This window comes from Algoriphagus taiwanensis (genome assembly GCF_036245645.1).
In the GTDB taxonomy this organism is placed as follows: domain Bacteria; phylum Bacteroidota; class Bacteroidia; order Cytophagales; family Cyclobacteriaceae; genus Algoriphagus; species Algoriphagus taiwanensis.
The window spans coordinates 230,687-344,676 of sequence record NZ_BTPE01000003.1; the positions used below are offsets into that span (position 1 = coordinate 230,687).

Annotated in this window: 114 protein-coding genes and 1 riboswitch (2 of these 115 running past the window's edge); of the genes, 34 read left to right on the forward strand and 80 right to left on the reverse strand. The window is 43.1% G+C overall.

All coding sequences use genetic code 11. The features are described from left to right. The 3 genes from AAA938_RS05285 to AAA938_RS05295 all read left to right on the forward strand — a co-directional run. A protein-coding gene (locus AAA938_RS05285; protein WP_338227597.1) for a beta-N-acetylhexosaminidase crosses the window boundary here: on the forward strand, positions 1-1,255 show its 3' portion. Its footprint begins 347 nt before the window's first position; the window shows 1,255 of its 1,602 coding nt (coding positions 348-1,602); its start codon lies off the left edge, out of view; the stop codon is at positions 1,253-1,255. A gap of 122 nt (positions 1,256-1,377) precedes the next feature. Then, positions 1,378-2,730 carry an alanine/glycine:cation symporter family protein gene (locus tag AAA938_RS05290; protein WP_338227598.1) on the forward strand — a complete coding sequence of 451 codons (1,353 nt, stop codon included), beginning with the start codon at positions 1,378-1,380 and terminating at the stop codon, positions 2,728-2,730. Then, complete coding sequence (locus AAA938_RS05295; protein WP_338227599.1) at positions 2,727-3,836, forward strand: glycerate kinase; 1,110 nt, start codon at positions 2,727-2,729, stop codon at positions 3,834-3,836. Before AAA938_RS05290 ends, AAA938_RS05295 begins: the two co-directional genes overlap by 4 nt. Here the strand turns inward: AAA938_RS05295 and AAA938_RS05300 are convergent, their stop codons facing one another. From AAA938_RS05300 to AAA938_RS05330, 7 genes are all read right to left on the reverse strand, one after another. Then, positions 3,837-4,274, reverse strand: a complete 438-nt coding sequence (locus tag AAA938_RS05300) for a DUF6526 family protein (protein WP_338227600.1) — start codon at positions 4,272-4,274, stop codon at positions 3,837-3,839. Positions 4,275-4,321: 47 nt separating this feature from the next. Beyond that, on the reverse strand, positions 4,322-4,471 hold the full coding sequence (locus AAA938_RS05305) for a hypothetical protein (protein WP_338220040.1): 150 nt from the start codon (positions 4,469-4,471) through the stop codon (positions 4,322-4,324). Between the two features lie 86 nt (positions 4,472-4,557). Beyond that, positions 4,558-4,752, reverse strand: coding sequence for a hypothetical protein (locus AAA938_RS05310; protein ID WP_338227601.1), 195 nt, complete (start codon positions 4,750-4,752; stop codon positions 4,558-4,560). Between the two features lie 58 nt (positions 4,753-4,810). Next, the gene (locus tag AAA938_RS05315; protein ID WP_338227602.1) at positions 4,811-5,296 is read right to left on the reverse strand and encodes a hypothetical protein; all 486 of its coding nucleotides are present in this window, start codon (positions 5,294-5,296) and stop codon (positions 4,811-4,813) included. A gap of 81 nt (positions 5,297-5,377) precedes the next feature. Continuing rightward, on the reverse strand, positions 5,378-5,734 hold the full coding sequence (locus tag AAA938_RS05320) for a response regulator (RefSeq protein ID WP_338227603.1): 357 nt from the start codon (positions 5,732-5,734) through the stop codon (positions 5,378-5,380). A gap of 111 nt (positions 5,735-5,845) precedes the next feature. Then, positions 5,846-6,160 (reverse strand): Mpo1-like protein, encoded by a 315-nt coding sequence (locus tag AAA938_RS05325; RefSeq protein ID WP_338227604.1) that lies wholly within the window; start codon positions 6,158-6,160, stop codon positions 5,846-5,848. Between the two features lie 2 nt (positions 6,161-6,162). Further along, a complete protein-coding gene (locus tag AAA938_RS05330; protein ID WP_338227605.1) occupies positions 6,163-6,795 on the reverse strand; it encodes a DUF4136 domain-containing protein in 633 nt (210 codons plus the stop codon). A 77-nt stretch (positions 6,796-6,872) separates the two neighbouring features. On the opposite strand from AAA938_RS05330, the gene AAA938_RS05335 reads away from it, so the two are divergent. Beyond that, a complete protein-coding gene (locus AAA938_RS05335; protein ID WP_338227606.1) occupies positions 6,873-7,355 on the forward strand; it encodes a deoxycytidylate deaminase in 483 nt (160 codons plus the stop codon). On the opposite strand, the gene murB is transcribed toward AAA938_RS05335, so the two are convergent. Continuing rightward, positions 7,352-8,365, reverse strand: a complete 1,014-nt coding sequence (gene murB / locus AAA938_RS05340) for a UDP-N-acetylmuramate dehydrogenase (RefSeq protein WP_338227607.1) — start codon at positions 8,363-8,365, stop codon at positions 7,352-7,354. The genes AAA938_RS05335 and murB overlap by 4 nt on opposite strands. A 77-nt stretch (positions 8,366-8,442) precedes the next feature. On the opposite strand from murB, the gene AAA938_RS05345 reads away from it, so the two are divergent. Beyond that, a complete protein-coding gene (locus AAA938_RS05345; RefSeq protein ID WP_338227608.1) occupies positions 8,443-9,387 on the forward strand; it encodes a succinylglutamate desuccinylase/aspartoacylase family protein in 945 nt (314 codons plus the stop codon). Positions 9,388-9,440: 53 nt separating this feature from the next. Here the strand turns inward: AAA938_RS05345 and AAA938_RS05350 are convergent, their stop codons facing one another. Next, entirely contained in the window at positions 9,441-11,171 is a 1,731-nt protein-coding gene (locus AAA938_RS05350) for a phospho-sugar mutase (RefSeq protein WP_338227609.1), read from the reverse strand. 156 nt (positions 11,172-11,327) lie between these two features. On the opposite strand from AAA938_RS05350, the gene AAA938_RS05355 reads away from it, so the two are divergent. Both AAA938_RS05355 and AAA938_RS05360 read left to right on the forward strand, forming a co-directional pair. Continuing rightward, positions 11,328-12,146 carry a hypothetical protein gene (locus tag AAA938_RS05355; RefSeq protein WP_338227610.1) on the forward strand — a complete coding sequence of 273 codons (819 nt, stop codon included), beginning with the start codon at positions 11,328-11,330 and terminating at the stop codon, positions 12,144-12,146. A gap of 286 nt (positions 12,147-12,432) precedes the next feature. Then, entirely contained in the window at positions 12,433-14,247 is a 1,815-nt protein-coding gene (locus tag AAA938_RS05360) for a glycoside hydrolase family 2 protein (protein WP_338227611.1), read from the forward strand. A 112-nt stretch (positions 14,248-14,359) separates the two neighbouring features. On the opposite strand, the gene hppD is transcribed toward AAA938_RS05360, so the two are convergent. From hppD to AAA938_RS05440, 16 genes are all read right to left on the reverse strand, one after another. Beyond that, complete coding sequence (gene hppD, locus AAA938_RS05365; RefSeq protein WP_338227612.1) at positions 14,360-15,454, reverse strand: 4-hydroxyphenylpyruvate dioxygenase; 1,095 nt, start codon at positions 15,452-15,454, stop codon at positions 14,360-14,362. A gap of 72 nt (positions 15,455-15,526) precedes the next feature. Beyond that, a complete protein-coding gene (locus tag AAA938_RS05370; protein WP_338227613.1) occupies positions 15,527-16,531 on the reverse strand; it encodes a 1-acyl-sn-glycerol-3-phosphate acyltransferase in 1,005 nt (334 codons plus the stop codon). Further along, the gene (locus AAA938_RS05375; RefSeq protein ID WP_338227614.1) at positions 16,528-17,424 is read right to left on the reverse strand and encodes a bile acid:sodium symporter family protein; all 897 of its coding nucleotides are present in this window, start codon (positions 17,422-17,424) and stop codon (positions 16,528-16,530) included. The genes AAA938_RS05370 and AAA938_RS05375 overlap by 4 nt, the downstream gene beginning before the upstream one ends. Positions 17,425-17,625: 201 nt before the next feature. Next, on the reverse strand, positions 17,626-18,699 hold the full coding sequence (locus AAA938_RS05380; RefSeq protein ID WP_338227615.1) for an MBL fold metallo-hydrolase: 1,074 nt from the start codon (positions 18,697-18,699) through the stop codon (positions 17,626-17,628). 55 nt (positions 18,700-18,754) lie between these two features. Next, the gene (locus AAA938_RS05385; protein ID WP_338227616.1) at positions 18,755-19,003 is read right to left on the reverse strand and encodes an acyl carrier protein; all 249 of its coding nucleotides are present in this window, start codon (positions 19,001-19,003) and stop codon (positions 18,755-18,757) included. 4 nt (positions 19,004-19,007) lie between these two features. Then, complete coding sequence (locus tag AAA938_RS05390; protein ID WP_338227617.1) at positions 19,008-22,043, reverse strand: efflux RND transporter permease subunit; 3,036 nt, start codon at positions 22,041-22,043, stop codon at positions 19,008-19,010. Position 22,044: 1 nt separating this feature from the next. Beyond that, positions 22,045-23,103, reverse strand: coding sequence for an efflux RND transporter periplasmic adaptor subunit (locus tag AAA938_RS05395; RefSeq protein WP_338227618.1), 1,059 nt, complete (start codon positions 23,101-23,103; stop codon positions 22,045-22,047). Positions 23,104-23,105: 2 nt separating this feature from the next. Next, entirely contained in the window at positions 23,106-24,461 is a 1,356-nt protein-coding gene (locus AAA938_RS05400; RefSeq protein WP_338227619.1) for a TolC family protein, read from the reverse strand. 42 nt (positions 24,462-24,503) lie between these two features. After that, complete coding sequence (locus AAA938_RS05405) at positions 24,504-25,121, reverse strand: TetR/AcrR family transcriptional regulator (protein WP_338227620.1); 618 nt, start codon at positions 25,119-25,121, stop codon at positions 24,504-24,506. Positions 25,122-25,305: 184 nt separating this feature from the next. Beyond that, a complete protein-coding gene (locus AAA938_RS05410) occupies positions 25,306-27,174 on the reverse strand; it encodes a monovalent cation:proton antiporter-2 (CPA2) family protein (RefSeq protein ID WP_338227621.1) in 1,869 nt (622 codons plus the stop codon). A 6-nt stretch (positions 27,175-27,180) separates the two neighbouring features. Then, positions 27,181-27,747 (reverse strand): glutathione-regulated potassium-efflux system oxidoreductase KefF, encoded by a 567-nt coding sequence (kefF, locus tag AAA938_RS05415; protein WP_338227622.1) that lies wholly within the window; start codon positions 27,745-27,747, stop codon positions 27,181-27,183. 4 nt (positions 27,748-27,751) lie between these two features. Continuing rightward, positions 27,752-28,180: a (4Fe-4S)-binding protein gene (locus AAA938_RS05420; RefSeq protein WP_338227623.1), complete on the reverse strand. Its 429-nt coding sequence runs from the start codon at positions 28,178-28,180 to the stop codon at positions 27,752-27,754. A 292-nt stretch (positions 28,181-28,472) separates the two neighbouring features. Continuing rightward, positions 28,473-30,128 carry a sodium-dependent transporter gene (locus AAA938_RS05425; protein ID WP_338227624.1) on the reverse strand — a complete coding sequence of 552 codons (1,656 nt, stop codon included), beginning with the start codon at positions 30,126-30,128 and terminating at the stop codon, positions 28,473-28,475. A 36-nt stretch (positions 30,129-30,164) separates the two neighbouring features. Continuing rightward, complete coding sequence (locus AAA938_RS05430) at positions 30,165-30,659, reverse strand: hypothetical protein (protein ID WP_338227625.1); 495 nt, start codon at positions 30,657-30,659, stop codon at positions 30,165-30,167. A 53-nt stretch (positions 30,660-30,712) separates the two neighbouring features. Beyond that, positions 30,713-30,925 carry a hypothetical protein gene (locus AAA938_RS05435; RefSeq protein WP_338227626.1) on the reverse strand — a complete coding sequence of 71 codons (213 nt, stop codon included), beginning with the start codon at positions 30,923-30,925 and terminating at the stop codon, positions 30,713-30,715. A 198-nt stretch (positions 30,926-31,123) separates the two neighbouring features. Further along, a complete protein-coding gene (locus AAA938_RS05440; RefSeq protein ID WP_338227627.1) occupies positions 31,124-32,617 on the reverse strand; it encodes a glycoside hydrolase family 32 protein in 1,494 nt (497 codons plus the stop codon). A gap of 90 nt (positions 32,618-32,707) precedes the next feature. Between AAA938_RS05440 and rfbA the strand changes: the two genes are divergently transcribed. Continuing rightward, positions 32,708-33,568 carry a glucose-1-phosphate thymidylyltransferase RfbA gene (gene rfbA, locus AAA938_RS05445; protein WP_338227628.1) on the forward strand — a complete coding sequence of 287 codons (861 nt, stop codon included), beginning with the start codon at positions 32,708-32,710 and terminating at the stop codon, positions 33,566-33,568. On the opposite strand, the gene AAA938_RS05450 is transcribed toward rfbA, so the two are convergent. The 6 genes from AAA938_RS05450 to AAA938_RS05475 all read right to left on the reverse strand — a co-directional run bounded on the left by AAA938_RS05450 (position 33,561) and on the right by AAA938_RS05475 (position 37,816). After that, positions 33,561-34,445 carry a CorA family divalent cation transporter gene (locus AAA938_RS05450; protein ID WP_338227629.1) on the reverse strand — a complete coding sequence of 295 codons (885 nt, stop codon included), beginning with the start codon at positions 34,443-34,445 and terminating at the stop codon, positions 33,561-33,563. The two genes, rfbA and AAA938_RS05450, sit on opposite strands and share 8 nt — an antisense overlap. A gap of 20 nt (positions 34,446-34,465) precedes the next feature. Further along, a complete protein-coding gene (locus AAA938_RS05455; RefSeq protein WP_338218744.1) occupies positions 34,466-35,482 on the reverse strand; it encodes a hypothetical protein in 1,017 nt (338 codons plus the stop codon). A gap of 3 nt (positions 35,483-35,485) precedes the next feature. Next, positions 35,486-35,797, reverse strand: a complete 312-nt coding sequence (locus tag AAA938_RS05460) for a DUF3817 domain-containing protein (protein ID WP_338227630.1) — start codon at positions 35,795-35,797, stop codon at positions 35,486-35,488. A 6-nt stretch (positions 35,798-35,803) separates the two neighbouring features. After that, positions 35,804-36,400, reverse strand: coding sequence for a hypothetical protein (locus tag AAA938_RS05465; protein ID WP_338227631.1), 597 nt, complete (start codon positions 36,398-36,400; stop codon positions 35,804-35,806). A gap of 89 nt (positions 36,401-36,489) precedes the next feature. Then, positions 36,490-37,020: an acyl-CoA thioesterase gene (locus tag AAA938_RS05470; protein ID WP_338227632.1), complete on the reverse strand. Its 531-nt coding sequence runs from the start codon at positions 37,018-37,020 to the stop codon at positions 36,490-36,492. Positions 37,021-37,156: 136 nt separating this feature from the next. After that, positions 37,157-37,816 carry a protein-L-isoaspartate(D-aspartate) O-methyltransferase gene (locus AAA938_RS05475; protein WP_338227633.1) on the reverse strand — a complete coding sequence of 220 codons (660 nt, stop codon included), beginning with the start codon at positions 37,814-37,816 and terminating at the stop codon, positions 37,157-37,159. 110 nt (positions 37,817-37,926) lie between these two features. On the opposite strand from AAA938_RS05475, the gene AAA938_RS05480 reads away from it, so the two are divergent. Further along, complete coding sequence (locus AAA938_RS05480) at positions 37,927-38,523, forward strand: riboflavin synthase (RefSeq protein WP_338227634.1); 597 nt, start codon at positions 37,927-37,929, stop codon at positions 38,521-38,523. A 12-nt stretch (positions 38,524-38,535) separates the two neighbouring features. Here AAA938_RS05480 and ggt read toward each other — a convergent pair whose 3' ends face one another. From ggt to AAA938_RS05495, 3 genes are read right to left on the reverse strand one after another with little or no spacing between them, the layout of a single operon-like run. After that, entirely contained in the window at positions 38,536-40,239 is a 1,704-nt protein-coding gene (ggt, locus tag AAA938_RS05485) for a gamma-glutamyltransferase (RefSeq protein WP_338227635.1), read from the reverse strand. 3 nt (positions 40,240-40,242) lie between these two features. Then, positions 40,243-42,606 (reverse strand): S9 family peptidase, encoded by a 2,364-nt coding sequence (locus AAA938_RS05490; RefSeq protein ID WP_338227636.1) that lies wholly within the window; start codon positions 42,604-42,606, stop codon positions 40,243-40,245. A 17-nt stretch (positions 42,607-42,623) separates the two neighbouring features. Continuing rightward, positions 42,624-42,959, reverse strand: a complete 336-nt coding sequence (locus AAA938_RS05495; RefSeq protein ID WP_338227637.1) for an Hpt domain-containing protein — start codon at positions 42,957-42,959, stop codon at positions 42,624-42,626. A 153-nt stretch (positions 42,960-43,112) separates the two neighbouring features. On the opposite strand from AAA938_RS05495, the gene AAA938_RS05500 reads away from it, so the two are divergent. The 3 genes from AAA938_RS05500 to AAA938_RS05510 are packed head-to-tail and all read left to right on the forward strand — an operon-like array spanning position 43,113 to position 44,374. Then, positions 43,113-43,271, forward strand: coding sequence for a hypothetical protein (locus AAA938_RS05500; RefSeq protein ID WP_338218735.1), 159 nt, complete (start codon positions 43,113-43,115; stop codon positions 43,269-43,271). Next, a complete protein-coding gene (locus tag AAA938_RS05505; RefSeq protein ID WP_338227638.1) occupies positions 43,268-43,726 on the forward strand; it encodes a DUF2452 domain-containing protein in 459 nt (152 codons plus the stop codon). Before AAA938_RS05500 ends, AAA938_RS05505 begins: the two co-directional genes overlap by 4 nt. A 3-nt stretch (positions 43,727-43,729) precedes the next feature. Beyond that, positions 43,730-44,374 carry a DUF7255 family protein gene (locus AAA938_RS05510; RefSeq protein WP_338227639.1) on the forward strand — a complete coding sequence of 215 codons (645 nt, stop codon included), beginning with the start codon at positions 43,730-43,732 and terminating at the stop codon, positions 44,372-44,374. A 2-nt stretch (positions 44,375-44,376) separates the two neighbouring features. Here the strand turns inward: AAA938_RS05510 and AAA938_RS05515 are convergent, their stop codons facing one another. Further along, a complete protein-coding gene (locus AAA938_RS05515; protein WP_338227640.1) occupies positions 44,377-44,994 on the reverse strand; it encodes a deoxynucleoside kinase in 618 nt (205 codons plus the stop codon). A gap of 15 nt (positions 44,995-45,009) precedes the next feature. Next, the gene (locus tag AAA938_RS05520; protein WP_338227641.1) at positions 45,010-45,903 is read right to left on the reverse strand and encodes a 3-hydroxybutyryl-CoA dehydrogenase; all 894 of its coding nucleotides are present in this window, start codon (positions 45,901-45,903) and stop codon (positions 45,010-45,012) included. A 179-nt stretch (positions 45,904-46,082) separates the two neighbouring features. Between AAA938_RS05520 and AAA938_RS05525 the strand changes: the two genes are divergently transcribed. After that, positions 46,083-46,916, forward strand: a complete 834-nt coding sequence (locus AAA938_RS05525; protein WP_338227642.1) for a CvfB family protein — start codon at positions 46,083-46,085, stop codon at positions 46,914-46,916. On the opposite strand, the gene AAA938_RS05530 is transcribed toward AAA938_RS05525, so the two are convergent. Continuing rightward, positions 46,913-47,272 (reverse strand): arsenate reductase family protein, encoded by a 360-nt coding sequence (locus tag AAA938_RS05530; RefSeq protein WP_338227643.1) that lies wholly within the window; start codon positions 47,270-47,272, stop codon positions 46,913-46,915. The genes AAA938_RS05525 and AAA938_RS05530 overlap by 4 nt on opposite strands. A gap of 64 nt (positions 47,273-47,336) precedes the next feature. On the opposite strand from AAA938_RS05530, the gene AAA938_RS05535 reads away from it, so the two are divergent. Together AAA938_RS05535 and AAA938_RS05540 are read left to right on the forward strand one after the other, a co-directional pair. Beyond that, positions 47,337-47,837, forward strand: a complete 501-nt coding sequence (locus AAA938_RS05535; protein WP_338227644.1) for a YkgJ family cysteine cluster protein — start codon at positions 47,337-47,339, stop codon at positions 47,835-47,837. A gap of 43 nt (positions 47,838-47,880) precedes the next feature. After that, on the forward strand, positions 47,881-48,813 hold the full coding sequence (locus tag AAA938_RS05540; RefSeq protein WP_338227645.1) for an ROK family protein: 933 nt from the start codon (positions 47,881-47,883) through the stop codon (positions 48,811-48,813). Here AAA938_RS05540 and AAA938_RS05545 read toward each other — a convergent pair. Then, positions 48,794-49,180, reverse strand: coding sequence for a hypothetical protein (locus AAA938_RS05545; protein WP_338227646.1), 387 nt, complete (start codon positions 49,178-49,180; stop codon positions 48,794-48,796). The genes AAA938_RS05540 and AAA938_RS05545 overlap by 20 nt on opposite strands. Positions 49,181-49,282: 102 nt before the next feature. Between AAA938_RS05545 and AAA938_RS05550 the strand changes: the two genes are divergently transcribed. The 4 genes from AAA938_RS05550 to AAA938_RS05565 all read left to right on the forward strand — a co-directional run bounded on the left by AAA938_RS05550 (position 49,283) and on the right by AAA938_RS05565 (position 55,223). Then, complete coding sequence (locus AAA938_RS05550; protein WP_338227647.1) at positions 49,283-49,891, forward strand: DNA topoisomerase IV; 609 nt, start codon at positions 49,283-49,285, stop codon at positions 49,889-49,891. Positions 49,892-49,900: 9 nt separating this feature from the next. After that, positions 49,901-51,799, forward strand: a complete 1,899-nt coding sequence (locus tag AAA938_RS05555; RefSeq protein ID WP_338227648.1) for a DNA topoisomerase IV subunit B — start codon at positions 49,901-49,903, stop codon at positions 51,797-51,799. Positions 51,800-51,882: 83 nt separating this feature from the next. Further along, complete coding sequence (locus AAA938_RS05560) at positions 51,883-54,501, forward strand: DNA gyrase/topoisomerase IV subunit A (protein ID WP_338227649.1); 2,619 nt, start codon at positions 51,883-51,885, stop codon at positions 54,499-54,501. Positions 54,502-54,512: 11 nt separating this feature from the next. Continuing rightward, on the forward strand, positions 54,513-55,223 hold the full coding sequence (locus AAA938_RS05565; RefSeq protein WP_338227650.1) for a TrmH family RNA methyltransferase: 711 nt from the start codon (positions 54,513-54,515) through the stop codon (positions 55,221-55,223). 5 nt (positions 55,224-55,228) lie between these two features. Here AAA938_RS05565 and AAA938_RS05570 read toward each other — a convergent pair whose 3' ends face one another. Further along, on the reverse strand, positions 55,229-55,819 hold the full coding sequence (locus tag AAA938_RS05570) for a hypothetical protein (RefSeq protein WP_338227651.1): 591 nt from the start codon (positions 55,817-55,819) through the stop codon (positions 55,229-55,231). Positions 55,820-55,994: 175 nt separating this feature from the next. Here AAA938_RS05570 and AAA938_RS05575 point away from each other — a divergent pair, with 175 nt between their 5' ends. Next, positions 55,995-57,551, forward strand: a complete 1,557-nt coding sequence (locus tag AAA938_RS05575) for a hypothetical protein (protein ID WP_338227652.1) — start codon at positions 55,995-55,997, stop codon at positions 57,549-57,551. Positions 57,552-57,582: 31 nt separating this feature from the next. Here the strand turns inward: AAA938_RS05575 and AAA938_RS05580 are convergent, their stop codons facing one another. Together AAA938_RS05580 and pckA are read right to left on the reverse strand one after the other, a co-directional pair. After that, entirely contained in the window at positions 57,583-58,020 is a 438-nt protein-coding gene (locus AAA938_RS05580) for a peptidylprolyl isomerase (RefSeq protein ID WP_338227653.1), read from the reverse strand. A gap of 114 nt (positions 58,021-58,134) precedes the next feature. Beyond that, a complete protein-coding gene (gene pckA, locus AAA938_RS05585; protein WP_338227654.1) occupies positions 58,135-59,736 on the reverse strand; it encodes a phosphoenolpyruvate carboxykinase (ATP) in 1,602 nt (533 codons plus the stop codon). A 474-nt stretch (positions 59,737-60,210) separates the two neighbouring features. Here pckA and AAA938_RS05590 point away from each other — a divergent pair, with 474 nt between their 5' ends. After that, positions 60,211-61,710, forward strand: coding sequence for a peptide MFS transporter (locus tag AAA938_RS05590; protein WP_420915726.1), 1,500 nt, complete (start codon positions 60,211-60,213; stop codon positions 61,708-61,710). A 418-nt stretch (positions 61,711-62,128) separates the two neighbouring features. On the opposite strand, the gene AAA938_RS05595 is transcribed toward AAA938_RS05590, so the two are convergent. The 9 genes from AAA938_RS05595 to pdeM form a co-directional block, all read right to left on the reverse strand. Continuing rightward, the gene (locus AAA938_RS05595) at positions 62,129-65,170 is read right to left on the reverse strand and encodes a carboxypeptidase-like regulatory domain-containing protein (protein WP_338227656.1); all 3,042 of its coding nucleotides are present in this window, start codon (positions 65,168-65,170) and stop codon (positions 62,129-62,131) included. Between the two features lie 305 nt (positions 65,171-65,475). Next, positions 65,476-65,817, reverse strand: coding sequence for a gliding motility protein GldC (gldC, locus tag AAA938_RS05600; RefSeq protein ID WP_338223322.1), 342 nt, complete (start codon positions 65,815-65,817; stop codon positions 65,476-65,478). Between the two features lie 54 nt (positions 65,818-65,871). After that, positions 65,872-66,531, reverse strand: coding sequence for a CoA transferase subunit B (locus tag AAA938_RS05605; RefSeq protein WP_338227657.1), 660 nt, complete (start codon positions 66,529-66,531; stop codon positions 65,872-65,874). Positions 66,532-66,588: 57 nt separating this feature from the next. Continuing rightward, positions 66,589-67,287, reverse strand: a complete 699-nt coding sequence (locus tag AAA938_RS05610) for a CoA transferase subunit A (RefSeq protein ID WP_338227658.1) — start codon at positions 67,285-67,287, stop codon at positions 66,589-66,591. Between the two features lie 12 nt (positions 67,288-67,299). Next, entirely contained in the window at positions 67,300-68,223 is a 924-nt protein-coding gene (locus AAA938_RS05615; RefSeq protein WP_338227659.1) for a bifunctional riboflavin kinase/FAD synthetase, read from the reverse strand. After that, entirely contained in the window at positions 68,210-68,893 is a 684-nt protein-coding gene (gene truB / locus AAA938_RS05620) for a tRNA pseudouridine(55) synthase TruB (protein ID WP_338227660.1), read from the reverse strand. Before truB ends, AAA938_RS05615 begins: the two co-directional genes overlap by 14 nt. 38 nt (positions 68,894-68,931) lie before the next feature. Beyond that, positions 68,932-69,141 carry a DUF3098 domain-containing protein gene (locus AAA938_RS05625; protein ID WP_338227661.1) on the reverse strand — a complete coding sequence of 70 codons (210 nt, stop codon included), beginning with the start codon at positions 69,139-69,141 and terminating at the stop codon, positions 68,932-68,934. A 5-nt stretch (positions 69,142-69,146) separates the two neighbouring features. Further along, positions 69,147-70,037 (reverse strand): cell division protein FtsX, encoded by an 891-nt coding sequence (locus AAA938_RS05630; RefSeq protein WP_338227662.1) that lies wholly within the window; start codon positions 70,035-70,037, stop codon positions 69,147-69,149. Positions 70,038-70,077: 40 nt separating this feature from the next. After that, on the reverse strand, positions 70,078-70,776 hold the full coding sequence (gene pdeM, locus AAA938_RS05635; protein ID WP_338227663.1) for a ligase-associated DNA damage response endonuclease PdeM: 699 nt from the start codon (positions 70,774-70,776) through the stop codon (positions 70,078-70,080). A 48-nt stretch (positions 70,777-70,824) separates the two neighbouring features. On the opposite strand from pdeM, the gene AAA938_RS05640 reads away from it, so the two are divergent. Continuing rightward, the gene (locus AAA938_RS05640) at positions 70,825-71,265 is read left to right on the forward strand and encodes a DUF2147 domain-containing protein (protein ID WP_338227664.1); all 441 of its coding nucleotides are present in this window, start codon (positions 70,825-70,827) and stop codon (positions 71,263-71,265) included. Between the two features lie 2 nt (positions 71,266-71,267). Here the strand turns inward: AAA938_RS05640 and AAA938_RS05645 are convergent, their stop codons facing one another. The 13 genes from AAA938_RS05645 to AAA938_RS05705 all read right to left on the reverse strand — a co-directional run bounded on the left by AAA938_RS05645 (position 71,268) and on the right by AAA938_RS05705 (position 86,327). Further along, positions 71,268-72,326, reverse strand: a complete 1,059-nt coding sequence (locus tag AAA938_RS05645; RefSeq protein WP_338227665.1) for a homoserine O-acetyltransferase family protein — start codon at positions 72,324-72,326, stop codon at positions 71,268-71,270. A gap of 12 nt (positions 72,327-72,338) precedes the next feature. Then, positions 72,339-73,643, reverse strand: a complete 1,305-nt coding sequence (locus AAA938_RS05650) for an O-acetylhomoserine aminocarboxypropyltransferase/cysteine synthase family protein (RefSeq protein ID WP_338227666.1) — start codon at positions 73,641-73,643, stop codon at positions 72,339-72,341. Between the two features lie 170 nt (positions 73,644-73,813). Further along, positions 73,814-73,924, reverse strand: a riboswitch (SAM riboswitch). A gap of 83 nt (positions 73,925-74,007) precedes the next feature. Beyond that, positions 74,008-74,661 carry a carbonic anhydrase gene (locus AAA938_RS05655; RefSeq protein WP_338227667.1) on the reverse strand — a complete coding sequence of 218 codons (654 nt, stop codon included), beginning with the start codon at positions 74,659-74,661 and terminating at the stop codon, positions 74,008-74,010. After that, on the reverse strand, positions 74,658-76,199 hold the full coding sequence (locus tag AAA938_RS05660; protein WP_338227668.1) for a SulP family inorganic anion transporter: 1,542 nt from the start codon (positions 76,197-76,199) through the stop codon (positions 74,658-74,660). The genes AAA938_RS05655 and AAA938_RS05660 overlap by 4 nt, the downstream gene beginning before the upstream one ends. 99 nt (positions 76,200-76,298) lie before the next feature. After that, the gene (gene argH, locus AAA938_RS05665) at positions 76,299-77,636 is read right to left on the reverse strand and encodes an argininosuccinate lyase (RefSeq protein ID WP_338227669.1); all 1,338 of its coding nucleotides are present in this window, start codon (positions 77,634-77,636) and stop codon (positions 76,299-76,301) included. Next, positions 77,633-78,724, reverse strand: coding sequence for a M20/M25/M40 family metallo-hydrolase (locus tag AAA938_RS05670; protein ID WP_338227670.1), 1,092 nt, complete (start codon positions 78,722-78,724; stop codon positions 77,633-77,635). The genes argH and AAA938_RS05670 overlap by 4 nt, the downstream gene beginning before the upstream one ends. Beyond that, entirely contained in the window at positions 78,724-79,524 is an 801-nt protein-coding gene (gene argB / locus AAA938_RS05675; RefSeq protein ID WP_338227671.1) for an acetylglutamate kinase, read from the reverse strand. Before argB ends, AAA938_RS05670 begins: the two co-directional genes overlap by 1 nt. A gap of 24 nt (positions 79,525-79,548) precedes the next feature. Continuing rightward, positions 79,549-80,493, reverse strand: a complete 945-nt coding sequence (locus AAA938_RS05680; protein ID WP_338227672.1) for a Rossmann-fold NAD(P)-binding domain-containing protein — start codon at positions 80,491-80,493, stop codon at positions 79,549-79,551. A gap of 28 nt (positions 80,494-80,521) precedes the next feature. Continuing rightward, the gene (locus tag AAA938_RS05685) at positions 80,522-81,655 is read right to left on the reverse strand and encodes an aspartate aminotransferase family protein (RefSeq protein WP_338227673.1); all 1,134 of its coding nucleotides are present in this window, start codon (positions 81,653-81,655) and stop codon (positions 80,522-80,524) included. 87 nt (positions 81,656-81,742) lie between these two features. Beyond that, positions 81,743-82,708, reverse strand: coding sequence for an N-acetyl-gamma-glutamyl-phosphate reductase (gene argC, locus AAA938_RS05690; RefSeq protein WP_338227674.1), 966 nt, complete (start codon positions 82,706-82,708; stop codon positions 81,743-81,745). Next, positions 82,701-83,891 (reverse strand): argininosuccinate synthase, encoded by a 1,191-nt coding sequence (locus AAA938_RS05695; protein ID WP_338227675.1) that lies wholly within the window; start codon positions 83,889-83,891, stop codon positions 82,701-82,703. Before AAA938_RS05695 ends, argC begins: the two co-directional genes overlap by 8 nt. 38 nt (positions 83,892-83,929) lie before the next feature. Then, the gene (locus AAA938_RS05700) at positions 83,930-84,613 is read right to left on the reverse strand and encodes a GNAT family N-acetyltransferase (RefSeq protein ID WP_338227676.1); all 684 of its coding nucleotides are present in this window, start codon (positions 84,611-84,613) and stop codon (positions 83,930-83,932) included. Between the two features lie 469 nt (positions 84,614-85,082). Further along, complete coding sequence (locus tag AAA938_RS05705) at positions 85,083-86,327, reverse strand: aminotransferase class V-fold PLP-dependent enzyme (RefSeq protein ID WP_338227677.1); 1,245 nt, start codon at positions 86,325-86,327, stop codon at positions 85,083-85,085. A 230-nt stretch (positions 86,328-86,557) separates the two neighbouring features. Between AAA938_RS05705 and AAA938_RS05710 the strand changes: the two genes are divergently transcribed. Next, on the forward strand, positions 86,558-87,268 hold the full coding sequence (locus AAA938_RS05710) for a DsbA family oxidoreductase (RefSeq protein ID WP_338227678.1): 711 nt from the start codon (positions 86,558-86,560) through the stop codon (positions 87,266-87,268). Between the two features lie 61 nt (positions 87,269-87,329). Here the strand turns inward: AAA938_RS05710 and AAA938_RS05715 are convergent, their stop codons facing one another. Together AAA938_RS05715 and AAA938_RS05720 are read right to left on the reverse strand one after the other, a co-directional pair. Further along, positions 87,330-88,244: an SMP-30/gluconolactonase/LRE family protein gene (locus AAA938_RS05715; RefSeq protein ID WP_338227679.1), complete on the reverse strand. Its 915-nt coding sequence runs from the start codon at positions 88,242-88,244 to the stop codon at positions 87,330-87,332. A 4-nt stretch (positions 88,245-88,248) separates the two neighbouring features. Beyond that, positions 88,249-89,151 (reverse strand): TolB-like translocation protein, encoded by a 903-nt coding sequence (locus AAA938_RS05720; RefSeq protein ID WP_338227680.1) that lies wholly within the window; start codon positions 89,149-89,151, stop codon positions 88,249-88,251. A gap of 50 nt (positions 89,152-89,201) precedes the next feature. Here AAA938_RS05720 and AAA938_RS05725 point away from each other — a divergent pair, with 50 nt between their 5' ends. From AAA938_RS05725 to AAA938_RS05735, 3 genes are all read left to right on the forward strand, one after another. Then, a complete protein-coding gene (locus AAA938_RS05725; RefSeq protein ID WP_338227681.1) occupies positions 89,202-90,284 on the forward strand; it encodes an oxygenase MpaB family protein in 1,083 nt (360 codons plus the stop codon). Between the two features lie 108 nt (positions 90,285-90,392). After that, positions 90,393-90,698 (forward strand): DUF2752 domain-containing protein, encoded by a 306-nt coding sequence (locus AAA938_RS05730; protein ID WP_338227682.1) that lies wholly within the window; start codon positions 90,393-90,395, stop codon positions 90,696-90,698. Continuing rightward, entirely contained in the window at positions 90,691-91,068 is a 378-nt protein-coding gene (locus AAA938_RS05735; RefSeq protein WP_338227683.1) for a TM2 domain-containing protein, read from the forward strand. The genes AAA938_RS05730 and AAA938_RS05735 overlap by 8 nt, the downstream gene beginning before the upstream one ends. Before the next feature lie 58 nt (positions 91,069-91,126). Here the strand turns inward: AAA938_RS05735 and AAA938_RS05740 are convergent, their stop codons facing one another. Beyond that, positions 91,127-91,831, reverse strand: coding sequence for a hypothetical protein (locus tag AAA938_RS05740; protein WP_338227684.1), 705 nt, complete (start codon positions 91,829-91,831; stop codon positions 91,127-91,129). 47 nt (positions 91,832-91,878) lie between these two features. Here AAA938_RS05740 and AAA938_RS05745 point away from each other — a divergent pair, with 47 nt between their 5' ends. Both AAA938_RS05745 and AAA938_RS05750 read left to right on the forward strand, forming a co-directional pair. Beyond that, positions 91,879-92,400, forward strand: coding sequence for a HEAT repeat domain-containing protein (locus AAA938_RS05745; protein WP_338227685.1), 522 nt, complete (start codon positions 91,879-91,881; stop codon positions 92,398-92,400). Between the two features lie 42 nt (positions 92,401-92,442). Beyond that, positions 92,443-93,060, forward strand: a complete 618-nt coding sequence (locus tag AAA938_RS05750; RefSeq protein WP_338227686.1) for a hypothetical protein — start codon at positions 92,443-92,445, stop codon at positions 93,058-93,060. A gap of 5 nt (positions 93,061-93,065) precedes the next feature. On the opposite strand, the gene hrpB is transcribed toward AAA938_RS05750, so the two are convergent. The 3 genes from hrpB to AAA938_RS05765 all read right to left on the reverse strand — a co-directional run bounded on the left by hrpB (position 93,066) and on the right by AAA938_RS05765 (position 97,394). Further along, on the reverse strand, positions 93,066-95,552 hold the full coding sequence (hrpB, locus tag AAA938_RS05755) for an ATP-dependent helicase HrpB (protein WP_338227687.1): 2,487 nt from the start codon (positions 95,550-95,552) through the stop codon (positions 93,066-93,068). A gap of 67 nt (positions 95,553-95,619) precedes the next feature. Then, positions 95,620-96,132 (reverse strand): DUF2911 domain-containing protein, encoded by a 513-nt coding sequence (locus AAA938_RS05760; protein WP_338227688.1) that lies wholly within the window; start codon positions 96,130-96,132, stop codon positions 95,620-95,622. Between the two features lie 113 nt (positions 96,133-96,245). Next, positions 96,246-97,394, reverse strand: coding sequence for a Gfo/Idh/MocA family protein (locus tag AAA938_RS05765; protein ID WP_338227689.1), 1,149 nt, complete (start codon positions 97,392-97,394; stop codon positions 96,246-96,248). 380 nt (positions 97,395-97,774) lie between these two features. Between AAA938_RS05765 and AAA938_RS05770 the strand changes: the two genes are divergently transcribed. After that, positions 97,775-98,233: a (2Fe-2S)-binding protein gene (locus AAA938_RS05770; RefSeq protein ID WP_338227690.1), complete on the forward strand. Its 459-nt coding sequence runs from the start codon at positions 97,775-97,777 to the stop codon at positions 98,231-98,233. 2 nt (positions 98,234-98,235) lie between these two features. Continuing rightward, a complete protein-coding gene (locus tag AAA938_RS05775; protein WP_338227691.1) occupies positions 98,236-100,398 on the forward strand; it encodes a xanthine dehydrogenase family protein molybdopterin-binding subunit in 2,163 nt (720 codons plus the stop codon). Positions 100,399-101,190: 792 nt separating this feature from the next. On the opposite strand, the gene AAA938_RS05780 is transcribed toward AAA938_RS05775, so the two are convergent. The 8 genes from AAA938_RS05780 to AAA938_RS05810 all read right to left on the reverse strand — a co-directional run bounded on the left by AAA938_RS05780 (position 101,191) and on the right by AAA938_RS05810 (position 108,439). After that, entirely contained in the window at positions 101,191-103,227 is a 2,037-nt protein-coding gene (locus tag AAA938_RS05780) for a glutamine--tRNA ligase/YqeY domain fusion protein (protein ID WP_338227692.1), read from the reverse strand. A 207-nt stretch (positions 103,228-103,434) separates the two neighbouring features. Beyond that, positions 103,435-103,893 carry a rhodanese-like domain-containing protein gene (locus AAA938_RS20245; RefSeq protein WP_420915724.1) on the reverse strand — a complete coding sequence of 153 codons (459 nt, stop codon included), beginning with the start codon at positions 103,891-103,893 and terminating at the stop codon, positions 103,435-103,437. Positions 103,894-104,115: 222 nt separating this feature from the next. Then, complete coding sequence (locus tag AAA938_RS05785; protein ID WP_338227693.1) at positions 104,116-104,655, reverse strand: Crp/Fnr family transcriptional regulator; 540 nt, start codon at positions 104,653-104,655, stop codon at positions 104,116-104,118. Between the two features lie 235 nt (positions 104,656-104,890). Beyond that, entirely contained in the window at positions 104,891-105,238 is a 348-nt protein-coding gene (locus tag AAA938_RS05790; RefSeq protein WP_338227694.1) for a hypothetical protein, read from the reverse strand. A 36-nt stretch (positions 105,239-105,274) separates the two neighbouring features. After that, positions 105,275-105,901 carry an NADPH-dependent F420 reductase gene (locus AAA938_RS05795; RefSeq protein ID WP_338227695.1) on the reverse strand — a complete coding sequence of 209 codons (627 nt, stop codon included), beginning with the start codon at positions 105,899-105,901 and terminating at the stop codon, positions 105,275-105,277. Positions 105,902-105,910: 9 nt separating this feature from the next. Further along, positions 105,911-106,846 carry a bestrophin family protein gene (locus tag AAA938_RS05800; protein ID WP_338227696.1) on the reverse strand — a complete coding sequence of 312 codons (936 nt, stop codon included), beginning with the start codon at positions 106,844-106,846 and terminating at the stop codon, positions 105,911-105,913. Positions 106,847-106,856: 10 nt separating this feature from the next. Then, positions 106,857-107,636: a DUF481 domain-containing protein gene (locus AAA938_RS05805; RefSeq protein WP_338227697.1), complete on the reverse strand. Its 780-nt coding sequence runs from the start codon at positions 107,634-107,636 to the stop codon at positions 106,857-106,859. 38 nt (positions 107,637-107,674) lie between these two features. Continuing rightward, positions 107,675-108,439, reverse strand: coding sequence for a type 1 glutamine amidotransferase domain-containing protein (locus tag AAA938_RS05810; protein WP_338227698.1), 765 nt, complete (start codon positions 108,437-108,439; stop codon positions 107,675-107,677). Positions 108,440-108,552: 113 nt separating this feature from the next. On the opposite strand from AAA938_RS05810, the gene AAA938_RS05815 reads away from it, so the two are divergent. The 3 genes from AAA938_RS05815 to AAA938_RS05825 all read left to right on the forward strand — a co-directional run bounded on the left by AAA938_RS05815 (position 108,553) and on the right by AAA938_RS05825 (position 110,734). Next, positions 108,553-108,903 (forward strand): winged helix-turn-helix transcriptional regulator, encoded by a 351-nt coding sequence (locus AAA938_RS05815; RefSeq protein ID WP_338227699.1) that lies wholly within the window; start codon positions 108,553-108,555, stop codon positions 108,901-108,903. Positions 108,904-108,916: 13 nt separating this feature from the next. After that, positions 108,917-110,062 (forward strand): cysteine desulfurase family protein, encoded by a 1,146-nt coding sequence (locus AAA938_RS05820; protein ID WP_338227700.1) that lies wholly within the window; start codon positions 108,917-108,919, stop codon positions 110,060-110,062. A 63-nt stretch (positions 110,063-110,125) separates the two neighbouring features. Next, on the forward strand, positions 110,126-110,734 hold the full coding sequence (locus AAA938_RS05825) for a Uma2 family endonuclease (protein WP_338227701.1): 609 nt from the start codon (positions 110,126-110,128) through the stop codon (positions 110,732-110,734). Positions 110,735-110,748: 14 nt separating this feature from the next. On the opposite strand, the gene AAA938_RS05830 is transcribed toward AAA938_RS05825, so the two are convergent. From AAA938_RS05830 to AAA938_RS05840, 3 genes are read right to left on the reverse strand one after another with little or no spacing between them, the layout of a single operon-like run. Further along, positions 110,749-111,339 carry a nucleotidyltransferase family protein gene (locus tag AAA938_RS05830; RefSeq protein ID WP_338227702.1) on the reverse strand — a complete coding sequence of 197 codons (591 nt, stop codon included), beginning with the start codon at positions 111,337-111,339 and terminating at the stop codon, positions 110,749-110,751. Next, the gene (locus AAA938_RS05835; protein WP_338227703.1) at positions 111,336-112,454 is read right to left on the reverse strand and encodes an XdhC family protein; all 1,119 of its coding nucleotides are present in this window, start codon (positions 112,452-112,454) and stop codon (positions 111,336-111,338) included. Before AAA938_RS05835 ends, AAA938_RS05830 begins: the two co-directional genes overlap by 4 nt. An 11-nt stretch (positions 112,455-112,465) precedes the next feature. Beyond that, complete coding sequence (locus AAA938_RS05840; RefSeq protein ID WP_338227704.1) at positions 112,466-113,725, reverse strand: sterol desaturase family protein; 1,260 nt, start codon at positions 113,723-113,725, stop codon at positions 112,466-112,468. A 143-nt stretch (positions 113,726-113,868) separates the two neighbouring features. On the opposite strand from AAA938_RS05840, the gene AAA938_RS05845 reads away from it, so the two are divergent. After that, positions 113,869-113,990: the 5' portion of a M20/M25/M40 family metallo-hydrolase gene (locus AAA938_RS05845; RefSeq protein WP_338227705.1), read on the forward strand. The gene runs 1,390 nt beyond the window's last position; 122 of the gene's 1,512 nt are visible here — the first part of the coding sequence; the start codon lies at positions 113,869-113,871; its stop codon lies beyond the right edge, outside the window.

The following is a 113,990-nucleotide window of genomic DNA, read 5'->3' on the forward strand; positions in this document are numbered from 1 at the left end:
GGGTGAGGCGGGGTTATTTTATGGGATCCAATCATTGCTTCAACTATTTCCAGCAGAAATAGCCCATCAAAACGTACAAAATCAATCTTGGGTCATTCCTGCAGGCGCAATCTCTGATCAGCCTGCTTTTGGCTACAGAGGAGCGATGCTGGATGTTGCCAGACACTTCCTATCTGTGGAAGATGTCAAGCATTACATTGATCAGATGGCTGTCTACAAGCTAAATTATCTCCATTTGCACCTAACGGATGATCAGGGATGGAGAATTGAGATCAAATCCTGGCCAAAACTCACCGAGATAGGCGGAAGCACTGAAGTAGGTGGGGGTGAAGGAGGTTTTTACACCCAGGAAGAATACAAAGACCTGGTCGCTTATGCTGCTGATCGCTTTATCACAATAGTTCCGGAGGTAGATATGCCCGGACATACCAACTCTGCCTTGGCTTCTTATGCAGAATTGAATCCAGGTGTAAACTTGCCGAATGGGAAACTTGATTCGGTAAATAAGCAGCCTTTGGACTATCAGATGCCACTTAGAAATCCTCAAGCCTCCGAATTGTATACCGGAATTGAAGTGGGATGGAGCACTTTTGCACCGAAACTTGAGATCACTTATGCTTTTGTGGACAGTGTAGTAAGAGAAATTGCTGAACTGACTCCAGGTCCTTATTTCCACATCGGTGGAGATGAATCCCATGTGACCGAAAAAGATGATTACGTCTATTTTGTAGAGCGAGTGCAGGATATTGTATCCAAATATGGGAAAACTAGTATCGGTTGGGATGAGATTGCTACAGCCAAACTGCTTCCCGGTAATGTCGCTCAGTTTTGGGCGAAGGAAGAAAATGCCAAGCTAGCTATAGGTCAAGGAAATCAAATCCTGATGTCACCTGCGACAAGGGCTTACTTGGATATGCAGTATGACAGCACGTCAAGAATTGGTCTTCATTGGGCAGCTTACATTGAGCTTGAGGATGCATACAGCTGGGAGCCATCGACTTTTGCGGAGGGGATAGCTGCCGAAAATATCTTAGGAGTGGAAGCTCCTCTATGGACAGAAACCGTCACCAACCGAGAAGATATGGAGTACCTTTCATTTCCTCGTCTTCCTGCATTAGCTGAAGTTGCTTGGACCTCAGCTGATAAGCGGTCTTGGGAAGGATTTAAAAACAGAATTCAAAAACATGGCTCTCGCTGGAATATTCTCGGGATCCAATATTATCCCTCACCACAAGTAAATTGGGAAGGAAAATAAACCTCATGCCCGGTGATTTTCATCGGGCTTTTTTAATTCAAACCTTCCAAATACTTTGTTTTTGAGCAAAATGGACCTATTATCGAAATGATTTTCAATTTGAAAGTAACTAGCACTAATTCATGGGAAATATAATTGTCGAATTCAGTAACTGGATTTGGGGAACACCGATTTTAATTTTGCTTTTGGGAGGAGGAACCTACTTTTTTATTCACTCCGGCTTTGTCCCTTTCAGAAAAATGGGGCATGCAATAGGCCTACTCAAAGGTAAATACGACAATGAACTTGCCCCCGGTCAAATCACTTCACGGCAAGCACTCTCAGCGGCGATTGCTTCTACAGTCGGTTTGGGAAATATCTCCGGAGTCGCTATCGCTCTGAATATGGGAGGACCCGGTGCAATTTTTTGGATGTGGGTTGCTGCATTTGTTGGCATGGCTACCAAATTTTATACCTGCAGTCTGGCAATTATGTACAGGGGAAAGGATTCCTTAGGAAATATCCAAGGTGGGCCAATGTATGTCATAGAGGAGGGCATGGGGAAAAAATGGAGATTTCTCTCTTACATCTTCAGTATCGCAGGAGTCATTGGGCTTTTGGCCATTTTCCAAGCCAATCAGTTGACAGCGGTCACGCAGGCTGTGCTGTTAGAGCCTGATACCCTGGAAGAGACAGTCAGAAACCGATGGATAATAGGAATTATCATGATGCTTCTCACAGCAATGGTGATCTTAGGAGGATTGAAGCGAATTGCGGCTGTAGCTTCCAAAATGGTTCCTTTTATGGTCGCAATTTATTTTGCCACCGTGTTGATTATAGTCGTGCAATATGTGGGAGATATCCCATCCATTTTCAAATTGATTTTGGTTGATGCTTTTACAGGTAATGCTGTTATGGGCGGTGCAGTAGGTTCTGTGATAATTGTGGGAGCTAGAAGAGCTGCTTTCTCCAATGAGGCAGGTATCGGAACGGCGCCCATGGTGCATGGACAATCTCAAAATGACGAACCTATCCGAGAAGGTTTGATTGCCATGTTGGGTCCATTTATTGATACCGTAGTGGTTTGTACACTGACTGCTTTGGCAATTTTGCTAACCGGTGTCTGGCAATCCACAGAAAATGATGGGGTAAAACTAACTTTGGCTGCTTTTGAAATTGGAATTCCTGTCATAGGAAAATACCTCTTAATGCTTTCTGTTTTGGTATTTGCCCTATCCACTATGTTTACCTATTCATACTATGGTCATAAGTGTATGAATTATCTTTTTGGTGCGGATAAGGCTGACTATTATAACTATTTCTACTTGATTACCATAGTTGTGGGAGCCGTGGCTTCTCTGGAAGTAGTAGTGAGCTTGGTGGATGGGATGTATGCCGTGATGGCTTTTCCTAATATGATCTCTGCCATTTACCTAGCACCAAAGGTGAAAATAGCCATGAAGGATTATTTCCAGAGGATGAATGCAAAATCATGAATTTCCTGATTGCCCCCAATGCATTTAAAGGTACCCTAACAGCCCAAAAGGCTTCTGATTTAATTCAAGAAGCCATTAAAGAAGTTCTTCCTTCTTCTTCTTGTTTTTTGCAGCCAATAGCGGATGGAGGAGATGGTACCTGTGAGCTCTTGCTGGAATCCTTAAACTTGAAGAAAGTTTCATTTCCCTCTCTCAATGCAATCGGTCAACCATGCAACGGTTTTTTTGGCTGGGATGAAATTGAGAAAAAGGCCTATTTGGATGTATCCACCTGTTCTGGACTCGGAGTATTGACTGAAGAACAGAAAAATCCTTGGCTTACCTCCACATTTGGTACGGGCCTGGTGATCAATTATGCCCAAAAGATGGGGGCGAGGGAGATCGTGATCGGCTTGGGTGGGAGTGCAACCATTGATCTGGGAACAGGCATTTTAGCCGGATTAGGATTCGAATTTTTAGATGAAAAAGGCCGACTTATTCCTGTGTATTCCAGCCGATGGATGACTAAGGTCAGATATGTTCAACCTCCAATCCCAAGACCAAAACTGAAATTCACTTGCCTTTGTGATGTGCAAAATTTGTTTTTTGGACCAAATGGAGCCATATCTGTCTACGGCCCTCAAAAAGGGCTAAATCCAGAGGAATTCGACGAATTCGACAAGGTAATTTCTGATCTTCATCAACTTTTAATGGCTAAGGCTAATCAGGAAAAAAGAGATATCCCGGGATTTGGGGCAGCAGGAGGGATAGCGATGGGTCTATCTGCCTTTTTTGATGTTTCTATCGAGTATGGAGCCTCATATTTCTTCAATCGAGTAGGAATGGAGGAAAAGATTCAATCTGCCGATTGGGTAATCACAGGTGAAGGTAGGTATGACCGCCAGAGCTCCGAGGGAAAAGGGTCATTTGAATTGCTTCAGCTGGCAAAAAAGCACGGTAAAAAGACAGCTCTGATCACCTCAGGCAGGGAAGGGGACCAAGCAGGATTTGATTTGGTATTGAATCTTCCCGATTTGGACTTTGATTCTCCCTATTTGGAAAAGGAAGCACAATCTAATCTTTTAGACCTGATGAAGACCAGTCTGCAATCTGGAAAGTTTGTCTAGTTATACCCTTCGGTAATCTCCTTGCCAATTCTTAATGCTTTTTTTGATCTCCTTTGGACTCATTCCTTGCTGAATAGCCTTTTCCATTAAAGGAAGTAATTCCTCGTCTCCTGCAAATCGCAGGGCAATGATCTGTCCCAGTCTTAACTTTTCTTCCTTGGAGTAAAAAGATGTTCCCGTGAGATGGAAATATCTCATTCTCATCTCGTTTAGAATTAGCCTGTTTTGAAGTTTGAGTGCGTAGACTCTTGCTAAAAGAGGAAGGAGAACTAGCAAAAAAGCACCGATCAAGTAATAAAGACTAGTAAGTATTTGATCTGTAGAAGAGAAATCCATTCTAAAGACAGTCCAGAAAAAGAAAATCAGGGATAGTGGAGTGACCACAAAATGGTGGAATGGAAAATAGCGAGTGTGATTTTCGAAAGTTTGTGTTTTCATAGGAAGGTCATAAAAAAAGGAGGTAAAAACCTCCTTTCGCATATCTTTTAATGATCAGCTTTCTTTTTCTTTCCAAAGGTACTTCTCGCATCCATCGCAGAGAGTCCGGCACCCAAGCCGATAAGAATACACACAATGAAAAGGAACAATTGCGCTCCAGACATGAGTGGTGAGCTGAAAATATCCAGTAGAATCATGATTTTATGTTTGAGTTGCTAAAGACAGGGCGAAGATAAAGCCGAGCTGCCAAAATACCAAAGCACTAGGGGTGCTCCTGTGATTTTTAATCCAGATCGTCAAAGTCTTCCTCAAAGTCCTCGTCTTCGAAGTCGTCTTCATCTTCATCGAAGTCTACGAAATTGTCATCTACAAATTCGTTTTCTTCTTCCAGATCATACTCATCTTCAAATTCGTCATCAAACTCATCTTCTTCTTCGAAGTCATCAAACTCATCGAATTCTTCTTCAAAATCCTCCATAGCTAATTTTTTAAAGGGTTTTATTGATTCAACGGTACGAAATAAGAGAAAAAATCAATTAGACCAATACTGCTGACTTTAATTTTTTTTCTGGAGCTAAATTCATCTCTAATCTTTGCTGAGACAACCAATTTTCTCGAAGCAGGGCTGCCCAAGCTTTCATGTATAGGACTACATCTTCCCTGGAATTCTTATTCAATTGATCTCTTTTGTCCTTGGGTATAGTTCTCAAAATCTCCGGATCGGACAGGCGTTCCAAATGGGAAAGATCATCCAGCGTCAATCCAAAGTCCAACATTTTGGCAATCATTAGGTCCATAGGATATCCGCTCGTAGGACAATAATCCAGGATTTGTTCATTCCAATCTCCATAACGCTGCATTGCAAATTGATGAATTTCTGCCTTGGTAAATTGGGTGAGTTCTTGAGCTAAATTACCACAATTGCAAGCTCCCATATGTCCCCACTGATAGGAAGCACCATTGGAAAGCTTGGTAATTGTCTTTTCTATAGCTGCTATTAATTCAGGGTTTGCTTTTGCCATATCCTTTTTTCTTTGATAACTCGTATTTGCTTTCGAGGTTTTCTAAAGATAAAAAAGATCAAAAAAAAACTGATCCCTGGATCAGTTAAAGATACTTTTGATGTATTTTTTTATCAGAGGTTTGGATAGGTAGTCCCTTACGATCTGATATTGACTGGCTTTACTTATGTCCCTTTCATCTACTGAACTGCTTAAGATATAGATCTGCGCGTCAGTATCTCTTGGATGAAAATTATCCAAAAAATCCCACCCTGTCATTTCAGGCATATTCAAGTCCAAGAAGAGATAATTGGGATTGATTGAATCAATCTCCTCCAAAGCTCTCCTTGCACTTTGATACTTGTAAAACTGACATGGCTCCTTTACATTTTTGGAGATCAGCTTTTCCGTAACAAATGTGCTGATAGGATCATCGTCTATGAGAACTATCGTAAGCATCAAAATGCGTTAAATGGGGTTTGAAATACAATAATAATTATACAAAAATGCCAATTAAATATTTATTTACAAATACTTTGCCAAAAAAGATTGTTAGGATTCGTTTAAATATTACTGAGGATTGAATTTTTGTCGCCCAACCAGGAGATCAAAGAACAACTTGAAATCGGATGCCAGACTAAAAAAGGGGTATTTGAATGTGGCGGGTTTATTTTTTTCAAAAAAGAAATGACCGACCCATGCAAAACCGTAGCAAACAAAGGGAATGGAGAAAAGCCAAACGTAATTGCCAGTAACGACTCCTGCGATCAAAATCACAAACAATAAGGCTGTGCCAACAAAATGGAGCTTCCTGCAGGTAGCATTTTGGTGTTCTGCAAGGTAGTAGGGATAAAATTCTTCTAAGGTTTTATACTGTTTTTCCATGGTTATTTAGGGTTGATTGGATTTGAATTCAAGAAGACTTGAGTTGCTGAATTTAATGATTTTATAACCTTTTTTTGTTTTGACTTAGGATTGGTCACTTCGGTTACCGCTGTTAAGGTCATTAGGTACTTATCCTGAACGGGATCGATGAAATCGACAATTACCTGTAAGAGTTCATAATTAGAAACACTGACCCGATTCATATTTTGCATTGAATAGGGATTGAAAAACCACGGGTCATAAACTCGGTATCCCCAAAGAGGGTAGGGGTTTGCATAGTTTACTGTCTCTTTTTTCCGTGGATCTTCGTTTGAATTGTATCGTATGACCACATCCGGTCTTTTTGCATCATAGACCATTCCTGCTGCCTCCAGCTGATTTTGCAATTCAATTCTCACCATTTCATCTATGAAATTTTCCTCAAAGCCTTTTATGTTGAGTTCTTTATTTACAATCACAAAACTCTGATAAGGTCTGGAAAGAGGTATTTCTGTGTTTTCCTTGAACACTTCTATAGAGCTACAGGAACTGAGATAAAGAAGAGACAGGAAAGCAATAAGGATGATTGACTTGTGAGAAAGCATGGGTAATAGGGTAAAAAGGTGACCTTTCAGGAAAGTTAAATTTTCTTTCATAACGGAAAAAACAAACTGTTTATTCATTTCATTCCTTTCAAAGCGATAAGGATTATTACTTTTGGCAAAGAAATTTTATGAGTAGACCTGATTTCGACGATATTTTCATGGAATTGGCCATCAATTTGGCCAAGAGATCGCATTGTATCAAAAAACATGTGGGTGCAGTATTGACCAAGGATACCCGAATTATTTCCATTGGATACAATGGTCCTCCTGCAGGTACTCACAATTGCGATATTGAATTTCCCGAAAATGGATGTGCAAGAGACAGCAAGGGAAGTTGCTCTTTGGCCCTTCACGCGGAGCAAAATGCAATTCTCTATGCGGTAAAAAATAATACTTCAGTCGAAGGTTCTACCCTTTATGTTACCCTAGCCCCATGCCTAGCCTGTGCGAGAATCATTTTTTCAATGGGTATTTCCAAGGTGGTTTACCTTTTTTCATATGCCGAATACAAGGGAATAGGTAACGATGAAGGTGTGGACTTTCTCCGCAAGTTTGGAGTGGAAGTAGATCGATATTCAAAAACGCCTGAAGTTCATGATCCTTTGATCTAAATAAAATTCACTTCAGGACTAAGTTGTATTCCAAATTTTTCTAAGACTGAATCCTGTATTTTTTGAGCCAATTCCTGAATGGCTTTTCCATCTCCGTTTCCATAATTGACCAAGACCAAGGCCTGCTTGGCATGCACGCCCACTTCTCCGAATTTCTTGCCCTTCCACCCAGCTTGCTCTATCAACCATCCAGCCGGAACCTTCACTCCGCTGTCTACGGGATATCCGGGAATGGAAGGAAAGTCCGTTTTTAGGCTTTTGAATTGCTCATGTGAAATAGTTGGATTTTTGAAAAATGATCCTGCATTCCCGATTTCCCTTGGATCAGGTAATTTGGATCGACGGATTTCAACCACTGCGTCACTGACCGCCTGAATGGTCAAATCCTTTACTCCGTTTTTCTTCAAAGTTTCCTGAATGGCTCCATATTCCACATTGATTTTGGGCTCCTTTTGTAGCCTAAAAACCACTGAGGTTATCACATATCGATCCTTCAACTCATGCTTGAATATACTCTCTCGATACCCGAATTGGCAGGCTTCTGAGTCGAAACTGACTATGTCCAAAGATTCTCTGTCTAAAGCATTTAGGCTTTCAAATACTTCTTTGATTTCCACCCCATACGCTCCAATATTTTGCATGGGTGAAGCGCCGACAGTACCTGGAATCAGGGATAGATTTTCAATCCCAGCCCAATTATGTTTTAAAGCATAAAGGACCCAATCGTGCCAGTTTTCTCCTGCACCTACTTCTACCCATATTTCATCCGAAGTTTCTTGGATTACCTGAATTCCTTTGAGCTCGATTTTGATTACCAATCCGGGGAAATCTTGGGTCAAAAGCACATTGCTACCTCCGCCAAGAATCAAAACCTGTAATCCTTTTTCTCTAGCCCATAGGAGAGATTTTTTGAGGGAATCCAAATCTCCGGCTTGGGTGAAAAATCTGCTTTTTTTATCTATTCCAAAAGTATTGAAGGCTTTGAGGGAATGGTTTTCTATTATCTTCATGGTTTGGGCTTGTCCTGCGAAATAAGCAAGAATTTTGCCTCAAATCTAGAAAGTAGGTCGGTAACTGAAGATAGTTTATGCGAGAAATACAAATCAATGGTACCCGCGTGAGGTGGGGACAGCAGGCCAATCTGGAAATTCCAATTGCCAAACTCCCAACACATACCTTGATTGATTTGCCGATTTTTATTCGATCCTCAACCAAGGAAGGACCGATAGTCTTGATCAGCGGGGGAATCCATGGTGACGAAATCAATGGTGTGGTTACTGCCAAAAAGTTTCTGGAAGAAGTCGATCAGGGTTTGGATCTGAAAAAAGGAGCTTTGGTCATAATTCCCTTGGTGAATATTTATGGTTTTTTATCCAACAGCAGAACTTTTCCTGACGGGAGAGATCTAAATCGTAGTTTTCCAGGAAGTAAAAAAGGATCTCTTGCTTCAAGAATAGCATTTATTATAAGTGAGGAAATTATTCCTCAAATAGACTATGGAATAGATTTCCATACAGGTGGAAGAATGCTCTCTAACTATCCTCAGATTAGGGTTGACTTTTCTGATAAAAAAGGAATGGAGCTTGCAAAGGCTTTTGGAACCCGATTTATGGTGAACTCAAAACATATCGAAAAATCCTTCCGAAAAACGGCATTCAAGGCTCAAAAGCACATTTTGGTTTTTGAAGGCGGAGAGTCCATGCGATTGGATCCACTTTCCATTGATGAAGGAATTTCCGGAACAAAAAGAATGCTCCGGCATTTGGGTATGATCGAAGATGCCCCCGAAGCGCTGGAAACACTTGTTTTAAAAAACAGCGACTGGGTCAGGGCCAAGGCTTCCGGGATTTTTTACTCCTCGGTAAACTTGGGAGACAGTGTAAAAAAAGGACAAATTCTAGCAAGAATATCTGATCCCTATGGTCAGGTGGTAGTCCCGGTCAAATCCCCATCCAACGGCTATGTTATTGGAGTCAATAACAACCCTGTAATCAATGTAGGGGATGCCCTAATCCATGTTGGTGATACATAAAAAAGGCTGACCCTATTCAGAGCCAGCCTATTCTTGACCAAGAGGAATTCAAATTAACTGAAATAGGCCCTTAAGCCTTCCAACTTTTCGGTTAGCTCTTTCTCCACTTTTCGGTAATCACCTTCATTGGATAATGGAGTATTTACTGAGAAATAATATTTGATTTTTGGTTCAGTCCCCGATGGTCTGGCAGAAATCTTACTTCCATCTTCCAGATAAAACTGCATCACATTGGATTTGTCTAGGTCGAGTTGCTCCACTTTTCCTGATTTTACATCTGTGACTGTGGAATTCTTAACATCTACTATACGCTCCACAGGACTGCCATTCATGGCAGCAGGGGGATTGGTACGGAAGTCAGCCATCAACTTTTGAATCTGCTCAGCGCCATCTTTTCCTTTTTTGGTCACAGAAATGAGAGACTCTTTGTAGAATCCAAACTGATGGTAAACCTCTGCAAGTACTTGGAATACATTCTTGCCTTGGGTTTTGTAGTAGGCAATGGACTCAGCTACCATGGCACATGCACTGACTCCGTCTTTATCCCGAACAAAATCTCCAACCAAATAGCCGTAAGATTCTTCTCCGCCACCGATGAAGGTTTCTTTTCCTTCCAATTCACGGATAATTGCCGCGATATTTTTGAAGCCGGTGAGAACATTGAAGCATTTCACTCCAAATCCTTCGGCAAGGCGATTGATAAGTTCTGTGGTCACAATGGTATTGACCATAAATTGTCTGCCGTCTAGCTTTCCCGCTTCTTTCCATCGGGAAAGCAAGTAATAGGTAAGTAGGGTTCCTGTTTGATTCCCATTGAGCAGTTCATATTCGCCAAACTCATTTGGGACTACCGCTGCATATCGGTCTCCATCAGGGTCACAAGCTAAAACCAAGTCCGCATTCACTCTTTTGCCCAATTCAACAGAGAGCGTCAGTGCCTCTGCTTCTTCGGGATTGGGGTAGATGACGGTAGGAAATGTTCCGTCAGGTTTGATTTGCTCTTGCACCACATGGATATTGTCAAATCCAAAAGCTCTTAGTGCGTCTGGAACCATTTTGCCAGAAGCTCCATGGATAGGAGAGAAGACAATCGGCATGGATTTGTTTGCTTGGATTGCATTAGGTGAAAGGCTAAGTTCCTTTACCTTATCCAAGTAGATTTGATCAAAACCTTCTTCTATGTAGTGCAGCAGTTCGTCATTCTTGTTCCAAATGACTTGGTCAAAAGATGTGATTTTCTTGACCTCATTGATGATATTCGTGTCATGGGGAGCGACTACTTGAGCTCCATCATCCCAATAAGCTTTGTATCCATTGTATTCCTTTGGATTATGGGACGCGGTAATCATGACGCCTGACTTACAACCAAAATGACGTACTGCAAAAGAAAGCATGGGAGTAGGGCGCATCTCACGGAAATACAGAACAGTGATTCCGTTTGCAGTCAACACATCAGCGGTAGTCCTTGCAAATAGGGTATTGTTTATTCGGCTGTCATGGGTGATTGCCACTTTGATTTCCTCGTTAGGAAAACATTTGAGCAGGTAATTGGCTAAGCCTTGGGTAGCCATGCCCACGGTATAGACATTCATCCGGTTGGTGCCTATACCCATCAGCCCTCTTAGTCCTCCAGTACCAAATTCTAGGTCTTGATAGAAGGAGTCGACCAATTCTGTAGGATTTTCGACCTTCAGTTTTTTAATAGCTTCTTTGGTTTCGGCGTCTATGTTGCCATCCAACCACTTTTGAACTTTGCTCTCGATAGCAGGATCTATTGAACTCATGGGTTTAAAAATTTCAGTACGTTTCTAAGTTATGTAAAATGTCAAATTTTGCCACTATTCCCAATAAATGTCTTTTGATCAGAATATTTTTCTCCCTGATTTTCAATACCCAAAAGAGATTCTTTATTTTGGATCGGGTTTTGTCCAAAATCCCTTATGAAAAATCACCTCCTATTACCCATCACCCTTTTAATTTCATTCTTTCTCCTTCTACCTGAATCATTTACCTTAAATCTCAAGGAGAAGGATTTGAAAGTAGCTACCTCTGAGAGTATAAAAATCAGAGAATCAACAATTGACCTGCAGGTTTCTATTGGGGATAAGCTTTTTGTCTTTGGGAAAAAAAGCGGGACACTCGACATGGTGAAAGTTGGAATGGATTTGCTGCCATTTTCCCAATTGATCCAAGAAAGCAATCCAACCATCAAGCTAAGGCAGATTGGCTGGAAAAGACTCAAAAATGGTACTGTTCAGATTATATCCTCTTTTGATTCTTGGCCAACCGGTTTGACTTGGTCTATTTATCCTGATGGAAAACTTAAAATGGAAGCTTCGGGCGATGTTCTAACGGCGAGTTCTTCCGAACTACCATTGGGGCTTGATTTTGATTATCCAGAAATGCAATTGAAAAAGGTGACATGGAAAGAGCACTCTGGTGCTTGGGGAGAATGGGATCCAGAATCTCCAAATCAATACCCACCGCAGTTTTTCAACTCAATTGATTTTGTGGATCTGACTTTCGATCAGGTAGGAGTCAAAGTAAAGTCTGCCGATAGAGGTGTAGGGCTACAATGGAAATCCAAAGACGAAGTCAATCAAAATTCTGATATTCGGTTTGTATTGCGGCAAGAGGATGCAGAATTGGCCAGAATATCCAAATCATCCGATACCCCGGATTCATTTAACTCTCAGGAGGTATCACCTGATAAAATCAATACTTCAAAAGGGATGTCCTTATGGTTTGAATTTCAGTGATTTTTAAATTATTTGCTTTCTTGATTCTGGGTGAGTTTATTTCGAAATAGTACCTGATTTGAATCTTTTAGCTGGAACCATTGATGTAGGTTTCCTTCTGGTTAATCTATCAAAAGGATGGAAATCCTCTTTTTTGGAAGTATATTTTTGAGGCTAAAAATTAGCAGAGCCATCAGAGGATTTGCTCTTTATCCTTTCTGATTGCCTTTGAATCTAATTTTTGGATTTAAACATCCTTGTCCTATTATCCCTATTTCAATTCATCATCAACCCTAACCTAACCTTTATGCGAGTCTTATTCTTGAGCTTTTTTCTTTTCTGTTCCTTTTTCGCCTTCTCCCAATCAGCCCGACTGAAGACACCCTGGACTGATTCTGTAAATCCTGAGACACCACTACAGGAGTATCCAAGGCCACAGCTGGTTCGGCTGGAATGGCAAAATCTCAATGGTCCTTGGGACTATGCTATTTTACCCAAAGGAAGTCTTCCGGAGACTGGTTTTGCAGGTAAAATAACCGTTCCTTTCCCCGTCGAATCCTATTTGTCCGGAGTTCAAAAAGAAGTTGGACCAGAAAATGAACTTTGGTATGAAAAGTCATTTGACTTATCTCTCCCTACCAAAAACAAAAGGGTTCTCCTGCATTTTGGAGCTTCCGATTGGGAAACAGAAGTTTGGGTAAATGGTAAAGGAGTAGGAAAGCATCAAGGAGGATATGATTCTTTTTCCTTTGATATCACCCCCCATTTAAACCAGGGAAAAACCCAAGTGATCCGGGTGCGAGTTTGGGATCCCAGTGACTCTGGTCCTCAGCCTAGAGGCAAGCAGGTCAAAGAACCCAGGGGAATCTGGTACACACCAGTGACAGGGATTTGGCAGACCGTTTGGCTCGAAACAGTTCCCGAAAGCTACATTTCCGGAGTCTATTCCAATACGGACTGGGAAAATGGAATTCAGGTATTTTACCCTGAGGTAAATACCTCTAAATCAGATCTAGAAGTGGAAGTGTTAGTAAAGGAAGGGACTTCGGTGATAGGTTCTTTAAAAGGGAAAGCGGGTTCTCCGATTCCTGTAAAGCTGAAGTCACCCAAAGCTTGGTCCCCTGATTCTCCTTTTCTCTATGAGGTGTCTGTAAAATTATATGAAGGGAAAAAGCTGATTGAAGAAGTTAAATCTTACGCTGCCTATCGGGATATCCGCATGGCAAAGACTGCTGATGGGTTTCAACGGATGTTTTTGAATGGAGAGCCTTTATTTCACTATGGTCCCTTGGATCAGGGTTGGTGGCCAGACGGATTATACACCGCTCCCACTGATGAGGCCTTGCTTTTTGATATTGAAAAAACCAAGGAAATGGGCTTCAACATGATCAGAAAGCACGTCAAAGTGGAACCTGCTCGATGGTATTACCATGCGGACCGACTGGGAATGCTCGTTTGGCAGGATATGCCAAGCGGAGACATGGGAAATCGCTGGGAAGTTCGTCCGGGAGTCATTCGGGAAGGAGTGGAGAAAATGAGAACTCCAGAATCCGAAGCCATTTTCAAAACCGAATGGAAAGAGATTATTAATGAGTTTAAGTTTTTCCCTTCCATTGTAGTGTGGGTACCGTTCAATGAAGCTTGGGGCCAATTCAAAACCACTGAAATTACCCAAATGACCCGTGAACTCGACCCAAGCAGATTGATTAATTCTGCTTCCGGCGGAAATTTTGAAATGAATGGAGCTACTGTGGCAGGCGATATCCTTGACTTGCACAACTATCCTGACCCAGTGATGCCCGATCCGAAAATATTCGGTGCTGAATCCATTATGGTGTTGGGTGAATTTGGCGGACTTGGACTGCCTCTTGAGGGGCATACCTGGCAGCAAAAGGACAACTGGGGCTATCAGAGTTTTTCCTCTGCAGATGAATTGAAAGCCAGATATTCCGGCTTGATTGAGGATTTGTCAGAATATATTCCGAGAGGTTTGGCTGCGGCGGTATACACTCAGACTACCGATGTGGAAATCGAAACCAATGGACTGATGACTTACGATCGCCAAATCATTAAAATCGCGGTTGAAGAGCTGAAAAAAATGCATGAGAAGCTGTATAAATAGAGGTAAGATTTTAAACTCAAGATGATAGACATGAGAAGAAAGAAAAAGTCTTTCGAATCTCATGTCTAATATCTTACATCTTAAGTCTAAAGTCTATCATCTAACTCTTATCTTACAAATTTCCCCTTAGTTCTTGCTCTCTTTCGATCGCCTCAAACAGGGCCTTGAAATTACCCTTACCAAAGGAAGTTGCGCCTTTTCTCTGAATGATTTCGAAGAATAGGGTAGGTCGGTCCTGTACCGGTTTGGTGAAAATCTGAAGCAAATAGCCTTCTTCATCCCGGTCTACCAAAATATTCAAATCCTTCAATGGCTGAAGGTCCTCATCGATTTTTCCTACCCGATCCAATAGATCGTCGTAATAAGTTCCAGGCACTTCCAGAAATTCTACACCTCGTCTGCGCAATTCGCTTACGGTGTGAATAATATCATCAGTAGCAATGGCCATGTGCTGAACTCCCGGACCTCCGTAAAAATCAAGGTACTCCTCGATTTGAGACTTTTTCTTTCCTTCAGCTGGCTCATTGATCGGGAATTTGATGTAGCCGTTTCCATTGGAAACTACTTTGGACATCAGGGCTGAATATTCAGTGGAAATATCCTTGTCATCGAAGGTGATCAAGAGCTTGAAGCCCATGACATTTTCATAAAACTCCACCCATTTGTTCATTTCACCCAAAGCCACATTTCCCACACAGTGGTCGATGTATTTCAGACCGATTGAGGTCGCCTGATAAGTGCTTTTTCTAGGTTTGAAGCCCGGCAAAAAGATTCCCTTGTAGTTTTTTCTTTCCACGAAGGTGTGAACAGTATCTCCATAGGTGTGAATGGAGGCCATTTTCACTTCTCCATGTTCGTCTTTGAAAATTTTGGGTTCAGCTGCTGATAAGGCTCCGCGGGAAGTGGTCTCTTTCCAGGACTTCTCTGCATCATCGACCCAAAGTGCCAATACTTTCACTCCATCTCCATGCTTTTGAATGTGGGCATTAATGGGGTGCTCTGAGGAAAGAGGGGAAGTGAGGACCAATCGGATTTTGTCCTGCTTGAGGACATAGGAGGCTCGATCTTTAACTCCGGTTTCGGGACCGGAATAGGCGATCAATTCAAATCCGAAAGCATATTGATAGTAGAAAGCACTCTGCTTGGCGTTGCCAACATATAGCTCTACATAGTCGGTACCGTTTATTGGTAGGAAGTCTTCGTTCATGGTGAGTTAATTTGGGTCTAAATTCAACCCAAAGTTAAGAAACTTCACCAAATATTATTTGGCAAGGCTAGGCTATTCTTCAGGATTTTTATTTCTCCAAAGTGCTATCCAAGCCATAAGGAGCAAGGCCAAACCCCAAGTGCCGACCGAGGTTTCCATAGTCAGCCAAAGCAGGAAAAAGTAATAGGGAATTGCAAAACAGAATCCGATCAAAAACTTCCAAGTAGCCGTAAATACCTCATCTTTTACTCCCGGCTTTTTGAGCAGCCAAAGGCCAAAAAGTGGCAAATGGAACAGTTTCATCACCTTATTCCTGAGACCGGAGATTTCGGGTATAGGATTCTTGGCCTTGCCATGGGCTAGAAAATAATCCACTTCAGACTTAGAGCTCACATCCACTTGGTGGTCAAGCATGCTTTGAAGGTTGGCTTCATAACCCTCATCGGGGATATTTACGGCCAGTTCCTTCAGCTCTTTTTCCACTCGTTTGGTCAGTTTGCCAGACTGGGCGGGAGGCATATCCACGGGAACAGGTACTCCAAAAGTGATTCTAACCTGACTTCCGGATCGCTTATGTGCACTGTAGTCAATTGCTACAGGAAGAATGACCGGCTGGACCTCAGGATATTTTTCAATCAGGCCAAAAGCCATCCGGGTAAATCCTTTACTCAAAGGCCTGACATTTCTGACTAGACTGTGCCCGCCCTCGGCAAAAATGATAACAGTACCTTTGTTTTTCAGTACCTCAAAAGTCTTTTCAAAGGTGTTTTGATTTTGCTGAATGGTAGAAAAACCATCGCGAACCCGATACACAGGAAGCATTCGGATAAAGTCCAGGAGTTTGGCTGCGATTGGATTTTTGAATACAGATGCCCGGGTCAAAAAGTAGGGGCGAAGCCGGGTATGTGTAGCCAAAAGCAAGGGATCGATCAACGCATTTTGATGATTGGCTACTAGAATTACCGGTTTCCCTTTTGGGATATTTTCCTTTCCAAGGATGTGAATCTTATGAAAATAGCCGTGCAGGGCAATTTTCACCAAGACTCTCAATACTCCATTGAAAAGGTTTTTTATCATTTATTTTTCCAAAATGTGGCGACTCCCAAACCGGAAATCAAATGCCAAATACCCCACCAGGCAGTGATGATTGCCATCCCGCCCAGACCGTCAAAATACGTGAAAATCAAAACCAGTCCCAAACCGGAATTTTGAATTCCTGTCTCAATAGTGAGCGTTTTGATATCGGGAAGAGGGAGTTTGCCGAGTTTACCTGTGGTAAAACCGGCTAGCAATGCAACCAGATTATGGGCCAGAACCCAAATGAATATCAGCTGAATGTATTGAATAAACAGATTAAAATTGCCTGCAAAAGCAATAACCACAAAGGCGGCAAAAATCAGAATGCTTAAAGGACGGAGTATTTTTGAGGCCTTATCCGCAAATGATGGAAACTTTTGACGGGTAAGTATTCCCAAAATCAAGGGAACGCCCAAGATCAAGCCTACTGTCATAAAAACCTCTCCAATATCCAGTGAAATCTCTTTCAGCATGGACGCGGTAGGTGAGTAAAGTCCAGCCCAAAGGGCGAAATTCAGGGGAGTAAGAAATATAGAACTGCTGGATGAAAAAGCGGTAAGACTAACTGATAAAGCTGTATTTCCTTTAGCCAGACTGGAAAGGAAATTAGAAACATTTCCACCAGGACAGGCAGCCACCAGAAACATTCCCAAAGCCACACTCGGAGGAGGCTGAATACCTAAAACCAATAGGTAAGTGAGGAAAGGGAGCAAAAGAAACTGGGAGAAAAGACCAAGAAAAAACCCTTTTGGATTTTTTGCCAAGTATTTAAAATCACTCCATTTCAAGTCAAGGGCCACTCCATACATGATAAGTGCCAAAGCAAGATTGAGCAGAAGTAGGTCTCCTTTAGAGAAATTGAGGCGAACGGAATCGAGATCGGTTGGGGTCACTACTTTGCGATTTCTCCAAAATGGAGGAAAAATCAAAATCGAAAATTTAGAAAATGGAATTTTTCAAAAAATTGGATCCTCCTTCATTAAACTATGGGAGTCATATCTTTATTGAATGGAAGTCAAAATAAATTATGGCTAAATATCCCTTGGGTGAATTGATCCGGGATTCCTAAATAATCAGCAAGGTGAATCTAAATATTAGATCAAATTTTTCCCCAAAACGGGATAAATCAGATTTCCTCCGACTGCATCCTGATTTGCTGTCAGCCAATCCAGGGGTTCTAATAGAAGTTCATCGGAAAGGTCAAAGGTACCAAAGTGCATGGGAATGAAATTTTTACCCCCCATTTCTTGAAATGCTTTCACTGCATCCATAGGACTGGTATGAACCGGATGCATGAACCACTCCGGCTTAAAAGCACCTACACCCATCATCGCATAGTCAGGTGCTCCAAGGGTATCGCCGATCATTTGGAAATGAGGACCATACCCGGAGTCACTCATGAAATAGAAACTCTTTTCCCCACTTTCGATAAAGTATCCACCCCAAAGTCGCTGATTGGTGTCCAATAGCCCTCTTCTGGACCAGTGCCTTGACGGGACAAAAGTAATCCTCAGACTTTCCTTCAAATCATAGGATTGAAACCAGCCTGCTTCCTGGATTTTGTTTTTTGGCATCCAAGGCTGTAACAGATCGCTCATTCTCAATCCGGTAAGAATCTGTGCCTGAGGAAGGGTTTTTCCCAAAAGCTTCAAAGTAGCCTCATCGCAATGGTCTCTATGATCGTGGGAAATGAGAATGTAATTGACTCCTTCCAAAGTCTCCGGGTCTATGGGAAGTTCAGAATACCTTTTCAAGACCCAGTTTTCCAGCCAAACAGGATCGGTCAACAAAGTCACTCCTCCGATGTGGATCAAATAGCTGGCATGGCCCAGCCAAATGATTTGGTCTTTACCGTTAGGCTGGAAATTATCGATCTTCTGAAATTCCAGCCTTCGCTTATCCTTCTTTTTTTCTTCAGCCTGAGGGTTTCCTTTTAGCTTCCACTTGAGGACTTCTTTCAGACTTGCTTCGAAAGGGTGAAAGAGGTTCTGAAACGTCCCGTCACTTCGCAATGGGGTGCCTTTCCATCCGGAGGGAAGTTTGTCATAAGGAAGTTTGGGATTGGAAATATAGCTCAAGGTGGGTTCGGGTTTTAGGTCCAAATACTGAACAAGTACAACAGCAGGGATAGCTACTCCTAGACTTCCCAAAAACTTCCTTCTGTTCATTTTAGGACTTTTTAAGGTAAAAGAAAGGATAGTTCAAGACAACTGACCCGAAGGATCAATTGTCTTGAGGGATATTCATCAAAAGCTTGATCACTTCTTTGGGTGTGCAGGCTTTCCCGAGCCATTCGTCCTGGAAAAACAACTGAAGGTTGTATTCCAATTCGAAAATCAAGCCATTGACAAACACGGGGTCCATGTTGAGCTTTTGGATAAAGTGATCGTTTTTTCGCTCACCCGCTAGGGTGATGCCATAGGAGTGGAAGACTTCCACAGCTTTTTTAAGTTTTGAGAATTGTTGGTTCATAGTTTCAAATAGTAGGCGGTAATAATTTATACATCACAGGGGTGACAATCCTCGAGAGAAGTGTCGAGCTGATTAATCCCCCAATCAGCACGATGGCCAAGGGAGAAATCAGCGGATTGGTACTCAATGCAATTGGAATCAAGCCCCCGATAGCGGTAATGGTAGTCAATACTATGGGCAAAAACCTGATTTCTCCGGCCTCTCGGATAGCCAGGTCCAGAGGTATACCTTCTTTCCTCAATTGATTCGTGAAATCCACCAACAGAATCGAAGTCTTTACCTCAATACCCGCTAACGCAATAAGGCCTATAATCGCTACGAAAGACAAAGAGTTCCCGGTAATCCAAAGTGCTATCAAAGCTCCAACCATTCCCAAAGGAATCACTGAAAGCACAATGATGGTGCTTTTGAAGGTTTTGAACAGGAGGATCAAAACTGCAATAAAGAGGAACACAGTCACGATGATAATGGTATTGAAACCGGCAAAGGATTCTTGTCTGGTTTCGTATTCTCCTCCCATGGTGTAGCTGTATCCATCCGGAAAATCCATTTGATCCATTTGTGCGATCACCTCTGAGATCACCCGATCGGCCAGGAAATTTTGATCTACGAAGGCTGAGACAGAGACTGCACGCTTTTTATTGTAATGATCGATTGTAAGTGTGCTGCTTTCCAATTTTAAATCAGCAAACTGAAATAAGGGAACAGCCGCTCCTTGGGCATTGTTTACATACATCCCTTCAAAAGTCTCCAAATTGGCTCTTTCTGGCCTTGGACTGGTTACTTTGAGGTTTCGCTCAATCCCCTCGGAATCTGTAAATGATCCCAAATCCAATCCTGAAATGGCCAACCTGACCGTTCGGTCTATATCTCCGATAGAAACGCCCAATTGCCTTGCTTTCTCCTTGTCAATGGCTACTCGAATATCTGTCTTAAGATTGGCCACAGGATTATTGATGTAAATGGTCCCCTGAGTTTGTTTGAGAAGGGATTCAACTTTCCCTGCCAAAGCTCGAAGGGTATCCAAGTTTTCACCGGTGAGCCTTACCTCAACAGGTGCAGTTACTGGAGGGCCTTGTTCGAAGTTTTTGATTTCCACTTTCGCACCCGGAAAGTCCGCAAATTTCGCTTTCAAATCCTCGATCAGCTTAAGCTTGTCCGGAGGAGAGGTTTCAGGGTAAAGCTGAACAAAAATCTGGGCATAATCCGTCCGCTCATTTTCAGGTATTTCGTTGTAGTAGATTCTTGGATTTCCCTTGCCGACGTTCGAAGCAAAGTTGAGAATGGATGGGATTTCCATTAATTCCTCTTCCACAGCCTGAGTCACTTCATCCGTGGTAGTCAAGTTGGACTGAAGCGGTGTAGTGATATTGACGAGAAACTGAGGCTTTTCGGAAGGAGGGAAGAGGCTGAATCCAATGATGGGAAATAAAGCCATCGAAGAAAAGAAAATCACTCCGGCCAAAATCAATGTGCGCTTTGGACTGTTCAATGCTTTTTCCAAAAGAGGCGCATAGCTCGCATGAATTCCACGCTTGAAGAGCTCATAAACCTTGTTGGAGTGCTCAGGCCCTTTGTCTTTCAACAGCCAAGTGGAAAGAAATGGAATGATTGTCAGGGAAACGATCATCGACGCAAAGACACTCAAAATCACAGCAATGGGAAGACTTCGTACAAAATCTCCCGAGGCTTCTGGCAAGAAGACCAAAGGCAGGAAGGCAATAATGAGTGTCACGGTGCAACCCACCACGGAAAGCGAAATTTGCTTAGTGGCCTTCAAGGCAGCTTCTTTCTTGGAAAACCCTTCGATTATCCAGCGCTCGATATTTTCCACCACCACAATACTGTCATCAACCAACAAACCTAAAGCAACCACCAAGCCCACAATACTCAGCTGATTCAGCCCAAACCCAAGTGCATTGAGTAGGACCAAACCGATGGCAAGAGATAAAGGAATGGAGATCATGACAATCACCGAAGCCCGGTTGCCAAGGGGTAAAAGCGTAAGAAATACCAACCCGATCGCAATAAGAAAGTCTACTCCCAAACCACCCAATCTGCGATTGACATAGTTTGCCTGATCAAAGGCCAAGTAGAAATCAATGTTTTCAGGTAGCTCCTGCTCAAATTGATCCAAAACAGTTAGGTATTTTTCCTGAATTGTGGAGATATTATTTCCTTCCTTCAGGGCTGCGGTGACAAAAATGGACCGATAGCCGTTGATTCGCGTGATGTGTTTGCTTTCTTCCCAATCTTCAGACACATCCGCCACATCGGCCAGTTTTACTTTTTGACCCTGATACGAGTAGATTACAGTCTCTGCTATTTCTTTGGCAGTACGGTAGTTTCCACTGGTCTTTACATTGAAGGTCTTACTTCCTGCATCCAACTGACCTCCGGGTAAGTTGCCCAATTCACTCTGAAGACTTCCCAAAATTGCATTGAGCGGAATATTCATTTCGGCTAGTTGGTCAATCCTGAGTTTGACTGTGACAGTTGGTTCTGGTAGGCCGTAGATCGTTATCTTTTTGAGCTCGGTGATTTTCTCCAGCTCATCCTGCAGGCGCTCTCCATATTTTTTCAACTGATCTTTACTGGCAGTCTCACTAATCAGTGCGATCTGGAGAATATTTACGTCAGACGGCCTTACTTTTCTTACTTCGATGGAATAAATATCCTGAGGCAAATCCGGTCTAAGCGCATTGATTTCACGGACAAGTTCCTGATATTTTTGGTCCACATCTTCCTCGTAGTTGTATTCCACGAATAGAATCGCCACTCCGTCTTTGATCTCGGTTTTGATCTTCTTGATGTTTTCCAGAGCATATACAGCCTTTTCAACAGGATCTACCACCAGCTCTTCCATATCTTCCGGGCTGGTACCGGGATAGATGACAATCACGGGAAATTGAGGAGATTCAATCACCGGATCTTCACTGCGGGGCATATTGAGAAAGGTAGTCAAGCCCACCGCAATGGTCATCAGGAAGATGACTAGGGTAAACTGGTAGTTCTTAACTGCGAATTCAGAGATTTTCATTTCAGTTCTGAATTAAAATGGTTGAACCCTCAGACAAATAGGCACTTCCGGATACAATCAGCTCCTTTTGATTTTCAAGGCCTGATTTCACCTGAATCTGACTTGTTTCCAGTTTTCCAAGCTGGACCTTGATCTTTTTGGCGGTCTTTCCGTCCTGGGTGACAAATACATAGCCCACATCTCCTTCAGCATCCAGAAGGGCTTCGTAGGGGATAAGCCATCCTTCCGTTTTCTTGCTTGGAATAATTTCTGCCTTTCCAAACATCCCTGAAGCCAAAGCGAAGTCTATTTCCTTTTCGGACTGAATTTCTACCCAATAGGCACCGGTAGCCATGTCTGTTGCCTGAGATTTTCGGATCACCTTAGCTGGGATTTTTTCCTCCCGATTTTCCAAAATCATTTGTGCGGAATCACCGATGGCGATGCTTGCCCAATTTTGTTCATTGACTGTGGCCTGCAAGGTCCAAGATGTTTGATTGGCTCCATTGATTTGAAAAACCGGTGCTCCAGGCCCCACTTGCTGTCCGGAATTGACAAACTTCCGGAGTACAAATCCGCTTCGATTTGCCCGAATTTCAGAATAGCTTTTATTGAATTCTGCGGCTCTAAGTTGCTGCTCAGCAATCTGGAGTGCGGTTTGACTGTTTTGAAACTGCTCCAACGTAGCCACACTGTCCTGATAGAGTCTCGAGGCTCTTTCTGAGTCTCTTTTTGCTTTTTCATAGGCCAGCTTGGCTTGGGTGACACCTGCATCCACCTCGGTCAAGTCCAGTGTGGCTAATAGCTGACCTTTGCGGATTGGGTCGCCTTCCTGCACAAAGATTCCTGAGATAATTCCGCCTGTTTTAAAGGAAAGTAAGGTCTCATCTTTGGTCGAAAAAGTTCCGCTTGCCTGAATGGTGTTGGTGAAGGACCCACTTTGGAGAGAAACTGTTTTTACAGGGATAGCCTCTGATCGTGAGGGAAGCTGCTTTTCTGGGGTAGATTGGCCACAGGCCATCAGAAGAAGAAGCCCGATAGGTGCAAATTTGGCTAGGATAGGAAATGTGGAAGGTTTCATAGTCAATACGTTTCGGTGGATAGTTGTCTTTCCAAAGCCGCTAGGGATTTGAGGACGTTATAGGATGCAATGGTTTTTTGGAGAGAGGCTTGGGTAAACTGACTTCGCCCATCAATGAATTCAATCAGGGAGTTGGCTCCTTCACGGAAGCCTCGCTCTACCAATCGGAAATAGGCGGCTGAGGATTCCAGTTTTTTCTCTGCAGAGCGCAAGGCAGAGAGGTTGGTATTGATTTCATTTTTGGTGAGCTGTAGCTGGAGGTTAAGTTGATTGTTGACCAGTTCTTTTTGATATTGGATGGTTTTTAGCCCCAATTCACTTCGTTTGATTTGATTTTGGTTTCGGCTACCCTGATAGATGGGGATGCTAAAATTTAGTCCGAGGAGAGCATATCTTGACTTTTCGTCAAAAGCCCAATCAAAAGCCTGGGAGCCTAAATCTCCAAAGGCATTTACTTTGGGAACCCAATAGTTTTTGCTTGCCTGAAGTGCGGTTTCCTGGATTCGCTCTGCCGTCTGAATCTGCAACACTTCCGGACGGAAGGAGAGGTCCTCTTCTTCCAGCCAAAGAGCTATTTCTGCTTCCAAAGGCTCCTGAAGTTCAAAAATGACTTCTTCTTGAATGGGCCTATTGAGAAGGAAATTGACATAATTGGCGGCGTTCTGCTTTTTGTTTTCTGCATCAATCAGCAATGCCCGAATGTTTTCCACTTCGCTTTCGGCTCTCAATACGGCAGAGGGAAGTCCTTTTCCATTTTCATAAAGAATCCGGGTATCTCTCAGATTTTGTTGAACAAGGGCTTCTGAGGTTTGGATGACTTCTATGGCAGTATGTGCTACGCAAAAATTGTAATAGGCAATCTTGATGTCCTGAACCAAAGTGGCTTTATAGACCTGAACCTCATATTCGGAAAGCAAGACCTGATTTTGCCTGATTTTCTTTTGGTAGGAAAGATCGGTATTGATGATGGGCATAGTAGCCCTGACTCTCGCATCGTAGAAGTTGTCAGGAAGAAACTGCTCCGATACATTTTCCAATTGGGGGAAATTATTACCCCCTGTCAGTTGATTCAAGGTAGAATAAACCGGATTCAAGAGGTCACCGATGGGAATATCGATGGTTCTACCTCCCGCAGCCAAAGTATAGCTTGCCTCAAAACCCACTGCAGGCAGGAAATAACTCTTGGCATCTTTGAGTGCCAAAAGGCTTCTATCCAGTTCGATGCTTTTTTCCTTGAGAACCAAATTGTTTTCAAGTCCAATCTCGATATACTGATCCAGAATTCCTTGTGCTTTTAACGGATTTGCTGAAAGGGTCAGCAGAGCGATCAGGAATGAAAGTTGAAATTTTTTATTCATTGTTTTATTATTAAACGATGTTTAATGATAGGTCAAAAAAAATCAGAGCTTATCCAAGATTCGGTAGAATTCCTCCAAACCCTTGTTAACGATTCCTTCTTTGTCTTCTTCTTTGATCACTTCGCAGCGCCCTCGAATATGCAGGGAAACCATTCCATGGACTATAGACCAAATCAGGAAAGAAAGAGGCTCTAACTGATGCCCTTCAAAATGGCCCTCACTCATGCAGGCCTGAATGGTATCTCTTAGATAGTTGAATGTCCCTCCACCTTCTTTCCAATTGTCGTGCTCGCTATCGTGAATATGATTGATCGGAGCTTCTTTGATAAACATAAGATCATACATATCAGGGTTTTGTAAGGCAAAGGTTATATATATACTTCCCATTGCCTTAATTCGCTCCATTGGGTTTCTTACCGAATTCAAGACCTGCATCATGCTCAGTAGCTGCTGAAACCCATCCTGATGAAGAGCATGGAAAATTTCGTTTTTGTCCCGAAAATAATGGTAAAGGATACCCGGGCTATACTCAATCTTATCTGCGATATTCCGAATGGATGTTTTTTCAAATCCTTTCTCCAAAAAGAGAACTTTGGCAGCACCGAGGATTTTTTCTCTCAGTTCCTCTTTTTCCCGCTCTTTTCTGTCTGAAATTCCCATAGTAGTTAAATTGAACAATCAAAAGTAATTGAACACTGTTTAATTCCAAATTTATTTCAAAAATTTTTTTTCAGGAATCAATATTTCCTTCTAAAATGAAGGGATCGGGTCTAGTCCATGGATCAGTATTCTAGGCAGAAAAGTCAAATTTCAATTGAAAGCAAGAATCCTGAATATCGTGTATTTACTTCTGCTCTTTCATAGGATCGCTATCCCAAGCGTGGTCATTGAGTGAGAATTTTTTGGCCAATTCTCCTGAAAGTAAAGTTTCCTGCAGTTCAATTTGCTTTTTTACTTTGCTGATATACTCTTCCCGATTGTTTTTATACTGAACCAATACTTTCAGGGCATCCTCATCGTATTTTTTAAATTGATCGGCTAGGCGATGTACGGTATAAGCCCGAAATCCCAGTTTCTTGAGTGCATCCTCACCAATACGAATGGAACTGTCTAGGTGCTCCCGATAGATGTTTTTGGCATTCATTTCCATGTATTCGTAAGCATCCATCCGGTTTTTTGCTCTGAGCATGATCTCCAAGTGAGGGAAATGTTCATGGCAAACTTCAATAAGCTTTTTGTTGGTCTCCTCAGAATTGACTGCGGAAATGAGAATTTTAGCCTGTTCAGCGCCGGCGGAGTGAAGCAGGTCCACACGGGTAGCATCTCCATAAAAGACCTTGAATCCCATCCTTCGAAGCAAATCCACCTGATCGGGATTGTAATCCAATACCGTGGCTTCGACACCATTTGCCCGAAGAAATCGGCCTAGAGTGGATCCAAAGTGAGAAAACCCAACCAAAATCACTGAATTTTTCTCTTCAATAGTATCTGCTTCTCTCTCTTGGCCTTTGGGTTTATTTTGAGCTTTTGCCAGGATTGTCTTGTCCAAAACCAAACCCAAAATCGGCGTGAACGTCATACTCAATGCCGTGATAGCCATTAAAGTATCTGAAACTTCTCCATCAAAAATCCCCAGTTGCAGGGCAAAAGCATAGATGACAAAGGAGAATTCACTGACCTGGGCTAGCCCAAAGGCATAGCTTAGATTTTCGGCAAATCCCAGTTTTTTGGCTTTTCCAATACCAAAAAGAATGATGGCTTTAACCAACATCACTCCTAAGGTCACAGAAATAATGATTCCCGGATTGGCTAGGATGAGATCAAAATTTATGGTAGCTCCGACTGCCATGAAAAACAAGCCCAAGAGCAGTCCTTTAAAAGGATCGAGGTCGGATTCCAAAGCATGTTTGTATGGAGAATTGGCCAAAATAACCCCGGCGAGGAAAGTTCCCAAGGCAGGGCTAAGCCCCACCAAACCCATCAGGAAAGCAATGCCTACCACGATCAAAAGTGCAGAAGCGGTAAACAACTCTCTAAGCTTGGTTTTAGAAACCCAATTAAGAAGTGGGCCAAATCCAAATCGTCCCAAAAGGATGACAAGGCCAATAGCCCCGAAAATCGAAAGTGTTTGAACCCATCCGGGTTGATGCTCTAGTAGGCTGCCATGGCTATCTCCGGAAGAAATGGGAGCCGCCACTGCCAAAAGAGGCAATACCGCCAAAATAGGAATGACGGCAATATCCTGCATCAACAAGACACCAAAGGACATTTTCCCTGATGGACTGTCCAGTTGGTTTTTTTCCTTGAGTGACTGAAGGACTATGGCTGTGGATGAAAGAGCCATGGCCATACTTAAGGTTAGATTAATTCGCCAATCCTCCAAAACCAGCATGGCAAGACCAAAAATCAAAAGTATAGTAATCAAAACCTGAGTCAAGCCTACCCGAAGGATGAGGTCTTTCATTTTCCAAAGGTTTTTGGGCTCCAGCTCCAAGCCTATCAAAAACAGCATCATCACTACGCCAAATTCGGTCGTATGCATAATGTCCTGCCCTTCTTTTCCATCCTGAATAAATCCAAAAACATAGGGACCAATGAGTATTCCTGCGATCAAATAACCCAAAACGGAACCCACTCCCAGTTTTCTGGCAATGGGAACACAGACGATCGCCGCCAGGATGTAGATGATTGAATTAAAAAGAAATCCGTCCATAGTGGGTCAGGGCTTTTGGATGTAGGGAAAAGTGATTTCTGGACTATCTCTTAGTGTCAGGATTAAGTCCTTATAAGCCAGCTTTTGTTTGTTAAGCTCGTCTTCCGTGATTTTGTGCGTTCCACCTACATGAAAAGGAGGGAGGTACCGCATATTGCAGAGATAGGCAGTCTGCTCAAAAGGACGGAGAAATTCCTCCATAGTATACCGGTTGCGTCCATTGTGCTGATACACTTCCTCTGAGCCGCCGGAAGTGATGGCATTGAAGATGTATTTGTTTTTCAGGTAAATCCCCCCTTGACCATAAGCCCAGCCATACTCCAAAACCAAGTCTATCCATTGTTTGAGCAGGGGTGGGCATGAATACCAGTAGATGGGATGGTGCCACACTGCCACTTCATGTTCAAAGAGAAGCTCTTGCTCTTGCTGTACGTCGATCGAGAAGTCAGGATAAAGCTCATACAGATCCCGGATAGTAACATTTTCCAAGCCTCTGATTTCCCGAATCAAGGCTTGATTGACATCCGACTGTTCGTACTTGGGGTGGGCAAATAGAATCAGGATTTTTCGCATAAATTCAGCCTTGGAATCCTATTTTCTTATGTGTACCATCACAAAAGGGTTTGTTTGCGCTGCTTCCACAGCGGCAGAAAGCTGAGACTTTATACTGCTTTTTGATCTCCCCGTCTGGTAATTTTACCTGAAGATTTCCATAGACCATCAAGGGCCCATTGGATACGACTTCCACAATCTGTTCCGAATGGGTGCCTTCCTCTTTTTTATCCTCTTTATTTTCAAAATAATAACCCAAAGCCCCACTGGGACATTTTTGGATTTGGGCCACAATTTGATTGGTTTCTGCACCCAAAGGATCTATCCAAGGCTTCTTTTCCGCATTAAAAACTGAAGGCAATCCATTCACGCAATTGGCGGAGTGAATGCATTTTTTGGGCTCCCAAGTAATGGTCACCTCTCCGTTGCTGTATTCTTTTTTTATTTCTCCCATGATATTAAATAGTATTGATCCACTAGATTTTTTCTCAAAATGACCTGTGTTTTATGTTTGACAAAATCCTCCGACAAAAGAAAGAACATTCGAGTTGCTCTCTTAAGTTTACCAAAAAGGATTCATTTCTGCCTGATTTTTAGAAAAGAAAATCCCTGTCTGAGTTGTCAAACAGGGATAGGTTGTGATCAAGAGGTTTGATCAGGCTTTTTCAGCACGCGGTAGAAACAATAGGCGGTGATTCCCAGAATTGTTCCTTGCGTGAGAATGACGAGGATTAGGGCGGAAGTATTCATGATGTCTTGGATTTTCTGTGGATGAATGCATACCAGACTACTCCGGCGATGAAGAGGAAAAGCAAAGCAAGTTGAGTCCTGGCCCAGCCAGAAAACTTGATTTTCAAGTCGAAAAAGGCCTTTCTTTCCGGTTCTTTCTCCATTTCCAGATAAATGTCTTCAAAGGATAATTTGGCCAAAAGAGAATCCGAATCCAGTTTCCAAGACCGCCCTTCTGTCAGACCTTGAATCGCCCCGACCCAGTCGTTGCCTTCCGGTGTGAAAAGTGCTCCTGCAAAGACCAAAAGCAACAGAACCGGAGTCACGTATTTCATCACCCATTTGAAAAATAAAGGCAACCGGATGTCTGCGCCTCTGTTGAGTTCAGCCCATCCCCGATCTATTCCAAATATCCAGGAGAATAGGATAGTTTCCAGCAAGGCAAAAATCACCAAGCTTACCGTTCCTGCCCAATAATCGTATTCGTCAAAATAGCCGTAGGAATAGAACAATACCGTGGGAATACCCATGATCAAAGCTAAAATTCCAAAGGAAAAGGCACCCTTATTCCGACTCCAGCCAAATTCATCTTTCATAAATCCCATCCATGGAGTACCCATGGCCAATGAGGAAGTAATCCCGGCAAAGAACAGGAGTCCAAACCAAGATACCCCGGCGATAACTGAAAACACACCGCCCCATTGCTGAAAGAGATAAGGCATAGTCTGAAAGGCCATTCCAAAACCGGCATTTTCCAAGACCCAATCCAATCCCAAAAATCCAGCAGCTATCGGAATGACAATAGCACTTCCCAAAAGCACTTCCACAAACTCATTGGTGAAACCGGCTGTCATGGAGTTCAAGGCAATATCTTCGTTGGCTTTTAGGTAGGAGGCATAGCACTGAATAGAGCCCATACCTACCGAGAGGGTGAAGAAAATCTGTCCCGCAGCTGCCAACCAGACTTTAGGGTCCGCCAAAGAGGTGAATTGGGGAGTCCAAAGGAAATTGATCCCATCCCAGGCATTGGCGTCCGGAAACTCAGCAGAAGCATAACTGCTTCCCATTGTCCATCCTTTCACAGCCAAAATAACTCCGAAGAGAATCAATAACGGCATGCCGATTTTTGCCACTTTTTCTATTCCTCCCAGACCTGTCGAAAGGATATACACATTAATTCCCAAGACGAATAGGTAAACCAAAAGCGGGAAGTATGGAATACCGAAATCAGCTCCTTCCAGATTGACATAAAGGGTGAAAAAAGTGCTGATTTCCTCTTTGCTCCAACCCGAGAAAGTGCCGGTAAGCGTATGAACTACGTAGATTAAAGTCCAGGACTCGATATAGGTGTAGTAGGCTACCACTGCGATATTCGTGAATATCCCAAATACACCGATGTATTTCCAAATGGGCTTTGAGCCCATGGATTCCAATATGTACGGGGTGCTGTGGTTACCGCTTTTGCCGCCAAATCGCCCCAAGGACCATTCGATAAAGAGAAGGGGCAAGCCCATCAAAAGGAAACAGACCAAATAGGGGATTATGAAAGTTCCTCCGCCATTTTCAATGGCTTGTACGGGAAAACGGAGGAAGTTGCCTAGTCCTACGGCATTCCCTGCCATGGCTAAGATAAGCCCGGTTCTAGACCCCCAGGATTCGTTGGTTTTAGTCATAGGAAAAGCAGGGGAGGGAAAGCCCTCCCCTAGAATTTAGTGGGTGATAACTTGGTCCAAATAGCCTTTCCACTGATTAGCCAGCAAGCGCTCTCCGAGCAAGTCGGTAAACTGCTCCCCATCGTAGAATTCAAGAGAAATTGGGGCTTGTTCTTTATCCATGGGATATAGCTGCAAGGCCAAATAGTCCAGAATTACTCGTTTTTCTTTTTCTACTACCAAGGAATGAGATTTTTCTTCCACGCTTACTTTACCTATCGTTTTCAGGTCTACGGTGAGGTCAAGATACTTTTCTCCATAGCGCTGATAAATCAGTTTCTTATGGTCTCGATCCAGACCGATTTGATAGGTATTTCTCCATCGCTCCCTTACTTCCGGGTTAGCTCCAGACAGCTTGGCAAGCGTGTCAAAAGATTGATTTTGTTGGGTCACCACCTTTTTGGATTTGATATTGTGGTAGACAAATGGTGCAATAAATGCAGCCATGAATAAAGAGGACACAATGAGTGTCCCAGGATCCATGTCGATCATGAGTTGTGTAGATTTTAATTTCTGAATTGATTCTTAGCGGAATTCAGAAATCTCTACCAGGTGAAAAAGAAGTGAAGGAAGGTGATTTTGACATCGAAGAGAGCCTGCGGGCGATACAACTCTTCGAGAACTTGAAAACTAGCCTGCAGATGAGGCAGCATTCTGAACAGGTCTTCTGCATTGAATTTGCCAAAGCTGTTCCAGTCAATTTTGAAGGAGGGAATTTCTACGGAAATCTGATGAGGTACCGTTGAGGAAAATCTCATCAAATCCATAGATTGAATTTGAACTTCCCGCTCAGTTTTTACTTGAGAATAATCGGGGGTCGAAAGGAAAAAAAAGCTACAAAATCCCAGTACCCAACTGAGGGAAAGAAATATTGTCGCTAGCCTTTTTGTCATGGATTCAGCAAAAACTCCGCGAAGGTTCAATAATAAAAATCAAATAAACAATGGACCTGAAAATTATTTTTTCAAATCATAAATCATGACCTTTTCCAGCCCTTTAATCCCGCTGATTTTTTTCCAGGGAGCGCTGGGAAAAACAAGTGCTGTCAGGGCTAATTCCCCCTCGTTGACAAAAACCTCTACCGAATGCGCATCTACAAATACTCGCAGGGAAGTGGCTTCCCAGCTCATTTGAGCTGAAAATACCGAAGCAAAATCCTCGTGAAATTCTGTATTTCCAGATTTGGAACGATCAAGGGTCAGAAGATTTCCTTCTTTGAATATTCTGAGGCTGTCGCCATTTTCATTGCTCAGAAAAAGGTTGAAACTTTCGGAGTTTTCTACTCCTGCCTCAATCTCAAAAGCTTCAGATGGAAGCCCGCTTTCCTCCCTATAAATCTCATAGCTGGCTTTCCTTAAATCGGTCAATTCCACTGCAGGGGAGGATTTCAGCAAGAGGGTTCCATTGACCTCAAAAAGAGAAAGCGCTCTGGGAATGGTCATTGAAGATTTCCATGGATCTGTTGGCAATACCTGTCCGTATAGCCAGTTGCTCATCCAACCGATGAAAAGTGTTCTATTTTGTTCTTTTGGGAGGTTGGACCAAGTGACCCCAGCGTAGTTGTCCGGACCGTAGTCCAGCCATCGGATCATCGTGTCATCAGGAGTGAAGACACCATTTTCGAACTGGCCAATGAAATATTGGGTAGCAGAACCTTTCTGAGGACCTCCGGGATTGATGCTGACTAGCAATACCCACTTTTGAGTCCCATCAGCCAAGGTGAAGGGTAGTAAATCCGGACATTCCCAAACCCCTCCATGGGCCCCAACTCCCTGTCCAAATTCGCTTTTTAAAGTCCAGTTAATCAGATTTTCAGATCCATAAAATTGTATTCGGTCCATCACGGCCAAAGTCATGATCCATTCCTTTTTTCCATCAGCATTCACCCCTTGAAATACCTTTGGATCTCTGAAGTCCTTGATGCCCTGATTGGGGAGGACTGGGTTTCCATGATACTTTTCCCAGCTTTTTCCCTTATCCAGGGAAAAAGCAATGGCTTGGCTTTGGTAGTCAGTCTTCCCGGCTTTTTCCCCATCCATATCATGATAGGTGAAAATGGCCACGAGAGGAGGATTGGAATCTGTACCCAATTGAGAACTGTTTTCTGCATCGAAAACCGCACTTCCTGAGAAAATATAGCCCAAACTATCTGGATATAGGGCAATAGGAAGCTCTTCCCATTCAGTCAAATTACCGGTTACGGCATGTCCCCAATGCATGGGGCCCCAAACTGTGGTATCCGGATAGTACTGAAAAAAGAGGTGATAAGCCCCATCCATGTACACCATTCCATTGGGATCATTCATCCAGCCTGATTCAGGCGCAAAATGATAAACCGGGCGATAAGGTTCGAGATTAGCACTTTGGAAGCTAACCTCGCTTTGTTTTTGGCAAGAAGAACCCAATACGGCAAATAGGATTAGAGCGAAAAATGAGTTTTTTGTCGTCATCAGCGGTACGGAAGAAGGACTATTGTTTGAAAACTAATCCAAAAATAGCAGATATCGCTTAGCTTTGGAGATTCATTTTATCAGCTCTTTATGAAAGGTATCATTTTAGCCGGTGGCTCCGGGACGCGACTTTATCCCTTGACTATCTCTGTCAGTAAGCAATTAATGCCTGTTTACGACAAGCCGATGATTTATTACCCGCTATCAGTTTTGATGATGGCAGGAATTAGGGAGGTTTTGATTATTACTACTCCAGATGATTCGGCTTCTTTTCAAAAATTACTGGGGGATGGCTCCCAAGTAGGATGTCGATTTGAATATGCCGTTCAGCCTAGTCCTGATGGATTGGCGCAAGCCTTTATCATCGGAGAGGAATTCATCGGAAAGGATAAGGTAGCCCTGGTTCTTGGGGATAATATCTTTTATGGTTCAGGATTACAAAAGACTCTGCAGGAAAATACCGATCCGGATGGGGGCGTAGTTTTTGCCTACCACGTGAATGACCCTGAGCGCTACGGCGTGGTAGAGTTTGATGAAGATCAAAAGGCCATTTCTATTGAAGAGAAGCCGGTTAACCCAAAGTCAAATTTTGCAGTGCCCGGACTTTATTTTTATGATAATCAGGTGGTGGAAATTGCCAAAAACATCAAGCCTAGCCCAAGAGGTGAATTGGAAATTACCGATATCAACAATGAATATCTTAAAATGGGTAAACTTCAAGTCGCTATACTCAATCGGGGTACTGCTTGGCTGGATACCGGTACTCATCAGTCTTTACTTCAAGCTGCCCAATTCGTGGAAGTCATAGAAGAAAGACAGGGACTTAAAATCGGCTGTATTGAGGAAATTGCCTTTAGAAACAATTTCATTGGAAAAGAGGAATTGCTCAAGGCAGCAGAGAAATTGGGGAAAAGCGGCTACGGCACCTATTTGCGTCGATTGGTTAAATAAATTTTTTCCTTTTGAACCAAAAGTAAATCAGAAGTGACATGAAGGCCATCAGGCCCCAAACGACGAAATACCCGTAGCTCCACTTCAATTCAGGCATGAGCTCGAAGTTCATTCCGTACACTCCTACGATGAAAGTCAATGGAAGGAAAAAGGCTGAAAAAATGGTAAGAAGCTTCATTACCTCATTGGTCTTTTGTGAGGTCAGTGACATGTAGGTGTTAAGCAGAGCTTGGGCGTCTTCCAATGCCTCATCAAACTGAAAAAACAAACTGGAGGCCGTTTCTTTCAAATCCTGGAGCTTGGTCATGTGACTAGGCTCTACCTGGATTTGATTCATTACCGATTGGGTCAGGAGGATCAGTTTTTTGCAAGCTCTGGCTTTGGCTTTGTCGTAATACAAGCTCTCGATGGACATTTTCTTATGGTCTTTGAGAAAAATTTCCGCCTCGAAGCTGTCCATTTTATCCGATAGCCATTGAGCAGGTTCGATGTAAGTTTCCAGCATAGCCTCGAGAATTTTGAGCATCAATTCTTCTGGAGATTTGATATTTCCCTGTTCCTGAATCTCGTTCAAAAAAGGAAATTCCTTTTGGTGCGCGGTGATTAAAACAGACTCATTGTAGAAGAACCCGATTTTATTGGTCAGCTGAGAAATGGTAGATCTTTCTCCGGAAATTTTATGAGAAAGGGCCCGGAAAAGTAAAAATGTTGAGGACTGGATTTTCTCAATCTTCGGCAAGTGCCCAACTTCCAATATATCATCCATCAAGTGGGAATTTCCTCCGTGGTCTTCGAAACATTGACGAAGCTCAGTTTTTTTGGGATTGACAAAGTCAAACCACTGAAAATTTGGATAATCCTTGATCGATAAAGCCATCTTTTTCTTGTTATCTGGGTTTAAAGGACCTGTTCCAAACTTTTCCTCAGAATTCCCCCCATGTTTTGACAGGTTAAAAATTTATCATTCTTATAATGTTTTGCCAAATCCTTCTTGAGCGAATCTACATTCTCTGGAAGAGAAATTTTGTCTTTTTCCATCGTGTGAAGGATATCCTCAATTTCTTTATGGGATGATTTGAGTCGGGTAGCGATCAGTGCTCTTTCTTCCTTTTGATATTGCCGCATGGACTCGGGGGTGATAAACTGCATTCCGAGATTGATCAAGGCATTGTTTTCCTTGAAGTATTGGGGAAGGTAAATCGACTTTTTGCCCTCATAGGATTGCTGATCAAAATCTATCGCACGAATCCGATAATGCGTCTCCTCAAAATCCGGGGTGACATCCACCACAAAATTGGAAGAATGCATGTCTCCAAGCAGGCGAACAAAACAGCGTTCGTTGAACTTGACAAACTCTTTGGCCAATCGAATGGGATTCATATTGGGGTCATCCATGTGCTGTCTCATGAATTTATCCCCGGGAATCCCCGCGATATGCTCCTCAATCAAGGTGTTTTGATGAACGAGATAGCTGATTCGGTTTGGAGAAAGTAAATCCTCCAACTCCAAGCCATAAACCCGGGATGCATCAGCGTTTTTGATATAGAAGTAGTCAAAATTATCGTTGATCCGATTGACAATCCTTACGCGAAATGGCTGGGTATTTCCGTAAATACAAAGGTCAATCCGGTCAATGTACAAATGCTCCATCACGCTCATATCCCCTCCGGCTTTGAGCAAAGCATAGATTTTCTTGACGTTCAGATGGATTTCTTCCCGGTCGCTTTGATCATAAAAGACCGTTTCCCAAAAGGTATCCTGATCCTTGGAATCGTAAAGTGCGATGGAGTTGGAATAGCGAAGCAGCTCATGGTAGTGGATGGGAATGTCGACTTCCCGTCCGTATTTGATCAGATATCGTCTCAGTCCTGCACTGATGGGATAGATGACTTTCTTTTTACTGATCAAGGCCATGGCTTACAGATTCACATGTTGACTTTTCTTCAGGTTTCTGTCGAAAATAAATGGCCCAAAGGGTAGGATAGAAGCGAAAAGTGCAAAAAAGGTTCTTCCAAATTCCCATTTCAGTTTCTGAGCAGTGGGGAATACTACGTAAATGTAAAGGATAAACAAAAGCCCGTGTGCCCAACCTACATAGGTCACCGCTTCCGGAATATCATAGATGTATTTCAAAGGCATAGCAATGAAAAGAAGCAGCAAAAAGGAAATTCCTTCCAAAATACTGATCCATTTGAATCTTCGGGCCCAAAGGGTCTGTTCGGCATTCATGAGCAATCAGGAGGTGATGTTGAATAATACTTTTAATGATTTCCAAAGCTTGGATTTCAGTTCCCGATCTTCGGAAATCACCGTAAGAGAATCGGCGAAGAGGAATTCGGTCTCCTCTTCTGAGTGAATTTCATAAAGCTGTGCGGGGATGGCATTGATGGGATGCTTGATTCGTCCAAATTTCAGCACGGTATGGGCATTGAGCGCCAAAAACTCCTCCATGCTGCGATTGGTTAGGCCTTCGGAGGAAAGGAGTCCGATTTCTGTCATGGAATGTCCGCAGGCATTGATCATTTTCACCAGCATTTCCATGACTTCAGGAAGGAGTTCGGCTTCTTCGTGCAATACCAAAATTCCTTTGGTGAAATTTCCTCTTACCTGAATTGGTTCAGGGGTAATTTCCTCTTCTATGACCTGTACGGGGGCGTTTTCGATTTTGGGAGCGACAATTACAGGCTCAGGTGTCTGGAGTATTTCTCTTTCTTCCTTCACCTGAGGAGCTTCTTTCACCTGCCCTTCTGCATAAAGGGATTTTTCCTCCGGAATCAAAAAAATGTCTTCCTGGAGAAAGGAACTCAACTCTTCAAAACTCATGGTATCCATGAGGGAAAATTGGGTAAAAAATGCCGATCGGCCAAGTCAGAAATGGATTTAATCCGTGAAAAATCCATTTCTGAATGGAATGATTCCGATTAAGTCGCTGGTCCTTCCAGATTAAAGATGGATTTGAGTTCTTTTGCGTCTTCCGGCTTCATTCGCTTAGCCAAAACCAGTCGAAGCTGCCTTCTTCTCAAGGCTCCATCAAACAGCTCTTTTTCCTCTTCCGACTCAGGAACTACCTCAGGGATTTCTATCGGGCGACCGTTTTGATCCACAGCTACAAAAGTAAAAAATGCCCGATGAGTCATTATTTTTTTGCTTGCAGGGATATCCTCTGCAGTCACTTCGATAAAGACCTCCATTGAGGAATTGAATGCCCGGGTGACTTGAGCTTTTAGCGTAACCACGTTGCCCAAGTTGATGGGCTGCTTGAAAGAAATGCTGTCTGCCGAAGCAGTGACAACGATTCGGTTGGAATGCTTTTGTGCAGCAATGGCAGCCACAATATCCATCCAATGCATCAACCGGCCACCCATGAGGTTATTCAGGGTATTGGTGTCATTGGGCAAAACCATCTCTGTCATGATGGTTACGGAATCTTTCGCAAATTTCTTCTTCGCCATAAAATTTCAGATTTGAACAAAAGTAAAAATAAAATTCTGATCTATCGATTCAAAATCACTAATTCCAAATTTAATTCTATAAAAATGAGATTTTCAACATTTATTGAACTAGGAATAGGGGGGAATATAAAAAAGCTTATCCTTTCCAGCCATCTTTGCCCAACAAAGGGACAAAAGCAAAACCTTCAAACTCTTCTTTAATCACTTCTTTGGATGATTTTTTGGTGATTTTCACCATAGTTTGACGCTTTCTGTCTCCTACTGGGATAACCAAAATTCCACCTATTTTCAATTGGCTAATCAATGCTTCAGGCACCACTGGAGCACCTGCAGTTACGATGATTTTGTCGAAGGGAGCATAGGGAGGAAGGCCTCCTGTACCATCTCCATAGAAGAGATGCATTTCTATACCCAATCGCTTGAGAAAGCGCTGAGTTTTCTCAAAAAGCTTTTTCTGGTACTCGATAGTAAATACCTCCGCTCCCAGAATATGGAGAATGCAAGCCTGATAGCCTGAACCTGTTCCGATTTCCAAAACCCGGTCACCTGGCTTCACTTCCAAAAGCTCTGTTTGAAATGCAACGGTGTAGGGTTGGGAAATTGTCTGACCTTCTCCGATGGGAAACGCCTTGTCTTCGTAGGCATGCGAAATCAAGGCGGTGTCAAAAAAGAAATGCCTGGGAAGTGTAAGAATAGCATCCAATACGCGCTCGCTTTTTATGCCTTTGGCTTTGATTTCCTGAACAAGAGCCCTTCTTTTTCCCTGATGAAGGTATGTATCTTCTAATTTGAGCATGTAAGGTCGCTGGTTTTCTTGCCGAAGATAAAGCAATAATTCCCTTACTTTGAAACCGAATTGGGCAATTTTTGCTTATTCATTGAGTGTTTGAACCTTAGAATAAATCCATGTTTACAGGAATCATAGAAGCTTTTGGAACCGTAAAAAAAATCACCCGGGAAGGAACAAATATCCATTTTGATCTGGAAACTCGACTGGCTTCCGAACTGAAAGTGGATCAATCCCTTGCTCATGACGGGGTATGTCTGACCGTAGTAAGTACTTCTCCGGACCAATATCGGGTTACTGCTATTCAGGAGACTTTAGATAAGACCAATCTCTCGTCTTGGAAAGAAGGTAAAAAAGTGAATCTGGAGCGCTGCATGCCTGCCAATGGACGTTTTGACGGACACATTGTCCAGGGGCATGTGGATCAGATTGGAAAAGTCAAAAGAATCAGTGATCAGGATGGTTCTTGGATTTTTGACTTTGAATATGCGGATTCGACTGGAAATGTGACAGTAGAGAAAGGCTCTATCACCATCAACGGAACGAGTTTGACTTGCTTCAACAGTGGCCCGGGTCGGTTTTCAGTGGCCATTATCCCGTACACCTACGAGCACACCAATTTTCATCAGCTGCAAGTAGGAGACGAGGTCAATTTGGAGTTTGATATCGTGGGAAAATACATCGCCAGAATGCTAAAAGGCTATCCCGTAGAATAGCCTTTAAGTAGTTTAAAATCCTGCCGCCCGATCATCTCCCCGGGGATCTGCGCCCCCTTCCAGTCTTCCGTCAGGCAAAACCAAAATGGCGTCCACTTTACCGATTACGGGGCTGTTGCCTTCATTAATCAAGTAGCCTTTTGCCTTGAGTCCTTGAATCAGAAGAGAATCAAAAGAGCCGGGTTCAAAATTGACCAAATCAGGAAGCCATTGGTGGTGAAAGCGGGGAGCTTCGACTGCTTCCTGCATTCCCATGCCAAACTCAGCAACATTGAGAATGGTCTGCAAAACTGAAGTGATAATCGTAGAACCTCCCGGAGTGCCTACAACCATCCAGAGCTTGCCCTCTTTTTCCACCAAAGTAGGTGTCATCGAGCTGAGCATTCTCTTGCCCGGGGCTATGCTGTTGGCTTCCGCGCCTATCAGTCCAAACATATTCGGGGTGCCGGGTTTGGCGCTGAAGTCGTCCATTTCATTGTTCATGAAAAAGCCCAATTCGTCCACAAAAAGCTTTGAACCATAGCCTCCGTTCAGTGTAGTGGTTATCGAAATGGCATTTCCCTCATTGTCCACGATAGAATAGTGGGTCGTCTCCATGCTCTCTGAAAATAGGATTTCTCCCTTGGCGATCGATTCAGATGAAGTTGCTTTTTCCCAGGAGAAAGATTCCATCCTTGACTTGAGGTAATCTCCATCAAGCAGTTGATCTACAGGTATTTTTACAAAGTCCGGGTCACCCAAATAATGGTTTCTGTCCGCATAAGCTCTTCGCTCTGCTTCCACTAATACCTGAATGTATTCCTGAGAGTGGTGTCCCATGCTTTTCAGGTCATATGGCTCTATCATTTTAAGAATTTGGCCTAAAGTGATGCCTCCGGAACTGGGAGGAGCCATGGAAATCACCCGAAGATCCCGATAGGTAAATACCACAGGATTTCTCCATACAGCCTGATAGGAGGCAAGATCTTCCTCAGTGATGATTCCACCTTTGTCCTGCATGTGTTTAGCCAGAATTTTTGCCGTTTCTCCTTTATAAAATTCATCTCGGCCATTTTTGGCGATTCGCTCCAGTGTGGCTGCCAAAACAGGGATTTTAAGGGTGTCCCCAGCCTGAATATCTCGATTGAAGAAGGTCTCGGGACCATTGACTTCTGTCACCACCGCTCTAACTCGCTGAAGTCGTTGGGCCTGATTTTCTGTAATCACAAAGCCATTTTTAGCCAAATCGATCACAGGCTGAAGAATCTCCTGAGGAGTAAGCTTTCCAAACTTGCTTTGGGCCTCGAATATTCCTGCTATCGTCCCGGGTACTCCTGAAGCCAAGGCTCCCTTGGTACTGAGTTGAGGCTGAAAATTACCTTCCTGATCCAGATACATATCCTTGTCTGCTGCAAGGGGAGCTTTTTCACGATAATCAATGGATCCGATTTCTCCATTGGACAATCGATATACGGCAAAGCCTCCTCCGCCAAGATTTCCTGCAAAAGGATAGGTAACGGCCAATGCCATTTCTGTAGCCATCATCGCATCAAAGGCATTTCCGCCTTTTCTGATGATTTCCAGTCCGATTTTGGAGGCCTCCTCTCGGGCTGATACCACCATTGCTTTTTCTGCAATCAGGCCTTGCTTTCTTTCCTCCTGGACATTTTGTTTTTCGCAGGAAAATAGAATAAGGACAAAGACTAGAATAAAATAAGGCGAGCGGTGTTTAGGCATGACTTATTCAGGTAAGAGGGTGGTGTTGAATAATTTGAGGATCCGCTTGTATTCGTCGGTCCAAGAACTGGGCTCGACAAAACCATGATCCTCTACAGGATAGACGGCCATTTCCCAATTGTCTTTTCCAAATTCGATGAGTCGCTGGGCAAGCCGAACTACGTCTTGGTAATGGACATTCACATCGAGCATGCCGTGAGCGATGAGGAGATTACCCTGAAGCCCTTCTGCAAAGTAAATGGGAGAAGATCGACGATAAGCAATAGGATCTTCTTCGGGAGTATTGAGAATATTGGCTGTATAGCCGTGATTGTAATGAGCCCAATCCGTAACTGAGCGAAGTGCAGCACCGGATTTGAAAACGTCCGGATGGTTGAATAGGGCCATCAAAGTGATAAATCCACCATAACTACCACCATAAATTCCGATTCGGTCAGCATCTACTCCGTGGGATGAAACCAGGAATTTTGCCCCGTCCACTTGGTCAGAGAGATCTTTTCCTCCCATGTGCCGATAGATTCCCGTTCTCCAATCTCTACCATATCCGGCAGAAGCCCGGTAATCGATGTCCAAGACTGTATAGCCCAAGTCGGTCAATAAATTGTGGAACATGTATTCCCGAAAATAACTGCTCCACCATTTGTGAACATTTTGCAGATAGCCTGCACCATGAACAAAGATGACCGCGGCTCCATTCTTTTTGGAAGGCTCCGGAAGGTAGAGTCTAGCTGGTACTTTGGCCCCGTCTTGAGCATCAAACCGAACAATTTGCGGGTCTCTCCAAGGGTAAGCTTTGAACTCTTCGCTTTGTCCTGAGGTCAGTTTTTGAGGTGTTGCTCCGGCTTTGTTTTCTTGAACAAACAGCTCAGACGGCTGATTGCTGTAGGAGTGAATGATTGCGATTTTCTTTTCGTCAGGAGAAAGTAAAGCCTGATTGTCTCCGGTCATGCTGGTGAGCTTTTCCATTGGTCCTCCCATCACAGGCATCCTGTAAAAATGACGCTCCCCAGGATCAACTTCTGAGGTGGTCAGATACCAATGCTTTTTGTCTTTGGAGAGGAATGGATCAAATACCTCATAATTTCCCGAAGTAAGCGCCTTTTTCTCCCCAGTACTGACATCCAAAAGGTACAAATGAGAGTAGCCAGTGGCCTCAGACTGGAAATAAATATGTTTGGAATCCGGCAACCAGCCTAACGTACCACCGCCAAAGGACCAGCCGATTCCCGGGCCTGCTACCCAAGCCTCGTCGCGTTGGCGATCTAGGGTCTTTAGCTTGCCCGTAGTCAAATCCACTTCAGTAATCCATCTGTCTTTGTTGTCAAAAGATCGGACTTGAATGATGGCTCTTTTTCCATCAGGAGAGAAATAGGGGCCGGATAGCGTTACTTCCCGCTCTTTTTCTTCCCAAGTTTTGTCAGGATAATCTTTGACATAGTCTGGAAGGTCCTTGATTCCCGGCAAATCGGAGGTACTCACATAGTAAACCGTGTCTCTTTTCAGATCATAGATTCCGATTTCTACTTTGCTGGGCTTGGTCCCGACTTTGGGTCTCGCGTTTAGATCCTCGGTATAGCCTGATGCGGCGGTATAATCCGGCACTTTGGTGTTTTTATTGCTGCTTGGAGTGAATACCGAGAAGGTGGCATACGCTGCATCAGGGCTGATTTGGAGGTTGCTGAGGTTTTTTCCTTGGGTGTAAAAAGCAAAGGAATCTTCCACTTCCCGAATAGCATCCCGATATGCTCTGGATTTTTCCTGAGCTTCTTTCCTTTTTCTTACCACCTGAAGCAAAGCAAGGTTTTCGGATTCCAAAAATGAACTTGCTTCTTTAGAGGATGAGGAACTATTGGCGGGCTTAGTGCCGGATACGATTTTTGTGGTTTTTTTGATCGCTTTGGTAGTCCTATCCAATAGATAGATATTGCCCGAGGAATTGAATGAGATCAGGTTCTCATCTGCCATAAAACCAATTGAAGAAAAGGCTTCATGCCATTCCATCAGCAGGCTTTCCTTCTTTTTCTTCAGGTCTTCGATCCAAAGCTGGTTCTTTACCCTGTAAATGCGTAGGGTGTTGTCTTTATTGAAAGCTTCAAGTCCTTTGTCTAAGCTTCTTTTTTCTTTCAAAGAGACTTTTACCGGGGATCCTGGATTGCTGAGATCAATTTTGTACAAGGAGTCAGCAGGATCATTTTCTAGATTGTATTGAAAATAAATCGTTTTGCCATCCTCACTCCAACTAGGAGAGGAAGGAAAAGTCCCCATCCATTTGGGGTCTCGCATAATGTAATCAACGGATAATAAGGACTGACCCTGTACTCCTAAGGTGATGAAGAGAAGTACGGGCAGAAGGAAAGATTTCTGCATGATAAATGGTGTTGGTATTAGTTTAATCCCTTGAGGAATGAGCTGAGCTCTGATTCGATAATGATAAGTTGCTCCTGAAGTGAATCGTTGATTTTTTTGGAATTTGCCAGTTCAGCTTCGATTTGTTCCAGGGTTTTTCGGGTTTTCAGAGCACCTATATAGCTCATGCTGGGTTTGGCTTTGTGGCATCTTTTTTTGACGGTATCCAAATCACCTGAGGTATAAAAGGTGTCTAATTCCTTTAGCTCTTTGATGTTAGTATCTAGAATTATCTGAATCATTTCTCGGATCATCTCCGGATCATCATCTCCAAAATACTGATAAATGGACTGTTCGCTGATCAATTGATACATAAGGGGGCGAAATCGTAGATGGGTTGAAAAAAAGAGTTTGGTAAGGTTTTCGATAAATTTAAAAACAATTTTCTAAAAGCTTTCTTTCTAGGTTAGGGATTAATTGATAAGCAGATTTAGTCATCCTGCCTACCTTTGCAAAAAACTGGACTCATGCAGAAAAATAAGAAACTCTTTTTGGTGCTCTTTGGAATCTTCATGCTGATCATCTTGTATGTAAGTTACGATATATCCAAAAGGACTACCTTCCCAGGCTCCAAAGGCAACCTCAAAGAAAGAATCTCATCCGAAGTAGAATCCGAAAAGAAATGACCGGGAAAAAAATTGACATTTCCAAGCTCGATCTGGAGCTGATGAAAGAAAAGACCACTGAAAACCCGGGTACGTTACCTTATGCCCACCACTCTGGAAGTGCACTGATCAAACCGGAGGATAAAGGAAAAATAACCGGACGGGCAGTGGCTGCCATGCATAGTCAGACCGATATGCAAATGGCTCAAATCTATGAGCAGATGCGCCTATTGGCAGATCAGGCCAAAAAAATCCAATCCAGAGTGGAAGTATCGGAGCGAATCTACCAAGCTTCCATCGCTTTTGAGCCCCTGATCAATCATCGCTATTTTCTGTATCAAAAAGAAGACGGAACGGACTTTATGAGCATGATCGCACCGGAAGAGTGGGGTAGGAAAAAAGACTGGGCACATTTTGTGGCAGAAGTGAAGCTTTTGGCTGACCACACCTGGGATATTCTCAGGGAAAATACCTGATTCATGGAGCACTTGATGACCCGACAGCTGGACCTCATCCTGAAGGAAGGTGGAGCTAATTATGATTTTTTGACAGAACTGGAAGTCAACCCGAAGTACTTGGATGAAAAAGGAAAAGGCTGGCTGAGTGAGATTTTTGAGGATTTGGGAGGAAATGGTTCTTTTCCTCTGTTAGAAAAGCTCAAGTTTGACTTTAAAATCGGCCGGCATTTATTGACCTGGGATGAGGACATTCATTTCAACAGGTATCGACTGATTACCCTTCGTTCGGACATGTATTCGGAATGGAGTTTTTCTTTTGCCGAAGCCTATAAGCGATTGTGCAGAACCTATGAAAAAGAGGCTCAGAAAATCGGTTTTCAAAAAAGAATCTGGGATGGCCCCCCGATTGCAAAGACTTGTTTCGGTGTAGCTTCGGAGATTGGTGATTTTTCTGCATCAGGAGCTACTGGATGGAAATTATTGGCTTACAATGATGCACAGGCTGACCTTCAGACGAGGATTCATGGGTATAAGCTTATAAGAATCAGTCCTTACGAGACCCTGATGACCGGAGGCTCATTGAAGCGATTGGATCAGCTGCTCATCAACCCAAAAGAAGAGCAACGTGCGATGCTCTTCCAATGGTTGATGCGGAAAATTTCCTGAGATCAGGCAAATAGCCCAAACATCTCCCGTTCGATTTTTTCCACGATAAAGGAAAAGTCTTCCTGCCGCTCCACAAAGTCCAAATCATTGACATCGATGATCAGCAACTTGCCTTCCTTATAGTTGGAAATCCAATCCTCGTAGTGCTGATTGAGATTTTTGAGGTAGTCTATCCGCATGGCTGTCTCGTAGGACCGACCTCTTTTTTCTATCTGTCCCACCAATTTGGGAATATCCGCCTTGAGGTAAATCAGAAGATCGGGAGCCTTGACGTGAGAAATCATCGAATCAAAGAGACTTCGATAGTTCCAATAATCACGCTCTGTCAGCAGTTTGCTTTTGTATAAGTTGGCCGCAAAAATATAGGCGTCCTCATAGATCGTTCGATCTTGGATAGTGTGGTCATTACTGTCTTGTATTTTCCGGATTTGGTTGTATCGGGAATTGAGGAAATAGACCTGGAGATGAAAAGCCCAACGCTTCATATCTTCATAGAAATCAGGCAGGTAGGGATTGTTGTCAACCGCCTCAAATTCTGCCTTCCAGCCATAGTGTTTGGCTAGTTTTTCTGTGAGCGTGGTCTTCCCACTGCCGATATTTCCGGATACTGCAAAATGCATGTGAATCGTGTGAGATTATTTTTTGGAAAATCTGGAAGCAACCACCAAGTCCTTACTTCCCGGGGTGTAATGGTAAAATCCTTCGCCTGTTTTAGCTCCTTTGAAACCAGCTTCGACCATATTGACGAGGAGTGGACAAGGGGCATATTTTGGATTGCCAAATCCCTCATGCAATACACGGAGAATAGACAGACAAACGTCTAATCCGATAAAATCCGCCAATTGCAAAGGACCCATAGGATGAGCCATTCCCAGCTTCATGACCGTGTCGATTTCTTCTACACCAGCCACTCCTTCGTAAAGGGAATAGATTGCCTCGTTGATCATCGGCATCAAAATTCGATTGGCTACAAATCCCGGATAATCATTTACCTCTACAGGAATTTTGCTCAGCTTTTTGGAAAGATCCATGATGGTATCGGTCACGGCATCCAATGTGGCGTAGCCTCGGATGACTTCAACCAGCTTCATGACTGGGACTGGATTCATGAAGTGCATACCGATGACCTGTTCAGGTCTTTGGGTTACCGCTCCGATTTTGGTGATGGAGATGGAGGAAGTATTGGTGGCCAATATGGCTGATTTAGGGGCAAAATCATCCAATTTGCGGAAGATGTCCAGTTTGAGGGCCATATTTTCAGTGGCAGCTTCCACAACCAAGTCGGCATTTTTCACCCCTTCTTGTAAATCGGTAAATGTGGTAATTCTGGAAATAGCCTCATTTTTTTGCTCTTCAGTCAGACTGCCTTTACTCACCTGTCTGTCCATATTTTTTGCAATGGTAGCCATGGCTTTTTCCAATTGAGCGGCTTGGATGTCAATCAAGGCTACCTGATAGCCATGCTGCGCAAATACATGGGCGATACCGTTGCCCATGGTTCCTGATCCGATTACTGAGATTGCTTTCATAAAGAAGTGATTACTAGAGAAAAACGTTATGATTTGGGTTTATGCTGTCCAAAAGTGGACTTTTCAGATAGCCAAAACTAAGTCTAAGCCCGGCTTTTTCCAATTTCAACCGGGCTATTCCCGACTTTGTTTGTCAGAAATTGAAATCCCTGAAGCGATTAATCTTTACCTTTGGCACTATGAAAGAACTAGGACTGATCAGCACATTACCCATTAATCGCTTTACGGATTTTGGAGCCTATTTGGCTTTATCTGATGGGGGAGAGGTGCTTTTGCCTCAAGGCTATCTGAATGGAGATGAGAAAGAGGGAGATGAAAAGGAGGTATTTGTTTACACGGACAGTGAGGATCGTCCTGTGGCTGTCACTGATCGTCCAAAAGTTCTTTTGGATGAGTTTGCTGTTTTAGAAGCCAAAGAGGTGACCTCTTTTGGTGCTTTTATGGATTGGGGATTACTGAAGGATCTTTTTGTGCCCAACTCGGAAATGGCAAAGCCCATGACCGCCGGTCAAAAATATCTTATTCGGGTTTGTGTGGACTACAGAACAAACCGACTGATTGGTGTGAGTAAGTACCGAGAATTCATGTATCCTGCACCCAAAGATTATGAACCGGGAAATGCATGCGAGGGACTGATTTTCGAAAAAACGGATTTGGGATATAAGGTTTTGCTGGAGGATCGATACGAGGGATTGATCTATGCCAATGAAGTTTTTCAGCCTTTGGAAATAGGGGAAATAAGGACGCTCTATGTAAAGAAGCGCAGGGACGACGGTAAAATTGACTTACAGCTTTTGCCTCCGGGTAGAGAGAAATATGAAGAAGGTGCGGAAAAAATCCTTCAGATATTAAATGAAAAAGGCTTTTTACCACTTCATGACAAATCAGACCCTGAGGAAATCAAGCGGGTATTGGGAATGAGTAAGAAGCATTTCAAACAGTGTATAGGACAACTGTATAAGGCAAGGGAAATTACCATTCAGGATAATGGCATTGCCCTCGCCAATGATTAATCCAGCTTAAGTATATCTGTGGGAGTCTTGCACAGAATAGCCCGATTTCGGAAAATGGCGATCGGCGACTTAATCAAATGAGGGAACCGGACTAGAATATTCAACCAACTTTCCTCATCCCATTCCTTTCCGGCGATATGGTTTTGGTAATCCGGATGAGCACGATTGAGTAAGTCTTTTGGACGAAGATTGAGCATGTTGAGAATTTGATCCCACTGTGTAGGAGTCAGTTTTTCTTTGATTACGTCGATTTCATTGACAAACTTGCTTAGGGATTTTGCATAAGCTTTGGTTTGCTTGTCGATAGGCTGAAGTGAACTGTGATAGAAGTACAATTCGGATGGATGAATTTTCATGGCTAGGTCATTTTGGATACCTATAATTTAAGAATATTTAAAAAAACTTGAAAATCAATCGCTTGTGAATTCTCCGATCGATCTCAAAAAATTTAACCAAGAGTCAAAATCTGAATTTCCTTCCAATAAAAAGCTGAAGGAAAAGCTTCGCAAATCCAAAAGCAAAAATCTGGATGAGCGATTTCATCAGCTTCATGAGGAGACATTCAAAGAAATTGACTGTTTGAATTGTGCCAATTGCTGTAAAACGACGAGTCCCATTTTTATTCAGACGGATATCGATCGCTTGGCGAAGACCTTCCGGATGAAGAGCAGTCAGTTTATTGAAACCTATCTCCACAGGGATGAAGAGGGGGATTATGTGCTCAATTCAGCACCTTGCCCGTTCCTAGGGGCAGCTAATAAGTGTTTGGTCTATGAAGATCGGCCAAAAGCCTGTAGGGAATATCCTCACACAGATAGAAAGAACATGTTGGGAATCTTGGACTTGACGCTTAGAAATACTTTGGTGTGTCCGGCAGTTTTTAAAATTTTTTATGAGATCGGCAAAGATTATAGGAAGTGAACCAATAGTTTTGCTTTTTTGACAATCAAACCTATGAATAACTATGAATAATAAGGAAAAGCATTTTCTCGGTGTGGATGTGGGAGGAACCCATCTCAAGATCGGCTTAGTAGATCGGGAAGGCACCATGCTGGATTTTCAAAAAGAAGATACAAGTCCGTTTAGAGATCATTCCGATGGATTTGGAAAATGCTTTATCGATTTGATGGAAAAATACCTTCAGAAATATCCTCAGGTAGAAAAAGTGGGGATCGGTCTTCCGGGTATGATTTCCAAGGATAGAAGCACCCCATTGGAAATCCCTGCTATTCCTGATTTGAACAATTTTAAACTGAAGGCAGGACTAGAAAAAAAGTATCCCAATCATGAGTTTTTTCTGGAAAACGATGCTGCCGCAGCTGCAATTGGGGAATTTTATTATGGAAAGGGCGATATAGCCGAAAACTTTCTTTTTATCACCATGGGTACTGGTATTGGTAGTGCCTTGGTTTTGGAAGGGCAGGTATTTAAAGGCTCGAGAGGTAATGCCATGGAAATGGGGCATATGCTTTCCCGAGGCAATGCCGGTTTGGAAACATTGATTGGCCGAAATGGAATTTTGAGAATCATGGACAACCTGATCTCTGCTTATCCTGAAAAAGCCAAAGAATTGGTGGGTAAAGAACTAGGAACCCATCTCTTGGTCGACACAGCCAAAGCCGGAAATGAGGTGTCCTTGATGGTATTCAAAGAAGTGGCAGATATCATCAGTGAGGCGATTGTATCGACTATCCGAATCTTGGACGTGACTGATGTGTACTTTGGAGGGGGAATTTCAGCTGGTTTAGAATTTATGATGCCTACTATTGAATACAACACAAGAAAATACCTAACTCCCTACTATGTGAAAGACCTGAAGTTGAAAAAAGCCACATTGGAAAACAACGCCGGCACCTTAGGGGCCGCTGCTCTCTGCTTTATGGGTTCAGGTTTGTAATAGTAATCTCGGAAACCTTACTTATCGCATTCATTCGGAAAAGAACTCTTAGGGGTTCTTTTTCTTTTTCCACCCCTTCACACGCTTCACTTGGTTCAAGAAAATAGAAGAAAAAACTTTGGCTTTTGTCCACCAATTCTACTCGGTCAGGCCGTCCAAAGGTTTTGATGATGGACTGATTATCTGCGCCTAGAAATTCATTTTTTATCGCACGGAATTTTTCCAAATCCTGCATCCGGAGCCCCTTACAGCCATATCGGTCCGCTTTCCAATTATCCAGATTGACCTCACCGGCATCGAGCGCAGGACTGCAGGATTGAAGGAATATCAGGAATAAAAATAGAGCAGGGATCAGTACTTTGTTCATGGGTTGAAATATTTGCTGCGAAGATCGGAGTATTTTTGGCTTTTGTTTCAAAAACTGGATTTTTAGCTTGTTTAAGCGGATTCAAATACTTTCCTGAATTTCATGGAATTAAGAATTGATTCTGGTTTTCTGTCAGAAATTGACAACTTAAGAACACGAATTCTTAGCTTCCTGTTTGCCCAAATGGGTTATATTAGCACGTTCAATTTCCCCAATTTCATGTATTACAGATTCGGAAAGGCCTTTTACATGGTCAGTGTGTTGATTTTCATTTTCTTCCTACTTTATTTCTATTCGGCCCTGCCCGAAAAAGTGGGATTGGGTATAGATGAAAACGGGACGATTGACCGAGCGTGGGAAAAAAGCCACTTCTTTTATGCCTCAGTTCTGGCATTTGTCCTGCTCAATGCGGTGACAGTTTTCTTTCCCAAATCCTTGGAGACCAAAGCCAATAAAAAACTCCATCGCATTTTCCCTGTAGGGGATCCCTACAGAGATTATCTTCTGGCCTGGTTTTATTCCTTTGGAGCCTTGATCAATATTAGCTTGGCAGTGGCGGTGTTTTACGTCCATTCCATCAATAATCAGGAAGAAATTTCCGCAAGTCTATTTAATTTTTGGTTTTACCTGATTCCAATTTTGCTTTTGGTTTGGGTAGTTGGCTTATTTGTTTTGTTTGTGGGAAAATTTAAAGCTGTACAGCAAGGATAACGCAAGAACATGGCAGAAACTGTAAAATATACCGAAGACAGTATCAAATCCCTGGATTGGAGAGAGCATATCCGCCTCAGACCCGGGATGTACATCGGAAAGCTTGGAGACGGTAGCGCTCAGGATGACGGAATCTACGTCTTGGTAAAGGAAGTGCTGGACAATTCCATCGATGAGCACATGATGGGATATGGACGGACAATCGATGTAAAAATCTCCGAACATCGGGTAGAAGTACGTGACTATGGTCGGGGAATTCCCTTGGGAAAAGTCATAGACTGTGTCTCCAAAATCAATACCGGTGGAAAATACGATTCCGGTGCTTTCCAAAAGTCTGTGGGACTAAATGGAGTCGGTACCAAGGCCGTCAATGCACTTTCTGATTACTTTAAAGTGCAGGCTTACCGAGATGGAGAAACTAAGGTGGCTGAGTTTGAGAAAGGAATTTTGACCAATGATGCCCCTGTGGATAAGACTTCCGAGCGAAACGGAACTAAGGTGATTTTCACTCCGGATGCTACAATTTTCAAAAATTACCATTTCATCCCCGAGTATCTGGAAAATCAGATTTGGAACTACGCTTATCTGAATGCTGGCCTAACCATCAATTACAACGGGAAGAAATACTTTTCTGACAAAGGACTTTACGATCTCCTTTCGAATAAAATCGATGAGGAAAGTATCAGATACCCAATCATTCATCTGAAAGGAAATGACATCGAAGTAGCAATTACCCACTCAGGGAGCTATGGAGAGGAATATTATTCCTTTGTCAATGGACAATATACCACGCAGGGAGGGACTCACTTGGCGGCTTTCCGAGAAGCCATTGTGAAGACTGTACGCGAATTTTACAAAAAAGACTACGATGCCTCTGATATCCGCCAATCCGTAGTAGCCGCTATCGCTGTTCGGGTTCAGGAACCTGTCTTCGAATCCCAAACCAAAACCAAATTGGGTTCTCAAAGTGTAGGACCTGATGGACCTACGCTTCGGACTTTTGTCAATGACTTCATCAAGACCGAGTTAGACAATTATCTCCATAAAAATCCAGCAACTGCGGATGCATTGCTTAAGCGTATTCTTCAGTCTGAGCGGGAGCGAAAGGAGATTTCAGGAATCAAGAAGCTGGCCAATGAGCGGGCAAAAAAGGCCAACCTGCATAACAAAAAGCTCAGAGATTGCCGGGTACATTACGACGACCCAAAAGGGGATGAGGAAGTGAAAAATAAGACCATGCTCTTCATCACTGAGGGGGATTCTGCATCAGGTTCCATCACCAAAAGCCGGGATGTGCAGACTCAGGCGGTTTTTTCTCTCCGAGGCAAGCCTCTAAACTGCTACGGAATGACCAAAAAAGTGGTCTATGAAAATGAGGAGTTCAACTTGCTTCAGCATGCTTTGAATATCGAAGATGGAATCGAAAATCTCCGCTATCGAAAGATTGTGATTGCTACGGATGCTGACGTGGATGGAATGCATATCCGCTTGCTCATCATGACTTATTTTCTGCAGTTTTTCCCCGATTTGGTCAAAAATGGGCACTTGTTCATTTTGGATACTCCTTTGTTCCGGGTCAGAAACAAAAAGGAAACCATTTATTGCTATACCGACGAGGAGAGGCAAAGAGCTATCCACAAGTTGGGTTCCAAGCCGGAAATCACCCGATTCAAAGGATTGGGAGAGATTTCTCCTGAGGAGTTTGGCAATTTCATCGGAGAGGATATCCGTTTGGACCCGATCATTCTGAATAAGGATACCAAAATCTCGGATTTGTTGAGTTTCTATATGGGAAAGAATACTCCAGACCGGCAAAACTTTATCATCGACAATCTGAAGATCGAGAAAGACCTTGCCTTGGAGGACCCTAAAGAAACTGCCGAATCAGAAAATGAGGAAGCAGCGTAATCATCACCCTGCATCATCTTTTAACTAGAGACAATTTTAGAAAAGAGGAAATTTCCTTTTTCACCATCATTTGAAATCAAGAAATGACTGAAAACGAAGATCAGATCAATTCAGGAGACGAAAGCCTTCACGATTCTGTCCCGGTAACGGGCATGTACAAAGACTGGTTTTTGGACTATGCTTCCTATGTGATTCTGGAGCGGGCCGTACCTGCCATTGAAGACGGATTGAAGCCTGTTCAGAGAAGAATCCTTCACTCGATGAAGGAAATGGACGATGGACGATTCAATAAGGTCGCCAATATCATCGGACAGTCCATGCAATACCATCCGCATGGAGATGCTTCCATTGGTGATGCGATTGTCAATTTGGGTCAGAAAGACCTGCTCATTGATACGCAGGGAAACTGGGGTGATGTCCGAACCGGTGATGGAGCTGCTGCAGCGCGATACATCGAGGCACGCTTATCCAAATTCGCTCTTGAAGTGGTATTCAACCCACAGACTACCGAATGGCAGCTTTCCTATGACGGGAGAAAAAGGGAACCGGTCACTCTACCTGTCAAATTTCCTCTTTTGCTGGCTCAAGGGGTGGAAGGAATTGCTGTGGGTTTATCGACTAAAATTCTCCCTCACAACTTCTGTGAGCTGATCGAAGCATCCATCGAAATCCTCAAAGGAAACCCTACCAATATTCTTCCTGACTTCATGACCGGAGGATTGGCTGATTTTTCTGATTATCAGGAAGGGCTACGAGGCGGTAAAATCAAGGTGCGAGCAAGAATTGAAGAGGAGGATAACAAAACTCTTGTAATCAGAGAGATACCTTATGGAACCACTACGGATTCTCTGATTGATTCCATTCTCAAAGCCAATGATAAAGGCAAAATAAAAATCAAAAAAGTGGTCGACAACACGGCCAAGGATGTGGAAGTGCTTATTCAGCTGGCACCGGGTGTTTCGCCGGATGTCACGATTGATGCGCTATATGCATTCACGGATTGTGAGGTTTCCATTTCTCCCAATGCCTGCGTGATTATCGAGGACAAGCCGGTTTTCCTTTCTGTCAATAAAATCCTCGAATACAACACCAAGCAGACCAAAGAGCTGCTTAGAAGGGAGTTGGAGATCAGAAAAGGGGAGTTGATGGAAAAACTGCTTTTCTCTTCTCTGGAGAAGATTTTTATCGAAAACAGAATCTATCGGGACATTGAAGAATGTACGACTTGGGATGCGGTTTTGGAAGCGATTGATAAAGGATTGGAACCTTACAAGCCGGACTTTTATAGAGAAATCACCCAAGATGATCTGATTCGCCTCACGGAGATCAAGATCAAGAGGATTTCCAAGTTTGATGCCTTCAAGGCAGATGAATTGATGAAACGACTTCAGGAGGAATTGAAAGAAGTCAATTACAACCTGAAGCATCTGACTCAATTTGCCATCACTTACTACCAAAACCTACTGGCTAAATACGGCAAAGGACGTGAGCGAAAGACTGAAATCAGGGCTTTTGATACCATTCAGGCTGCTGTAGTAGCGGCTAACAATGCCAAGCTGTATGTCAACCGTGCGGATGGTTTTGTGGGCTTTGGCCTGAAAAAGGATGAGTTCGTCTGTGATTGCTCTGATTTGGATGAGATCATTGCCATTCGGAAGGATGGGAAAATGGTCGTCTCCAAGATTCAGGAGAAGACTTTCATGGGCAAGGATATTCTTTATGTAGGCGTTTTCCGGAAAAATGATGACCGGATGACTTTCAATTTGATCTATCTGGACGGAACGAGTGGCCGAACCATGGTCAAGCGATTCCAGGTCGGCGGAGTCACCCGAGACAAAGAATACGACCTTACCAAAGGGACCAAAGGCTCAAAAGTGTATTACTTAAGTGGCAATCCAAACGGAGAAGCTGAGGTGGTGACGGTCTATTTGACTCAGGGAGCAAAGGCCAGAGTGAAGGTTTTTGACTTTGATTTTGCGGAGATTGAGATCAAAGGTCGGGGAGCAGGAGGGAATATTCTTACCAAATATCCCGTAAGAAAGATCCAATTCAAGATGGAGGGTAAATCCACTTTAGGAGGATTGGACGTGTATTTTGATCCGTCAGTAGGTCGATTGAATACCGATCAGAGAGGAAAGCTCATCGGGAATTTCCTTGGAGATGATAAGATTTTGGTCTTTTACAAAAATGGGGACTACGAGCTTACCGGCTTTGAACTGACCAATCGATATGAGCCTAACGATGTGGTATTGATCCAGAAGTTTGATCCGAAGAAAACCGTCTCAGCTATTTACTATGACGGAGGCTCCAAGAATTTCTTTGTCAAGCGATTCTTGATTGAGACTACTACGGTAAATAAGCGGTTTAACTTTATCACAGATCACAAGCAGTCTCATTTGAGACTGGTAACTACAGATGCTCAAGCCCAAGTACAGGTAAAAGTCAAAAAAGGTAAAGAAACAGAGAATCAGGAGTTTGACCTGGAAATGCTTATCGACGTGAAAGGCTGGAAAGCGATTGGAAATAAGCTCAGCACTTATCCTGTGGAAGACCTTCAGCTGATAGAATCTGAGATTTCTCAAGAGGAAAAAGAACAAGCTAAAGGGGATGATGAGTCGACTGCTGATGATGAACTGGAGATCGGCAGTACAATTGATCTTTCTCCGAAAAAAGACGACGAGGAGCAATTGGGGCTTTTCTGAACAGGTAGGCCATGAATCAATCCAATTCACATGGAGACAAGGAAGCGGAATTGCTAAACTATCTGGGCCAATTCATCACGGAGCATAAAAAGGAAGTGATGGAGAAGGCCCTAAGCCAGCGGACTCGCTTCATTACCGTGGTTTTGGAGGATATTTTCAAGCCTCACAATGCCAGTGCCGTGCTTCGGACTTGTGACTGCTTTGGGGTTCAGGATATCCATGTAATAGAAAAAACGAACCAATACAAAATCAATCCCTACGTTACCCGTGGTGCCTCTCAATGGGTCGATTTGTACAAATACTTCGAGCAAGAGGGCTCCTCAGTCAAAACATGTTTTAAGCAGTTACGCAGTCAAGGCTATCGAATAGTGGCGACTACACCGGCCAAGGGCTCAATTTCCATCCATGACTTAGAACCTGATCAAAAGCTGGCTCTTGTCTTTGGAAATGAGCATGAGGGGATTTCTCAGGAGGTAAAAGAGGAGGCAGACCAATTAGTCCATATCCCTATGCTAGGCTTCACGGATAGCTTTAATATCTCTGTTTCCGCTTCCATTTTTCTTTTTGATTTGATCAAAAAAGCAGAAAAATTCAATCACCCAGATTTTTTCCTTTCAGAAAGAGAGAAAGAGGATATCCGTATAAAATGGTACAGAAGTGTGGTCAAGTACTCAGAAGTTCATGAAAAAGTGTTTTGGGAAAAGATCAAGGGAAATACCTAAATCACTTAGTTTTTACTATTAAATAGTCCCGAAAACGGCTTGGATTCTGATTTATTTCTGGCTCTTTGTCGTTGCCTTTGCTTCTTCTTTTGATCCTTACTTTTCACAAGGACAGTTCTTGCGGAGATTCCCACTTGCCCTTTGTAAAATTCCTGACGCCCACTGATGTTAAGATTGGGCTTATAGTCGAGCGAAATCACCGCTCCAGCAAGGGTCAGTTCCACACCTGCAATCAAATCTACTCCCAAGGTAGAATTGCCGTAGGTATGAATGATTTCTCTGTTGGTTGGATTTTTTACAAAACTCTCTTCAATCCCATAAGCGAGGCCGCCACCCAGGTAATAATTGAAACGCTTGGATACAATTGGCCGATGTTTTTGAGCTAAAAGTGAAAAATGGGTATTCCTGTTGAAATCCGATTGAATGATACTTTCGATCGTCAGCCTATCAGCCACTCTTTGCTGCAAAGTAAGTCCCAGCGTCCTGTAGCTTTCCGAATTTCCAAATCTCAATCCCAATGCAGTTCCATATCGCTGTGCAAAAAGGCTTTGAAAAGAAAGGAAAAAAACGAGGAGAAGAAGTAGCTTTTTGTTCATAGAAATTCAATTGTATGGGATTTGGCAATAACCATTCCATAATGAACTATTGCTTAAGCACCAAGACCTTAAGATTGGATGGCTCTTGCGTTACTTTTAGAGAAAAGTCTTGGGCTAATCCTGAGTTTTACCTTCTTTTGACTAGATTCCTGCCTGATTATTTTTCATCATTCCTATGAAAAAGCTATTCCTCATCTTCACAGTATTAATCGGTATCCTGCTTCTGTTTTCGGTCGTTTGGATTTATGTCAAGACCAAAGACCGATTCCCCGATTATTCATTAGACCTTCATTTGAAAAGTCCTGAATCTCCAATTTTTGCCGGTTTTGCCAAAGTGGATATTACACCCCGGAAATTTGAGACTTGGACAGATGCCAATGGAGATTCCCGGTACAATCCTGAGGATGGGGACACCTTCGAAGATGCAAATGGCAATGGGCAGTTTGATGCAATCTGGTTGGCCGGTTTTCATAATTCAAGACCTGCACAAGGTATCCTGGACCCTCTCTGGGCCAGAGCGATGGTACTGGAAGCAGGAGAAATCAAAATGGCCCTATGTGTTATCGATATGATCGGATTTGGCAATGATGAGGTGATCTTAGCACGCAAACGGGTCCTAGAAAGTAATCCTGACTTGGACTATGTGCTCATTGCCAGTACACATGTTCACTCCTCTCCAGATCTTATCGGGCAATGGGGTCCATCAGATTATACTAGAGGCGTAAATCCTGATTATTTGAACCAGGTTTTGGAAGGAATCAAAGATGCTGTATCGGAGGCATCTTCCGCAGTTCGTCCTGCCTATGTCCGATTTGCAGAGGAAAGCGAAAAGCTAAAGCCGCTCGTGGGAGATACACGACCACCTGCCATATTTGATGCATCGTTGAAATTGATGCAGGTACTGGATTCAGAAACCGGAGCAACCTTGGGCACACTCATGAATTGGGGAAATCATCCTGAGACCCTTTGGTCTGAAAACATCCAACTCAGTTCTGATTTTCCTGACCCTTGGCGAAATGGAGTAGAGTCAGGTATTAAAGTAGGAGATTCTCTTGTGATGGAAGGAGTAGGGGGAGTGGCCATTTTTCTGAACGGGGCAGTGGGAGGTCTGATGACGACCCATCCGGAGATGGAGGTTGTTGATCCGTATTCCGGAGAGACCTTTCTCCGACAAAGCCCGGAAAAAATGAGAGCACAAGGAAAGGCTTTGGCAAAAATCACCTTAGAGACCCTTCAAGACTCAGTGTGGGAGACAATCCAAACTGCCCCTTTGAGTATTCGTGCCAAAACTATTGATCTGAAAATGGATAATTCCCTGTTTCACTTAGCGGCTATTTTGGGAATTTTTGAGCGGGGTTTTACCTCGTGGAAACATATTCGATCCGAAGTTTCTGCTTGGACGCTAGGTCCTGCGAGCTTTGTGCATGTTCCGGGTGAGCTATATCCAGAAATTCTTCATGGAGGGGTAGAATCACCCGAGGGTGGGGATTTTGGAGTTCAGCCTATCGAAGTACCTGCGATTCAATCCCGGATTCCTGGGAAATTCAAGTTTTTTGGTGGATTGACCAATGATATGATCGGGTATATCGTTCCTAAAAGTCAGTGGGACGCTGAGCCTCCTTTTACTTATGAGAACAAAAATCGACCTTATGGAGAAATCAATTCCTTGGGACCTGAGACAGCTCCTAAAATTCACCGGGAAATATTGAGTATTCTGGAAGAAATGGACTAAAAAAAATCCCCTCGTTTGAGGGGATTCTTATTTACGCTTCGTGAATCACGATTTTTTCGATGACATCGCCTGCCCTGATGGCGTCGATGACTTCCAGACCTTCCACCACTTTTCCAAAGCAGGTGTGGTTTCTATCCAAGTGAGCTGTGTTGGTTCTGCTATGGCAGATGAAAAACTGGGATCCACCGGTATTTCTTCCTGCATGAGCCATGGACAATACTCCCCGGTCATGGTACTGATTATCTCCATCCAATTCACATTTGATTTTGTAACCTGGACCTCCGGCACCGTTTCCTATTGGGCAACCTCCCTGAATGACAAAGTTTGGAATTACCCGGTGAAAGGTAAGTCCATCATAGAAGCCTTTGTTTGCTAGGTCCACAAAGTTTTGGACCGTATTGGGAGCATCTTTTTCATAAAACTCCACCTTCATGGTACCTTTCTCGGTAATAATTTCAGCTGTTTTCATTGGTTATGGTTTATATTTCAGGCGTTTTTTTGAATCGCTGACAAAAATAATCTTTGATTTCACATTTCAGCACAAAAACAAAAAAAGGAGTACCGAAGCACTCCTCTTTTATAATCAGACCCTTGGGGCACCGGAAAGGATATCTTCCGTTGCAAAGTCCTTATACTTATCAAAGTTTTTGATGAAAGCCTGAGCCAATTCTTTGGCCTGTTTGTCATAATCTTCGGGATTGCTCCAGGTATTCCTTGGATTGAGCACTTCAGAAGGCGCATTGGGGCAAATTACCGGAACTTGGAACCCAAAGTTTTCATCTGTTCGGAATGGAGCAAAATCCAATTTACCCTCCAATGCAGCAGAAATCATGGCTCGTGTATAGCTCAATTTCATCCGTGATCCGATTCCGTAAGGACCACCTGTCCAGCCGGTATTGATCAGCCAAACATTCACTTCATGCTTTTCCATTTTTTCTCCAAATAGTTTGGCATATGCAGTAGGGTGGAGTGGTAGGAACGCAGCTCCAAAGCAGGCAGAGAATGTAAGCTTGGGCTCTGTTACTCCCATTTCTGTGCCGGCTACTTTTGCAGTATAGCCCGAAATGAAATGATACATTGCCTGACTCTTGTTCAATTTTGAGATGGGAGGAATCACGCCAAAGGCATCAGCCGTGAGAAAAAAGATGTTTTTGGGAATAGGTGCAACAGAAGGGACTACCGCATTGGCAATATGATGAATAGGGTAGGCTGTCCGTGTGTTTTCTGTGACGGACTTATTGGTGTAGTCAACCTTTCTCGTACCGGGAATGAAGCGCGTATTTTCTACAATCGCTCCAAACTTTATGGCATCATAGATTTCAGGTTCTTTTTCCCGAGTCAGGTCAATGACTTTTGCATAACAGCCTCCTTCAAAATTGAATATCTGGCTTTCTGTCCAGCCATGCTCATCGTCACCGATTAGGGAGCGATTAGGATCTGCAGAAAGTGTGGTTTTTCCTGTTCCTGAAAGGCCAAAGAAAACGGCTGTATCTCCATCTTTACCCACATTGGCAGAGCAATGCATGGAAAGGACGTTTTTTTCATGGGGAAGCAAGAAGTTCAGAACAGAGAAAATGCCCTTTTTCATTTCACCCGCATAGCCAGTACCTCCGATCAAAATCATCCTTTTGCTCAGATTCAGAATAGCGAAGTTGGGATTTTGAACTCCATCCGTGGCAGGATCGGCTTCAAATCCCGGCGCACAAATAATGGTAAAATCATGCTCAAAATTTTCCAATTCTTCCTGAGATGGTCGCAGGAACATATTAGAGCAAAAGAGATTGTGCCAAGCCCAGGTATTGATCACTCTCAGATTTAGCCGATGCTCAGGATCCGCACCTGCAAAAGCATCACGCACAAAAAGATCCTTCTTCTCCAAAAACACTAGCATTTTCTGAAGCAAATGATCAAAGGTCTCCTGAGAAACGGGAATGTTGATGTCTCCCCACCAAACTGAATCCTCGGTGAGCTCATCCTTGACCACATAGCGATCTTTGGGAGATCTACCGGTAAACTTTCCGGTATCTGCCATAAATGCTCCTGTGGAAGTTATATAACCTTCCTTTCTTGCTAGTGCCTGCTCCACCAATTCGGCAGGGGTCAGATTGTGATACACTTTTCCCTGAGTGGAAAAATCAAGGAAGGAAATGGGGGAAGCGGTAAGTTCCAGAACGTTGTCCTGCATAAATTTTTGGGTTTACAAACTGAAAATTGTCTGGTCAAAATTAAGTAATGAATTTTAATTGGTAGGCAAAAAATCTGCGAAATTTCGGCGTTCAATCGATTTCGAAGAAAAAATCGCGGTTTAAATGACATAGGTCATGTTTTGGTAAAAAAAATTTTTTCTGTTCAGAAATTTCTAAAATGGACAGAATGGAAGCAACGTTGAAACTTGGAAAATCATAAAATTAGTTGAATATGAAACAGATAGCTTATTCGCTCCTAAATGACCCAAAGTAAAACTGCTTGTTGGGTACCCTCAAAATTGGTATTTGCCATATATGGAGAATAAGCAGTTTGAGCCTGGCATTCTTTGGTAACAAAGCCCAAAAACATTTATCATTGTGTATTCAACTTCATTAAAAATCTAAAAACATTGGAAAATAAACCCATTACTGAATTTAGCGGAGGGACGGCTTTTGGACATCCCAAGGGCTTGATGACTTTGTTTTTCACAGAAATGTGGGAACGCTTCAGCTACTACGGGATGCGCGCCCTGCTTATCCTCTTTATGACCAAAGCAATTGTAGATGGAGGCTTAGGCTTTGATGACAAGACTGCAGGGGCTATATATGGTCTTTATACCATGGGAGTCTATCTTTTGGCTCTTCCGGGTGGTTGGTTGGCTGACCGATTGTTTGGATTGAAAAAAAGTGTTTGGTACGGCGGGATAATTATTGCTCTGGGGCATTTTATGATGGCTTTACCTGGGATCGAAAACTGGATCAACGGTAGCTCTGGACCCAAAGAAAGCCTTTCTGCTCTGGATACCAATTCTTTCTTTTTAGGGTTGATCTTGATTGTTTTAGGAACAGGGCTTTTGAAGCCAAACATCAGCTCGATTGTTGGGCAGCTTTATCCTACCGGAAGTTCGAAAAGGGACGCTGGCTTTTCCATTTTTTATATGGGGATAAATATCGGAGGGTTTATTGCTCCTTTAGCTTGTAGTACAGTAGCGGAGTACGATATGCATCTTGGATTTGGTCTTGCGGGCTTGGGTATGGTATTCGGATTGATTCAGTACAAACTGACAGGGAAGGCTTTGGAGGGGTATGGAGAAGCACCGATTGCAGAAAGTCCAAAAGAAATTCAGGATAGAAACAAACTCAAGTCCCTTACCAAAGTGATAGGCATTGTGCTTACCTTATTTATTGGAGTGTTGTTTACTGGAATTATACCGATCAATGCATCGGCGATTGCAGGTGCTTCTGGGACGGTAATTGCCTTGGTTGCCTTTGGGTATTTAGGTTATGTTATTGCCTTTGGAGGGCTTTCCAAAGGGGATAGAAACAAGGTAGGTGTGATTGCTATCCTGTTTTTGTTTTCTGCCATGTTCTGGTCAGGATTTGAGCAGGCAGGATCTACGCTGAACTTATTTGCAGAGCGCTTTACAGATCGTACCGTTTTGGGATGGGATATTCCTACCGGGTATTTCCAATCCATCAATTCCCTTTTCATTATCATTTTTGCACCTTTCTTTGCAGCGCTATGGGTATGGTTGGGTAGAATGAACCTGGAGCCCAGCTCCCCTTTGAAATTCACCTTTGGCTTGCTCTTACTAGGCTTGGGATTCTTCGTAATGTATTTCGCTACCAAGATTGCTGCTTCAGGAGATTTGGCCGCTCCAAGTTGGTTGATCATCACTTATCTCCTGCATACGTTTGGCGAACTTAGTCTTTCCCCTGTGGGCTTATCTTTGGTGACCAAATTGGCACCAAAGAGCTATGGTGGACAGATGATGGGGATTTGGTTCCTTTCTGTTGCCTTAGGAAACCTGATTGCAGGATTGATCGCAGGAGAAGCAAGTGGGGGCTCTGAGGAAGGTCTTGCGGCAATGCCTGACCAGTTTATGATGATTGTGTACACTGTTATTGGCTCTGCCTTGGTTCTTTTCTTACTCAAGCCAATTCTCAGAAAAATGATGGGAGAGGTGCATTAATCTTTTCAAATTCTAATGAAAGGCTTATCCGGGATCCGGGTAAGCCTTTTCTTTTATACCATATAGGAGGAATTTTTGGTGAAAAAATGGGTAAATACTTTACAATCACCCTATTCATTTCAAAGAATAACTATCAAAAATGCTCCATATTTCTAGGGGGATATCAGGACGATGATTTTTTAAAGTAGGGCTATCCGACAATTTGAACTTAGGTACTTCCTGCCCATCTGAAGGACTTCAAAAGCTTCTGATTTATATCTGAATAGACTTCTTTCCCTTTCCAATATTCAGAATAGGGTCCAATGGTTTTATCTCAATAAACAAGGACCCAAAACTGAGCAATTGATTTAGATAGGGGAAACAAAAAAGCCACCCCGAATTCACGGGATGGCTTGGTTGATTGGTGGTTGTTAGATTTTTAATTCAAGAACTCGTCGAAGGTCAAGCTCACGTAGAACATGCTGCCTACGGTTGGGTTACCCCAAGCCTGACGATATCCATTGCTGAATAGGTTGGTTCCGCCCAGTTTCAGGATAGACTTGATGCTCTTCATCTTGTAGCTTACCTGTGCATCGAAAGTACCAAAGGCAGGCATCACTGACAATTGCTGAGAAGATACTGCAGGTCCTACGAAAGAAGACTGCCATACGAATTCACCCTGCCAACGATAGGAGAGGGAGAAACCTACGTTATCCACTACTTCGCGGTTGGCAAAGTTGATTACATATCGATACTCAGGAGTATTGAAGGATGGCTGGAATCCAGTTTCAGCCAATTCATCAAGATTAGATAGTGTATTGTAGGATACGTTACCTCCGATGGAGTAATTCTTTGGAAGCTTGTAATCCAAGCCTAAAGCCCATCCCCAAGACTGAATAATTTCAGTTCTGTTGACAGGGATAGAGTAGATGGATCTACCGCCTGGACCAACACCGATCAGGTTCAAACCGGTGATTGGATTAGGGCCAAGATTTCCGGTATTTGGATCTCCATCCTGTACCAAAACCTGACCACCGATGAAGTTTTCAAATCGGTTGAAGTAAGCATAAGTATCAACCAATAGTTTATTTGAGAATAGACCTTTGTAGCCGACCTCAAAAGACTTCACTCGCTCAGGCTTGAACTCAGTAAGTTCAAAAGGAGTTAAGCTTCCCAGATTGGCTTGTGATGCATTGAAAGGTACAACCTGCGCTGCAATCTGTGGAACGAGTTGTGGAACGAGGGCTGCAATTGCAGCTGGTGCTTGATCAGGTGGAATTAAACCTTGCTGAACTTGCTCAGTAACAATTTGAGTTGCCTGCTGAATAGCTAGCTGTGTAGATTGCTGAATACTTTGCTGATAAACTGGAGAGTTTGGCTGAATGTCAGCTTGTACTCCAGCTCCGAACTGCTGTACAGTTGCTAAGCTGTAAACCGGGTTAGTGTTGAAGTTGTATCGGTCTCTGAAGAGTGGAAGACCACCGATCAATCTGGCCTGAGGAGTCAGCAAATCGATGTACTGATCCTGAGTAGTCGGGATACGGAAACCGGTTTGGTAAGAAGCTCTGAAGTTGTGATTTCCTACAGAATAAACACCGGAAACTCTTGGAGACCACTGTCCTTGGAAGTTTTCGTTCTTATCGTAACGAACAGAAGCGGTCAGCTTAAACTTATCATTGAAAAGGAGCTTGGAACCCTGAAGGTATCCACCGTATTCATTGATGGAAAATTCCTCCCCATTTTCATCTGTTGCAAAAAGGGTCTTCTCGGAGTTCAAGGAATAAATTCTGTAGTTAGCACCTGCCACGAATTCTGCAAACTTGATTCCGGTAAATGTATAAGAACCTTCGAAGTGATAAAGGTTGGTCTTGTCGACAAACTGAGCTCCTACACCTTGTGCATTACCCGGGATAGGTCTTGAAATTACTCTTTGTTTTGCAGCTTCAAATTCAGGTGTACCTGGCATAAATCTACCTTGGTCAGCAAAACCTCTTGCTGCTCCATGGGCGGTAGCATCATCTGCACCTTGAAGTTTGGCCTGAACAAAAGCTCCCACATACTCAGGGAACCACTGCGTGCTTTGCTTCCACTCTTCATTGATTCCTTGGGCTGCAATACCTACTGCGAAGGCATCACCAGATCGCTCTTGAGTGGTGTAGGCTCTGAGGAACCAGTTAGCACCTCTCAATTCAGCTTTGTATTGGCCTAGGTTGAAGTTGGCGATAGAATAACGATCGGCACCGGTGTAAACAGTAGTACCAAAGCCGTAATTTCCTTGGAGGATAGCTTCTACCCGGTCATTTAATCTCCAGTGTAAAGCTGCGTTTAACTTAAGAGATTTGGTGTTGTAATCGGCCAAATCACTTTCTCTATAGCCTGTTCTTGACACGAAAGTATTTGGAATCAAACCAAGCGCTGCCTGAGGAAGAACACCTGCAGCCACCATTTGATTGGCCACGGAGGTCATACTGACGTTGGTTTCGTCACCATAAATATTGACTCCGTTATATCCTGGGTTATTCAGACGAGTACCGGATTCGATGCTGGAACCATTCAACAAAGACTGATCTCTGAAGTCGTTTGCCTGCCAGTCATCTGCAGCCAAATAGCTGACATTTACTTTAAATGCTACTTTATCAGAAATTGCTTTAGCATATCTCGCACTGAAATCATAGAAACCAGTTCCTGGCTGTGTTCTGCTGTCTTCATTCATGAAGCCTGTTCTTACGTTTGCAGACAATCCCTGATACTGGAAAGGGTTCTTGGAGTTCATCAACAGGATACCGTTGATAGCGTTAGGGCCATAAAGGGCAGAAGCTGCACCTGGAATCAATTCGACACTTTCCAAATCCAATTCGGAAATCCCTACGATGTTACCTACGGAAAAGTTCAAGCCTGGAGCTTGGTTGTCCATACCGTCGATCATCTGTACAGTTCGAACGTTACCGTTTGAGTTAAAGCCTCGGGTGTTGAATGACTTAAAGGTGAGGGACTGAGTACTCATTTCCACTCCTTTCAGGTTATTCAAGGCATCATAGAAGCTGGCCTGAGGCACCTCTCGAATAGCAATGATGTCCATTTTTTCCACAGAAACGGGAGATTTCATAATGCTTTCTTCCACACGGGATGCAGAAATCACGACTTCCTGCCCCATGATCGAGGATTCAGCAAGCTGAATGGACAGATTGGAAATACCTCCTGTAATCTCTACCTCTTGGGAATTATATCCCACCATGGAAAAGATTAAAGTAAACGGCGGCTCTTGATTTACATTGAGGGTAAACTTGCCGGAAAGGTCGGTAATCGTTCCGATTACTTTGCCTTTGACCACAATGTTGACACCGACTAGGGTCTCCTTGGTATCCGCATCGGTTACCGTACCGGAGATGGTTGTTTGAGCTTTGGCATCCCAACTTCCCAAGGAAACTAAGAGGAAAAGGGAAAACACTGAAGCCCAGAACTTTTGGGTAAAACTTCTCATAGGCGTTTTTTGTGAGGTTATTTTTGGTGATGTTGCACTTATGGATTGTAACTCCATTTGGGCGAAATTTATGTTAAAAACCCATAATTCAATGAAACTGCAGAAAAAAATTTAACTATTTAGAAATTGGCAATTTCATTTGGGTGATGGAAACTGAGTCTTTTTTTGACTTTTTCTAAAAATTTAGAATTCATTATTAAAGTATTATTATTTGGGTTGGTTTTTTATTGAAAATCCGTAAAAGAAGGCAGGAAAAATATTATTCGGTAAAAATCAAAAAAGTCCGGACTATCCGGACTTTTTCTTTAGGAGTTCTTTCGATTTTCTTCATTTACATGTTTGACCATTCGGTCACAGAGGTCTTTGATCTCTTCTGACATGTATTCGTCACCAGTACTGTTAAGTATGGTTTGGGCCATACCACCCATGATATCAATGTAAAACCTTTTCATCTCTGCCACCGACATTTCCTCTGTCCATAGGTCAATCCGAAGGGTAGAATGATTTAAACTATCCCAAACATTGAGACTAATGCTTTTTGTGGATTCCAAACCATCGGCCTCCTTATCGGAAGCATCCCAAAGGATATTCTTAGGTAGATTATTCTCGTCCAGCTGTACCTGGAACTTGATCTCTGAGTTTTTCATGTTTCGAATTTTGATGTGCAACAGGAAATGATTTCTGACAGTTCAACTCTAGCTTTAATTGAACGACATTTCTGGAATCTCTCCTTTGATGATTAATTTTCCTTCAGTTTTTTCTTGGATTTCCTCAACAGAAACGCCAGGCGCTCTTTCAAGTAAAATAAATCCTCCATCGGGATCTATTTCCAAAACTGCCAAGTCAGAAACAATTTTCTTTACACAGCGGATTCCTGTAATGGGAAGGCTGCATTCCTTCAGGAGTTTTGACTTACCGTCTTTGGAACAATGCTGCATGGCTACAATGATATTTTCAGCAGAGGCAACCAAATCCATGGCACCACCCATGCCTTTGACCATTTTTCCGGGGATTTTCCAATTGGCGATATCTCCATTTTCTGAGACTTCCATGGCTCCCAGAATGGTCAAATGCACATGACCACCTCTAATCATGGCGAAAGATTCTGAAGAATTGAACAAGGAGGAACCCGGCAGCATAGTCACGGTCTGCTTGCCGGCATTAATCAAGTCGGGATCGATTTGATCTTCAGTAGGGAAGGGGCCAATTCCCAAAAGTCCATTTTCTGACTGAAGCACTACGTCCAGATCAGAAGGGATATAATTGGCTACCAAGGTGGGAATACCGATTCCTAGATTTATATATTGCCCATTTTTCACCTCTTTGGCTATTCTCTGGGCTATTTGTTCTTTAGTTAGCATTTGGGTTTGGATTAGAAGTTGGATAAAAGCTTTGGGATCATTTAAAATGACAATAGGTCATTTTTTGGAGACGGTCCTTTGCTCGATTCGTTTTTCGTAATCTTTTCCCTGGAAAATACGCTGCACGTAGATCCCCGGTGTATGAATCTGATTTGGGTCCAATTCTCCAGCAGGAACCAATTCTTCCACTTCAGCGATGGTGATCTTACCAGCTGCTGCCATCATAGGATTGAAGTTTCTTGCCGTTCCTTTGAAAATCAAGTTGCCGGCAGTATCGCCCTTCCAAGCTTTTACAATAGAGAAATCAGCTTTTAGCCATTTCTCCATCAAATAAAGCTTTCCATCAAATTCCCGGATTTCTTTTCCTTCTGCTACTTCGGTACCCACACCTGCAGGCGTGAAAAATGCGGGAATTCCGGCTCCTCCGGCTCTCACTCTTTCTGCCAAGGTGCCTTGAGGAATCAGTTCTACTTCAAGTTCTCCACTGAGAAGTTGTCGCTCAAACTCAGCATTTTCTCCCACATAGCTGGAAATCATCTTTTTGACCATTCGCTTTTTGAGCAAAAGTCCGATTCCAAAATCATCCACTCCCGCATTGTTGGACACAATGGTCAAGTCCTTGATGTCTCTTTCCAGCAATGCAGCAATGCAGTTTTCGGGGATACCGCTCAATCCAAACCCTCCCATCATCAAGAAGGCATGGCTCGGAATGTCGGCCACAGCCTCCCGAGCGTCTTTAACGGTTTTGTTGATCATGTTTATTTGGGTTTATAGTACAAGTTTAGCCTGCCTTTGATCTTCCAGCAGTTGCTTTTTCAAATCTTCCAAGCTGTCAAACTTCTTTTCTTCTCTCAAAAACTCCTGAAAGAAAATGGTGATCTGTCGATTGTAAAGATCGCCTTGGTAATCGAAAAGGTGAGCTTCTACGGTCTTTTTTGATCCATCCACAGTCGGGCGATTGCCGATATTGAGCATGGCTTTGAAAAGACCTCCATCAACCAAAGCTTCCACTGCATAAACGCCGTCGCAGGGGATAAGTTTGTAATCGTTGGGCACATGAATATTGGCAGTAGGAAAACCGATGGATCGACCTATTTGCTGGCCTTTGACCACGATTCCGTTTATTTCGTACGGTCTGCCTAAATAACTGTTGGCGGTTTTGACATCGCCGGTTTCCAATGCACGGCGGATTTTGGTACTGGATACGCCGATTTCGTCGACATCCTGACGGGAAATTTCCTCCAATTCAAACCCGAACTCAGTACTGTGATTTTGTAAATATTCGAAGCTTCCTTCCCGGTTTTTCCCAAATCGGTGATCGTAACCGATTACCAGTTTTTTTGTCTCTATTTTATCGACCAAGACCTTTCGGATAAACTCCTCTGAGCTTAGCCGGGAAAATTCTTTCGTAAATGGTATGGTAATCAAGTGGTCAATTCCAAATTTCCTCAAAAGAGAAGCCTTTTCCTCAAAAGTAGTGAGCAGCCTAAGGTTATGCTCTTTGGGATAAAGAACCAATCTAGGGTGTGGCCAAAAGGTGATCAAGACTGTCTCTCCCTGAAGACCCCTGGCTATCTCCCGGATTCGTGTCAGGATCTTTTGGTGTCCCAGGTGCACACCGTCAAACGTACCCGAAGTGACCACCGCATTGGGTACAGCCTGAAACTCGTCTAAGCCTTCATATATTTTCATGGGAGCGGTTTTTTACTTCTTCTACCCAAGTCATGATGTCTTTGGCCTCTTCCAGTCTGAATTCGCCAATTCTCGTTCTACAGAGAGCTTTAAGATAGGCACCAACCCCTAACAATTCCCCCAAATCCCTAGCCAGGCTTCGGATGTAGGTACCTTTGGAACAGGAAATTCTAAAATCAACTTCATTGCCTTCAAATCTGGTGATTTCAAATTCACGCACCTGAACAGGACGGGCTTCCATTTTCACTTCTTTTCCGGCACGGGCAGATTCATAGACCCTCTTTCCATCCACCTTAATGGCCGAATGCATGGGAGGTACCTGAAAAATATCACCTGTCAGCTTGGAAACAGCCTCCTCTACTTGAGCCAAAGTAAGATGACTTGGATCAGCTACAGAAATAACAGGCTTCTCCAGATCAAAAGACTCAGTAGTGGCCCCCAGGACAAAGGTGCCTGTGTATTCCTTTTCCTGCCCCATAAACGTTTCGATCTGCTTGGTCATTTTTCCCGCGCAGACAATCAACAGTCCGGTGGCAAGAGGGTCAAGCGTGCCTGCATGTCCGACTTTCTTGATTCGGAGGGCATTTCGGAGTTTTTTGACAACGTCAAAAGAAGTCCACTCCAGAGGTTTATTGATGAGAAATACTTCGCCGTAGGCTTCTTGTTGCATGAAATTGAAATTGGATTCCCAAAGGAAAGGAGAGGAACTCAGTTTTTCTCCGACTTGGCAAAAATGGCATAAAACTCAAAAATGAATCCAGCCAAGGTAACGATAGGCCCTAAAGTCAAGCCCAAAAACCCATTACCGTGGGGTTCGGAGTCCATACCGATAATGACAAAACCTAAAACGATCAATGCCAACCCAATTAGCATTAGCCGATAATTTTTCTTTTCGAAAGGAAACGGTTGGTTATTCATAAGGATCAGTAGAGTTCGTCCAAGGACATGTTTAAGTATTTATTTACTGCACGCAGCGTGCTGAAAAGGGATAAAATCCCTCCAATGATAATCAATGCCCCAAAAAGCAAAAAGAGCAGGTATTCATTTTGGAGAAGGGCAAAGCCTTCGATATTGGATTTGGCGTAGGAGATCAAAGCAAATAGAATTCCCGAAGAAACAGCGCCTGCAAGCATCCCAAACACCCAAGCGCGTATCAAAAAGGGCTTTCTGATAAAACCCCTTGTGGCCCCAACCAATTGCATGGAGCGAATGAGGAATCTTTGAGAAAACAAAGCCAAGCGGATGGTATTATTAATCAACATAGCAACGGTGATTATCAAAATCGCGATAAATGCCGACATGACAATACTCACTTTGATCAGGTTTTTGTTAATGTAATCGACCAAATCCGTCATGTAAGACACTTCAAATACGCCGGGAATGCTTTCCAATTCCTTGGCAATCACCTCCAGCTGTTCGGATGTCTGAAACTCCTCAGCTATCCCGATTACATAGCTGTCTCTGAGAGGGTTGTCTTCCAGAAATTTGGTAAAATCTTCTCCTGTACTTTCGATAAAAATCTCAGCAGCTTCCTCATCGGAGATAAACTTCATGCTCAGCGAGTCTTCTTTGACCAGGACAAAAGGCCTCCCTGAAATGTCAGAGCGAATCTGTCCCAATTCTTCGGAGGAAAGATTTTTGTCCAAAAAAACCTGCACCTCGATATTTTCTCTGATCAATCGGCTTAGGGTCCTGGCCTGAATCAAAATGACGCCAAAGAGACCGACGATGAAAAGGGAAAGTGTGGTGCTGAAAAGTACACTTCCAAACTTGAAGTAGCCTAAAGTCTTTTTTTGTTTGCTTGGTGAGGTCATTGCGGATAATTCAGGTCAAAAATAGAAAAGCCGATGGGATTTAACCAATCGCTGTGCCAGAAAGGATAGGGATTACTTTTTCCTGAACTACACCCCATACTGCATGTCCAAGTTCAGGTTTGACCAGTGCCAGACCGGTAAAATTGCCGAAAGCAGGCATTATCAGCGTTTTACCATCAAAGTGGAAGCAGGGTATCCGCACATGCTGCCGTGCTTTTCCCCGAAGCAAAATACCCGGATGGATATGTCCGCAAATATTTACCCCTTCTTTTTCCACCTTACTCATTGGTTCATGAGATAAAATCAAATTTCCAAGTTTAAAGGTCTCTTGATGAACCTGAAGAGGCGTATTGGAATAGAAGGCTAGGGGAAGCACATCATGATTGCCTTTGACTAGATGAAATTGAACCCTTGGAAAATTTACCATAAACTGCATCAATACTTCCCACTGACCATTCCAGTCACTGTGAAACAGATCCCCCAAGAAAAAGAGATCGGTGGGATTCCACTTTTGGATGAGCGATTCGATCACTTCCAAATCGGTGAAATGGATAGGTTCGGGAATAGGGATTCCTGACTTTCGAAAGTGTGCAGCTTTTCCAAAATGCAAATCGGCAATCAAAATTGCACGATGGTCATTTATCCAAATTGCCTTCTCTTTAAGCAATTGCAACTCGGTTTTTAAAAATTGAATGGTCTGAAATCCAGAAGTGTTAGTTATTTTTTCCGTTTTCATCATAACAATTCCAAAGGTATCCGTATTATTCGATATGAAATCTTAAAGAATATGAAAATGCGACAATTCACTTCTTTGTTTTTGGTACTCTTTGTTTTCCTTGTTGGAAATGCTCTCGGCCAAACAGAAAATGCCATTTTGGGAGTCTGGTACAATACCGAAAAGGATGCAAAAGTACAGATTGAAAAAAAGGGAGATGCCTATTTTGGAAAGATTATTTGGCTAAGGGAACCCATCCGAGATGGAAAGCCTGTGGTGGATTCCAATAATTCCGACAGCAAACTTCAGAGCCGACCTATCCTTGGAATGACCATTTTGGAGGGATTGAAATATTCTGGAGGAGCCTGGAAAAACGGAAAAATCTATGACCCCAAATCAGGAAATACCTATTCCTGTGAATTGAAATTAACCAACAAAGGGCTTCTGGAAGTCAAAGGTTACATGGGCTTTTCTTTCATCGGAAGAACCGTGGAGTGGAGTAAGGCCGAATAAAATCAGGCCTTCTCCGATTGCTTATAAAATGAAGCCAAAATCTCACTCAATTGCCCAAATTCAATCAAGAAAGCGTCATGCCCCGCAGTGGAGTTGATTTCTTGATACTGGCCTCTCTGAGATTTTTGAGCAATAAACTGAGATTCTTCAGGTAAAAAAAGCAAGTCGGTATTGACCCCAACGGCCAATACCCTTGCTTTTATACTTTGCAGTGCTGCCTCGACACCTCCTCGACCTCTTCCCAAATCCTGACTGTCCATCGCCTTGGTTAAAATCCAATAGGAGAGGGCATTAAACCGATTGGCTAACTTTTGACCTTGGTACCGGAGATAGGAAGCCGCTCGAAAACCATTCAATTTTTCCTCAGCATCCGTTTGTTTTTTCTTCAAATCATCCGGATGCCTGTAACTCAACATGGCAATTGCCCTAGCTGCCTCAAGTCCTTTTTTGCCAGCCTCGGGTATCAAAGATCCCCATGTGGGATCAGATTCAATGGCCATTCTTTGAGCCTCATTGAAACCAATCACCCATGGGCTGGTTTTGGCAGTGGAAGCTAGAATCACCACATTTTCCAGCTTTTCACCTAAAGCCACTGCCCACTCAAGGGCTACCTGACCACCGAGTGAGCCTCCGATCAAGGTGTGGATTTTGTCAAACTGAAGGTACTTTCTCAGCCTTTCCAAACTGGCAGCTAGGTCTCTAGGAGTCACTTGGGGAAAATCGTAGTAATAGGCATTTCCCGTTTCAAGATTTGTACTTAGCGGATTGGTGGATCCGTAATTACTTCCAAGAAGATTGACACAGATGATAAAATGCGAAGAGGGATCAAAGAATTTGCCCTCTCCGATGAGCCCTTCCCACCATTCGGCAGCATGAGAGTTGCCTGTCAAAGCATGGACAACCCATACTACATTGGATTTATTCTCATTGAGTTTGCCATAAGTGGTATAAGCTAAATCAAATGATCTAATAACTTGTCCGGATTCGAGGACAAGAGGCTCATCGCTGTGGAAGGTGTAATCAATCATTGTCAAATCCTCAGAAGTAAGGAGGAGATCCATCGAAATATTTAATTATAATTTGTCAAAAGCCTGCTGAAGGTCAGCTTTGATATCCTCAATATGCTCAATGCCCAAGGAGAGTCTCAGCAAAGTAGGCGTCACACCGGCAGCTATTTGCTCTTCATCGCTAAGCTGCTGATGGGTGGTGGCTGAAGGCTGGATGATCAGTGTTTTGGCGTCACCTACATTGGCCAAGTGGGAGATAAGCTCCAGATTATTGATAAAAGAAGAGGTGGACTCCTTGTCTCCTTTTAATTCAAAACTCAAAACTCCTCCAAACCCATTTTTAAGATATTTTTTGGCTAAAGTGTGGTAAGGCGAGGAGGGGAGTCCGGGGTAATTTACTTTGGAAACCTGGGGATGAGATTCCAGCCAGGAAGCAATGGCCAAAGCATTCTCCACGGTTCTTTGTACACGTAAAGACAAAGTTTCTATACCTTGAAGCAGCATGAAGGAATTGAATGGACTGATGGCTGGTCCAAAATCCCTTAAGCCTTCCACCCGAGCTCGGATAGCAAAAGCAATATTGGGAAGGCCTAATGGATTGTTTTCTCCAAAAACCTCCCAAAAATTCAAGCCATGATAGCCTTCGGACGGCTCAGAAAATTGAGGGAACTTTCCATTTCCCCAATTGAAATTGCCGGCATCGACGATAATTCCGCCGATAGAAGTACCATGTCCTCCGATCCACTTGGTAGCAGACGAGGTCACGATATTCGCTCCATGCTCGATAGGTCGGAATAAATACCCTCCAGCACCAAACGTATTGTCTACAATCAGTGGGATGTCATGTTTTTTCGCCAGGGCAGCGATAGCTTCAAAATCAGGTATGTTGAATTCCGGATTTCCTATGGTTTCAAGATAGATGGCTTTAGTCTTTGCGTCGATCAGTTTTTCAAAAGCTTCCGGAGAATCACCTTTGGCAAATCTGGCTTCTATACCGATTCGCTTAAAGGCGACTTTGAATTGGTTGTATGTGCCTCCATAAAGAAAAGAGGTGGAGACGAAGTTTTCTCCGGCTTGAAGGATATTGTTCAAAGCCAAAAACTGAGCTGCCTGACCAGAACTTGTAGCGACAGCAGCCACACCGCCTTCCAAGGCTGCGATTCTTTTTTCAAAGACATCCGTAGTGGGATTCATGATTCGGGTGTAAATATTTCCGAATTCCTTTAGGCCAAAGAGGTTGGCTCCATGTTCCGCACTGTTGAAGGTATACGAAGTGGTCTGGTAGATGGGAACTGCCCGTGAATTGGTAGTCGGGTCAGGTGCTTGTCCAGCATGAAGCTGAAGGGTTTCAAATCGATAGTTACTAGACATGGTTTATAGGATTAAAGGGTTAAAAGACAAGGAAAAGAATTGGCAGATGAATTAACACCAAAGCCAATTGGAACTGAAGGCAAAGCCAAAAGGGATTCGGATCTTTCCAAAAAGGAAAAGCTGCTTAGCCGAAAGTAATAGAGGGAGGAGTATTTGTTCATGCCGCAAGGAATTTATAGTTCCGAAGAAGACCCTCTTCTCCGGCAGGAATGGGCACCTTTCCACTTTGGAAGGTTGCCAGAGGGTCGTAGAGCCTGTCTCTCGCCTCTTCTTTATAAATCCCCGCACAAAAAGTGAAAGGATGCAACAAATTAAGCTGGGCTTTTTGACAATCCCAAAAATTAATCTCTAAATCAACGAAAAATCACAAAATCGTATTCAATTGGTCATCCGAATAGCGGAAGATCGGATGTACATTTTCCAAATCTGGGGTGATTTTGACCAATTCTTTCACTTTTCCATCTTCCAAACCATAAGCCCATCCATACACATGGGGTGCCTTTCTCTCCTTCCAAGCTTTTTGAATTATAGAGGTCTTGATCAGATCCTGACACTGCTCAATGACATTCAGTTCGACCAATCGGTTGACTTGTGCTTTGTGATCAGAAATAGCCTCTATTTCTTCCTGATAAAGCTTGTAAACTTCTTTGATATTTCTCAACCACTTATTGATCAATCCATAAGAATGATGGGAAATAGCGGCCTCAACACCACCACACCCATAGTGCCCGCAAATGATCACGTGCTCCACCTTTAGGACTTCCACTGCATACTGGAGCACAGACAGGAGGTTTAAGTCAGTATGGACGACCATATTGGCGATATTCCTATGGACAAATACTTCACCGGGATCAGTACCCGTGATCTCATTTGCAGGAACTCGACTATCAGAACACCCTATCCATAAGAATTTTGGTTTTTGCTGATTGGCAAGACGCTTGAAAAAATCTTTGTCTGTTTGGATTTTCTCTTCAGACCAAGCTTTGTTTTGAAGAAGAAGTTTTTCGTAAGGATTCATAGGGATTTGGAAAGATGATAGTGATAGCCCTCGATGGTAATTTCTATGTTTTTGGAAGGACAGGATTGAATAAAATCATCCAGCACTTCCTTGATGTCATTGTCAATAAATTGAGCCTTATGCGCATTCAGGATGACTTTTCCTCCTTCGGGTATTTCTGCTAGTTTTTTTAGGAGAAAAGGCTTGTTGAGAAAAGAAACGTCCTTTTGAAGTTTGAGCAGATAATTGCCGTTGTGTTCGGTGATAGTGATGGCTCTTTGAAAGTTGGTCTTTACCACGAAAAAAAGTCCAAATACCATCCCAATACCAATTCCAACCAACAAATCGGTAAATAGAATAGCCAAAACCGTTACCATGAAAGGAATAAACTGATTCCAGCCTTTTTCATAAACTTCTACGAAAATTGAGGGCTTAGCCAACTTGTATCCAACTACAAATAGCACGGCAGCCAAGCAGCTTAGCGGGATTTTATTCAAAATTCCGGGAATTGATAACACCAAAATCAAAAGAAGAAAGCCGTGAAGAATTGCGGAGAGCTTTGTCCTCGCTCCAGAGGTGATATTGGCTGAGCTCCTCACAATGACAGCAGTGATCGGAAGGCCTCCGATAAAGCCCGAAAGGGAATTACCCACGCCTTGTGCGATCAATTCCCTATTGGTAGGGGTGATTCGCTTCTGAGGATCCATTTTGTCCGCAGCATCAATGCTCAGTAAAGTCTCAATACTTCCCACCACAGCAATGGTAACGGCAACAATCCAAAATTCCGCCCTCATGAAAAGTCCGAAATCCGGAAAAGTAAGCAAGCTTGATAACTCACCTATAGAGCTTACCTGCGGAATATTTACCAAATGCTCGCCATCCAGCTTCCAATCCGGCTTCCAAATTCCATAGGTTTCATTGATAAACAGCCCAATTATCACTGCCCAAAGGGCGCCAGGAATAATTCCAAAGTATCGGTGATTTTTGATTTTGGGGTTTTCAAACAAAATCAAAATGAATAGAGCAATCAAAACAATAGGAATGGCTCCGGGGCTGTGGTATTGAATAGCATAACCAATCTCAGTGATTGTATTGTGCTGATCGGCCTGAAGAAAAGCTTCATCTCCCATCGTATCCTTGTCATAGCCCAAAGCATGAGGAATCTGCTTTAATATCAAAATTAGACCGATAGCAGTTAGCATTCCTTTGATAACTGAATGCGGGAAAAAATAGCCCAGAACACCAGCCCGAAACACTCCCAACAAAATCTGTATCAGCCCAGCGACGACTACAGCCGCAAGGAAGAGTTCAAAAGTACCCAAAGTGGCTATGGAATCCAAAACGATTACGGTAAGCCCTGCTGCAGGACCACTTACACTTACCCCAGAACCCGAAATTGCCCCAACTACTATTCCTCCGATAATTCCGGCAATCAGTCCTGAAATAGAGGGGGCACCACTGGCTATGGCTATTCCCAAACAAAGCGGCAATGCCACTAAAAAGACTACTAAACTGGCTTTTAGATCACTTTTTAAATTGGTCCTAAAAATAGAGGTCATATAAGAGGAAATAGCTGCTTTTTTAATTTTTTATAAATATAAGACATGATAAAAATAAATATTTCTTATTAATTGAAAGCAAGCCTTCCTCGTCCAGACCTATTTTTTGATGAGTCTATCCAAGCTTTTTTTGATTTTTTCAAAGTCAAAAGATTTCACTTGATTCTTCATTTGACCCCGGATTTCCTCCAAACACAAGTTTCCAATACTTCCCTCGTGGGTATGGTTGATTTGACTTTGATCAGGATTAAAGTCATCGGCTTCGATAGCCAAGCCTACTTTCTTGTAGGCATCCCGAAAGGGTACTCCCTGAAGTACCAAATCATTGACGACTTCTACCGAAAACAAGTGTTTGAAAAACCGATCTTGGAGAATGTTCTGCTTTATTTGAATGGATTCAAGCATAAACACAGTCATTTTCAGACAGTCTCTTAAAGAAGCTATCCCAGGGAAAATCTCCTCCTTTAGCAACTGCAAATCTCTGTGATATCCTGTGCTCATATTGGTCAAAAGGAAACTTACCTTCACTGGAATCCCCTGAATTTGATTGGTTTTGGCACGGATAAGCTCAAATACATCCGGATTTTTCTTGTGGGGCATGATGCTGCTCCCTGTAGTGAGTTCGTCAGGAAAAGAGATAAAACCGAAATGCTGATTCATGAAGAGACAGACATCGGTAGCCAGTCGATTTAGGGTGGCAGCAAGTCCAGCCAAAGCAAAGGACAGGGTACGTTCTGTTTTTCCTCTTGAGTTCTGCGCGTTGATCACATTGTAATGCAAATCTGCAAAGCCAAGAAGTTCTGTGGTCATTTTTCGGTCTAGAGGAAAGCTTGAACCATATCCTGCAGCAGAACCTAGGGGGTTTTTATTGCTGAGTTCAAACGCAGTTCTGAGAAGAGCCATGTCCTCAGCCAGACCTTCAGCAAAAGACCCAAACCAAAGTCCAAAAGAGGAAGGCATTGCCAGCTGAGTATGCGTATAGCCCGGCATCAAGTCCGATTTGTGCTTTTCTGCAAGCTGAATCAGCAGTTGGAAAAGTTGTTGGGTTTCCTCTACCAATTCCTCGATGGCAGCCCGATAGAAAAGTTTCAAATCCACCAAAACCTGATCGTTTCGGCTTCGTCCGCTATGCAGTTTTTTCCCTACTTCACCATAGCGCTCAGTAAGTAAAAATTCCACTTGAGAATGAACATCCTCAACTCCCTCAGCGATGGTAAATTTCCCGGATTGAATCTCCTCATAGATCTCTTTGAGTCCTTTTTGAAGGATGTGGTTTTCATCTTCCGAGATCAGACCAATCTTTGCCAGCATATGAGCATGGGCCATAGATCCCAATACATCAAAGGGAGCTAAAACGAGGTCAAACTCAGGATCTCTACCAATAGTAAACTGCTCGACTTCTTTTTTGCTATCGGTATCTTTTTGCCAGATTTTCATGGGGTTATGTTTTTGCTTTTGCGAAGCTTCGCATAATGATCGATAAGGGAAATGTATCCGGAGATTCCAGCTTTTAGCTCGTCCAAATGGATAAATTCATCCGCTGTATGGGATCGGGCGGAGTCTCCGGGGCCGATTTTTACAGAAGGATATGGGATAAGAGCTTGATCAGATAAGGTAGGGCTACCAAAAGTCTCCAACTCCAAAGCATCTGCCACCCGATACATGGGGTGATTTTTCGGCAGATGTGAAGATTGTAGCCGTAAGGACCGAGGAATCAGATCAGCTTTCAATATTTCCTGCAGTTCTTCCAAAGCCTCTTCCAGAGTGTAGGCATCCGTTACTCTTACATCGAGCACATACTCGCAAAGGTCAGGGACCACATTATGCTGCTGACCGGCTTTGATGACGGTACAGCTCACCTTGGTTCGGCCGAGAAAAGGAGAGGTTTTGGTGAATTGGAAGTTTCGGATTTCCTCCAAGTCTTCCATTGCCAGATATATCGCATTGATTCCTTCTTCGCGGGCGGCATGTCCCGCTTTTCCGTGAATTTTTGCATCAATGACCAAAAGGCCCTTCTCTGCGACTGCAAGACGCATTTGGGTGGGTTCGCCGACAATGGCCAATTCAGCAGCAGGCAAAGAGGAAATCAGGGATTCGATGCCATTTTTCCCGGAAATCTCTTCCTCTGCTGATGCAATGAGCAGCAAATTGAAGGGGAGTTCTTTTTTGGAAAAATAAAGAAAGGCCGCTATCAAACACACCAAAGCCCCTCCTGCATCATTTGAGCCCAAACCGAATAGTTTTCCGCTTTCTTCCATCGGTGAAAAAGGATCGCGAGTATAGCCTTGATTGGGCTTCACTGTATCGTGATGGGAATTGAGCCAGACTGTAGGAAGTTCTTCTTGGAAAGGCTTGGCAAAGGCCCAAACATTGTTACCGGATCGAAAAGGAGTGATTTCTTGATCCAGAAGAAATGCTTGGATAAGATTCGCTGTTTTATCTTCTTCTTTGGAAAAGGAAGGAGTAGAAATCAGGCTTTTGAGCAGCTCTTGGGCCTTTTCAAAGGCAATATCCAAATCCTCCATCAGTACAAGTCGTAGCGGTGGCGTTCGATAATGGTCCCGGAAAGCTTCCCTTTGGCTGCCAATAGCAGATTTTCAGCCTTTCCTATCCAGACGTGATGGACCCCTTTTCTCAAAGCTTCAAAGGCATTGTCCAGCTTGGGAATCATGCCTGAGTGAATCACATTTTCTTTGCGCAGCTCAGTGTAAATCTCCTCATTGATCAGCGGAATGATGGAATTCTCGTTTTTCTCATCTACCAAAACTCCGCTCTTGTTGAAGCAAAAATAGAGATTGACATGATGTTCCTTGGCAAGAGAGGTCGCAAGGGCAGAAGCAATAGAATCTGCATTGGTATTGAGCAGCTGACCGGATTTATCATGCGTAATTGCACAAATCACAGGATGAAGCCCTCCTTCAAATAAGGTATTCAAAAATGAGGTGTTTACCTTTTCAATATCGCCTACAAAGCCATAATCGATGTTTTTCACCGGACGTTTCACCGATTGGATCAGATTGCCATCTGCTCCGGTGAGGCCAATCGCATTTACATTCAGGGCCTGAAGTTTGGCCACCATATTCTTATTGATCAATCCGGCATAGACCATGGTGACGATGTCGAGTGTGTCCTTGTCGGTGATTCTCCTTCCGTCCACCATTTCGGGCATTACACCGAGGCTCTCACCAAACCGGGAGGCTAATACTCCACCTCCATGGACCAGGATTTTATGCCCGGGAAATTTGGAAAACAAGGCCAAAAACTCCTCCAGTTTGTCCGGGAAGTCGATGACATTTCCTCCGATTTTGATGATTGATATCTTCATAGGTTTGAGAGTTGAAAAAGAGGATTAGCCCAGGATTTTACTCAAAACTGCCTGGGCAGCATAGATTCTGTTTTCTGCTTGCTTCTGAACCAAAGACCGATTGCCATCCAGCATTTCATCGGACAATTCCAGATTTCTTCGTACTGGCAGGCAATGCATGACTTTGGCTTCAGGAGAGGATTTCAAATGCTTTTCGGTCAGCATCCAGGAAGAGTCTGTGGAAAGTATTTTTCCGTAGTCATTGAACGCCGACCAGTTTTTCACATAGACAAAATCGGCATCCTTCAAGGCCTTTTCCTGATTGTATTCAATAGATGCACCTGCAGTGAAGCGCTCATCTAATTCATAACCTTCAGGATGAGTAATAGTCAGGTCATGTCCCATTCCCAAGGTCCATTCTGCAAAACTGTTTGCGACGGCATGAGGAATGGCCTTGATATGCGGAGCCCAGGTCAAAACGACTTTGGGCTTCTTTTTTCCTTTGGAAAACTCCTGAATGGTAATCTGGTCAGCCAAGCTCTGCAAAGGGTGACGTATCGCCGATTCCAAGCTGACCACAGGAATCCCGCTATATTTGACAAACTGCCCAAAGACAAAGTCATTGATGTCTTCTTCCCGGTTGGAAAGGGAAGGGAATGCACGGATAGCCAAAATATCGAAATAGGAGCCCAAGACACCTGCGGCATCTTTGATATGCTCAACAGTACCTTTGTTCATAATGGCTCCTTCCTTCATCTCCAAAGCCCATCCTTCCTTATCCATATTGAGCACAATGGCCTCCATCCCTAAGTTTTGGGCCGCAATCTGGGTAGAAACACGGGTTCGGAGGGAAGGATTAAGGAAAATACAACCGACCCTTTTGCCTTGCCCTTTAGCCTGGTCAAGTCGGGGTTGATTTTTATAAAGAAGAGCCAAATCGATTAATTCCTGACCTAACTCTCTGGATTCAAATTGGGTAAAATACTTCATGAAGTTGGGGTAAATAATCCTCTTTGGATTATGCGTTAAGCACTTCTTTCAATGCGGTTAAAAACGAATTTAATTGATTCCATTCTACAGACAAAGGAGGAAGAAGGCGAATCGTCTGCTTTCCTGCTGCAGAACCGGTAAATATTCGGTGTTTTTTCACCAATTCTGTCCGGATGGGTCCTGCATCTCGATCCAGATCGATCCCGATCATTAGCCCTTTTCCCCGGACCTCTTTGACTTGAGGGATTTTTTTCAACTCCTTCATCAGGCGATCTCCCAATTCCAAAGCTTTGGCTTGCAGATTTTCCTGCTCCAAAACCTCCAATACTGCCAATCCAGCTGCACAGGCCAAATGATTTCCACCGAATGTAGTCCCAAGCAGTCCATAACTTGCTTTGAATTCAGGTGAGATCAAAAGGCCACCGATTGGAAAACCATTTCCCATTCCTTTGGCCATGGTAATGAAGTCAGGCATCAATCCATCCACCCACTGATGGGCAAAAAAGCGTCCAGTCCGACTGTAGCCTGATTGAACCTCATCCAAAATCAATTTGGCATTGTAGGATTTGGCCAAGGAAGCAATACCTTTCAGAAAATCGGGTTCGGGAACCTGTATTCCCCCAACTCCCTGAATTCCTTCGATAATCACTCCTGCGATGGTTCCTGTTTTCAAGGCTTTTTCCAAGGCATCCAAATCTCCCCAAGGCAAAATGTGAAAATCCTCTCTGGCATTGGCTGGAGCTATGATTTTGGGATTGTCAGTGAGGGCTACTGCTCCGGATGTCCTTCCATGAAAAGCTCCAGAGAATGCCACGAAACCGGATTTTCCGGTGACAAAGGAGGCCATTTTGATGGCGTTTTCATTGGCTTCAGCTCCGGAATTGACCAAGAAGAGCTGATAGTCATGGAGGCAGGAAAGATGTCCGAGCTTTTGTGCAAATTCCTTTTGGATAGGAATTTCCACCGAGTTGGAGTAAAAAGCGATTTTGTCCAGCTGATCTTTGATTCGCTTGACATAGTGAGGGTGGGTGTGCCCTATGGAAATCACCGCGTGACCCCCGTAAAGGTCTAAATATTCTTGCCCCTGATCGTCCCAAAGTCGGCAACCTTCTGCTCGGTCAATGGTGACGGAGATGAGGGGGTATACGTCGAAAAGATTCATGTGGAATTACGATTTACGATTTTTATTATTTCGGATTTGCGATTTCGGATTTCGGAAAATCCGACATCCTATATCCTATATCCGAAATTAAAATGCGATTGACTTCAAATTCAGTCCCATTTTCTCCTCCAGTCCAAAGGCCAGATTGAAGTTCTGAACTGCTTGTCCAGAAGCGCCTTTCAGCAGGTTGTCAATGGCTGAATAAATGACCAATTGCCCTGCTTCTTTTTGGACAAAGAGAATGCACTTGTTCGTATTGACGGCTTGCTTGAGGTCGATGTCTTGGGTAGATACAAAGGTAAAAGCTGCATCCTTATAGAACTCCTGATAGGTTTTTATTGCCTCTTCTTCACTTCCTTCGAAAGAGAAATAAGCCGTCACCCAGATGCCTCGGGAGAAATTTCCTCGGTAGGGGACAAAGAGCAACTCTGACCCGAAGTCAGAATTCAGTTGCCTGAATGTCTGCTTGATCTCTTTCAGGTGCTGATGGGTAAAAAGCTTGTACACCGACATATTCCCTGTTCGATAGCTGAAGTGGGAGGTTTCTGCCAGTTTTTTACCAGCACCGGTCGAACCTGTAATTCCACTGATATGGACTTGATCTTTTATCCAGCCTTTGGCTATAGCAGGCGCCAAGGCCAATTGGATTCCAGTAGCAAAGCAGCCCGGATTGGCAATGCGCTTGGCGGTTTTGATTTTTTCTGAATTGACTTCCGGAAGGCCGTATACAAATCCGTTGGACTCGTCTCTGAAATCTGTAGAAAGATCAATAATGACTGTCTCAGGAGAGAAAGAGTGAGCTTCCAAAAAGCCCTTGGTCTCTCCATGAGGTAAGCCCAAAAAAACGGCATCAACCTCCGTTGGAACTTCGTCAGTAAAAACTAAATCACAATCTCCGATCAAATCAGGATGCATTTCGATTACCTTTTTCCCTTTTTGACTATTGGAGTGAACACAAACCAGTTCCACTGCCGGATGATGAACCAAAAGTCGAAGAAGCTCGCCTCCAGTGTATCCTGCTGCGCCGATGACGGCTGTTTTAATTTTAGTCATCGCTATTGACTTTGTGGAAGATGGCAGTTTGATTACCCAAAATTCGGGTAAATCCTTTCACGTCTTCTCCTGTATAGCCTTTGTTCATTTCACCATAGCTTCCAAACTTGGAAGACATCAGATCGTGCTTAGACGTAATTCCCAATAATGTAAATCGATAAGGCTGTAGCAATACACGAACATCACCCGATACAAACTCCTGAGTACTTGCAAGGAAAGCTTCCAGATTTCTCATGACCGGATCTAGGTAATGTCCTTCATGAAGGTGATTTCCATAGAATTCAGCCTGCTGATTTTTCCAGAACATCTGCCATTTGGTCAAAGTGTGCTTTTCAAGCAGTTGATGTGCTTTAATAATGATAATCGGAGCGGCGGCTTCGAAACCAACCCGGCCTTTGATGCCGATAATAGTATCGCCGACGTGAATATCACGGCCGATTCCATACGGAGCGGCCAATTCTTGCACTTTCAAAATAGCGTCCACAGGATTGTCATAAGTTACTCCATTGACACCTTTTAATTCACCTTGAACAAAGGTCAAGTTGATTTCTTTGGGCTCATGCTCAGTTACTTGAGTAGGCCAAGCCTCCTCGGGAAGATATTCTGAGGAAGTCAAAGTTTCTTTTCCGCCGACGGAGGTTCCCCATATCCCTTTGTTGATGGAATAGGCGGCTTTTTCAAAATTCATCGAAACTCCATGCTTTTTCAGGTACTCAATTTCTTCCTGTCTGGAAAGTTTCAAATCACGGATAGGAGTGATGATCTCAATATCTGGCACGATGGTTTGGAAGATCATATCAAATCTCACCTGATCATTTCCAGCCCCGGTTGAACCATGTGCAACAGCTCTTGCACCGATGGATTTGGCGTATTCAGCCAAGGATTTTGCCTGAACGATTCGCTCAGCGGATACAGATAGGGGATAGGTAGCGTTTTTCAGCACGTTTCCAAAGACTAAATATTTGATCACGGACTGATAATAAGTATCCACTACATCCAGAATAGTGAAGGAGGCAACTCCCAGCGTTTTGGCCCTTTCTTCGATGGTTTTCAATTCTTCAGAAGAAAACCCTCCTGTATTAACAATGGCTGCGTGTACTTCGTAGCCCAAATCTTTGGTCAAATGTATGGCACAGAAGGTGGTATCAAGACCTCCGCTGTAAGCTAAAACGACTTTTTTCATGGAGTTTGGTAGGTTTGTCCCATCACGGGATGAAATGATTAAAGGAATATACTTTTTACGTTGTCTTTAGACTTGTTCAATCTAAGCATGATAAACTTTTTGAGCCTAACCCAACGGTCAAAGAGTTTGATTTCTTTTTTGAAATTTTCCCGTAGCGCCAATTCTTCTGTATGATTTTTCTTGGCATTTGGGTCGTAAAGCATGGCAGTACAGAGACAGTTCTGCTTGTTCTTTGCCATCAAGATCTCATAGTTAACGCAGCTTTGGCAGCCTTTCCAAAATTCTTGATCATCGGTGAGATCAGAGTAGGAGACAGGAATATAACCCAACTCAGAGTTGATCTTCATCACTGCTGCGCCGGTAGTCAATCCAAAGATTTTTGAATCGGGATACTTTTTGCGGCTAAGCTTGAATATCTCCTGTTTGATTTTGCGAGCAAGACCATATTTACGGAATTGAGGCGCTACAATCAAGCCGGAATTGGCCACATACTTTCCGTGACCCCAAGCTTCGATATAGCAGAATCCAGCCCAAATGCCATCTGAAGTCAAGGCGATTACCGCTTTACCTTCGTCCATTTTGGTTTCCACATAGGCGGGAGTACGCTTGGCAATCCCTGTTCCTCTGGCTTTAGCAGAGTTTTCCATTTCATCAGTGATCTGAGTGGAATAAACCTTGTGCGAAGGATCAGCAACTACAATTTTGAAAGAGATATCTTCCATGGACATGAATGAATTAATTCTGTCTCTTGGTAGAGCGCAGGTTAAGTAGGTTAAGTAAGGACTGGAATTAAAAGGGTCGAAATGCGTTTTCCGCGTAGGAAAACAAACTATAGTGCAGGGTTACACCCTAAAAGTCTGCCTGGACCTAGAAAGAGGAGAAAAATTAAGCATAGTCATACCGGCCTCGAAAGAAGAACTTTCGATTGCAAACTGGGCCGCTATGGATTTGGTGTCAATCATGCTTAAGAGGGTGCAAATGTTGTGTATTGATGATTTAATTGCAAGAAAAATACCAAAAAATATTCCCTTCAAAGTTAATTGTTCTGTATCAATGAGTTAAATGATTGGTACAAATCAAAAAAGCCGATTTGATTAATCATCAAAATCGGAGGGTACTATTTTTAATAACTAGGAATGCTTCCAAATTCAATTCATCCTTTCAAAGAGAAGATATTCTCCATGAAACTTTTTAAGAAGCCATCTCTTTCAATGCCTCTACAAACCGATCCAATTCCTCAGTTGAGGTATAGATATTAGGTGAAATCCTGCAGCCACGAACTCCAGCACCATCGATTGCTACTGTAAAAATCTGATATTTGTCCATCAGGGTCTTTGCCATCTCAGCAGGGCTTATTTTTTCGATTCCTACATTAGCAATGGCACAGGAACGCACAGGATCGATAGGGGTATTTACTTGGATACCCGGGACATCTCTCACTTGATCAGACCAATACCGCTGGATAAATCTCAGCCGGTCCTCTTTCCTTTTGGAACCGATTTTTTCCTGAAAATCCACCGCATCCAAAACAGCCAAATCTGTTGCTGCCGGGTGCGTGCCGGTATTGTTCAGGTATTCCAAAGTTTTCAGTTCTAAATTGAAAGGGGCGATCATCGGCTCCAGTTTGCCGATTTTTTCCTTTTTGACATAGAGCATTCCGCAGCCCAGAGGCACGCTTAGCCATTTGTGCAAACTGGACCCGTAGTAATCGCAATCCAACTCGTGCATATCAAAAGTAAAATGACCCACGGCATGGGCGCCATCTAGCATCACTTCCACTCCATAGGAATGAGCCATATCTGCGATCTTCCTTACCGGTAAAATATGCCCTGTAATATTGACGATATGAGGAACTATCATCAGTCTGGTACGAGGGGTAATGGCCTTCCGATAGACTTCCACAATCTCCTCATCGCTTTCCGGATGAAGAGGAATATCAATTCGTACGGTTTTGATTCCTTGACGCTTGGAAGTCAGTTCAAACATGGTCTGCATACTGCCATAATCCTGATTGGAATAGATGGCTTCATCTCCAGCTTTCCATGGAAAACCCTGGATAATCAAGTCCAAAGACTCTGTGGTATTTCGAGTCAAAACCACTTCCTCAGGATCAGCACCGACCAATTCAGCCACCTTGGCAGCGGATTTGGCTTTGTCTTCCATCTTTACAGTTCGCATGTAGTAGGACCCTTGGTAATTCACCTCCCGAACATGCTTAAGGTACTTTTCAAGGATTTCCTCGGGCAAAAAACAATAGTACCCGTTCTCTAGATTGATGTAATCGGGCTTCAATTTGTATCCGGCTCGAATTTGCGCCCAAATATCCTCCGAGTTCCAATCCAGATTATTCCAAGTGAAAGCTTCTGCTTTTCCGGAAAGTAAAGGACTTCCCAGACCTAATGCCGCTAAATATTTGAGAAAGGATCTTTTGTTCATAGTTACCGGGAGGTTAAAGGATATAAGAGAGAAGCCAGATAATCACCAGAAACAAAGCCATCCAGGTAATCCACGGGGCGCGTTTGGGGAATTCAAATTGGCAGATAGGGCAAACTTTTGCTTTTGCATCGACTTCCATGGCACAGGAAGGACATTCTTTGGTTTTCACAGGCAGGCTTGAACTCTTTGGGCTGAAATCTGATTTGCTCTATAAGTAAATCAAAATTCCTATGAAAATCGAAATTTGGTCGGATGTAGTTTGTCCTTTTTGCTATATCGGAAAGAGAAAAATGGAAAAGGCTCTTAAAAAATTTCCCTTTGCATCGCATGTGGAAATCGAATGGAAAAGCTTCCAGCTCAATCCAGATTTGCAAACCAATCCAAACATAAGTACAGTAGAACACTTGGCACAGTCCAAGGGTTGGACGCTCGAACAAACCCGGGAAATATCCTCCAATGTGGCTTCCATGGCGCAAAATGAAGGATTGACTTTCGATTTTGACCGAGCGGTGGTTGCCAATACCAAAAATGCCCATCGCCTGATTCACTTGGCAAAAGAATCCGGAAAGCAAGATGCCATGAAAGAGCGCTTGCTAAAAGCCTATTTTTCTGAAGGGAGAAATGTCGATGATTTTGAGACCCTTTTGGAATTGGGAAAAGAGGTCGGACTTGATAAGGAAAAAATTAAAGCTTTACTTAATTCTAATCAGTATGAAGATGCTGTAAGTCAGGATATTTATGAATCCAGACTGATTGGAGTTAGGGGAGTACCCTTCTTTGTTTTGGATAGAAAGTTTGGGATTTCAGGAGCTCAGCCTGATGAGGTTTTTGATCAGACTTTGGAAAAAGCCTGGACCGAATTCGCAAAAAATAATCCTGTCTTGGATATCGCTTCCGGTTCGGATGGCGAAAGCTGTGATGTGGATGGGAATTGCTGGTAAAAGCAAAAAGACCGAAGACAGAAGCTTACTTCTTTCTTCGGTCTTCGGCCTTCTTTTTTATTTACCAAACTCCCCGAGCTTTCATTTTTAGGGTATAGACAGAGCCCATAGCTGTGATGAAAAGGGTTTTTCTGTCGGTTGCTCCGAAACAAACATTAGCTGTCCAGTTTTCGGGCACCGGAATATGAGCAATCTGCTCACCCTTTTTATCGAAAACAGTCACTCCCTTTCCTGTCAAATACACATTTCCCCGGTCATCAATGGTTATTCCATCTGAGCCCATTTCACAAAAGAGGGTTTTATTGGTCAGGTAGCCGTCTTCATTGATATCGTATCTCCAGGTTTTCTTATCTCCGATATCTGCCACGTACAACAGTTTGCCATCGGGTGTTCCCACGATTCCGTTGGGCTGCTTTAGGTCTTCAGCTACCCGAAAAAGCTCCGTGCGATCTGCAGAGAGAAAATATACGTGCTGCCCATCTTGCTCCATTTCTTTACCTCGGATACCTTCCCAATAGGGTCTGGGGTAAAGCGGATCAGTAAAAAACAATCCACCGCTTGGTCTTACCCAAATGTCGTTGGGTCCATTTAGCTTTTTCCCTCTAAATGAAGGGACCAAAACTGTTTCCTTGCCTGTTTTCGGGTCGATTGCCCAAAGCTCATTATTCAGATCTGCCGCTGCGATCAATGTCCCGTCCAATTGGAAATACAAGCCATTGGATCTGCCTGCACCTTCCCTGAATAGGGAAATCTGATTGCTGTTTGGATTCCAGATATAGATCTTGTCATTGGGCTGGTCAGTGAAATACACATCACCTTGCCTGTTGATCGCAGGGCCTTCGGTAAAGGAAAAGCCATCTTGGACTTTGACCAATTCGGCACCTTTGACCACTATTCCTCTTTTGTCTTCTATTTGGGCAAAAGAAGAAATACAGAATGCAAAAAGGCTAAGGATTAGTAGGGGGTATTTTCGCATCGATTTATTGGGTTTGATTTCGATTCATTACAAAGATCAACTTATTCAGCTCAGGACTATAGGCCAAGCGTGTGATTGTAGAGTGGGAATCTGAGGATATTTTCCCCAAGGATTTCCATTTTTCACTGTTTTTATTTCTCACGAAAAATTCATTTCCGCTTGCCATCAACAAATGGTTTTTATCCATCCAGATCAAATCCTGTGAACCAGCCACCGTCTTTCCATAAGAGATGGTCTTGTTCTTTTTCAAGTCAAAAGCCACAATCCGCTTTGTATCTGATTCTTGATTTCCTGAGGATCCTTTGTTGCTGATATAAGTAATTTCCCAGGTTTTAGGACGCTTTTTTATGGATCTGCCTACCTGAGTGTCTATTTCCAAAATATCTCCTTTGCCTTTTACATAGACTAGCTTGTTGGGGTTTCCCAAGACGAAAAGAGCTCCTTTATTGTCTACCCAATCGTAATATCCTACAGGAGCGATATCATCGTAGAGCAATTCTGCGGGTTCTTCCACGATAGGATAGAGCCAAAGTCTCTGAGTTCCATCCGGCTCTACGACCACAGCTGAAATATACTGCTTGCAATCTGTGATGGCAGGGGAATATTCACTGCGATCAGCCGTTTGGGTGAGGTTGGTGAAATTTCCCGTTCGGAAACTGTAAAGAATGATGTCGTGGTTTCCTTTATCATCAGCAGCGGAAAAGACCAACTCAGAATCATTGATAAATGAAGGCTGATTGTCGTACAGATTCCGATTGGTTAGTGGTTTTGCAGTGGAAAAGTCCAGTTCCAATTTTTCTCCTTTCCCCTCTGTATCCAGCATCCATAGATCAGTAGCAGTCTGGGCTTTAAGGAGTTGGGTAATTGAAAAAGAAAGAAGGAGTGAAATCAGGAAACTTTTAATCATGAAGGGCTTGACTTTTGCCAACCAAATTACAAAATGAGGGTTAGAATGATGTGCAAAAATTAAAGCTTTATACAGATTCTTTTTTCGATGAATTGAGGAAAAGAGAGGATCCGCTTGCTGATCGGGCGGTTTTTTCTTTGATTCAAAACCCATCTCTCAGCTCCATAATCAATGATTGGGAGACCATTCCGGATGTTTTGCCAGAACAGTTTTCGAAAGAAATAACCGACTTCTTCAAGTTTTATCAGGATAAATCCCAAGAAGCAGAAAGGAAAGTTCTGGAAGGGGCCCAGACATTTTTCGAAGAAAAAGGGGATTTGTATTTAGCCATGCTGGGTTTTTACTCTCTCCCGTACTGCTATGCCTTTGCAGATGGGGCAGAAGTATTGGTCCGCTCCAATCGTATTGTGGACCAAATCGGAGAAAGAATGGGTGAAACAAGCTGGTTTGTAATGGAATTATTCAGTCCGGGAGCTTTTTTTGCCAGCAAAGAAGCCTATCTCACCTGCGCCAAAGTTCGATTAATCCACGCCTTTAGCCGGTTTTTTATTCATAGCTATGCCAAAGATTGGGATGAATCCTATGGTAAGCCGGTCAATCAGGAAGACATGTTGGGGACCAATTTGGCCTTTAGCTTTATTGTCCTGAGAGGACTAACCAAAATGGGATTTACCCCTTCAGAAAAGCAACAGACTGATGTTCTTTGCTATTGGAAGTGGGTTGGGGAACTGATGGGAATAGATGTTACATTTTGGCCGGAAACTCCCAAGGAAGCCTTTGAACTGGACAGGCACATCCGAAAGCGTCACCTTAAATCCTCCGCAGCCGGACAAAAGTTGATTCAATCTTTGATTTCATTTTACGAAGAAGCCATCCCTGAACCTCTCATTCAGACTCAAGTTCAGGGGATTCTCCGCTTCTTTTTGGGTAAAGAGGCTGCTGATGTTCTTGGTTTGGAAAAGACAGGTACTTACTCAGGCGATCTTTTGGGATTGATGTTTTCTTTTTTGGGCTGGAAAAATTACGGTGGAAAAAAAGGGTATTCCAGTATCCGGAGAAATCTCGTACAACAGCAAAAAGAGCGCTTTGGCAGAGTCCTAGAAATCTCAATTCCAGTATTAAATCGTACATAAACGGACACTTACTTGTCCACTATTTTAACAATTGTTTTGACGATTAGGCCTTGAAATGCAATTTGGGGCAGATTTGCCAGCTGGCACCTTTTTCGTACATTCCCAAGCATGAAAGAATTCATCACCAGGCTTAGAAGCATTCCCTTGGAATTGATTTTCTGGATCGGAAGTTTGCTTGCCATCCTGACGATTCAGTCGGGTGCAGAGGCGCATTTCACACTCTGCCCCTTGGATCATCTGGGGTTTAGCTGGTGTCCGGGATGTGGATTGGGACGATCGATGAACCTTCTTGCAAGAGGAGAATTTGAAGCTTCCTGGTCTATGCATCCACTTGCGATGCTGGCCTATGGGGTGATCTTTCATAGAATTTGGACTTTAATCAAAAACCTAAAAACAACACACAATTATGGCTAATGTATTGAGACACCTTCCTGAACTGGAAGGAATGGAACTGGGCTACATCCAGGGATTGATGAAAAATATGGATGAAGATCAAGCTTCTCTTTTTGCGCAAGTTTATCGGGCAAGAAGAAAGGACTCCCAAATGATATTAATTCTGACCTTGATCGGTTTCTTTGGATTTGCCGGACTTCATCGGTTTATCCTCGGACAAGTAGGATTGGGGATTCTCTATATCCTGACCGTGGGTCTTTGTTTCATCGGTACCATCGTGGACTTGGTCAATTACAAGAGCCTGGCATACGAATACAACATCAAAATGGCTCATGAGACTTTGGCTATGATCACCAATAATTTCCCCGGAACAGGATCTTCCCAAGTTTAAGATTTAATTCCAACCCTTCCTTTGCCCCTGAATTCCTCTGGTTTTCAGGGGTTTTTCTTTACCAGTCCTCTTCCTTTTCTTCTTGGGAATGGAAAAGGTCAGAGAAGTACCTTTCTCCTGCCTCGGAAAGTAAAAGATGAAAGCCATCTAAAAGTCTCCCTGCCTGCTGCAATTCTTCAAAAGATCCCTGAGAAACATGAAAAGGCAACTCAATCAATTGATTGGAATCTGAATCAAATGGAGGTGGGGTAGCCGATGAAAAAAGATGTGGCCAAAGCGTCTTGGAACAACTGATTCCCCAAAAATCCAAGGCAAACTGCTGCTCATACGAAGTGAGTCTTTCATTGATTTCTTCAAAAAATCTAAGGGTTTCTTCCAGCCTGATTCTCGAACCTGCTCTGGATTTTCCCTTGGTCTTTAGGTGTTTGATCTGCGATTTTCCCTGTTTCTTTCGAATCATGTAAGCCCGGAAAACTTTGTGATCTTCCATTTTTCCCTGATGAAAATACCCTACAGCAGCCTGACCTGATTTGATTAGAACTAAAGCAAAATGGGCATCATCATTGGGTAGTATCCCTTTTTCGGTATCCCAAGCCGTACCCCAAGAAAGGAAGATTTTTGCCAACCAGCCCTGATCTTTTTCTATCAAAACTTGATGTTTTTCAGACAAGTAGCTGATTTCCAATCCATCCCGAGAAGCCCTCTCCAGGATCTCTTCGGATTTCTTTAAGTCAATGAATTGAGAATCGGGAATTTTAATCATACTGGATGGCTTGAAAGGCTATCTTTGTGCAAATAAACCAAGAAATCATGAGCGAGGAAATCGAAAAGCTATTTGCCCGAATGACTGACCCTAAGGAGAATGATGCCTATCATTTTGCAGAAAAACTGGGAAAAATGGCAGACGAAGAAGTAAAGAACCGGCTTATTGATTTGGTAAAAGGCGACCATTGGGAGACCGCATTTTTGGCTGGTCATTCTCTTGCCAAAACCCAATGGAACGAGGAATCACTCGATGCGATATTTGAAGCCATTTTCGATCGAAAGAATAAATCCGTTCAAGGAGAATTGGTTCAGGTCCTCGAAGAATTTGACCTAAGCGAGCGCTTCGTAGACTTGTTGAAAGTTTATCTCTTCGGCAATTTCAAAGCATCCACTTTAGCCAAGGACCTACTGGACAGTGTGGAATTTGACATCACACCGAGAACTATCCGAAAAGCAGAAAAGCACTGGAATCACTACTTGCACAATCCTGAAGATGAAGGTAGTCTTGCCATCAAAAAATTGGAAGTAGAGCCTATGCTTCAGGAAATGAGGGAATTATTTAACTGAAGAAATACAACATTTGATTTTTTTGGAAGTTTAAACTCATGTATGAATGGGTTTGAAGTTATTTCGTTACAACAGAATTTTTTTGAGGATTTTGGCTACGACCTACATCCTTCCTCCTTCATTTTTGAAAAAGGAAATTCATTAGGCAAGCAGGTGATATTCATTCACTACCAAGAATATCCTGATGCTTCCTATCTGGAGTATAAACTTGGTGCTCGCATTGACCGGATTGAGGAGATTATCCATCAATTTTTGCCTACTCTGAGTGATTATGCGGAAAGGTCCATCACGTTGATTCAGACTCCGGATAAAATAGGTAAAGAGATTCCCAAGCGATTTGTTCTGTCCAACAATTCACAGCTTGCTGAGGCCATAATGGCTGCTGAAAAGTTCTTTGTCAGCTATGGATTTCACTGGCTGGATCAGATGATCAAGCCAGAGCTTCTGGAAAAGGAGTTCGCCCAAAGAAAGCAGCATGAATTTCGCACCCAAAACTTCGTGTATTATGCCTTCAGAGGAGTGACTTTGGCTAGACTTTACAATCCCGAAGATTACCCTATCCTGAGGGAAATTTATCTTAGTGAAATCAATCAGCGGGAGATGACTCCCTTTACCATTGCTTCCTTTCTCCAGCTTTTAGACTATTTGGATCATCTGTAAGCTGATTAGGTTCGTTTTTTTACTCCTCGGATTGCCTCTGCAGTAAGTGGGTTTTCTGGCCATTCGTGCTTGGGATATCTTCTTTTCAATTCCTTTTTGACTTCAAAATATCCATTCGTCCAAAAGCTTCTCAGGTCCTGCGTCAGCTGAACTGGCTTGAATCCCGGAGAAAGCATTTCGATCAATACAGGGACATTTCCCTGATTGACTTTTGGGGTGTCCAGGAGACCAAATAATTCCTGCAAACGAACGGAAAGAAGAGGAGTGGCTCCATCCTCTTTGTATTCCAGTTTGATCTGACTGCCTGAAGGAACATGGATTTTGGCCGGAGCAAGGGTTTCCAAGAGTTGTTGCTGCTCAAAAGATAGGTGATGAAGGAGGATCTGACTTAAGTTCAGTTTTTTGAAATCCTCGTTTTTGGAAATGTTTTCCAAATATGGTTCCAGCCATTCCGGTGATGTTTGACAAAGTGATTCGACTGACCAATCAGGCCAATTTTGATCTGGATTCCATTTATTCAAGGATTGCACGCGAAAAATCAGCTGCATGACATCCTCATTCCAATCCAGAAGAAATTGACCTTCTTCTTGGATTGCTTCAAGAATGGCTTGTTTAGCCAAAGACTTATCGAATTTTTGCAAAGGTCTAGTGCCAAGTAGGATGGCCCCGATTCGGATTTCTGAGTGAGCGATCAATCCCCCTTTTTTTCTATCCCATTCCAATACCTCCTTAGTCTTAAGCATGGGAGCTAAGTCTTTTGGATTGAGGGGTGCTGCCAGCCATATTTTCCCCATGTCTTCCCTTGCATCCACATGAGCTACGGCAAGCCATGATTCATAAGCCAGATCATCCTTATGGCCTATCTGGGCAATCTTTCCATTGGAAAGCTGGAACTGAGCATTGTTTCCGGGCCTTGCTGCCGCGATTCGCTCAGGATAGGCATACGCCAAAAGAAGTCCTGTGGCCCAAGGATCTACCGGGTCATTTTTAGGTTCTATCCCAAACATTCTTCTGTATTGCCCGGCAATTTTTTCAATTTTCTTAATCCTTGCGATACTTGCTCCTCGACTTCGAAATCTTCTCAAAGCCTCAATTCTTAGGTTCAAGTCCACTCCTGAGTCAGGAGGTAAAGGATCTCTCTCTTCCAAAATCGCCGCGATATCCGTACCCAGCTCCAGTTGATTATTCTGCTTCGCAAAAAGAAGCATGTGTGCAATTCTTGGATGACAGGGTAGTCCATGGATTGCTTTTCCATGAGAAGTGATTTTTCCATTTTCCAATGCATCTATGGACTCGAGGGTCTTTTCTGCCAAAACCAAGGTACCCGCTGGTGGTGGAGTCAACCACACCATGGATCGAATGTCCTCTTTTCCCCAAACTTTCATATCCAGCACCAAGCCAGTCAAATCAGCCTCCAAAAGCTCAGGGGTGCGATATTCCGACAATTGTGCCTGAGTAGCCTTTGACCATAAGCGATAAGAATGACCCGAAGTCAATCGGCCCGCTCTTCCGGATCGCTGATCAGCCGAATCCTTGCTGATTCTATGCAAAACCAATCGCGACAATCCCGATCTGGGGTCAAAGCGATTGGATTTGGCAAAGCCGGAGTCTACTACCACTTTCACACCTTCTATGGTGAGAGAAGTCTCCGCAATATCCGTGGAAAGCACAATTTTTCGCTTACCGGATGGATGAGGTAAAATAGCCCTTTGCTGTTCTGAAGGGTTCAATTGGCCATAAAGCGGCACAATTGCATCCTCCGGAAGGGCTCTTTTCAGAATTGACTCTGCTTTTTTAATTTCTCCCTGACCAGGTAAAAACACCAAAAAATCTCCCTGATGCTTTCTAGTCAAAGGCAGAATCTGTCGCGCGGTATCTTCTCCTATAGCATATTCATCCACTTCTGTCAAGTAGTTAACTTCAACAGGATATTGCCTTCCCAGGCTGTGAATAACCTGTGATTCCAAAAGCTGTCCCAACTGATCTGCATCTATAGTAGCGGACATCAACAAAATCCTCAAATCCGGTCTCAGAACCTGTTGCACTTCTCTGCATAGCGCTAATGCAACTTCAGAATGAAGGTTACGCTCATGGAATTCATCAAAAATGACCAAACCCACATCCTTAAGTTCATTGTCTGAATGCATCATTCGGGTGAGAATACCTTCAGTGATTACCTCCAAGCGCGTTTTCTGAGAGATTGCTGATTCGAATCGGATGCGATATCCTATTGTTTCGCCTACTTTTTCCCCAAGCATATCGGCCATCCTTGTCGCAATGGATTTGGTGGCCAAGCGTCTTGGTTCCAACATGATGATTTTTTTTCCTTCCAGCCAAGGTTCATCCAAAAGTGCCAAAGGCAACAGTGTACTTTTACCTGCACCCGGAGGGGCTTGGATGATTAAAGAGTTATTTTGATCTAGGTGGGATTGGACCTGAGGAATAATTTCCGCAACAGGGAGGTCAAATGAAAAAGGATTGAATTTGGACATGGACCACAAAAATAAAAAAGCCATCCGGAATTAATCGGATGGCTGCTTTTATAAGCTTATTTTCTGATTAATTCGCAGAAGCAATTTTTGCAGCAGCTTTTCCATACTCCCAAGCCACTTCAAAACCTCCAGAATTTACTCTGTAAACCAACCTTTCTTCCATTGTAGAAGTCTGCTGAGAAGGTACATTTACTCGAAGCTGATCTTCCTTGGAATCGTAGTTGAAAGCTCCCCATTGCTTGGCTACTTTGTTGAAAATTAAAGTAGATGATCCTTCATTGGGAATGATGAAGAAACTGTAGGTTCCTGCTGGCAATTTTTGACCTTCTACCAAAATGTCCTTGTCAGTAGTGAAAGTAGTCGCTTCGTTGGCACCTGCTCTCCATACTTGACCAAGTGGAACCAAATCTCCCCAAATCGTCCGGCCTTTTACGGCAGGAGAGGAGTAGTTGATCGTGATTTTTGCGCCACCGGCAGTACCTTCTGCGGTCATTGCAGGACTTGCTTTTTCTTGTGCAAAGGTAAAGGTGATCGCTAATGCGAAAAGGAAAAGGGTGAATACTGATTTTTTGATATTCATAGGATTGTTGATTTAGGTAATTGTTTTAGGAAAATATTAACGAATAGTTGATGCAGTAATTATTTAAAGAAAAAGCCTTTTTCAAAAATTGGAAAAAGGCTTATTCGTTTGAGTTAAATTTTTACCCAAGCTTGTTTTTTGTTGCTTTCTACGATCCTTTCTCCGATGATCAATTCTCTCAGACCATCTGCGAAAGTCGGGAAAGTAGGAGAGGCAGGTTGTTTGCCTTCAGCTACTGCCGCATACACCTCTTTGAACATCTGCTTGGAAGTATCCGGGAAGCCTTCATTATGTCCTCCCGGGAAGCTAATCAGCGAAGATGCTTCTTGATGGAATAAGGAAGGATCTTTCATCAAGTGCTGATTGGCCGTTTCTCTTTTGCCAATCCACAGCTCATTTGGACGCTCTGAATTGAATTCAAAATTGGACTTAGAGCCGGCAATTTCGATGTTCAGACGATTTTTTCTTCCTGCGTTCACCTGAGAAACGGTGATTGAACCTTTGGAACCGTTGTCAAAGCGAAGCATTACGGTAGCATGGTCTTCTGTATTGATCGGAACTTCCTCATAGTCATCCATGGTGAGCATTTTGCCAGAATAGGTTTCAATAGCCTTCAATGGCTTCAATCGCGTTTTGTGAACGGTGGAGAAGTCAGCCATGACCTCGGTGATTTTCAGACCTGTGACGTATTCAGTAATGTCCAAAAGGTGGGAACCGATGTCCGCAATAGCTCTGGAATCCCCGGATTTGTCCGGTTCCAATCTCCAGTTGTAATCAGTCGCCAGATACAACCAGTCCTGCAAGTAAGACCCCATGATATTGTACACCTCTCCAAGTTCACCTTTTTCCCGCATGACCTTCATTTGGCGCACCATAGGATAGTAGCGAAGATTGAAGTGAACAGCATTTACCATACCTGTGGTAGAGGCTATTTTGACCAATTCTTCAGCTTCATGGATTTTTACTGCCAATGGCTTTTCGCAGATGACATGCTTTTCAGCTTCCAATACAGCCTTGGCCTGGGAATAATGTAGAAAATTAGGAGTACAAATATGCACCACATCGATATCCGGCTGCTTGAGCATTTCGTCAAAAAGATAAGCTCGGGGAATTCCTAGCAATTTTGCTTTTTCATCAGCCAATTCCTGATTGACCTCCACAAGTGCAACTACTTCAACATTGGGAATTCTTCGAAGGGCCTCCAAATGAGCCGGACCGATAAAACCGGTGCCTACTATGGCAGCTTTGATGGTTTGGGACATAGGTTTATTTTGGTTTAGTAGATTTTGAATTGGATTTGAAGTTAGAAATTTTGGTCTTAAATCACTCAAATTCCCCTTTTCAAAATCGGGAAGTCTTGGAAATCAAGGAAAAAAATCAGAAAAGGTCTTTATGTGAACCAATAGGAAAATAAAAATGAGGAGATGATATTTTCCTTTCATCGGAAAAAGATTGAATGGTAAAGAGCTTTAAAACCAATCCTTTTCATTGAAATTTTACCAATTTCTTTTCCAAAAAAAGGCCAAAGTCAACCACTCTAAAAATGATTTAAGCCATTCATGTGGAAATGGGCTCATTGTGAAAAAACGACTTTCAAAAAGGACTGATTTTCTTTAATTTACTTTCAAACATATAAACACCCATGGCAAACTATAACTTAAAAATCAACGGCAAATCCCATAATGTGGATGTCGAAGATGATACCCCGCTTCTTTGGGTACTTCGGGACCACTTGGGCATGGTCGGGACTAAATTTTCTTGCGGCATTGCCCAATGTGGAGCATGCACCGTGCATTTGGACGGGAAAGCTACTTTCTCCTGCGTTACGCCAATTTCCAGTGTCGGAAATTCTGAAGTGACTACCATCGAAGGTCTTTCCGAAAAAGGAGACCACCCGGTTCAAAAAGCTTGGGAAGAGGTAGATGTGGCTCAATGTGGCTATTGCCAAGCCGGTCAGATCATGACTGCGGCAGCATTTTTAGAACAAAATCCAAGCCCCTCCATGGAGGAAATTGACAATGCGATGAACAGAAATATCTGTCGTTGCGGGACTTACCACAAGATTCGTGAAGCAGTTGCCCTAGCCGCTAAATCCAAATAATCATGAAGACCATAAGCAGAGCAAGCAGAAGAGATTTTCTCAAAATCGCAGGAACCACAGCAGGTGGTTTGTTTATCGGATTCAACTGGTTTAGTTGCGATTCACCAAAAGTTGAGGTACTGAGCACCGAAGAGATTTTAGCTCAAGCCAAATCCTTCAACGCCTATTTGTCCATTTCCCCAACAGGTGACGTGGTGATTTATTCTCCCAATCCCGAACTGGGCCAAAATATCAAGACATCCTTCCCAATGGTGGTTGCCGAGGAATTGGATGCCGACTGGGAGAAAGTTCGTGTCGTTCAGGCCAATTTGGACACCGAAAAGTATGACCGACAGCTTACCGGAGGTTCGGGTGCTATGCCCCACAGCTGGGAGAGACTCCGCAAAGCCGGTGCTACAGCCAAGTATGTTTTGGTAGCTGCAGCAGCAAAAACCTGGAATGTACCTGCTGAAGAAATCACGGTTGAAAAAGGAATCATTTCCCACAAAGGATCCGGGAAAAGCGGGCATTTTGGGGAATTTGTCACCGAAGCCGCCAATATCTCAGCACCCGAGGAGGTTATCCTGAAGGATAAAAAGGACTTCAATATCATTGGCACACCGGTGAAAAACGTGGATGCCAAGGAAATGTATACTGGCAAACCACTTTTCGGATTGGATTTCTATCGAGAGGGGATGAAGCAGGCTATGGTTCAGCGGGCTCCTTTCGGTATGAAGATCAAATCCGTAGATGATGCTGCCGCTAGAGCGGTTTCGGGAATTACAGATGTGGTGACTTTTGGAACAAGCGTGGCAGTGGTAGGAGATTCCACCTGGCCATTGATGAAGGCCAAAAAGTTGTTGAAAGTGGAATATGAGCCGGATGGCACCGTGGAGAGTTCGGCTGACCACGATCGGATTTTTGCCGATTTGATGGCTTCTGGCAAATCAGAAGTGCGTCGAAAAGATGGAAACGTAGATGCGGCTTTCAAAACCGCGGCCAAGGTTGTTTCAGCGGAATATCAGTGTCCTTTTTTGGCGCATTCTCCGATGGAACCGGAAAACTTCTTTGCTCATGTGCAGGGAGACAAATGCGAACTGATTGGTCCCACCCAGACTCCGGATCGTGCCAGACAATCTGCAGCTCAGATTTTGGGGATTCCTGCGGAAAACATCAGCGTTGAAATTACCCGATTAGGTGGTGGATTCGGTAGAAGGCTAAGAGCGGACTACGTGGAAGAGGCAGTTCATATTTCCAAAGCCATCGATGCCCCGGTGAAAGTCACTTGGAATCGAGAAGATGAATTGACCGGTGGAGCTTACAGACCTGCTGTTCGATACAGATTTGAAGCGGCTTTAAATGAATCCGGTGAAATGATCGCTTACAAGCTTCGCGGAGTAGGAATGAATGCCGGAAATACAACTCGAGAAAACAATTTCCCATCCGGAGCGGTGGACAACGTACTGATCGAAAGTGTCAACTACGAGTCTTCCATCACCACCAATGCCTGGAGAGCTCCAATCACCAATTTCTTGGCTTATGCAGAGCAAAGTTTCTTAGACGAAGTTGCTTTGGAAGCTGGAAAAGATCCGGTAGAATTCCGTTTGGAATTACTCAATAGAGCCAAGTCTAATCCGGTAGGAGAGTTGGGTTATGATGTGGACCGAATGATCGGAGTGGTGAAAATGGCAGCTGAGAAGTCCAATTGGGGCAAAGACCCTAATGTGAAGCAGGGATTCTCCGTGTATTTCTCTCACAGATCCTATGTCGCTCAGGTGGCCAATATCGAAATGCAAAGCGGTACTCCGGTTTTGAAAAAGATCACTGCAGTCACGGATTGTGGAATGGTCGTAAATCCAACCGGTGCGAATCATCAGGTACGAGGTGGAATCGTGGACGGTATGGGCCACGCGATGTACACCAACCTGACCTTCGAAAATGGATTGCCAAAGCAGAAAAACTTCGATTCTTACAGGCTGATTCGTATGAAGGAAGTTCCGGAAATCGAAACTCACTTCTTGGATTCAGGCTTTAATCCGACTGGTCTAGGGGAACCAGCACTTCCCCCAACTGGAGGTGCGATAGCCAATGCGATTTTCTCAGCAACAGGAAGAAGACTCAGAAGTCAGCCGTTTATCGAGCAAAAAGAGTTTTCGGATATCAAATTGGAAATCCGCAGAGCGTAAAATCTGAGATTTGATACTTCGACTTCGCTCAGCACAAAAGTTTGAAATGCTGCTTTTTCGGAGGCAGCATTTTTTTTCAACATTTAGAAATTGAAGAGTTGATGTTATGCTGCTTTTCCGAAAGCAGCATTTGCCTAAATTTGGTTCCAAAGTCCAATTACTCAGAACTTTATTTTTTTACCACATAGGCACATAGAGGCACATAGATTTTGATGCGAATTTTTTGAATCTCTAGGTTTTCTACTGTGGCTATGTGGTTGAAATTATTAGAAGTTAACTTTTAATGAGATGTCCTGATGTTATGCAGATTTTAAGAAAGCAGCATTTGCCTAAATATGGTTCGAAAGTCCTATTACTCAGAACTGTATATTTTTTACCACATAGGCACATAGAGACACATAGATTTTGATGCGAATTTTTTGAATCTCTATGTTTTGATGTTATGCTGCTTTTCCAAAAGCAGCATTTGTCTGAGGTAAGTCCTGCTTAAGGTGAAAAAAGGACTGAAGCAGTTTCACCACATAGCCACATAGATTCACATAGTTTAAGGGGTGTATAGCAATACTTCTATGTGTTCTATTGTGCCTATGTGGTTTAAATTTTTTAATGGTTGACTTCTAGTAAAAATGTCTTCCCAACTTGATGTCTTCGTGGCAAAGCCCACTTCCCAGCTGGAAAAAAAAGAGCCTCTAAAATTCAATTAGAGGCTCATTGATTATTAATATGTTTTGTTTTGAAGATTAAAGCATTGATCTTTTGATCAATTTTTCAATTTTCAAATCTTGTAATCTTTCAATCCAACTTCTCCGCTTCCGCTCTCAGAATCTCATTATCATCTGCTTTAGCGGAAGCAATAAACTCCTCAATCGACTGATTTTTGGCTTGTCCTTTTTTCAGTAAAACTCCCAAAGCCAAAACAACTGCTATCCGGGTTCCTGTCTTCTTCACCGCAGTTCCAAATAGCGGCTCCAATTCTTCATAGCTTACCTCTTCGGAAAACTCTCGGATCGAATTCATGGCTGTTTCCAGCTTGTCTCCAGAAAGATTGGTCAATTTCTTTCCAACCTGCTGGATTTCGTTGATTGCCTTTTTCTGAGGCTGTGATTGCGGCTGAGCAGATGGTTTTGGCTGATTTTGAGCTGGTGCCTGGGTATTTTGCTTTGCCCAGGTATCTTTCAATCCCACTGTCTTATTGAAAATCAACTTGCCTTCATTTGAATCGGGATCCAAGGCGAAATAGCCCAATCGCTGGAATTGAAACTTGTCTTCCAAAGTTGCTTTTGCTAAAAACGGCTCCAAATAAGCTTCTTGAATCACATTCAAAGAATTAGGATTGACAAATTCCAAGAAGCCTTTTTCTTCATGAGCATCAGGGGCCTCGTCCAGGAACAATCGATCGTATTCCCGGACTTCTGCCTTGATCGCATGAGCAATGGATACCCAATGCAGGGTTCCTTTCACTTTTCGCTCACTGGCTTCCGTTCCGCTTCCTGATCTGGATTCAGGATCATAGGTACAATGGATTTCCTGGATTTCACCAGAAGCATCTTTCACCACGGATTCCCCTTTGATGATGTATGCACTTTTCAGACGAACTTCATTCCCGAGAGAAAGTCGGAAGAAATTCTTTCCTCCATCTTCTTTGAAGTCTTCCCGCTCGATATACAATTCTCTAGAGAAAGGCACTTCATGGGTTCCTGAATTGGCCTCCTCCGGATTGTTTTCCAGATGTAGAATCTCCGATTTTCCTTCCGGATAATTGGTAATAACCAACTTTACCGGGTTCAAAACACCCATCACTCGAGTGGCCGTTTGGTTCAAATCTTCTCGGATACAGAATTCCAACAAGGAAACATCAGTCACATTATCCCGCTTGGCAATGCCTGCCAAATCACTGAATTTACGGATGGAAGTAGGGGTATACCCTCTTCTTCTTAGTCCAGAAATGGTAGGCATTCTTGGATCATCCCAACCTGCTACCACCTTCTTTTGTACCAGTTCGAGTAGCTTTCGCTTGCTCATGACGGTGTAGCTGAGATTTCTTCTGGCGAATTCTCGCTGCTTTGGTCTCAACTTGGCTGGATCCACGATTTGATCCAAATACCAGTCGTACAATTCCCGGTGGGCTTTGAACTCCAGAGTACAAAGGGAATGAGACACCTGCTCGATGTAATCAGATTCTCCATGGGCCCAGTCATACATAGGATAAATACACCATTTATTTCCTGTACGGTGGTGGTGGGCATTGATGATTCGGTACAAAATCGGATCACGCATGTGCATGTTGGGAGAGGCCATATCGATTTTGGCTCTTAGCACATAGCTACCAGCTGGGAATTCTCCATTTTTCATTCGCTCGAACAGCTCCAAGCTTTCGGCAATTGGCCGATTTCTGTAAGGACTGTCTGTTCCCGGAGTGGTAGGAGTCCCTTTTTGCGAAGCGATCTGCTCTGAAGTTTGCTGATCGACATAAGCCTTGTCTTTTTTGATCAGTTCTACAGCCCAGTCATGGAGCTGTTGGAAGTAGTCAGAGGCATAGCATTCATTAGCCCATCGAAAACCCAACCAAGCGATGTCACGCTTGATGGCATCCACATATTCCTGCTCTTCTTTGGAAGGATTGGTATCGTCAAATCTCAGATTGACAGGGGCATTGTATTTTTCGCCCAATCCAAAATTCAAACAAATAGATGCGGCGTGACCGATGTGTAGATAGCCGTTGGGCTCAGGAGGAAAACGAAAGCGTAGATTTTCTTTGGAAAAACCTGCTGCCAGATCTTCCTCGATGATATGTTCTATAAAATTCAGGGACTCGCTAGATTCTTTCATAATCGACATAAAGGCCCAAAAATACTTCAATTAGAAGGAAAAGCAACAAACTTAAAAAAGACCATAAAATGAGAAATCAGGAATTTTACCTTCCTGACACTCCTCAAGTGTAATTGAAAGATCCAAAAAAACCACAATTCAAAAATCATAGAACTGGATTTAACTAGTCCTCAGATTCTTAATAAATATACTTTTGCCCCTAGAGTACTACTCAAGTCTTCTATTCCAGGGGAAATTTGCAATCAGGATTTTTAGATAACAATTATCAGTAATAGTAGAGAAAGCAAGTCCCGAGCAAATAATCACCGGTATAGCCCAAACGAAAACCCATCCCAAATAAGCTCCTAATAGAAAAAGGGTCAGAAAGAGGGCTAAGATTAATCGAAACTGCCTATCAATGCTCCAGGATGGCTGATAGTCTGAGTTTTCCTTATGCACTCCCATTTGTTTTTCCAGAATGCTGACAAACTCAAAATCATTTAGTTTAAGCTTTTGATAAACCTCATTTGCCCGATTTCCACTTTCACAGACGAGGCAAATTTGCTTTTCTTTAAAGGGGACAAAATCCTCAACCCTGAATGAAGTAGAAGGAAGATTAATTGCTCCAGGAATTGAAATTTCAGAAAACTCCTTTCTTGTTCTTACATCAATGATGACACTTTCCACGAATCAAAATACTTCAATCAACAGCTTTCCTATAAAATAAATCGATGGAAAAAAAGCCATAAAGCCAATGCACTTGCATGGAAATAAAACTTTAGTGACCCATTTTGGATAATTGCCATTTACCATTCTTGAAACTGTTCTCATAGTGTTTTAGGGTTTTTGATAAAAGAATTAATACTGTCCAAAAATGTGGCATTTCCAAAAAGGGCGAAATAACATATGTTAATTAATGCTTTTTCTACCTTTTCTATTTCTGATTCGGGAAAGTGAAACTGTAGTTACGCCGATATATGAGGCAAGATACTTCTGAGGAATTCTCAAAATCAATTCTGGATTTTCTTCCAGCAAAGTAAAATATCGCTCCTCAGGGGTTAAAACTTGAAAAAACATTATTCTGTGGACCGCCTCATGAAAGGCCTCACTGATGTTATCATTCCAGAACTTCAATAGGCGAATGTTATTTTGGCAAAGCTCCTTCAGCTTCTTGGTATTGACCTGAATAACCAAACAATCTTCAACAGCCTCTAGGTATTCAAAAGATTTTTCACCCTTCAAAAGGCAGTTTGAGCAGGCAGTAACGTCTTTTTCCAACGCAATCCGTACTGTGCGTTCTTCCCCGTTGCTTTGATGGACAAAAGTTCGAATAGCTCCTTTTAATATCCCCAAAGCAAAATCGAAATAATCGCCCTCCTTGGCGATCATTTCCCCGGACTTGTAACTTTTAAAGGAAGAAATTTTATAGAGGTCAAAAATATCCTCCATCTTGAGGTCTTTGAACCTTTTAAAAAAATTTATAAAAGAAGTCTCCAATTTTTCGGCTTACTGTTTATTGACGTGATTCAAATGAATCGAAAGAAAATCTTTTCACTACTTAAAGTAAAAAGAATTTTATTTTTAGAATCATTCATGGGTGGTATTTTCCCTAGCAGCAAGAAAAAATTCAAATAAAATCAAAGTGTTGAAAAAGCGGGACACGCAATGCTTTCCTTTCTATCCCTTAAATTTCATCCATCTCCCGGCTTGGCCAATAGGCACCGGTTAGGATCAGTTTTTCCTGACTTGGATCAAAAACAAAGGAAATTATCATTTCCTCTTTTTGCTGCTCGTGAATAGCCAAGCAGGCGTTGAAATGCACTAATTCAAACTCCAGGGTGAAATTCCCTTTCAGCTTTGATTCAAATTCAGGTTTATCCTTTAGCCTGACATTTTCAGCTACTGCACTTTCCTTTTTGTAGTAGTAAGACAGAAAGATTCCCAATTTTTTTTCCTGAGTTTGCAGCAAATCAATCAATCCTGACTCATTCTGTTGGGATTTGGAAAAATTGAAAGTCCATGTTTCTTGCATGATAATCGGCTTCTTCAATACCAAGGTCGGAGAAACTTACCGCTTCAGCAACTTGAACCCAATTTCTCTTCCTTGTCCTTGTACCATTGCCAAATTGATCCAAAACCAAGCAAATTGCTCCATCAACTCAAATTTGTCGTTCCCGCCTATCGAATAACACTCCCCAAAACCAGCATCTTTGGCCAGTTGAATGGCTGCAGCTTTACCTTTTTCACTATCGCCAGCTACAAACATATCCAAGTCAATATCCCCATATCTTGGATTTTTCATATTGTTGAAACCAGTTGTATTGAAGCATTTGACTACATCCCGGGTTTGGGTGTTGGCTAGGATAGCCTCAGCCGTGGTTTTGAAACCTGCCGGACCTCTGCCCATGACGATATTCATCGAGTCGATGATGACTTTTCCAGTGGTATCTCCTAGGCTTTTTGCCACTTCCACCGCAGCTGTGGCCGGGGTAGCCAGAAGAATAAGTTCCGAAAGTGCTACTGCTTCCTTGACTAAGTGTACCGAGGTCTTTGGATTTTGCAGTAAATCCTTTCCCTTGAAACTGGATAAATCCTGCACTCCAAGATGGATGATATGGCCTGCAACTGCCCATTTGCTTGCTAAAGAGCCTCCCACATTTCCGGTTCCGATGATTGCTATTTTCATATGCTTCATTTCTAAGGTTTAGTATAAATATCCATCTTTTTGGTTAAGCTTTTTCGGCAAATTTCCCTCTCCAAGCATTTCTTTAAGGTCAATTTCGATTGAATTACATAGAGAGGATAGGGGCACGTCAGTTATCCGGTTTTCAAAAGGATCCTCATTGACTTCTCCCACTTTGGCTTGAATAGAAAAGACGAAGGAAATCAATATCGATACGGGGACCATCAACCCGGCCATTTCCATCCGACTGAAATCTCCGATCAATGCAAATGGCAGAAGAATGATAAATACATAAAGAAAAAGTCGGGTAAAAAAATCGTATTGACGCAGCAGGGGAGTGTTTTTGATCCGCTCACAGCTTCCTTGATAATTGGCCAAAGCCAAGAGTTGGCCTTCCATCTGAAAGGAATCAAAGCCACCCAACGTCCCATTTGCCATGGCTTGATAGATCTTCTTTCCGATTAAAAGTTGGAGAAAATTGGGTTTGTTTTGACTTAGAACCAATTGGGAATAATCTTCCGGGGAGAGAAAAGGCTTGAGTTCTGACCAGGTTTCCTGATTTCGAAGGTGAATTCTCAACGCATGAACCCAGGCAATACAGCAATAAACAAGGTGCTTTTTGAAAGACTCACTTCGCTCTTTTTCATAATTCGCTTGATGAGCATGACTATCGGTAAAGGTGATAATCAATCGTGCCAAGACCCGACTGGAATTCACAATTCCTCCCCATACTTTCCGGGCTTCCCACCATCTTCCGTAGGCACTGTTGTTTCGAAAAGCGATGAATATAGCCAAAGCACTACCCAAAATGGCGGCGATGGAAAAGGGTAAGGAAAATTGGGCGATTCCATTTTCAAACAGCCACCAAATTCCAACGGAGGCAGCGGTTGAAATTAAAAGCTCTGATTTGACATAATGGATTACCTTGAGAGGATTAAAGTTTCTTTTAAGAATCATGAGGGTAAAATCATTTTGTGAGTTGATAGCTGAGACCAAAAGTCAAAATCCTGTCATCCGGCAGTACAGACGAGGTGACTACCTGTTCATGGCTAAAACTGTATTGTATCATGGCATTTAAGCCTTTCCAAAGCGGGATATTCATTCCCACATCTAACTGGAATCTGTTGTTGGGTATATTTTCCAGTCCGGGCTGCCAATAACCGCTGTAAAAAAACCTGAGCTTGGAATCAGCCAGTCTGTGCCAAGCGTAGAGGTATAAAGTCGCTCGTGCTAGGGAAATTTGATTGTCCCCGTTGTAGGACGATTCATTAAATTGATCATTGCGAAATCGTGTGGACTCATAGACCAGGCTTGCTGAAAGCTTAAGGTTGGTTTTTGCTTTTTGTACCACTTGCCAAGTGTATCCAAGCCCCCCAAATCCTCTGAAAGCGACCTCTCTTCGGAAGTTGGTTTGAAGGTAAATCATGGAAAAAGGATAGAATTTCTTGAAGGGTTTCCAATACAGGTAATTCCGGCTATTGATATCGTTGTCTGCCCTAAAGCCGCTGAATTCCTGATAAAGACTGTTGTTTTGGGATTTAAAAACCAGCGACTTTTGGGAATTTGACACAATTTCTAATCTTCCTCGGAGGACCAATAGCTCTACATTTCCCTGTTGCAGGGCTCCCGAAAGTCCAGCGCGAAACTGGAATTTTGCTGTGTCACTTTCATTTAATTGAGCTTGTAGCGGAAAAGAGAAAATGTGGAGCAAGAAAAAGGCAAGGCCTCCTATTTCAAAAGCCTTCATAAACCCTTTCTTACTCCATTTTCTCACGACTCAGTTATTTACTTATTCAATGCCTCAACCACCATTTCAGCCGCTGCTGCACCGGAATTTTGCTGTTGACCTGTGATCAAATTCCCGTCTTGAATGGCATAAGAGGAAAATGGGGCGGCCACTTTGAACGTAGTTCCGGAGAGTTTTCGAGCCTCTTCTTCGATTCGATAGGGTTGAATCTTCATACCCACAGCCTGATTTGCAAATTCCTCTTCCGCATCAGCAAAACCAGTCCAGGTTTTTCCGGACACCAGAAGTTCACCATTGGATTTTTTGGCTTCTAGAAGAAGGGTAGTTGAATGACAGACCGCGGCGCTGGGTTTTCCTGATTCATAAAAGGCGGTAAAAAGCCTTTCCAAGTCTTGATTACCTCTGAAGGTGTACATCGGGCCTTGACCTCCCACGAGGAAAATCGCCGCATAGTCCCTTGGATTGACCTCGGTCAATTGTTTGGTATTTTCCAACATGGCCAGAAATTCAGGCTTTTGCAGGTAGCCCAAAGATATCACATCATGTGCCGAGTAGCCGCTTGGATCATTGGGATTGGAATAGGCATCCATTTCAAGCTTTCCACCGTCCGTAGATACCAATTCCACTTCATATCCTGCTTCCTGAAAAACGCGGAGCGGGTGGGTCAACTCTGCAATCCAAAAACCGATTGGCCAGCCGGTCTGCTTGGATATCGATGGAGAACTTGCGACCATGAGGATTTTCCCTTTGGATGGCGCGCCGTGAAAATGCACATAGCTGTTCCTTTCTAAAATTTGATTCATGATTGTCGTATTTTTTGTTGGATCAAATTTTGAAATGAATACTATCTTTGGCTATATACTTACCAAAGATGTAGATCTGCACTTTTTGGAAAGAAATGGAAAATTGAGAAGCTATGCCTGATTTCTTATTTAACAGAAAACTGTATTACAACCCGGTGGAGTTTGCCATGGACCGGATAGGAGGAACTTGGAAAATGCCCATTTTGTGGAGATTAAAAGATCGGGTCATGCGCTATGGAGAACTCAAAAAAGACATTCCCCATATCACGCACAAGATGCTCACCAGCCAATTGAGAGAATTGGAAGAGGAAGGCTTTATCACCCGAAAGGTATATCCAGTAGTGCCCCCAAAAGTGGAATATTCTATTACAGAGCTCGGCCTAACTGCTATTCCCATTATCGATACCATTCGAAATTACGGCCTGCAACTCATGGAAGAGTTTGGGGTAGGAGAGAAAAAATGAGCAATTTGAGACCATGAATTACCCCATTTATTTGGACTACAATGCGACTACGCCCTGCGCCCCAGAGGTGATTGAAGCCATGATGCCTTATTTTGGAACGCACTATGGAAATGCCGCAAGCAAGAGCCATCCTTATGGTTGGTTGGCTGAAAATGCCGTGGAAACCGCAAGGGAACAGGTTGCGAATTTGATTGGGGCTCGACCCAAAGAAATCATTTTTACCTCGGGGGCCACGGAAGCTATCAATTTAGGAATCAAAGGAACTTTTGAAGCCTATTTTGGGGAAAAGCAACACTACATCACCTTCGCCACAGAGCATAAAGCGGTGTTGGACACATTTGAAGAAATCGAAAGGAGAGGAGCAGAAGTCACCTATTTAAAGGTCAATACCAAAGGGGAAATCAGACTCGAAGAGCTCCAAGATCCTATTTTGCCTCATACCAAAATGATCTGCCTCATGTGGGCCAATAACGAAACAGGAGTCATTCATCCCGTAAAAGAGATAGCTAAATTGGCTGAATCCAGAAATATCATCTTTTTCACGGATGCAGTGCAGGCAGCAGGAAAAATCCCGGTTTTCACCCAAGGCATCCACTTGATGGCTCTCTCCGCCCACAAGCTGTATGGACCAAAAGGAGTGGGGGCACTTTTTGTTCGGCACAACCATGATTTACCTAAGCCATTGGCCCAAATCCATGGCGGAGGACACGAAAAAGGCATTAGAAGTGGTACGCTCAATGTCCCCGGAATTGTCGGTTTTGGAAAAGCTGCAGAGTTAAGGATGCAGGAAATGAGAACTGAGGCAATTCGCTTGGGAGAGTTGAGAGATCAGCTTGAAAAGGGACTTTTGACGATTTCAGATACTTTTTTGAACGGAAGTCGAGAGAATAGATTGCCTCATGTGAGCAATATTGCCTTTGGTGGAGTAGAAGGAGAGGAACTCCTAAAACGGGTGAATCAAAAGGTGGCAGTAAGTTCCGGTTCGGCCTGTACTTCCATTTCACCCAAACCCAGTCATGTATTGGCAGCGATGGGATTGAGTTCGGATTTAGGAAGAGCTTCTATTCGCTTTTCCTTGGGGAAAAATACTTCCGAATCGGAGATTGATTTGACCATAGATTGGGTGAGAAAGGTTGTTTTTGAGATAAGGCGGCATTAAAAATCTAGAATTCAAGTATTGTCAATCTGAACTTAAATAGTTTAGGATAAGTATATTTAGGTTATGGAAACCAATAAGCCAGATACTGTAAAAGAACCTGATGCCGAATTCGGTTTGTATTCGTATGCAGATTATTTGACTTGGAATTTTGACGAAGTAGTTGAATTGATCAAGGGAATCCGTTTTAAAAAAGCGGCAGCAGCACCCAAACGAATACATCAGAAAGTTTCAGGGGAGCTTTTCCTAAGGCTTGGTACTTTTCTAAAAGGACAAAAATGTCAGGTTTATTCTGGTCCTTTTGACGTTCGATTTACTGATGGACCTGTAGAAGACCGGAAAATCAGAAGTGTGGTACAACCGGATATCTGTGTGATATGCGATCCTGAAAAGCTGGATGATCGCGGATGTATTGGTGCTCCGGACCTGATTGTGGAGATTCTGTCACCCGGAAACAACAAGATGGAACTCAAAAATAAATTTGAGCTGTATGAATCGTATGGAGTCAGAGAGTATTGGATTGTCAATCCTGAAAGCCAAAATCTGATGATCTACACTCTAATAGATGGAAAATACGTTCCTTCCCGGTTACTCACTTCAGGGGATATAGTCGACTCAACGGTGATTGAAGGGTTTAGCTTGGATTTGGATGATTTCTTTAAAGACATAGAGTAGTAATTTTTCAATCTTCAAATCTTCCAATCTTTCAATCTGTACAAATCCTCTTCCGTATCCAAATCCACAGCCCCTAGAGGAAAATCTATTGGACAAACATCCAAGGAATTTTTCAAAATCACTTTTTTGGCCCCTTCAGAACCTTTAAAGCTAAGCATCTCTTCGAAATAAGTTTGGTCAAAAATTGCAGGGACACCCAAGGTTCCTGAGTAAGAATATGCCACAATTCCTTTCCCGGATTTAGCCTTTTCCTCGATCAAACGATCCAAAAGATTACAATCCACAAAGGGCTGATCCACCAACATCAAAATCACCTGCTCGGGCTGCTTTTTTTCCATCAAAAAACGAAGCCCGGCTTGCATACTCGAAGCCATTCCTTCCTCCCATTTCGGATTGACTACAAAGGGAATTTGATCAGCATCAAAGCCGGTTTTGATCAATTCTGGATTCCAACCCAAAACCACAACCATGCTTTCCGCTTTACTTTTTCGGGCTTCTTCGATTGCTTTTTGGATTAATTTTTTCCCTTGAAAATCAACCAATTGCTTGGGCCTTCCTAAACGGGAAGAAGAACCTGCTGCCAAAAGGATAACAGCCGTTTTCATACTCCTTTTTCGTGGATAGGACCTTCTTTGTCTCGAAGAAAAATAGGCTGCTTTTGATTTAGGACTGCCTTGATTTCTGCAAAAATGGACAATGCTATTTCTTCCGAAGTCTCTGCCCCGATTTCCAATCCGATAGGCGCATAGATGTTTTCCATGGATACTTCAACTCCTTTTGAATTGAGTCTTTGGACCAGCTTTTCGGTTTTTCTTTTTGGACCCAAGATCCCGATGTAAGGAATCATACAAGTCAACAACTTCTCCAAAACCACTACCTCGTATTCGAAATTATGGGTCATAAGAAGAGCAACCGTATTCAAATCAGTTTCGATTCGGTCAATTACCTCTTCGGCTGGACCTTGGATAATCTGCTTGGCTTGAGGGAAACGTGATTGGGTAGCCAAATTTTTTCGGCCATCAATAAGAATCAACTCAAAGCCTAACAACTCTGCAAACTTGGCAACTGGAATCGTATCATTCCCCGCTCCAAATAAAAGAACCCGGGTGGCAGGCTTTATAAGTTCAAAAAAAACTGAAATCCCCTCCAAGTCCTCGAAAGTCTGAATTTGACTTTGGCCTCCTTCGAAACTTTGGATTTCATGTTTTAGCCTAAGCCAAAGTTGGGGTGGAAGCTTTTCTGCAGAACCGTATTCGTGATTTCCTTTTTTCAGAAAAACGGTCCCAATCTGCTCAGATTTTGACCTTGGAATAGAAAATACAGTTAACAGCAAGCTGATTTGACGATCAGAAAGCGCCTCCTTTATCAGCTCTATTGGATTTTTGGGATCATTGAGATCAATCGGTTCAATCAGTACATGGATGATGCCATTGCAACCTAAACCTACTCCAAACTTTTGATCATCTTCATCGGTGGTATCGTAGGTGACCAGCATGGATTTCCCTTGAAAAATCACCGTTTGGGCTTTGCGAAGCGCATCTCCTTCTAGACATCCGCCGCTAATCGCTCCGGTTAGGGTACCGTCTTGAGTCACCAGCATGCGTGCCCCGGGTCTTCTGTACGCCGAGCCATCCACCTTAACTACAGTAGCTAAGGCCATAGCTTGATTTTCGGCTTTACAAGCTTCGTAGGCCTGAATGATTTGTTTGAGTTCTTTCATGAATCTCTAGCTCAGCTGGCCAATTGCATTTTTTCTTTTCTGAATGAAAACCAGATCGAAAAAGCCGCAGAAAGCGCCAAATACCCAACAAAAATATAAAGAGAACCAGGCAAAAACTTATTCAATTCAAACCAATCCCCGGTGGTAACCACAAAATACATGGCGTAAGCTACTTTAAGAAGCTCCCATGCCCAAGCGTTTGGATTCCTGTCCATGAGCTCCGTGTAGGCAAAGACTGTCAAGAAAACAAATCCACCGTAGTAAAAGATACCCGGAGAACCAATGGCAGCAAGATTTCCAAATAAATAGCTCAAGAGTAACAGCATCACAATCAATTGCGTAAAGCTCCAAACGAGCATTCCTTTGGTCAGTTGAGGATTGTATTTTTCAAAATGGTAGACATCCTTGATTTTATTGACAGGATACTTTTCGGCTACGTCGGCAGGTCTCCAGCCTAGAGGCATAAACCAGATTTTCAGCTTATCAGACCAGTTTTTGGTTCTCCAAGCATCTTTGATCAAAAGCCAAAGGTGCATGAAATTGATCTTGATCGGGTTCCAAGTCTGGACGGGACGAGTGACTCCATAGACTGCTGGGATTTCCTCTTTTTCCTCCTGATAGGTTCCAAACCACTTGTCCCAAAAGATGAAGATTTGCCCATAATTCTTATCCAAATATTCTGGGTTGATGGCATGATGAACCCGGTGGTGGGAGGGAGTGACGATGATTTTTTCCAATAAGCCCATCCTTCCGATGTGCTGGGTATGATACCAAAACTGGGCAAACAAATGCAAAGGAGCTACAATGGCAATTACCTCAGGCGGAACTCCCAAAATGGCCGCAGGAATCAGGAAAACAGCAAAAATCTTGACAATCGAAGAGATACTTTGCCTTAAGGCGCAAGCCAAATTAAACTCCTCTGAGCTGTGATGGATGATGTGGTTGTTCCAGAAAATATTGTACTCATGTGCGATCCGGTGGGTCCAATACCCTGCAAAGTCCAGGGCAAAAAAGGCGATCACATACACAATCCAAGTGGCTTCAATCTGGAAAAATCCGAATTTGCTGTAAAGCCAGTCATAGGAAATCACCACCACACTCAATCCCAATACATCCTTGGTCACATTGGTCATGCCTGAACTCAGGCTGGAAATCATATCCGTAAGCGGTACGGTGTCTTTATGCTTCCAAATCCCCCAAAACTTTTCAAACAAGACCAACACAAAAAATGCCGGCATCGCTATCAACAAGATCTTTCCGTAGGTTTCCATTTGAGTTTATTATTCTGCTGCTAAACTTAGTCAATACAAGACTTTCATTCAAGACCGGGACTTGAGCTTTGGGAGATTTTGATTTCTGTCAAAACTTATGATTTACCCAAAGATTCCTAAATTCCTTTTCCAAAACACCCGATATGCGAAAATCGTTTTTGTTCCTTTCTTTATTTATTGCAGGAACTGCCCAAGCTCAACTTTCGAAACAGGAAATCATTCAATCTTCTGAAGCCCAGTTAAGGACCTCTTTAATAGAGTTTAG

Excerpts from the sequence above, each read along its gene's own strand:
- AAA938_RS05290 (WP_338227598.1), top strand. The coding sequence starts at position 1,378 with ATGGGAAATATAATTGTCGAATTCAGTAACTGGATTTGGGGAACACCG.
- AAA938_RS05295 (WP_338227599.1), top strand. The coding sequence starts at position 2,727 with ATGAATTTCCTGATTGCCCCCAATGCATTTAAAGGTACCCTAACAGCC.
- AAA938_RS05300 (WP_338227600.1), bottom strand. The coding sequence starts at position 4,274 with ATGAAAACACAAACTTTCGAAAATCACACTCGCTATTTTCCATTCCAC.
- AAA938_RS05305 (WP_338220040.1), bottom strand. The coding sequence starts at position 4,471 with ATGATTCTACTGGATATTTTCAGCTCACCACTCATGTCTGGAGCGCAA.
- AAA938_RS05310 (WP_338227601.1), bottom strand. The coding sequence starts at position 4,752 with ATGGAGGATTTTGAAGAAGAATTCGATGAGTTTGATGACTTCGAAGAA.
- AAA938_RS05315 (WP_338227602.1), bottom strand. The coding sequence starts at position 5,296 with ATGGCAAAAGCAAACCCTGAATTAATAGCAGCTATAGAAAAGACAATT.
- AAA938_RS05320 (WP_338227603.1), bottom strand. The coding sequence starts at position 5,734 with ATGCTTACGATAGTTCTCATAGACGATGATCCTATCAGCACATTTGTT.
- AAA938_RS05325 (WP_338227604.1), bottom strand. The coding sequence starts at position 6,160 with ATGGAAAAACAGTATAAAACCTTAGAAGAATTTTATCCCTACTACCTT.
- AAA938_RS05330 (WP_338227605.1), bottom strand. The coding sequence starts at position 6,795 with ATGAAAGAAAATTTAACTTTCCTGAAAGGTCACCTTTTTACCCTATTA.
- AAA938_RS05335 (WP_338227606.1), top strand. The coding sequence starts at position 6,873 with ATGAGTAGACCTGATTTCGACGATATTTTCATGGAATTGGCCATCAAT.
- murB (WP_338227607.1), bottom strand. The coding sequence starts at position 8,365 with ATGAAGATAATAGAAAACCATTCCCTCAAAGCCTTCAATACTTTTGGA.
- AAA938_RS05345 (WP_338227608.1), top strand. The coding sequence starts at position 8,443 with ATGCGAGAAATACAAATCAATGGTACCCGCGTGAGGTGGGGACAGCAG.
- AAA938_RS05350 (WP_338227609.1), bottom strand. The coding sequence starts at position 11,171 with ATGAGTTCAATAGATCCTGCTATCGAGAGCAAAGTTCAAAAGTGGTTG.
- AAA938_RS05355 (WP_338227610.1), top strand. The coding sequence starts at position 11,328 with ATGAAAAATCACCTCCTATTACCCATCACCCTTTTAATTTCATTCTTT.
- AAA938_RS05360 (WP_338227611.1), top strand. The coding sequence starts at position 12,433 with ATGCGAGTCTTATTCTTGAGCTTTTTTCTTTTCTGTTCCTTTTTCGCC.
- hppD (WP_338227612.1), bottom strand. The coding sequence starts at position 15,454 with ATGAACGAAGACTTCCTACCAATAAACGGTACCGACTATGTAGAGCTA.
- AAA938_RS05370 (WP_338227613.1), bottom strand. The coding sequence starts at position 16,531 with ATGATAAAAAACCTTTTCAATGGAGTATTGAGAGTCTTGGTGAAAATT.
- AAA938_RS05380 (WP_338227615.1), bottom strand. The coding sequence starts at position 18,699 with ATGAACAGAAGGAAGTTTTTGGGAAGTCTAGGAGTAGCTATCCCTGCT.
- AAA938_RS05385 (WP_338227616.1), bottom strand. The coding sequence starts at position 19,003 with ATGAACCAACAATTCTCAAAACTTAAAAAAGCTGTGGAAGTCTTCCAC.
- AAA938_RS05390 (WP_338227617.1), bottom strand. The coding sequence starts at position 22,043 with ATGAAAATCTCTGAATTCGCAGTTAAGAACTACCAGTTTACCCTAGTC.
- AAA938_RS05395 (WP_338227618.1), bottom strand. The coding sequence starts at position 23,103 with ATGAAACCTTCCACATTTCCTATCCTAGCCAAATTTGCACCTATCGGG.
- AAA938_RS05400 (WP_338227619.1), bottom strand. The coding sequence starts at position 24,461 with ATGAATAAAAAATTTCAACTTTCATTCCTGATCGCTCTGCTGACCCTT.
- AAA938_RS05405 (WP_338227620.1), bottom strand. The coding sequence starts at position 25,121 with ATGGGAATTTCAGACAGAAAAGAGCGGGAAAAAGAGGAACTGAGAGAA.
- AAA938_RS05410 (WP_338227621.1), bottom strand. The coding sequence starts at position 27,174 with ATGGACGGATTTCTTTTTAATTCAATCATCTACATCCTGGCGGCGATC.
- kefF (WP_338227622.1), bottom strand. The coding sequence starts at position 27,747 with ATGCGAAAAATCCTGATTCTATTTGCCCACCCCAAGTACGAACAGTCG.
- AAA938_RS05420 (WP_338227623.1), bottom strand. The coding sequence starts at position 28,180 with ATGGGAGAAATAAAAAAAGAATACAGCAACGGAGAGGTGACCATTACT.
- AAA938_RS05425 (WP_338227624.1), bottom strand. The coding sequence starts at position 30,128 with ATGACTAAAACCAACGAATCCTGGGGGTCTAGAACCGGGCTTATCTTA.
- AAA938_RS05430 (WP_338227625.1), bottom strand. The coding sequence starts at position 30,659 with ATGATCGACATGGATCCTGGGACACTCATTGTGTCCTCTTTATTCATG.
- AAA938_RS05435 (WP_338227626.1), bottom strand. The coding sequence starts at position 30,925 with ATGAGATTTTCCTCAACGGTACCTCATCAGATTTCCGTAGAAATTCCC.
- AAA938_RS05440 (WP_338227627.1), bottom strand. The coding sequence starts at position 32,617 with ATGACGACAAAAAACTCATTTTTCGCTCTAATCCTATTTGCCGTATTG.
- rfbA (WP_338227628.1), top strand. The coding sequence starts at position 32,708 with ATGAAAGGTATCATTTTAGCCGGTGGCTCCGGGACGCGACTTTATCCC.
- AAA938_RS05450 (WP_338227629.1), bottom strand. The coding sequence starts at position 34,445 with ATGGCTTTATCGATCAAGGATTATCCAAATTTTCAGTGGTTTGACTTT.
- AAA938_RS05455 (WP_338218744.1), bottom strand. The coding sequence starts at position 35,482 with ATGGCCTTGATCAGTAAAAAGAAAGTCATCTATCCCATCAGTGCAGGA.
- AAA938_RS05460 (WP_338227630.1), bottom strand. The coding sequence starts at position 35,797 with ATGAATGCCGAACAGACCCTTTGGGCCCGAAGATTCAAATGGATCAGT.
- AAA938_RS05465 (WP_338227631.1), bottom strand. The coding sequence starts at position 36,400 with ATGGATACCATGAGTTTTGAAGAGTTGAGTTCCTTTCTCCAGGAAGAC.
- AAA938_RS05470 (WP_338227632.1), bottom strand. The coding sequence starts at position 37,020 with ATGGCGAAGAAGAAATTTGCGAAAGATTCCGTAACCATCATGACAGAG.
- AAA938_RS05475 (WP_338227633.1), bottom strand. The coding sequence starts at position 37,816 with ATGCTCAAATTAGAAGATACATACCTTCATCAGGGAAAAAGAAGGGCT.
- AAA938_RS05480 (WP_338227634.1), top strand. The coding sequence starts at position 37,927 with ATGTTTACAGGAATCATAGAAGCTTTTGGAACCGTAAAAAAAATCACC.
- ggt (WP_338227635.1), bottom strand. The coding sequence starts at position 40,239 with ATGCCTAAACACCGCTCGCCTTATTTTATTCTAGTCTTTGTCCTTATT.
- AAA938_RS05490 (WP_338227636.1), bottom strand. The coding sequence starts at position 42,606 with ATGCAGAAATCTTTCCTTCTGCCCGTACTTCTCTTCATCACCTTAGGA.
- AAA938_RS05495 (WP_338227637.1), bottom strand. The coding sequence starts at position 42,959 with ATGTATCAATTGATCAGCGAACAGTCCATTTATCAGTATTTTGGAGAT.
- AAA938_RS05500 (WP_338218735.1), top strand. The coding sequence starts at position 43,113 with ATGCAGAAAAATAAGAAACTCTTTTTGGTGCTCTTTGGAATCTTCATG.
- AAA938_RS05505 (WP_338227638.1), top strand. The coding sequence starts at position 43,268 with ATGACCGGGAAAAAAATTGACATTTCCAAGCTCGATCTGGAGCTGATG.
- AAA938_RS05510 (WP_338227639.1), top strand. The coding sequence starts at position 43,730 with ATGGAGCACTTGATGACCCGACAGCTGGACCTCATCCTGAAGGAAGGT.
- AAA938_RS05515 (WP_338227640.1), bottom strand. The coding sequence starts at position 44,994 with ATGCATTTTGCAGTATCCGGAAATATCGGCAGTGGGAAGACCACGCTC.
- AAA938_RS05520 (WP_338227641.1), bottom strand. The coding sequence starts at position 45,903 with ATGAAAGCAATCTCAGTAATCGGATCAGGAACCATGGGCAACGGTATC.
- AAA938_RS05525 (WP_338227642.1), top strand. The coding sequence starts at position 46,083 with ATGAAAGAACTAGGACTGATCAGCACATTACCCATTAATCGCTTTACG.
- AAA938_RS05530 (WP_338227643.1), bottom strand. The coding sequence starts at position 47,272 with ATGAAAATTCATCCATCCGAATTGTACTTCTATCACAGTTCACTTCAG.
- AAA938_RS05540 (WP_338227645.1), top strand. The coding sequence starts at position 47,881 with ATGAATAATAAGGAAAAGCATTTTCTCGGTGTGGATGTGGGAGGAACC.
- AAA938_RS05545 (WP_338227646.1), bottom strand. The coding sequence starts at position 49,180 with ATGAACAAAGTACTGATCCCTGCTCTATTTTTATTCCTGATATTCCTT.
- AAA938_RS05550 (WP_338227647.1), top strand. The coding sequence starts at position 49,283 with ATGGAATTAAGAATTGATTCTGGTTTTCTGTCAGAAATTGACAACTTA.
- AAA938_RS05555 (WP_338227648.1), top strand. The coding sequence starts at position 49,901 with ATGGCAGAAACTGTAAAATATACCGAAGACAGTATCAAATCCCTGGAT.
- AAA938_RS05560 (WP_338227649.1), top strand. The coding sequence starts at position 51,883 with ATGACTGAAAACGAAGATCAGATCAATTCAGGAGACGAAAGCCTTCAC.
- AAA938_RS05565 (WP_338227650.1), top strand. The coding sequence starts at position 54,513 with ATGAATCAATCCAATTCACATGGAGACAAGGAAGCGGAATTGCTAAAC.
- AAA938_RS05570 (WP_338227651.1), bottom strand. The coding sequence starts at position 55,819 with ATGAACAAAAAGCTACTTCTTCTCCTCGTTTTTTTCCTTTCTTTTCAA.
- AAA938_RS05575 (WP_338227652.1), top strand. The coding sequence starts at position 55,995 with ATGAAAAAGCTATTCCTCATCTTCACAGTATTAATCGGTATCCTGCTT.
- AAA938_RS05580 (WP_338227653.1), bottom strand. The coding sequence starts at position 58,020 with ATGAAAACAGCTGAAATTATTACCGAGAAAGGTACCATGAAGGTGGAG.
- pckA (WP_338227654.1), bottom strand. The coding sequence starts at position 59,736 with ATGCAGGACAACGTTCTGGAACTTACCGCTTCCCCCATTTCCTTCCTT.
- AAA938_RS05590 (WP_420915726.1), top strand. The coding sequence starts at position 60,211 with ATGACTTTGTTTTTCACAGAAATGTGGGAACGCTTCAGCTACTACGGG.
- AAA938_RS05595 (WP_338227656.1), bottom strand. The coding sequence starts at position 65,170 with ATGAGAAGTTTTACCCAAAAGTTCTGGGCTTCAGTGTTTTCCCTTTTC.
- gldC (WP_338223322.1), bottom strand. The coding sequence starts at position 65,817 with ATGAAAAACTCAGAGATCAAGTTCCAGGTACAGCTGGACGAGAATAAT.
- AAA938_RS05605 (WP_338227657.1), bottom strand. The coding sequence starts at position 66,531 with ATGCTAACTAAAGAACAAATAGCCCAGAGAATAGCCAAAGAGGTGAAA.
- AAA938_RS05610 (WP_338227658.1), bottom strand. The coding sequence starts at position 67,287 with ATGATCAACAAAACCGTTAAAGACGCTCGGGAGGCTGTGGCCGACATT.
- AAA938_RS05615 (WP_338227659.1), bottom strand. The coding sequence starts at position 68,223 with ATGAAAATATATGAAGGCTTAGACGAGTTTCAGGCTGTACCCAATGCG.
- truB (WP_338227660.1), bottom strand. The coding sequence starts at position 68,893 with ATGCAACAAGAAGCCTACGGCGAAGTATTTCTCATCAATAAACCTCTG.
- AAA938_RS05625 (WP_338227661.1), bottom strand. The coding sequence starts at position 69,141 with ATGAATAACCAACCGTTTCCTTTCGAAAAGAAAAATTATCGGCTAATG.
- AAA938_RS05630 (WP_338227662.1), bottom strand. The coding sequence starts at position 70,037 with ATGACCTCACCAAGCAAACAAAAAAAGACTTTAGGCTACTTCAAGTTT.
- pdeM (WP_338227663.1), bottom strand. The coding sequence starts at position 70,776 with ATGATGAAAACGGAAAAAATAACTAACACTTCTGGATTTCAGACCATT.
- AAA938_RS05640 (WP_338227664.1), top strand. The coding sequence starts at position 70,825 with ATGAAAATGCGACAATTCACTTCTTTGTTTTTGGTACTCTTTGTTTTC.
- AAA938_RS05645 (WP_338227665.1), bottom strand. The coding sequence starts at position 72,326 with ATGGATCTCCTCCTTACTTCTGAGGATTTGACAATGATTGATTACACC.
- AAA938_RS05650 (WP_338227666.1), bottom strand. The coding sequence starts at position 73,643 with ATGTCTAGTAACTATCGATTTGAAACCCTTCAGCTTCATGCTGGACAA.
- AAA938_RS05655 (WP_338227667.1), bottom strand. The coding sequence starts at position 74,661 with ATGAATCCTTACGAAAAACTTCTTCTTCAAAACAAAGCTTGGTCTGAA.
- AAA938_RS05660 (WP_338227668.1), bottom strand. The coding sequence starts at position 76,199 with ATGACCTCTATTTTTAGGACCAATTTAAAAAGTGATCTAAAAGCCAGT.
- argH (WP_338227669.1), bottom strand. The coding sequence starts at position 77,636 with ATGAAAATCTGGCAAAAAGATACCGATAGCAAAAAAGAAGTCGAGCAG.
- AAA938_RS05670 (WP_338227670.1), bottom strand. The coding sequence starts at position 78,724 with ATGGAGGATTTGGATATTGCCTTTGAAAAGGCCCAAGAGCTGCTCAAA.
- argB (WP_338227671.1), bottom strand. The coding sequence starts at position 79,524 with ATGAAGATATCAATCATCAAAATCGGAGGAAATGTCATCGACTTCCCG.
- AAA938_RS05680 (WP_338227672.1), bottom strand. The coding sequence starts at position 80,493 with ATGAAGTATTTTACCCAATTTGAATCCAGAGAGTTAGGTCAGGAATTA.
- AAA938_RS05685 (WP_338227673.1), bottom strand. The coding sequence starts at position 81,655 with ATGAATCTTTTCGACGTATACCCCCTCATCTCCGTCACCATTGACCGA.
- argC (WP_338227674.1), bottom strand. The coding sequence starts at position 82,708 with ATGACTAAAATTAAAACAGCCGTCATCGGCGCAGCAGGATACACTGGA.
- AAA938_RS05695 (WP_338227675.1), bottom strand. The coding sequence starts at position 83,891 with ATGAAAAAAGTCGTTTTAGCTTACAGCGGAGGTCTTGATACCACCTTC.
- AAA938_RS05700 (WP_338227676.1), bottom strand. The coding sequence starts at position 84,613 with ATGGAAGATATCTCTTTCAAAATTGTAGTTGCTGATCCTTCGCACAAG.
- AAA938_RS05705 (WP_338227677.1), bottom strand. The coding sequence starts at position 86,327 with ATGAACAAAAGATCCTTTCTCAAATATTTAGCGGCATTAGGTCTGGGA.
- AAA938_RS05710 (WP_338227678.1), top strand. The coding sequence starts at position 86,558 with ATGAAAATCGAAATTTGGTCGGATGTAGTTTGTCCTTTTTGCTATATC.
- AAA938_RS05715 (WP_338227679.1), bottom strand. The coding sequence starts at position 88,244 with ATGCGAAAATACCCCCTACTAATCCTTAGCCTTTTTGCATTCTGTATT.
- AAA938_RS05720 (WP_338227680.1), bottom strand. The coding sequence starts at position 89,151 with ATGATTAAAAGTTTCCTGATTTCACTCCTTCTTTCTTTTTCAATTACC.
- AAA938_RS05730 (WP_338227682.1), top strand. The coding sequence starts at position 90,393 with ATGAAAGAATTCATCACCAGGCTTAGAAGCATTCCCTTGGAATTGATT.
- AAA938_RS05735 (WP_338227683.1), top strand. The coding sequence starts at position 90,691 with ATGGCTAATGTATTGAGACACCTTCCTGAACTGGAAGGAATGGAACTG.
- AAA938_RS05740 (WP_338227684.1), bottom strand. The coding sequence starts at position 91,831 with ATGATTAAAATTCCCGATTCTCAATTCATTGACTTAAAGAAATCCGAA.
- AAA938_RS05745 (WP_338227685.1), top strand. The coding sequence starts at position 91,879 with ATGAGCGAGGAAATCGAAAAGCTATTTGCCCGAATGACTGACCCTAAG.
- AAA938_RS05750 (WP_338227686.1), top strand. The coding sequence starts at position 92,443 with ATGAATGGGTTTGAAGTTATTTCGTTACAACAGAATTTTTTTGAGGAT.
- hrpB (WP_338227687.1), bottom strand. The coding sequence starts at position 95,552 with ATGTCCAAATTCAATCCTTTTTCATTTGACCTCCCTGTTGCGGAAATT.
- AAA938_RS05760 (WP_338227688.1), bottom strand. The coding sequence starts at position 96,132 with ATGAATATCAAAAAATCAGTATTCACCCTTTTCCTTTTCGCATTAGCG.
- AAA938_RS05765 (WP_338227689.1), bottom strand. The coding sequence starts at position 97,394 with ATGTCCCAAACCATCAAAGCTGCCATAGTAGGCACCGGTTTTATCGGT.
- AAA938_RS05770 (WP_338227690.1), top strand. The coding sequence starts at position 97,775 with ATGGCAAACTATAACTTAAAAATCAACGGCAAATCCCATAATGTGGAT.
- AAA938_RS05775 (WP_338227691.1), top strand. The coding sequence starts at position 98,236 with ATGAAGACCATAAGCAGAGCAAGCAGAAGAGATTTTCTCAAAATCGCA.
- AAA938_RS05780 (WP_338227692.1), bottom strand. The coding sequence starts at position 103,227 with ATGAAAGAATCTAGCGAGTCCCTGAATTTTATAGAACATATCATCGAG.
- AAA938_RS05785 (WP_338227693.1), bottom strand. The coding sequence starts at position 104,655 with ATGGAGGATATTTTTGACCTCTATAAAATTTCTTCCTTTAAAAGTTAC.
- AAA938_RS05790 (WP_338227694.1), bottom strand. The coding sequence starts at position 105,238 with ATGCAAGAAACATGGACTTTCAATTTTTCCAAATCCCAACAGAATGAG.
- AAA938_RS05795 (WP_338227695.1), bottom strand. The coding sequence starts at position 105,901 with ATGAAGCATATGAAAATAGCAATCATCGGAACCGGAAATGTGGGAGGC.
- AAA938_RS05800 (WP_338227696.1), bottom strand. The coding sequence starts at position 106,846 with ATGATTCTTAAAAGAAACTTTAATCCTCTCAAGGTAATCCATTATGTC.
- AAA938_RS05805 (WP_338227697.1), bottom strand. The coding sequence starts at position 107,636 with ATGAAGGCTTTTGAAATAGGAGGCCTTGCCTTTTTCTTGCTCCACATT.
- AAA938_RS05810 (WP_338227698.1), bottom strand. The coding sequence starts at position 108,439 with ATGAATCAAATTTTAGAAAGGAACAGCTATGTGCATTTTCACGGCGCG.
- AAA938_RS05815 (WP_338227699.1), top strand. The coding sequence starts at position 108,553 with ATGCCTGATTTCTTATTTAACAGAAAACTGTATTACAACCCGGTGGAG.
- AAA938_RS05820 (WP_338227700.1), top strand. The coding sequence starts at position 108,917 with ATGAATTACCCCATTTATTTGGACTACAATGCGACTACGCCCTGCGCC.
- AAA938_RS05825 (WP_338227701.1), top strand. The coding sequence starts at position 110,126 with ATGGAAACCAATAAGCCAGATACTGTAAAAGAACCTGATGCCGAATTC.
- AAA938_RS05830 (WP_338227702.1), bottom strand. The coding sequence starts at position 111,339 with ATGAAAACGGCTGTTATCCTTTTGGCAGCAGGTTCTTCTTCCCGTTTA.
- AAA938_RS05835 (WP_338227703.1), bottom strand. The coding sequence starts at position 112,454 with ATGAAAGAACTCAAACAAATCATTCAGGCCTACGAAGCTTGTAAAGCC.
- AAA938_RS05840 (WP_338227704.1), bottom strand. The coding sequence starts at position 113,725 with ATGGAAACCTACGGAAAGATCTTGTTGATAGCGATGCCGGCATTTTTT.